Annotated in this window: 111 protein-coding genes and 1 pseudogene (2 of these 112 running past the window's edge); 52 read left to right on the plus strand and 60 right to left on the minus strand. The window is 71.1% G+C overall.

Annotated features, from left to right (window positions below; translation table 11 throughout):
• The 4 genes from ACFZ8E_RS17880 to ACFZ8E_RS17895 form a co-directional block, all read right to left on the minus strand.
• A protein-coding gene (locus tag ACFZ8E_RS17880; protein ID WP_405043385.1) for a hypothetical protein crosses the window boundary here: on the minus strand, positions 1 to 438 show its beginning. The gene continues 2,976 nt to the left of window position 1, outside the view; 438 of the gene's 3,414 nt are visible here — the first part of the coding sequence; it begins with the start codon at positions 436 to 438; the stop codon falls past the left edge of the window.
• A gap of 156 nt (positions 439 to 594) precedes the next feature.
• Positions 595 to 984, minus strand: coding sequence for a hypothetical protein (locus ACFZ8E_RS17885; protein WP_244030818.1), 390 nt, complete (start codon positions 982 to 984; stop codon positions 595 to 597).
• A gap of 83 nt (positions 985 to 1,067) precedes the next feature.
• The gene (locus ACFZ8E_RS17890) at positions 1,068 to 1,748 is read right to left on the minus strand and encodes an invasion associated locus B family protein (RefSeq protein WP_243945700.1); all 681 of its coding nucleotides are present in this window, start codon (positions 1,746 to 1,748) and stop codon (positions 1,068 to 1,070) included.
• 107 nt (positions 1,749 to 1,855) lie between these two features.
• The gene (locus ACFZ8E_RS17895) at positions 1,856 to 2,026 is read right to left on the minus strand and encodes a hypothetical protein (RefSeq protein ID WP_187274656.1); all 171 of its coding nucleotides are present in this window, start codon (positions 2,024 to 2,026) and stop codon (positions 1,856 to 1,858) included.
• A gap of 376 nt (positions 2,027 to 2,402) precedes the next feature.
• Here ACFZ8E_RS17895 and ACFZ8E_RS17900 point away from each other — a divergent pair, with 376 nt between their 5' ends.
• From ACFZ8E_RS17900 to ACFZ8E_RS17935, 8 genes are all read left to right on the plus strand, one after another.
• Positions 2,403 to 3,860, plus strand: a complete 1,458-nt coding sequence (locus ACFZ8E_RS17900; protein ID WP_405043386.1) for a homospermidine synthase — start codon at positions 2,403 to 2,405, stop codon at positions 3,858 to 3,860.
• A gap of 71 nt (positions 3,861 to 3,931) precedes the next feature.
• Complete coding sequence (locus ACFZ8E_RS17905; RefSeq protein WP_243945705.1) at positions 3,932 to 4,492, plus strand: Uma2 family endonuclease; 561 nt, start codon at positions 3,932 to 3,934, stop codon at positions 4,490 to 4,492.
• A gap of 74 nt (positions 4,493 to 4,566) precedes the next feature.
• Positions 4,567 to 5,133 (plus strand): Uma2 family endonuclease, encoded by a 567-nt coding sequence (locus ACFZ8E_RS17910; protein ID WP_405043387.1) that lies wholly within the window; start codon positions 4,567 to 4,569, stop codon positions 5,131 to 5,133.
• A 24-nt stretch (positions 5,134 to 5,157) separates the two neighbouring features.
• Complete coding sequence (locus tag ACFZ8E_RS17915) at positions 5,158 to 5,499, plus strand: hypothetical protein (RefSeq protein ID WP_147728461.1); 342 nt, start codon at positions 5,158 to 5,160, stop codon at positions 5,497 to 5,499.
• Positions 5,496 to 6,368, plus strand: coding sequence for a DUF1206 domain-containing protein (locus tag ACFZ8E_RS17920; RefSeq protein ID WP_405043388.1), 873 nt, complete (start codon positions 5,496 to 5,498; stop codon positions 6,366 to 6,368). The genes ACFZ8E_RS17915 and ACFZ8E_RS17920 overlap by 4 nt, the downstream gene beginning before the upstream one ends.
• A gap of 51 nt (positions 6,369 to 6,419) precedes the next feature.
• Positions 6,420 to 8,411, plus strand: coding sequence for an SDR family NAD(P)-dependent oxidoreductase (locus ACFZ8E_RS17925; RefSeq protein ID WP_405043389.1), 1,992 nt, complete (start codon positions 6,420 to 6,422; stop codon positions 8,409 to 8,411).
• Positions 8,412 to 8,519: 108 nt separating this feature from the next.
• Positions 8,520 to 8,855 carry a PepSY domain-containing protein gene (locus ACFZ8E_RS17930; RefSeq protein ID WP_243935642.1) on the plus strand — a complete coding sequence of 112 codons (336 nt, stop codon included), beginning with the start codon at positions 8,520 to 8,522 and terminating at the stop codon, positions 8,853 to 8,855.
• A gap of 79 nt (positions 8,856 to 8,934) precedes the next feature.
• Complete coding sequence (locus ACFZ8E_RS17935; RefSeq protein WP_405043390.1) at positions 8,935 to 9,219, plus strand: hypothetical protein; 285 nt, start codon at positions 8,935 to 8,937, stop codon at positions 9,217 to 9,219.
• Between the two features lie 8 nt (positions 9,220 to 9,227).
• Here ACFZ8E_RS17935 and ACFZ8E_RS17940 read toward each other — a convergent pair whose 3' ends face one another.
• From ACFZ8E_RS17940 to ACFZ8E_RS17950, 3 genes are all read right to left on the minus strand, one after another.
• Positions 9,228 to 10,151, minus strand: coding sequence for an NAD-dependent epimerase/dehydratase family protein (locus tag ACFZ8E_RS17940; protein ID WP_405043391.1), 924 nt, complete (start codon positions 10,149 to 10,151; stop codon positions 9,228 to 9,230).
• A complete protein-coding gene (locus tag ACFZ8E_RS17945) occupies positions 10,148 to 11,155 on the minus strand; it encodes a glycosyl transferase (RefSeq protein WP_405043392.1) in 1,008 nt (335 codons plus the stop codon). The genes ACFZ8E_RS17940 and ACFZ8E_RS17945 overlap by 4 nt, the downstream gene beginning before the upstream one ends.
• Positions 11,156 to 11,232: 77 nt before the next feature.
• Positions 11,233 to 13,275 (minus strand): protein meaA, encoded by a 2,043-nt coding sequence (locus ACFZ8E_RS17950; RefSeq protein ID WP_147726860.1) that lies wholly within the window; start codon positions 13,273 to 13,275, stop codon positions 11,233 to 11,235.
• A gap of 302 nt (positions 13,276 to 13,577) precedes the next feature.
• On the opposite strand from ACFZ8E_RS17950, the gene ACFZ8E_RS17955 reads away from it, so the two are divergent.
• Positions 13,578 to 15,050 (plus strand): catalase, encoded by a 1,473-nt coding sequence (locus ACFZ8E_RS17955; RefSeq protein ID WP_405043393.1) that lies wholly within the window; start codon positions 13,578 to 13,580, stop codon positions 15,048 to 15,050.
• Positions 15,051 to 15,256: 206 nt separating this feature from the next.
• Positions 15,257 to 16,558: a crotonyl-CoA carboxylase/reductase gene (gene ccrA, locus ACFZ8E_RS17960; RefSeq protein ID WP_243937217.1), complete on the plus strand. Its 1,302-nt coding sequence runs from the start codon at positions 15,257 to 15,259 to the stop codon at positions 16,556 to 16,558.
• 262 nt (positions 16,559 to 16,820) lie between these two features.
• Here ccrA and ACFZ8E_RS17965 read toward each other — a convergent pair whose 3' ends face one another.
• The 8 genes from ACFZ8E_RS17965 to ACFZ8E_RS18000 all read right to left on the minus strand — a co-directional run bounded on the left by ACFZ8E_RS17965 (position 16,821) and on the right by ACFZ8E_RS18000 (position 24,034).
• Positions 16,821 to 16,994, minus strand: a complete 174-nt coding sequence (locus ACFZ8E_RS17965) for a hypothetical protein (RefSeq protein ID WP_187274654.1) — start codon at positions 16,992 to 16,994, stop codon at positions 16,821 to 16,823.
• 216 nt (positions 16,995 to 17,210) lie between these two features.
• Entirely contained in the window at positions 17,211 to 17,723 is a 513-nt protein-coding gene (fae, locus tag ACFZ8E_RS17970) for a 5,6,7,8-tetrahydromethanopterin hydro-lyase (RefSeq protein ID WP_147726855.1), read from the minus strand.
• Between the two features lie 222 nt (positions 17,724 to 17,945).
• Positions 17,946 to 18,794: a triphosphoribosyl-dephospho-CoA synthase gene (locus ACFZ8E_RS17975; protein ID WP_243937216.1), complete on the minus strand. Its 849-nt coding sequence runs from the start codon at positions 18,792 to 18,794 to the stop codon at positions 17,946 to 17,948.
• A complete protein-coding gene (locus ACFZ8E_RS17980) occupies positions 18,794 to 19,702 on the minus strand; it encodes a RimK family alpha-L-glutamate ligase (RefSeq protein ID WP_147842520.1) in 909 nt (302 codons plus the stop codon). Before ACFZ8E_RS17980 ends, ACFZ8E_RS17975 begins: the two co-directional genes overlap by 1 nt.
• Before the next feature lie 253 nt (positions 19,703 to 19,955).
• Positions 19,956 to 20,924, minus strand: a complete 969-nt coding sequence (mch, locus tag ACFZ8E_RS17985) for a methenyltetrahydromethanopterin cyclohydrolase (RefSeq protein ID WP_243987889.1) — start codon at positions 20,922 to 20,924, stop codon at positions 19,956 to 19,958.
• Positions 20,860 to 22,059, minus strand: a complete 1,200-nt coding sequence (locus ACFZ8E_RS17990) for an ATP-grasp domain-containing protein (protein WP_405043394.1) — start codon at positions 22,057 to 22,059, stop codon at positions 20,860 to 20,862. Before ACFZ8E_RS17990 ends, mch begins: the two co-directional genes overlap by 65 nt.
• 25 nt (positions 22,060 to 22,084) lie before the next feature.
• Complete coding sequence (locus ACFZ8E_RS17995) at positions 22,085 to 22,978, minus strand: NAD(P)-dependent methylenetetrahydromethanopterin dehydrogenase (RefSeq protein WP_147842522.1); 894 nt, start codon at positions 22,976 to 22,978, stop codon at positions 22,085 to 22,087.
• A gap of 81 nt (positions 22,979 to 23,059) precedes the next feature.
• A complete protein-coding gene (locus ACFZ8E_RS18000) occupies positions 23,060 to 24,034 on the minus strand; it encodes a beta-ribofuranosylaminobenzene 5'-phosphate synthase family protein (RefSeq protein WP_243945723.1) in 975 nt (324 codons plus the stop codon).
• Between the two features lie 335 nt (positions 24,035 to 24,369).
• Here ACFZ8E_RS18000 and ACFZ8E_RS18005 point away from each other — a divergent pair, with 335 nt between their 5' ends.
• The 6 genes from ACFZ8E_RS18005 to ACFZ8E_RS18030 all read left to right on the plus strand — a co-directional run bounded on the left by ACFZ8E_RS18005 (position 24,370) and on the right by ACFZ8E_RS18030 (position 29,684).
• A complete protein-coding gene (locus ACFZ8E_RS18005) occupies positions 24,370 to 25,398 on the plus strand; it encodes a formyltransferase (RefSeq protein ID WP_147842524.1) in 1,029 nt (342 codons plus the stop codon).
• Complete coding sequence (locus ACFZ8E_RS18010) at positions 25,398 to 27,041, plus strand: formylmethanofuran dehydrogenase subunit A (RefSeq protein WP_405043395.1); 1,644 nt, start codon at positions 25,398 to 25,400, stop codon at positions 27,039 to 27,041. The genes ACFZ8E_RS18005 and ACFZ8E_RS18010 overlap by 1 nt, the downstream gene beginning before the upstream one ends.
• 33 nt (positions 27,042 to 27,074) lie before the next feature.
• Positions 27,075 to 28,028, plus strand: a complete 954-nt coding sequence (gene fhcD, locus ACFZ8E_RS18015) for a formylmethanofuran--tetrahydromethanopterin N-formyltransferase (protein ID WP_405043396.1) — start codon at positions 27,075 to 27,077, stop codon at positions 28,026 to 28,028.
• On the plus strand, positions 28,025 to 28,819 hold the full coding sequence (locus ACFZ8E_RS18020) for a formylmethanofuran dehydrogenase subunit C (RefSeq protein ID WP_405043398.1): 795 nt from the start codon (positions 28,025 to 28,027) through the stop codon (positions 28,817 to 28,819). Before fhcD ends, ACFZ8E_RS18020 begins: the two co-directional genes overlap by 4 nt.
• Positions 28,820 to 28,964: 145 nt before the next feature.
• Positions 28,965 to 29,171 (plus strand): hypothetical protein, encoded by a 207-nt coding sequence (locus ACFZ8E_RS18025; protein ID WP_147729737.1) that lies wholly within the window; start codon positions 28,965 to 28,967, stop codon positions 29,169 to 29,171.
• Positions 29,172 to 29,288: 117 nt separating this feature from the next.
• On the plus strand, positions 29,289 to 29,684 hold the full coding sequence (locus tag ACFZ8E_RS18030; RefSeq protein WP_405043399.1) for a hypothetical protein: 396 nt from the start codon (positions 29,289 to 29,291) through the stop codon (positions 29,682 to 29,684).
• Between the two features lie 111 nt (positions 29,685 to 29,795).
• Here the strand turns inward: ACFZ8E_RS18030 and ACFZ8E_RS18035 are convergent, their stop codons facing one another.
• The 12 genes from ACFZ8E_RS18035 to ACFZ8E_RS18090 form a co-directional block, all read right to left on the minus strand.
• Complete coding sequence (locus ACFZ8E_RS18035; protein ID WP_405043400.1) at positions 29,796 to 29,972, minus strand: hypothetical protein; 177 nt, start codon at positions 29,970 to 29,972, stop codon at positions 29,796 to 29,798.
• Positions 29,973 to 30,067: 95 nt separating this feature from the next.
• A complete protein-coding gene (locus tag ACFZ8E_RS18040) occupies positions 30,068 to 30,787 on the minus strand; it encodes a cache domain-containing protein (RefSeq protein ID WP_405043401.1) in 720 nt (239 codons plus the stop codon).
• Between the two features lie 287 nt (positions 30,788 to 31,074).
• Positions 31,075 to 31,509, minus strand: coding sequence for a heme-binding protein (locus ACFZ8E_RS18045; protein WP_147726365.1), 435 nt, complete (start codon positions 31,507 to 31,509; stop codon positions 31,075 to 31,077).
• A gap of 175 nt (positions 31,510 to 31,684) precedes the next feature.
• Entirely contained in the window at positions 31,685 to 32,659 is a 975-nt protein-coding gene (locus ACFZ8E_RS18050) for a CoA ester lyase (protein WP_147726364.1), read from the minus strand.
• A 140-nt stretch (positions 32,660 to 32,799) separates the two neighbouring features.
• On the minus strand, positions 32,800 to 35,559 hold the full coding sequence (locus tag ACFZ8E_RS18055; protein WP_405043402.1) for a phosphoenolpyruvate carboxylase: 2,760 nt from the start codon (positions 35,557 to 35,559) through the stop codon (positions 32,800 to 32,802).
• A gap of 179 nt (positions 35,560 to 35,738) precedes the next feature.
• Positions 35,739 to 36,629, minus strand: a complete 891-nt coding sequence (gene sucD, locus ACFZ8E_RS18060; RefSeq protein ID WP_147726362.1) for a succinate--CoA ligase subunit alpha — start codon at positions 36,627 to 36,629, stop codon at positions 35,739 to 35,741.
• 29 nt (positions 36,630 to 36,658) lie between these two features.
• Positions 36,659 to 37,831: a malate--CoA ligase subunit beta gene (locus ACFZ8E_RS18065; RefSeq protein ID WP_147726361.1), complete on the minus strand. Its 1,173-nt coding sequence runs from the start codon at positions 37,829 to 37,831 to the stop codon at positions 36,659 to 36,661.
• 243 nt (positions 37,832 to 38,074) lie between these two features.
• Positions 38,075 to 38,701 (minus strand): methenyltetrahydrofolate cyclohydrolase, encoded by a 627-nt coding sequence (fchA, locus tag ACFZ8E_RS18070; protein WP_405043403.1) that lies wholly within the window; start codon positions 38,699 to 38,701, stop codon positions 38,075 to 38,077.
• 17 nt (positions 38,702 to 38,718) lie between these two features.
• Positions 38,719 to 39,579, minus strand: a complete 861-nt coding sequence (locus ACFZ8E_RS18075) for an NADP-dependent methylenetetrahydromethanopterin/methylenetetrahydrofolate dehydrogenase (protein ID WP_147726359.1) — start codon at positions 39,577 to 39,579, stop codon at positions 38,719 to 38,721.
• A gap of 223 nt (positions 39,580 to 39,802) precedes the next feature.
• Positions 39,803 to 40,741 (minus strand): D-2-hydroxyacid dehydrogenase, encoded by a 939-nt coding sequence (locus ACFZ8E_RS18080; RefSeq protein ID WP_147726357.1) that lies wholly within the window; start codon positions 40,739 to 40,741, stop codon positions 39,803 to 39,805.
• A gap of 144 nt (positions 40,742 to 40,885) precedes the next feature.
• A complete protein-coding gene (locus tag ACFZ8E_RS18085) occupies positions 40,886 to 42,094 on the minus strand; it encodes an aminotransferase class V-fold PLP-dependent enzyme (RefSeq protein WP_405043404.1) in 1,209 nt (402 codons plus the stop codon).
• A gap of 399 nt (positions 42,095 to 42,493) precedes the next feature.
• Positions 42,494 to 42,718: a hypothetical protein gene (locus tag ACFZ8E_RS18090; protein WP_147726355.1), complete on the minus strand. Its 225-nt coding sequence runs from the start codon at positions 42,716 to 42,718 to the stop codon at positions 42,494 to 42,496.
• A gap of 48 nt (positions 42,719 to 42,766) precedes the next feature.
• On the opposite strand from ACFZ8E_RS18090, the gene ACFZ8E_RS18095 reads away from it, so the two are divergent.
• From ACFZ8E_RS18095 to ACFZ8E_RS18105, 3 genes and pseudogenes are all read left to right on the plus strand, one after another.
• Complete coding sequence (locus tag ACFZ8E_RS18095) at positions 42,767 to 43,606, plus strand: UDP-2,3-diacylglucosamine diphosphatase (protein ID WP_279593195.1); 840 nt, start codon at positions 42,767 to 42,769, stop codon at positions 43,604 to 43,606.
• Positions 43,603 to 44,673 carry a glycosyltransferase family 4 protein gene (locus ACFZ8E_RS18100; protein WP_405043405.1) on the plus strand — a complete coding sequence of 357 codons (1,071 nt, stop codon included), beginning with the start codon at positions 43,603 to 43,605 and terminating at the stop codon, positions 44,671 to 44,673. Before ACFZ8E_RS18095 ends, ACFZ8E_RS18100 begins: the two co-directional genes overlap by 4 nt.
• A gap of 39 nt (positions 44,674 to 44,712) precedes the next feature.
• Positions 44,713 to 45,333: pseudogene (locus ACFZ8E_RS18105) on the plus strand (ribonuclease HII); the annotation flags it as partial.
• A gap of 193 nt (positions 45,334 to 45,526) precedes the next feature.
• Here ACFZ8E_RS18105 and ACFZ8E_RS18110 read toward each other — a convergent pair.
• Positions 45,527 to 46,639: a PA0069 family radical SAM protein gene (locus ACFZ8E_RS18110; protein WP_405043406.1), complete on the minus strand. Its 1,113-nt coding sequence runs from the start codon at positions 46,637 to 46,639 to the stop codon at positions 45,527 to 45,529.
• Positions 46,640 to 46,814: 175 nt separating this feature from the next.
• On the opposite strand from ACFZ8E_RS18110, the gene ACFZ8E_RS18115 reads away from it, so the two are divergent.
• Entirely contained in the window at positions 46,815 to 47,333 is a 519-nt protein-coding gene (locus ACFZ8E_RS18115; protein WP_147844223.1) for a hypothetical protein, read from the plus strand.
• 3 nt (positions 47,334 to 47,336) lie between these two features.
• On the opposite strand, the gene moaB is transcribed toward ACFZ8E_RS18115, so the two are convergent.
• Entirely contained in the window at positions 47,337 to 47,891 is a 555-nt protein-coding gene (gene moaB / locus ACFZ8E_RS18120; RefSeq protein WP_243934322.1) for a molybdenum cofactor biosynthesis protein B, read from the minus strand.
• A gap of 180 nt (positions 47,892 to 48,071) precedes the next feature.
• Between moaB and selD the strand changes: the two genes are divergently transcribed.
• From selD to ACFZ8E_RS18145, 5 genes are all read left to right on the plus strand, one after another.
• Positions 48,072 to 49,121 (plus strand): selenide, water dikinase SelD, encoded by a 1,050-nt coding sequence (gene selD, locus ACFZ8E_RS18125; protein WP_405043407.1) that lies wholly within the window; start codon positions 48,072 to 48,074, stop codon positions 49,119 to 49,121.
• Between the two features lie 85 nt (positions 49,122 to 49,206).
• A complete protein-coding gene (locus ACFZ8E_RS18130) occupies positions 49,207 to 51,384 on the plus strand; it encodes a glycosyltransferase (protein WP_405043408.1) in 2,178 nt (725 codons plus the stop codon).
• Positions 51,384 to 52,484, plus strand: coding sequence for a glycosyltransferase (locus ACFZ8E_RS18135; RefSeq protein WP_243989105.1), 1,101 nt, complete (start codon positions 51,384 to 51,386; stop codon positions 52,482 to 52,484). Before ACFZ8E_RS18130 ends, ACFZ8E_RS18135 begins: the two co-directional genes overlap by 1 nt.
• 262 nt (positions 52,485 to 52,746) lie before the next feature.
• Positions 52,747 to 54,231 (plus strand): GumC family protein, encoded by a 1,485-nt coding sequence (locus ACFZ8E_RS18140; protein WP_147728333.1) that lies wholly within the window; start codon positions 52,747 to 52,749, stop codon positions 54,229 to 54,231.
• A complete protein-coding gene (locus ACFZ8E_RS18145) occupies positions 54,224 to 55,156 on the plus strand; it encodes a WecB/TagA/CpsF family glycosyltransferase (protein ID WP_405043409.1) in 933 nt (310 codons plus the stop codon). Before ACFZ8E_RS18140 ends, ACFZ8E_RS18145 begins: the two co-directional genes overlap by 8 nt.
• A gap of 25 nt (positions 55,157 to 55,181) precedes the next feature.
• Here the strand turns inward: ACFZ8E_RS18145 and ACFZ8E_RS18150 are convergent, their stop codons facing one another.
• From ACFZ8E_RS18150 to ACFZ8E_RS18165, 4 genes are all read right to left on the minus strand, one after another.
• A complete protein-coding gene (locus ACFZ8E_RS18150) occupies positions 55,182 to 55,754 on the minus strand; it encodes an NUDIX hydrolase (RefSeq protein WP_147844208.1) in 573 nt (190 codons plus the stop codon).
• A 55-nt stretch (positions 55,755 to 55,809) separates the two neighbouring features.
• Positions 55,810 to 56,085, minus strand: a complete 276-nt coding sequence (locus tag ACFZ8E_RS18155) for a sulfurtransferase TusA family protein (protein ID WP_147728331.1) — start codon at positions 56,083 to 56,085, stop codon at positions 55,810 to 55,812.
• A gap of 131 nt (positions 56,086 to 56,216) precedes the next feature.
• Entirely contained in the window at positions 56,217 to 57,587 is a 1,371-nt protein-coding gene (locus ACFZ8E_RS18160; RefSeq protein WP_405043410.1) for a glutamate--cysteine ligase, read from the minus strand.
• A 225-nt stretch (positions 57,588 to 57,812) separates the two neighbouring features.
• Positions 57,813 to 58,565, minus strand: coding sequence for a 16S rRNA (uracil(1498)-N(3))-methyltransferase (locus tag ACFZ8E_RS18165; protein WP_243950280.1), 753 nt, complete (start codon positions 58,563 to 58,565; stop codon positions 57,813 to 57,815).
• Positions 58,566 to 58,859: 294 nt separating this feature from the next.
• Between ACFZ8E_RS18165 and ACFZ8E_RS18170 the strand changes: the two genes are divergently transcribed.
• A complete protein-coding gene (locus ACFZ8E_RS18170; protein ID WP_147843066.1) occupies positions 58,860 to 59,324 on the plus strand; it encodes a hypothetical protein in 465 nt (154 codons plus the stop codon).
• A 52-nt stretch (positions 59,325 to 59,376) separates the two neighbouring features.
• Complete coding sequence (gene ubiA, locus ACFZ8E_RS18175; RefSeq protein ID WP_405043412.1) at positions 59,377 to 60,327, plus strand: 4-hydroxybenzoate octaprenyltransferase; 951 nt, start codon at positions 59,377 to 59,379, stop codon at positions 60,325 to 60,327.
• Positions 60,328 to 60,331: 4 nt separating this feature from the next.
• Here ubiA and ACFZ8E_RS18180 read toward each other — a convergent pair whose 3' ends face one another.
• On the minus strand, positions 60,332 to 60,856 hold the full coding sequence (locus ACFZ8E_RS18180; protein WP_405043413.1) for a DUF6101 family protein: 525 nt from the start codon (positions 60,854 to 60,856) through the stop codon (positions 60,332 to 60,334).
• Positions 60,857 to 61,210: 354 nt separating this feature from the next.
• Here ACFZ8E_RS18180 and ACFZ8E_RS18185 point away from each other — a divergent pair, with 354 nt between their 5' ends.
• Positions 61,211 to 62,044 carry a 3'(2'),5'-bisphosphate nucleotidase CysQ gene (locus tag ACFZ8E_RS18185; RefSeq protein WP_243950284.1) on the plus strand — a complete coding sequence of 278 codons (834 nt, stop codon included), beginning with the start codon at positions 61,211 to 61,213 and terminating at the stop codon, positions 62,042 to 62,044.
• Positions 62,045 to 62,117: 73 nt separating this feature from the next.
• On the opposite strand, the gene ACFZ8E_RS18190 is transcribed toward ACFZ8E_RS18185, so the two are convergent.
• Together ACFZ8E_RS18190 and ACFZ8E_RS18195 are read right to left on the minus strand one after the other, a co-directional pair.
• Positions 62,118 to 62,354, minus strand: a complete 237-nt coding sequence (locus ACFZ8E_RS18190) for an AsnC family transcriptional regulator (protein ID WP_147725966.1) — start codon at positions 62,352 to 62,354, stop codon at positions 62,118 to 62,120.
• A gap of 187 nt (positions 62,355 to 62,541) precedes the next feature.
• Positions 62,542 to 62,751 (minus strand): cold-shock protein, encoded by a 210-nt coding sequence (locus tag ACFZ8E_RS18195; protein WP_147725959.1) that lies wholly within the window; start codon positions 62,749 to 62,751, stop codon positions 62,542 to 62,544.
• Positions 62,752 to 63,043: 292 nt separating this feature from the next.
• Here ACFZ8E_RS18195 and ACFZ8E_RS18200 point away from each other — a divergent pair, with 292 nt between their 5' ends.
• On the plus strand, positions 63,044 to 63,433 hold the full coding sequence (locus ACFZ8E_RS18200) for a hypothetical protein (RefSeq protein ID WP_147843063.1): 390 nt from the start codon (positions 63,044 to 63,046) through the stop codon (positions 63,431 to 63,433).
• Between the two features lie 7 nt (positions 63,434 to 63,440).
• Here the strand turns inward: ACFZ8E_RS18200 and ACFZ8E_RS18205 are convergent, their stop codons facing one another.
• A complete protein-coding gene (locus ACFZ8E_RS18205; RefSeq protein ID WP_243934347.1) occupies positions 63,441 to 63,647 on the minus strand; it encodes a hypothetical protein in 207 nt (68 codons plus the stop codon).
• 145 nt (positions 63,648 to 63,792) lie between these two features.
• Between ACFZ8E_RS18205 and ACFZ8E_RS18210 the strand changes: the two genes are divergently transcribed.
• Complete coding sequence (locus tag ACFZ8E_RS18210; RefSeq protein WP_243950287.1) at positions 63,793 to 64,371, plus strand: type 1 glutamine amidotransferase domain-containing protein; 579 nt, start codon at positions 63,793 to 63,795, stop codon at positions 64,369 to 64,371.
• Between the two features lie 78 nt (positions 64,372 to 64,449).
• Here the strand turns inward: ACFZ8E_RS18210 and ACFZ8E_RS18215 are convergent, their stop codons facing one another.
• From ACFZ8E_RS18215 to ACFZ8E_RS18225, 3 genes are all read right to left on the minus strand, one after another.
• The gene (locus ACFZ8E_RS18215) at positions 64,450 to 64,746 is read right to left on the minus strand and encodes a hypothetical protein (RefSeq protein WP_243950289.1); all 297 of its coding nucleotides are present in this window, start codon (positions 64,744 to 64,746) and stop codon (positions 64,450 to 64,452) included.
• A 356-nt stretch (positions 64,747 to 65,102) separates the two neighbouring features.
• Positions 65,103 to 65,966 carry a DUF1932 domain-containing protein gene (locus ACFZ8E_RS18220; RefSeq protein WP_405043414.1) on the minus strand — a complete coding sequence of 288 codons (864 nt, stop codon included), beginning with the start codon at positions 65,964 to 65,966 and terminating at the stop codon, positions 65,103 to 65,105.
• A 95-nt stretch (positions 65,967 to 66,061) separates the two neighbouring features.
• Entirely contained in the window at positions 66,062 to 67,264 is a 1,203-nt protein-coding gene (locus ACFZ8E_RS18225) for a pyridoxal phosphate-dependent aminotransferase (RefSeq protein ID WP_243950293.1), read from the minus strand.
• 184 nt (positions 67,265 to 67,448) lie between these two features.
• Here ACFZ8E_RS18225 and ACFZ8E_RS18230 point away from each other — a divergent pair, with 184 nt between their 5' ends.
• Both ACFZ8E_RS18230 and ACFZ8E_RS18235 read left to right on the plus strand, forming a co-directional pair.
• Positions 67,449 to 68,471, plus strand: a complete 1,023-nt coding sequence (locus ACFZ8E_RS18230; protein ID WP_147725965.1) for an LLM class flavin-dependent oxidoreductase — start codon at positions 67,449 to 67,451, stop codon at positions 68,469 to 68,471.
• Between the two features lie 173 nt (positions 68,472 to 68,644).
• Positions 68,645 to 69,661, plus strand: coding sequence for a fumarylacetoacetate hydrolase family protein (locus tag ACFZ8E_RS18235; RefSeq protein ID WP_405043415.1), 1,017 nt, complete (start codon positions 68,645 to 68,647; stop codon positions 69,659 to 69,661).
• A gap of 142 nt (positions 69,662 to 69,803) precedes the next feature.
• On the opposite strand, the gene cysN is transcribed toward ACFZ8E_RS18235, so the two are convergent.
• Genes cysN through ACFZ8E_RS18250 form a run of 3 tightly spaced genes read right to left on the minus strand, consistent with a single transcriptional unit; the run spans position 69,804 to position 72,942 of the window.
• Entirely contained in the window at positions 69,804 to 71,216 is a 1,413-nt protein-coding gene (gene cysN, locus ACFZ8E_RS18240; protein WP_243989113.1) for a sulfate adenylyltransferase subunit CysN, read from the minus strand.
• Positions 71,216 to 72,151: a sulfate adenylyltransferase subunit CysD gene (gene cysD, locus ACFZ8E_RS18245; protein ID WP_405043416.1), complete on the minus strand. Its 936-nt coding sequence runs from the start codon at positions 72,149 to 72,151 to the stop codon at positions 71,216 to 71,218. Before cysD ends, cysN begins: the two co-directional genes overlap by 1 nt.
• On the minus strand, positions 72,148 to 72,942 hold the full coding sequence (locus ACFZ8E_RS18250; RefSeq protein WP_405043417.1) for a phosphoadenylyl-sulfate reductase: 795 nt from the start codon (positions 72,940 to 72,942) through the stop codon (positions 72,148 to 72,150). Before ACFZ8E_RS18250 ends, cysD begins: the two co-directional genes overlap by 4 nt.
• 234 nt (positions 72,943 to 73,176) lie before the next feature.
• Between ACFZ8E_RS18250 and ACFZ8E_RS18255 the strand changes: the two genes are divergently transcribed.
• The 5 genes from ACFZ8E_RS18255 (at position 73,177) to ACFZ8E_RS18275 (ending at position 79,293) form a co-directional block, all read left to right on the plus strand.
• Positions 73,177 to 73,692 (plus strand): Lrp/AsnC family transcriptional regulator, encoded by a 516-nt coding sequence (locus ACFZ8E_RS18255; protein ID WP_147725948.1) that lies wholly within the window; start codon positions 73,177 to 73,179, stop codon positions 73,690 to 73,692.
• 111 nt (positions 73,693 to 73,803) lie between these two features.
• Positions 73,804 to 75,576, plus strand: coding sequence for a sulfite reductase flavoprotein subunit alpha (locus tag ACFZ8E_RS18260; protein WP_405043418.1), 1,773 nt, complete (start codon positions 73,804 to 73,806; stop codon positions 75,574 to 75,576).
• 185 nt (positions 75,577 to 75,761) lie between these two features.
• Positions 75,762 to 77,558, plus strand: a complete 1,797-nt coding sequence (locus tag ACFZ8E_RS18265) for an NADPH-dependent assimilatory sulfite reductase hemoprotein subunit (protein ID WP_405043419.1) — start codon at positions 75,762 to 75,764, stop codon at positions 77,556 to 77,558.
• A gap of 87 nt (positions 77,559 to 77,645) precedes the next feature.
• A complete protein-coding gene (locus tag ACFZ8E_RS18270) occupies positions 77,646 to 78,743 on the plus strand; it encodes a Gfo/Idh/MocA family protein (RefSeq protein WP_405043420.1) in 1,098 nt (365 codons plus the stop codon).
• A gap of 352 nt (positions 78,744 to 79,095) precedes the next feature.
• Positions 79,096 to 79,293, plus strand: a complete 198-nt coding sequence (locus tag ACFZ8E_RS18275) for a hypothetical protein (protein ID WP_147842373.1) — start codon at positions 79,096 to 79,098, stop codon at positions 79,291 to 79,293.
• A 61-nt stretch (positions 79,294 to 79,354) separates the two neighbouring features.
• On the opposite strand, the gene ACFZ8E_RS18280 is transcribed toward ACFZ8E_RS18275, so the two are convergent.
• Both ACFZ8E_RS18280 and ACFZ8E_RS18285 read right to left on the minus strand, forming a co-directional pair.
• Positions 79,355 to 81,094, minus strand: a complete 1,740-nt coding sequence (locus ACFZ8E_RS18280) for a methyl-accepting chemotaxis protein (RefSeq protein WP_405043421.1) — start codon at positions 81,092 to 81,094, stop codon at positions 79,355 to 79,357.
• A gap of 87 nt (positions 81,095 to 81,181) precedes the next feature.
• Positions 81,182 to 81,952: an SDR family NAD(P)-dependent oxidoreductase gene (locus ACFZ8E_RS18285; protein WP_405043422.1), complete on the minus strand. Its 771-nt coding sequence runs from the start codon at positions 81,950 to 81,952 to the stop codon at positions 81,182 to 81,184.
• Between the two features lie 144 nt (positions 81,953 to 82,096).
• Here ACFZ8E_RS18285 and ACFZ8E_RS18290 point away from each other — a divergent pair, with 144 nt between their 5' ends.
• Positions 82,097 to 82,723 (plus strand): TetR/AcrR family transcriptional regulator, encoded by a 627-nt coding sequence (locus ACFZ8E_RS18290; RefSeq protein ID WP_147726032.1) that lies wholly within the window; start codon positions 82,097 to 82,099, stop codon positions 82,721 to 82,723.
• 10 nt (positions 82,724 to 82,733) lie between these two features.
• On the opposite strand, the gene ACFZ8E_RS18295 is transcribed toward ACFZ8E_RS18290, so the two are convergent.
• The 5 genes from ACFZ8E_RS18295 to ACFZ8E_RS18315 form a co-directional block, all read right to left on the minus strand.
• Positions 82,734 to 83,078 carry a DUF1330 domain-containing protein gene (locus ACFZ8E_RS18295; protein WP_405043423.1) on the minus strand — a complete coding sequence of 115 codons (345 nt, stop codon included), beginning with the start codon at positions 83,076 to 83,078 and terminating at the stop codon, positions 82,734 to 82,736.
• A gap of 5 nt (positions 83,079 to 83,083) precedes the next feature.
• Entirely contained in the window at positions 83,084 to 83,803 is a 720-nt protein-coding gene (gene pyrF / locus ACFZ8E_RS18300) for an orotidine-5'-phosphate decarboxylase (RefSeq protein ID WP_243934658.1), read from the minus strand.
• 12 nt (positions 83,804 to 83,815) lie between these two features.
• Complete coding sequence (locus ACFZ8E_RS18305; protein ID WP_405043424.1) at positions 83,816 to 84,517, minus strand: uracil-DNA glycosylase family protein; 702 nt, start codon at positions 84,515 to 84,517, stop codon at positions 83,816 to 83,818.
• 164 nt (positions 84,518 to 84,681) lie between these two features.
• Positions 84,682 to 86,898 carry a molybdopterin cofactor-binding domain-containing protein gene (locus ACFZ8E_RS18310; RefSeq protein WP_405043425.1) on the minus strand — a complete coding sequence of 739 codons (2,217 nt, stop codon included), beginning with the start codon at positions 86,896 to 86,898 and terminating at the stop codon, positions 84,682 to 84,684.
• A gap of 99 nt (positions 86,899 to 86,997) precedes the next feature.
• On the minus strand, positions 86,998 to 87,453 hold the full coding sequence (locus ACFZ8E_RS18315; protein WP_147726027.1) for a (2Fe-2S)-binding protein: 456 nt from the start codon (positions 87,451 to 87,453) through the stop codon (positions 86,998 to 87,000).
• Positions 87,454 to 87,697: 244 nt separating this feature from the next.
• Between ACFZ8E_RS18315 and ACFZ8E_RS18320 the strand changes: the two genes are divergently transcribed.
• Positions 87,698 to 89,248, plus strand: coding sequence for a sensor histidine kinase KdpD (locus tag ACFZ8E_RS18320; protein ID WP_243934663.1), 1,551 nt, complete (start codon positions 87,698 to 87,700; stop codon positions 89,246 to 89,248).
• 72 nt (positions 89,249 to 89,320) lie between these two features.
• On the opposite strand, the gene ACFZ8E_RS18325 is transcribed toward ACFZ8E_RS18320, so the two are convergent.
• The 6 genes from ACFZ8E_RS18325 to ACFZ8E_RS18350 all read right to left on the minus strand — a co-directional run bounded on the left by ACFZ8E_RS18325 (position 89,321) and on the right by ACFZ8E_RS18350 (position 93,663).
• Positions 89,321 to 89,737, minus strand: a complete 417-nt coding sequence (locus ACFZ8E_RS18325; RefSeq protein ID WP_243934664.1) for an EVE domain-containing protein — start codon at positions 89,735 to 89,737, stop codon at positions 89,321 to 89,323.
• A 23-nt stretch (positions 89,738 to 89,760) separates the two neighbouring features.
• Positions 89,761 to 90,219: an opioid growth factor receptor-related protein gene (locus ACFZ8E_RS18330; protein WP_405043426.1), complete on the minus strand. Its 459-nt coding sequence runs from the start codon at positions 90,217 to 90,219 to the stop codon at positions 89,761 to 89,763.
• Positions 90,216 to 91,220: an NAD(P)H-dependent glycerol-3-phosphate dehydrogenase gene (locus tag ACFZ8E_RS18335; RefSeq protein WP_405043427.1), complete on the minus strand. Its 1,005-nt coding sequence runs from the start codon at positions 91,218 to 91,220 to the stop codon at positions 90,216 to 90,218. The genes ACFZ8E_RS18330 and ACFZ8E_RS18335 overlap by 4 nt, the downstream gene beginning before the upstream one ends.
• Positions 91,217 to 92,173, minus strand: a complete 957-nt coding sequence (locus tag ACFZ8E_RS18340) for a GNAT family N-acetyltransferase (RefSeq protein WP_405043429.1) — start codon at positions 92,171 to 92,173, stop codon at positions 91,217 to 91,219. The genes ACFZ8E_RS18335 and ACFZ8E_RS18340 overlap by 4 nt, the downstream gene beginning before the upstream one ends.
• Positions 92,170 to 93,225: a tRNA (adenosine(37)-N6)-threonylcarbamoyltransferase complex transferase subunit TsaD gene (gene tsaD, locus ACFZ8E_RS18345; protein WP_405043430.1), complete on the minus strand. Its 1,056-nt coding sequence runs from the start codon at positions 93,223 to 93,225 to the stop codon at positions 92,170 to 92,172. The genes ACFZ8E_RS18340 and tsaD overlap by 4 nt, the downstream gene beginning before the upstream one ends.
• Before the next feature lie 87 nt (positions 93,226 to 93,312).
• Positions 93,313 to 93,663 (minus strand): DUF2293 domain-containing protein, encoded by a 351-nt coding sequence (locus ACFZ8E_RS18350; protein WP_405043431.1) that lies wholly within the window; start codon positions 93,661 to 93,663, stop codon positions 93,313 to 93,315.
• A 165-nt stretch (positions 93,664 to 93,828) separates the two neighbouring features.
• Here ACFZ8E_RS18350 and ACFZ8E_RS18355 point away from each other — a divergent pair, with 165 nt between their 5' ends.
• On the plus strand, positions 93,829 to 94,086 hold the full coding sequence (locus ACFZ8E_RS18355; RefSeq protein ID WP_243934406.1) for a hypothetical protein: 258 nt from the start codon (positions 93,829 to 93,831) through the stop codon (positions 94,084 to 94,086).
• A gap of 30 nt (positions 94,087 to 94,116) precedes the next feature.
• Positions 94,117 to 95,064, plus strand: coding sequence for an ABC transporter ATP-binding protein (locus tag ACFZ8E_RS18360; protein ID WP_405043432.1), 948 nt, complete (start codon positions 94,117 to 94,119; stop codon positions 95,062 to 95,064).
• Between the two features lie 322 nt (positions 95,065 to 95,386).
• Here ACFZ8E_RS18360 and rpsD read toward each other — a convergent pair whose 3' ends face one another.
• Positions 95,387 to 96,004, minus strand: coding sequence for a 30S ribosomal protein S4 (gene rpsD / locus ACFZ8E_RS18365; RefSeq protein WP_147725774.1), 618 nt, complete (start codon positions 96,002 to 96,004; stop codon positions 95,387 to 95,389).
• 360 nt (positions 96,005 to 96,364) lie between these two features.
• On the opposite strand from rpsD, the gene ACFZ8E_RS18370 reads away from it, so the two are divergent.
• Entirely contained in the window at positions 96,365 to 96,691 is a 327-nt protein-coding gene (locus tag ACFZ8E_RS18370) for a hypothetical protein (protein WP_147725775.1), read from the plus strand.
• A 16-nt stretch (positions 96,692 to 96,707) separates the two neighbouring features.
• On the opposite strand, the gene ACFZ8E_RS18375 is transcribed toward ACFZ8E_RS18370, so the two are convergent.
• A complete protein-coding gene (locus ACFZ8E_RS18375; RefSeq protein ID WP_405043433.1) occupies positions 96,708 to 97,472 on the minus strand; it encodes an alpha/beta fold hydrolase in 765 nt (254 codons plus the stop codon).
• A gap of 122 nt (positions 97,473 to 97,594) precedes the next feature.
• Here ACFZ8E_RS18375 and ACFZ8E_RS18380 point away from each other — a divergent pair, with 122 nt between their 5' ends.
• On the plus strand, positions 97,595 to 98,425 hold the full coding sequence (locus ACFZ8E_RS18380) for an FkbM family methyltransferase (protein WP_147842613.1): 831 nt from the start codon (positions 97,595 to 97,597) through the stop codon (positions 98,423 to 98,425).
• A gap of 50 nt (positions 98,426 to 98,475) precedes the next feature.
• Here the strand turns inward: ACFZ8E_RS18380 and ACFZ8E_RS18385 are convergent, their stop codons facing one another.
• Together ACFZ8E_RS18385 and sfsA are read right to left on the minus strand one after the other, a co-directional pair.
• Positions 98,476 to 99,081 (minus strand): Uma2 family endonuclease, encoded by a 606-nt coding sequence (locus tag ACFZ8E_RS18385; protein WP_405043434.1) that lies wholly within the window; start codon positions 99,079 to 99,081, stop codon positions 98,476 to 98,478.
• 81 nt (positions 99,082 to 99,162) lie between these two features.
• A complete protein-coding gene (gene sfsA, locus ACFZ8E_RS18390) occupies positions 99,163 to 99,879 on the minus strand; it encodes a DNA/RNA nuclease SfsA (protein ID WP_405043435.1) in 717 nt (238 codons plus the stop codon).
• Between the two features lie 122 nt (positions 99,880 to 100,001).
• Here sfsA and ACFZ8E_RS18395 point away from each other — a divergent pair, with 122 nt between their 5' ends.
• The 9 genes from ACFZ8E_RS18395 to ACFZ8E_RS18435 form a co-directional block, all read left to right on the plus strand.
• Positions 100,002 to 100,742: a competence/damage-inducible protein A gene (locus tag ACFZ8E_RS18395; protein ID WP_405043436.1), complete on the plus strand. Its 741-nt coding sequence runs from the start codon at positions 100,002 to 100,004 to the stop codon at positions 100,740 to 100,742.
• A gap of 43 nt (positions 100,743 to 100,785) precedes the next feature.
• Positions 100,786 to 101,661: a formate/nitrite transporter family protein gene (locus ACFZ8E_RS18400; protein WP_405043437.1), complete on the plus strand. Its 876-nt coding sequence runs from the start codon at positions 100,786 to 100,788 to the stop codon at positions 101,659 to 101,661.
• A gap of 189 nt (positions 101,662 to 101,850) precedes the next feature.
• A complete protein-coding gene (locus ACFZ8E_RS18405; protein WP_405043438.1) occupies positions 101,851 to 103,473 on the plus strand; it encodes an ATP-binding protein in 1,623 nt (540 codons plus the stop codon).
• Positions 103,470 to 104,174: a response regulator transcription factor gene (locus tag ACFZ8E_RS18410; protein WP_243934452.1), complete on the plus strand. Its 705-nt coding sequence runs from the start codon at positions 103,470 to 103,472 to the stop codon at positions 104,172 to 104,174. The genes ACFZ8E_RS18405 and ACFZ8E_RS18410 overlap by 4 nt, the downstream gene beginning before the upstream one ends.
• 212 nt (positions 104,175 to 104,386) lie before the next feature.
• A complete protein-coding gene (gene pqqA / locus ACFZ8E_RS18415; protein WP_055889187.1) occupies positions 104,387 to 104,476 on the plus strand; it encodes a pyrroloquinoline quinone precursor peptide PqqA in 90 nt (29 codons plus the stop codon).
• Positions 104,477 to 104,521: 45 nt separating this feature from the next.
• The gene (gene pqqB, locus ACFZ8E_RS18420) at positions 104,522 to 105,421 is read left to right on the plus strand and encodes a pyrroloquinoline quinone biosynthesis protein PqqB (RefSeq protein ID WP_243934453.1); all 900 of its coding nucleotides are present in this window, start codon (positions 104,522 to 104,524) and stop codon (positions 105,419 to 105,421) included.
• A 151-nt stretch (positions 105,422 to 105,572) separates the two neighbouring features.
• A complete protein-coding gene (gene pqqC, locus ACFZ8E_RS18425) occupies positions 105,573 to 106,652 on the plus strand; it encodes a pyrroloquinoline-quinone synthase PqqC (RefSeq protein WP_405043439.1) in 1,080 nt (359 codons plus the stop codon).
• Complete coding sequence (gene pqqE / locus ACFZ8E_RS18430) at positions 106,649 to 107,794, plus strand: pyrroloquinoline quinone biosynthesis protein PqqE (protein WP_147842604.1); 1,146 nt, start codon at positions 106,649 to 106,651, stop codon at positions 107,792 to 107,794. The genes pqqC and pqqE overlap by 4 nt, the downstream gene beginning before the upstream one ends.
• Positions 107,791 to 108,498, plus strand: the 5' portion of a protein-coding gene (locus ACFZ8E_RS18435; RefSeq protein WP_147725786.1) for a hypothetical protein. 21 nt of this gene lie beyond the right edge of the window; the window shows 708 of its 729 coding nt (coding positions 1-708); its start codon is at positions 107,791 to 107,793; the stop codon falls past the right edge of the window. Before pqqE ends, ACFZ8E_RS18435 begins: the two co-directional genes overlap by 4 nt.

The following is a 108,498-nucleotide window of genomic DNA, read 5'->3' on the forward strand; positions in this document are numbered from 1 at the left end:
GGCGACGATCTCCGGGGGCAGCGGCGGCGGCAGGCTCGTCCAGCTCTCGGGCAGGAGGTCGACGAAGACCTTCTCGCCGGCGTCCTGCACGTTGACGCGCACGGTCCGCTGCAGGGCGAGCCGCAGGCCGCTGCCGTCGGGATCGCGCCGGACGGCAGTGAGGTAATCGGGCAGCTGCGAGACCAGCCGCTCCGGCCCGGCCTCGGTCCGCTCGGCGTAGCCGAGCACCAGCACGCCGTTCGAGAGCCGCGCCTTGATCGAGACCGCGCTGTCGAAGGTGAAGGCGATTCGCGCATAGCCCTGCGCATCGGTGCCGGCGACGGCGAGGAGCTTCGCCGCCTGGGCCGGCAGCCCGAGGCCGATCAGGACGGCGAGCGCGAGGCCCGCGCTGCGGGGCGTGCGGCGGACCCCTGGTCCCGTCTCAAGCCTCGCGCCCATCGATACGCCGCACCCGGGGCGGCGGGCGCCCCGGACGAGGGACGCAACGCTCCGACGCCGCTGAGGGCCGACACTGCCGGATTGCGGCTAACGTGCGCTTAATCGTGGTCGCCGCCGCCGTCCCAACGGCATTCCCGATGGGAGGCCGCGCGACGCTCAGCGCTTGACGATCAGGTTCGGGACGATTCGGCTCGACGGGCCGAACGTCTCGATCGCGCGTTGGCAATTGGCCGGAACGTCCTTGCGATAGGTCTCGACATACGAGCGCGAGATCGCCGCCAGCTCGCCCTGCTCCAGGTCCTGCGGATCGATCCCGAGGCGCTCGACGGCCGATTTCAGAAGCGCGGGATCGCCCTGGATGTCCGGGCAGGAGGTGTTGGCGAAGCCGACCAGCCCGGCGAGCCGCGCGGCCATGACCCGCTTCTTGTCCATCGGCGGTGCGTCGGGCATCGAGTCCGGCGGCGCACCGGGCGGGCTCGACTCTTGCGCCGCGAGCGGGCCGGCGAGGCAGGCGAGCAGGGCCGCCAGGATCATCGGGTCGCGCATGCTCGGGCTCTCCTCGTCGTCTCGCTTGCCGGTGTCGTGGCGCGGCGGGTCGATGTCCCGCGCGTCGCCTTGCTCGCCGCGCGTCAGTTGCTCAGGGCGATCGCCCGGTCCCAGACCGGTGCGAACCCGCCGAGCGGCACGGCGATCGGTTGCGGATCGTTGGTCCCGGACTTCACCCCGATCACCTGAAGGGTCTTGGCCGTCCGCATCGCGTCGGTGGCGAGCGTCGGGAAGCTGATCGGCACCAGGCAGCCCTCGGATCCGCACGAGATGTAGGGCGCGCCCTTGCCGAGCACCACGTCGTCGAGCTTGAAGGTGATGCCCGGGTCGATCGCCAGGCCGAACGGCATCAGGATCAGCCCCTCGGACCGCCCGTCCTTGGGCGCCTGCAATTCGAAGGCGAACAGGCGCTTGCCGGTCTTGTTGTCCCCCTGCGACTGCATCAGCATGCACGACGTCGCCGGCTCGGCACGGCTGCAGCTCAGCGTCCAGTCGCCGTAATTCTCGGTGATGGAGAGTGCGCCGGCTGGCCAGACCGCCGCGGTCTTGGCAGGCGCAGCCTGCGCGGCAGGGGCGGCGGCCGGCGTCGCCTTCGGGGCCGGCTTCGGCGCGGGCGGGCGCGGCTTCGGCTTGACCTTCGGCGCGGCCTCGGGCGGAGCCTCCGACGCCTCTTCCTGTGCGGCGCACGGGACTGTGCCGATCGACAGCGCGATCAGGACGGAGGCGAGGATCGCGGGACGGCGGGATGCGCGGATCGGCGACATGCGAAGAACGGCCCCCTCGGCCGATGTGGCGTTGAGGAAGCCGCCTAGCGGTCAAGCCGAGGCTGCGCAATCCGGTGCCGGTGGATACGACCGGCGCCGCAACAGGATCAAGCGTGCGGCAGCGTCTCGGCGGCGCGGGCGCAACGCCGCTCGAAGGCGCTGCGGCCCTCGCGCCGGAGGACGCGCACGACCGTGAAGGCGAGGGTCAGGAAACCGGGATCGCGGTCCTGCGGCTCGTCGGCAGGTACCGGAACGCGGGCGGTGAGGACGGACAGCATGGCGGACTCCGTTCGATCGATGATCCGGCACGGATCGTGATCGATTTCGCAGTGCAGCATGCGAGCGTTGTGCGGTGCACGCAACATGAGGTTCGGTGGGGCTCGCATGCAGTCATCGCATGCCGCAGCAACACTTCGTCAATGACTCTGCTCGCCGCGCGGGCGTTGCGCGGTTGACCCTCACGGCACGAGGCGGCACTAGGGCCGGACATACCCCGCGCCGCGATCAATCGCCGACCGGGATCGGCGCCCGGGCCGGGGGGCCGTCGCGGACGCCCGTTCGCGGACGAGCCCGGCCTGTCGCCCCATCGTCACATCGGCCGCCTAACCCGAGCCGCCCCTGCGCGCCGCGCACATCCGAAGGACCGCCCGAGCCATGACCGACACGCCGAACCAAGGGCCGAACAGAGGGCCGATCCACGGCCGCATCAGCGGACCCATTGTGATGATCGGGTTCGGATCGATCGGTCGCGGCACGCTTCCGCTCATCGAGCGCCATTTCGAATACGACCGTGCCCGCTTCACCGTGATCGATCCGGATGATTCGCACCGGTCTCTCGCCGACAAGCACGGCCTGCGCTTCGAGACGGTCGCGCTAACCCGCGAGAATTATCGCGACGTGCTCACGCCCCTTCTCGCCGAGGGCGGCGGCCAGGGCTTCTGCGTCAACCTCTCGGTCGACACCTCGTCGCGCGCGATCCTGGAGCTGTGCCGCGAGCTCGGCGCCCTCTACATCGACACCGTCGCCGAGCCGTGGCCGGGCTTCTACTTCGACAAGGAGAAGAGCCAGGGCGACCGCACCAACTACGCGCTGCGGCAGGACATCCTGGACGCGCGCACCGCCAGCCCCGGCGGCACCACCGCGGTCTCGTGCTGCGGCGCCAATCCCGGCATGGTCTCGTGGTTCGTCAAGCAGGCGGTGCTGAACATCGCGAAGGACACCGGCGTGACCACGCCCGAGCCGAAGTCCCGCGCCGAATGGGCCGCGCTGATGCGCGAGGTCGGCGTCAAGGGCGTCCACATCGCCGAGCGCGACACCCAGCGCGCCAAGCATCCGAAGCCGCAGGGCGTGTTCGTCAACACCTGGTCGGTCGAGGGCTTCGTCTCGGAGGGCAACCAGCCGGCCGAGCTCGGCTGGGGCACGCACGAGACCTGGATGCCCGAGAACGCCCGCGAGCAGGAGAAGGGCTCGCGCTGCGCGATCTACCTGCTGCAGCCCGGCGCCGACACCCGCGTGCGCTCGTGGACCCCGACTGCGCAGTCGCAGTTCGGCTTCCTCGTGACTCACAACGAGGCGATCTCGATCTCGGACTACTACACGGTTCTCCAGGGCGAGCGCGCGGCCTACCGCCCGACCTGCCACTACGCCTACCACCCGGCCAACGACGCCGTGCTGTCGCTCCACGAGATGTTCGGCAATGCCGGCAAGGTGCAGGAGAAGCACCACATCCTCGACGAGAACGAGATCGAGGACGGCATCGACGAGCTCGGCGTGCTGCTCTACGGCCACAAAAAGAACGCCTACTGGTACGGCTCGCAGCTCTCGATCGAGGAGACGCGCCGGATCGCGCCCTACCAGAACGCCACCGGCCTTCAGGTGACCTCGGCGGTGCTCGCCGGCATGGTCTGGGCGCTGGAGAACCCCGAGGCCGGCATCGTCGAGGCCGACGAGATGGACTTCCGCCGCTGCCTCGAAGTCCAGACCCCGTATCTCGGCCCCGTCGTCGGCGTCTACACCGACTGGACGCCGCTGGCCGGCCGCCCGGGCCTGTTCCCGGAGGACATCGACGCCAGCGACCCCTGGCAGTTCCGCAACGTGCTCGTGCACGGCTGAACCCGAGCGTCCGCGCCGTTGCGGACCGGCCCCGGACTGCTACCATCGCGGCCTCACCGGAGGAGGCCGCGATGGCCGTTGCCCGACGACGCGACGCGCGCATGGGCGTCGCCGAATACCAGGATTGGGTCGCGTCCAAGCCGGACGACCAGCGCTGGGAGCTGCTCGACGGCGTACCGACGCTGATGTCGCCGACGAGCGGGCGTCACCAGCGCATCGTCGCGAACCTGGTCCGGCGCCTCGACGAACTCGCCGAGCGCAGGGGCTGCAGCGCCCTCCCCGGCCTCGCCGTGCTCAGCGCGGAGATGGACGACTTCGCGCCGATCCCCGACATCGTGGTCCAGTGCGGCCCGCTGCCCCGCGACGGCTACACCCGCGACCCGCTGCTCGTCGCCGAGGTACTGTCCCCCTCGACGATGAGCATGGATCGCGGCCGCAAGACCGATTTCTTCCGCACGGTCGCGGCGCTGCAGGTCTTCCTGATCGTCTATCAGGACGATGCCCGGGCCGAGGTCTGGCGGCGCGACGCCGGATGGGCGATGCGGATGCTGGGACGGGGCGACGTGATCGACCTGCCCGAGCTCGGCGGCACGCTCGCTGTAGCCGACATCTACGCCCGGGTGGAATTCTGAACGCCCGCGGCTGACGCCGGTCGCGGGCGGACCCATCTATGGTACGCTCGCCCAGGCAGTTCGGAGAGGCCCGCATGGCAGTCGCGGCGAAGCGGGACGACCGCATGAGCGTCCCGGACTACCGGGTTTGGGTCGCCGGCCGCCTGGACGACGAGCGCTGGGAACTGCTCGACGGCGAACCGGTGCTGATGTCGCCACCGACCGAGCGGCACCAGACCATCATCTCCAACCTCATCCGTCGCCTCGGCGACCTCGCCGATGTGCGGGGCTGCCGCGTCGTCCCCGGCATCGCGGTCGTCAGCCGGGACATGGACGACTTCGCGCCGATCCCCGACGTGGTGGTGCGTTGCGGCCCGATGCTGCCGGACGGCTACGCGTCCGATCCCGTCCTCGTCGCGGAGGTGCTGTCCCCCTCGGCGATGAGCGCCGACCGCGGCCGCAAGACCGACTTCTACCGTGCCGTCGAGAGCCTGCAGGTCTTCCTGATCGTGTATCAGGACGAGCCGCGGGTGGAGGTCTGGCGCCGGCAGGAGGGCGACGCCTGGCGCAAGCAGGCGCTCGGCCTCGACGACGCGATCGAGCTTCCCGAATTCGGCGGCGCCTTGCCCGTCGCAACCGTCTTCGCCGGTCTGTCGTTCTAGCCAACACCCACCAGGTCGCAGCCCTTGCCCCATTTCGAAGACTTCTACGCCGACAAGCTGCGCGGCGGCCTCGGCGTCACCGATGCGGAATCGGTGATGGACCTGCGCGGCGCCAACCGGGCGACCGCGGAGGCGTCGCTGAACGAGATGCTGGAGCGGAGCCGCTTCGCCAAGGGCAAGACCGTGGCGATCCGCCTCGATCCGCCGCCTGAGGGCGGCGGCGAGACCCTGTTCCAACCGGCGGGCCGCCTGCTGCTCGACGCGAAGCGCCGCGGCCTCGTCGACCGGTTGCAGACGCTCCCGGCCGGGGACGGGCTCGGGTTCTACGTGGCGCTGGCCGGGAAGCCGCAGCGCGAGCCGGCGTGACCGGCTCGGCCCAAGGTCCGTCCACCGTGTTCGCCGGGCGCAACACCATCGAGCGGCTGGCGCGCTTCGGGTTCTGCGCCCGCGGCGCGGTCTACTGCGTCGTCGGCGTGCTGGCGGTGCTCGCGGCGGTCGGGGCCGGCGGCAAGGCCGGCGACAGCGAGAACGCGCTCCGCTTCGTGCTGCTCGGACCCCTCGGCCCCTGGATCGTCGGCCTGATCGCCCTCGGGCTCTGGGGCTTCGCCGCCTGGCGCCTCGTCGAGGCAGTGACCGACGCCGACCGGCGCGGCACCTCGCCCAAGGGGCTCATGGTGCGGGGCGCCCACCTCGTCAGCGCCGGCATCTATGCCGGCCTCGGGCTCACGGCGGCGAGCCTCGCCCTCGGGCTCGGCCTGCAGTCGGACGGCGACGGCCTGCAGGACTGGACGGCGTGGCTGCTGGCCAAACCCTTCGGCCGCTTCGCCGTGGCGCTGATCGGCCTCGGCGTCGCCGGCGGCGGCGTCGGCTTCCTGGTCAAGGCCGTCCGCGGCGACGTGACCGAGCGCCTCGCCCTCGACGCGGCACGGCAGGCCTGGGCGGAGCCGGTCGGCCGATTCGGCTACGCGGCCCGCGGCATCGCATTCCTGATCATCGGCGGCTTCGTCGTCGTCGCGGCCTGGTATCAAGCCTCGTCGGAGGTGAAGGGCCTGTCCGGGGCGTTCCAGGCCCTGCGCGCCCAGCCCTACGGCCGGATCCTGCTCGCGATCGTCGCGGCCGGCCACGTGGCGTTCGGGGCCTTCGGCCTGATCCAGGCCCGCTATCGCCGGATCGACGCGCCCGACATCGACCAGGCCGACGACGCGGTGGCGCGGGCCGTCCGCCCGACCGGCTGACCGATCGCGTTGACACCGCCCGAGGCGGAGCCGATACCGCCGCGGAACATCATGCAGCAGCGCACCTACAAGACCGCGGTGATGGTGGTCCACGATCTCGTGGCGACCGCGCTGGCCGTGGTCCTCACCTTCGTGTTCCGCTTCACCGGCGACGCCCTCGCCGAACGCGTGCACGCGCTTCCCGTCCTGCTGCCGCCGTTCCTCGTCGTCGCCGGCCTCGTCTACGGACGGTTCAGGCTCTACCGCACCAAGTGGCGCTTCGCCTCCCTGCCCGATCTCGCCGGCATCGTCCGCGCCGCGAGCGTGCTCGCCTTCGGGCTGCTGGTGCTCGACTACGTCCTGGTCTCGTCGGACCTGTACGGGTTCTACTTCTTCGGCAAGATCGCCATCGTCCTGTACTGGGTGCTGCAGATCTTCCTGCTCGGCGGAACGCGCCTCGCCTTCCGCTACCTGAAATACGCCCGCTCCAAGCAGTCGAGCGCACGCTCGGCCACGGTGCCGACGCTGCTGCTCGGCCGCGGCGCCGACATCGAGACGCTGCTGCGCGCGATCGAATCCGGCTCGGTGCGCAAGCTCGCGCCGAAGGGCATCCTCTCGCCGCGCGCCGACGAGGCCGGGCAGACGATGCGCGAGGTCGCCGTGCTCGGCGGCTTCGCCGACCTGGAGCGGGTCGTCGGCGACCTCGCCGCCCGCGGGCAGCCGGTGCGCCGCCTCGTCGCGACCCCGAGCGCGCTGGCGCCCGAGGCCGAGCCCGACGACCTCATCGCCCGCGCCCGGCGGCTCGGCCTGCCGCTCGCCCGGGTGGTCAGCCTCGGCGACGGCATGCGCGACGCCGAGCTCGCGCCGCTCGAGATCGAGGACCTGCTGCTGCGCCCCACCGTCGCGATCGACAGGCCGCGGCTGGAGCGGTTCCTCGCCGGCAAGCGCGTGCTCGTGACCGGCGGCGGCGGCTCGATCGGCTCCGAGATCTGCGCCCGGGCGCTCGCCTTCGGCGCCTCGGCGCTGATGGTGGTGGAAAGCTCCGAGCCGGCCTTGCACGGCATCCTGAGCCAGCCGGCGCTGCTCAACGCGCAGGCCGAGGTCGGCGGGACGCTCGCCGACATCCGCGACCGCGAGCGCCTGCACGCGGTCTTCGCCGAATTCCAGCCCGACTACGTGTTCCATGCCGCCGCGCTGAAGCAGGTGCCCTATCTCGAGCGCGACTGGAGCGAGGGCATCAAGACCAACGTGTTCGGCTCGATCAACGTCGCCGACGCGTCGGTGGCGGCCGGCGCCCGCGCCTTGGTGATGATCTCGACCGACAAGGCGATCGAGCCGGTGTCGCAGCTCGGCGTCACCAAGCGCTTCGCCGAGATGGTGGCGCAGGCGCGCGACGCCGAGCAGGCCGCGATCCCCGGCCACCCGACACGGCTGATCGCGGTGCGCTTCGGCAACGTGCTCGGCTCGGTCGGCTCGGTGGTGCCGGTGTTCAAGGCGCAGATCGCCCGCGGCGGCCCCGTCACCGTGACCCACCCCGACATGGTTCGCTACTTCATGACCGTGCGCGAGGCGGCCGACCTCGTCCTCACCGCGGCCTCGCATGCCGACCGCGAGGCGCGCAGCCTCGCGCCGGGCGCGGCCGACCAGCGCGCCGCGGTCTACGTCCTCAAGATGGGCCAGCCGGTGAAGATCGCCGAATTGGCCGAGCGCATGATCCGGCTCGCCGGCTTCGAGCCCGGCGCGGAGATCGAGCTGGTGTTCTCCGGCGCACGGCCGGGCGAGCGCCTGAACGAGATCCTGTTCGCGCGCGAGGAGCCCCGCGTCAGCCTCGACGGGATCGACGGCGTGATGGCGGCCAAGCCGGTCTTCGCCGACCGCGCCCGGCTCGATGCCTGGACGGCGGCCTTGCGCGAGGCGGTGGAGGCCGGCGACCGGGCCGCCGCGGAGGCGGTGTTCGAGGCGGCGATCCCGCATTTCCGCGAGCGCTTCAACAAGCCGGTCGCGGCGGCGCCGGCGAGCCCGGATGCGCCGGCCCTCGGAACCGCCGACGCCGGCCTCTGTTGATTCGCGAGCTTTCCCGGTCGGGAACCATTCGACGCCCCGCCGATTGAGGCGACGACCGAACCGAGCGCAGTTTCCGTACAGGGAGTGTGCCGAAGGAAGGACGAATTCATGCGGACGAAGACGTTTCTCGCAGGCCTCACGATGGTCGCCGGTCTCGGCGTGGCCGGGCTCGGCGTCGCTGCGCCGGCCTCGGCGCAGGGCATCCAGATCGGACCGGGCGGCGTTCGCGTCGATCCCGGCTATCGCGACCGCGGGCCCCGCGACGACATCGACTTGAGCCGCGGCGAGGCGATCCGGATCGCCCGTCGCGAGGGCCTCGCCGACGTCGACAACGTCGACCGCCGCGGGCCGCGCATCATCGTTCGCGGATCGGATCGTCGTGGCGACGACATCACGGTGGTGGTGGACAGCCGCTCGGGCGACGTGATCGACGTTCGCCGCTGACGCCATCGCCTCGGTGTCGTAGGATCGAGCCCCGGCCTCGCGGCCGGGGTTTTCTTTCGACCGAGGCCTGCCTTCGATAATGCCGTCCCGCGCCGCCGCATCGCTTCGCCGAAGCTCCATCGTCGCCGCTGCGGCGTTCGCGATCGTCCTGCCCGGGGCCTTATCCGCAAGCGCCGAAAGTTGCCGCGCCGCCGTCGGGGCGCGTCAGGCCGAGCGGCTGGTCGAGCGCTGCATCTCGGTCTCCCCGGCGACCCATCCGCCCTGCAACGCTGACAATGCCTGCGCCCTGATCGAATCCGAGATCGCCCGGGGCTGCGGGATGATCGACGACGGCACCGCGCCGTCGTTCTGCCGGGACGACTGATCCGCCGATCAGGCCGACAGGCGCGCGAGCCGAGCGAGGCCGTCCCGCGTCGTGCCGGCCGGCGCCCAGCCGAGGGCCGCCAAACCGTCGCTGCGCGCGACCAGATTCTCGGCCAACCGCGAGAAGGTCGCCTCTCGCCCAGTCAGGCGGCAGGCCAGCCCGATCGCCGCCGAGGGTATCGGAACCAGGCCGGGCCGTCGGCCGAGCCCGGCGCGCAGGGCCGTCAGCATCTCCGGGAGCGTCGGCGCGTCGGGGTCGGCGACGACCAGCGGCCGGTTCAGCGCGGCGTCGGTCCGCAGCACCGTATCGATCGCCGCCGACACGCTCTCGACCGAGACCAGCGACCGGCGGCCGGCCAGCGATCCGAGCGGAAGCGGATACGGCGAGCGGGCGAGCCGCACCAGCGCGGCCATGTTGCCCTTCACGCCGGCGCCGTAGACCAGGACGGGCCGCAGGGCGACCCAATCGATGCCGATGGCGTCGAGCGCCCGCTCGGCCTCGAGCTTGGAGCGGCCGTAGGCGTCGGTGGGAGCCGGATCGTCGGCCTCCGTCACGGTCCCGGCGGCGGTCGGGCCGGTCTGCGCACGGATCGATGACAGGAACACGAAGCGGCGCACCCGCGCCCGCGCGGCGGCTTCGGCCAGGCGCCGCGTCGCCTCGGTGTTGAGCGTGCGGTAATCGTCCTCCGGGGCGCCCGACATCGCGTGCGCGAGGCCGGCCGAATGCACCACCGCATCGACGCCGGCGAGCGCCGCCGCCATGTTCATCGGCCGGGTCAGGTCGCCGACGATGGCGCTCGAGGCACCCTCCGGCATCGCGTCCACCGGCCGCCGCAGCAGCAGGCGGATGCGGTAGCCGCGCGCCGTCAGATCTCTCAGGACGTGCCGGCCGATGAAGCCGGTCGCCCCGGTGAGCGCGATCAATTGGCTCAAGACGTCGTCACTCCGTGCTTGGCCGGCGCCCGCGCGAATCGGGCCAGCACCGATCCGACCAGACCGCATCCGACCGCCAGGGCACCGAGGGTGATGGCCGGCGAGGGCCAAAACAAGGTCGCTCCGGCGAGCGCGGCCAGGCATGCGTTGAGCGCGAGCACGCGTCCGACGACGCCGGTCACCGCGATGCCGTTCGTGGTGGCCCGCTGGTAGAAGTGGCTGCGATGCGCCTGCCACACCGGCTCGCGCCGGGCGGCGCGCCGGATCAGCGTGAGGGTGGCGTCGGCGAGGTAGTAGAGCGGCAGCAGGATCGCCGCGGCGAGGCCGCCCGCGAGGGCGAGCCGGTACAGCAGCCAGGCCAGGATCAGCCCGAGCGGCAGCGAGCCGACATCGCCGAGGAAGAGCTTCGCCACCGGCCGGTTGAACGGCGCGAAGCCGAGCATCGCCCCGAGCAGGGCCGCGGCGACGAGGATCGCGGCCGGCGGCAAGGCGCCGGACCCGCCGAGCAGGATCAGCGCGCCGGTAACGGGCACCATCTCGGCGACCGTCATCCAGTCGAGCCCGTCCATGAAGTTGACGAGGTTCACGAACCAGATCCCGGCGAGCACCGCGAGCACCCGTTCCACCGCGAGCGGCAGGGCCGGCACCAGCCGTCCGTCGACGCTCGCCACCAGGGCGGCGACGACGAGGGCCTGCAGCACGAGGCGAAGCGACGCCGGCAGCGGGCGGATGTCGTCGACGGCGCCGACCAGGGCGAGCACCACGGCGCCGAGCCCGAGCAACAGCACGTCGCGGCCCGCATCCGGCGCGGCGAGCAGCAGCCCCGTCACCGCGAGGGTCGCCGCGACGACGGCGATCCCCCCGCCCTGCGGCGTCGGCTCGGTGTGGCTCGAGCGCGCGTTGGGGCGGGCCAGCGCGTAGCGGACCAGCAGCGGCCGGAGCCGGACGATCAGGCCGGCGCTGAGGGCCGCGGCGAGGGGAACCGCGATGAGGGGGGCGAGCATGGTGCCGCTCTACGCTCCCGGGCCGCCCGGGTGAAGCCGCCGGGTGCGCGTGTCGCTGCAGCCGGCGGCCTCGCGCCTCAATAGACCTGCGCCGCCGCGTCCTTGCCCTTCGCGGCGCCGTCGGTGCGGTTGGTCTTGTCGATCGCGCGCTCGACCACCTTGGCGATGCCGATCATGATCGTGTCGATCACGTAGTCCTTCGGCGTATAGACCGCCGAGACGCCCATGTTCTTCAGGACCAGCTCGTCGTCGGGCGAGATGATGCCGCCGACCACGAGCGGGATGTGGTCGAGGCCGGCCTCGCGCATCTTCGCCTTCACGTCGCGCACCAGCGGGACGTGGCTGCCGGAGAGGATCGAGAGGCCGACCACGTGGGCGCCGGTCTCCTTCGCCTTCGCGACGATCTCGGCCGGGGTCTGGCGGATGCCGTCGTAGGTCACGTCGAATCCGACGTCGCGGGCGCGCAGGGCGATCTGCTCGGCGCCGTTCGAGTGGCCGTCGAGGCCGGGCTTGCCGACGACGAGGCGCGGCTGCTCGCCGAGGCGCTCGCCGAGATCGGCGATCAGCAGCTTGGCCTCCTCGGCGGCGCCGGACGAGACGGTCTGCAGGGTGACGCCGGTCGGCGCGCGGTACTCGCCGAACACCTCGCGCAGGCGCGTCCCCCACTCGCCGGTCGTGACGCCGGCCTTCGCGGCGGCGATCGAGACCGGCATGATGTTGGCACCCGAGCGCGCCGCCGCCTCGAGCTCCTCGAGCGCCTTGCCGACGGCGTTGTCGTCGCGCTTCGCGCGCCAGTCCCGGATGCGGGCCTCGGCCTCCATCTCGACCGTCTCGGACACGGTGAAGATCGCGCCCTCGCCTGCGGTGAGCGGCGAGGGCTCGCCCTGCTGCCACTTGTTGACGCCGACGACGATCTGGTCGCCGGCCTCGATCGCCGAGATGCGGCGGGCATTGGATTCGACGAGCGACCGCTTGAGCGCGCCGGTCTCGACCGCGGCGACCGCGCCGCCGATCCCGCCGATGCGCTCCAGCTCGGCCCGGGTCTCGACCTTGAGCGCCTCGACCTTGGCGTCGATCACCTTCGAGCCGTCGAAGATGTCGTCGTACTCGAGCAGGTCGGTCTCGAAGGCGAGGATCTGCTGCATCCGCATGGACCACTGCTGGTCCCACGGGCGCGGCAGGCCGAGCGCCTCGTTCCAGGCCGGCAGCTGCACCGCACGGGCGCGCGCCCGCTTCGACAGCGTCACCGCCAGCATCTCGATCAGGATGCGGTGGACGTTGTTCTCAGGCTGTTGCTCGGTGAGGCCGAGCGAGTTCACCTGCACGCCGTAGCGGAAGATCCGCTTCTTCGGGTCGTCGATGCCGTAGCGCTCCTGGGCGATCTCGTCCCACAGCTCGGAGAACGCGCGCATCTTGCAGATCTCGGTGACGAACCGCAGGCCTGCGTTCACGAAGAACGAGATCCGCCCGAACACCTCCGGGAAGCTCTCGGCATCGAAGTTCGGGTCGTCCCGCACGGTGTCGAGCACCGCGATCGCGATGGCGAGCGCGTAGGACAGCTCCTGCACCGGCGTCGCCCCGGCCTCCTGCAGGTGGTAGGAGCAGACGTTCATCGGGTTCCACTTCGGCACCTCCTTGGTCGTGAACAGGATCACGTCCTTGGTCAGCCGAAGGCTCGGCGCCGGCGGGAACACGTAGGTGCCGCGCGACAGGTACTCCTTGATGATGTCGTTCTGGGTGGTGCCCTGCAGCCCCGAGAACGGCGCGCCCTGCTCCTCCGCCACCGCGAGGTAGAGCGACAGCAGCCACGGCGCCGTGGCGTTGATCGTCATGGAGGTGTTCATCTGGACGAGCGGGATGTCGTCGAACAACGTCCGCATGTCGCCGAGATGGGCGATCGAGACGCCGACCTTGCCGACCTCGCCGCGCGCCAGCTCGTGGTCGGGGTCGTAGCCGGTCTGGGTCGGCAGGTCGAAGGCGACCGACAGGCCGGTCTGCCCCTTGGCGAGGTTGCCCCGGTACAGCGCGTTCGATTCCTTGGCGTTCGAATGGCCCGCATAGGTGCGGATGATCCAAGGCTTGTCGCGCTTCACCCCGTCGACGCTCGCGCTCGCGCTCATGTCACCCGTCTCCGCTGATCCGTTCGTCGCGCGGCTCGCTCGCCCCGCCCCTTGCGGCGCACCGTAGCGAAGCCGTCGCGGGCCGTCATCTCATGCGAAGGGCCGGCGCCCGTCACCGGGCGGCGAGGCGCCCGCAAAAACTTGAGGGTCGACATCAAGGAAATTTGACGGGGATGGGTGGCACCGCCGCGGTTTCGAACGGTTCCAAACCGCTCGACGCGCGTTGGCTGGCCGCATTCGGACCTGGACGCGCGGCGTGCGCGCCCGACCACGCGGACCACCAAGCCAAGGAGCCCTGCACGATGGCAGACACCTCGCCCCGTCTGACGACGGCGTTCGGAAACCCGATTTCCGACAACCAGAACTCGCTCACCGCCGGCACCCGCGGCCCGGTGCTGATGCAGGATTACCATCTCATCGAGAAGATGGCGCATTTCAACCGGGAGCGGATCCCGGAGCGGGTCGTCCACGCCAAGGGCTACGGCGCCTACGGCACCTTCCGGCTGACCCGGAGCCTGTCGCAGTACACCCGTGCCAAGGTGCTGACCGAGGTCGGGCAGGACGTGCCGATGGTGGCGCGCTTCTCGACGGTCGGCGGTGAATCCGGCTCGGCCGACACCGCCCGCGATCCGCGCGGCTTCGCGCTGAAGTTCTACACCTCGGAAGGCAACTGGGACCTCGTCGGCAACAACACGCCGATCTTCTTCGTCCGCGACGCGATCAAGTTCTCCGACTTCATCCGCACCCAGAAGCGCGATCCGCGCACCCACCTGAAACCCCATTGGCGCCGCTGGGACTTCTGGGGCCTCTCCCCCGAGGCGATCCACCAGGTCATGATCCTGTACTCGGACCGCGGCACGCCGAAGTCGGCCCGCTTCATGAACGGCTACGGCTCGCACACCTTCTCGCTCTGGAACGAGGCCGGCGAGCGGCACTGGGTGAAGTTCCACTTCCACACCCAGCAGGGCATCCAGAACTTCTCTGCGGCGGAAGCCGACAAGATCGCCGGCGAGGATCCGGACTACTCGGCCGCCGATCTCTCGACCGCGATCGAGAAGGGCGACTTCCCGAAGTGGAAGGTCTCGGTGCAGCTGATGCCCGAGCTCGACGCCGACACCTACCACATCAACCCGTTCGACCTCACCAAGGTCTGGCCGCACGGCGACTATCCGTTGATCGAGATCGGCGAGATGGAGCTCAACCGGAACCCGGAGAACTACTTCGCCGAGATCGAGCAGTCGGCGTTCGAGCCCTCGAACGTCGTGCCCGGCATCGGCTTCTCGCCGGACAAGATGCTGCAGAACCGCCTGCTCTCCTACGGCGACGCGCACCGCTACCGCCTCGGGATCAACTACCAGCAGATCCCGGTGAACCAGGCGAAGAAGGCCGCCGTCCAGACCTACCATCGCGACGGCGCGATGCGCACGGACGGCAACCACGGCGCGCAGGTCGACTACCAGCCGAACTCCTTCGGCGGGCCGGTCGAGGATCCGTCGGTGGCCGAGCCGCAGCTGCGGATCACCGGGGATGCCGGCCGCTACGGCTGGCCGGGCGACGACGCCGACCTCTACGGCCAGCCGCGGGACCTGTGGACGAGGGTATTCGACGACGGCGAGCGCAAGCGGCTCGTGGAGAACATCGTCACCTCGATGGGCGACTCGCCGCGCCACATCCAGGATCGAATGATCGGGCACTGGTACAGGGTGCATCCCGACTTCGGCCGCGGGGTCGCGGAAGGTCTCGGCATCGAGACGAGCAAGGCCGCCGCCGAATAGTTTTTGGGTGGCCGCCAAGTTAATTTTGTATCCAGAAGGCGTCGGCATGAGCCGGCGCCTTTTTTCTTGTCGGACACCGTACTCCTGGCCTTTCGGACGACTTGCAGACCCTTGGACGCCTCATCCTTCGCCGTTATAGCGCTAGGCCGGAACCGCGGCGTCGTCAGAACCGCGAGCGGGCACGAAACGGATTCAGGAGAGAGACGATGGCTGCCAGCGCGGCACTGCAACCGGCCAGCGCCGGGACGGGCGAGGTCAAGGACCTCTACGAGATGGGCGAGATCCCGCCGCTCGGTCACGTGCCCGCCAAGATGTATGCCTGGGCGATCCGCCGCGAGCGCCACGGGCCGCCGGAGGATTCGCATCAGCTCGAGGTGCTGCCGGTCTGGGACATCGGCGACGACGAGGTCCTGGTCTACGTCATGGCCGCCGGCGTGAACTACAACGGCGTCTGGGCCGGCCTCGGCGAGCCGATCTCGCCCTTCGACGTGCACAAGGCCGCGTACCACATCGCCGGCTCCGACGCGTCCGGCATCGTCTGGGCGGTCGGCGCCAAGGTGAAGCGCTGGAAGGTCGGCGACGAGGTCATCGTCCACTGCAACCAGGACGACGGCGACGACGAGGAGTGCAACGGCGGCGACCCGATGTTCTCGTCCTCGCAGCGGATCTGGGGCTACGAGACTCCCGACGGCTCGTTCGCCCAGTATTGCCGGGTGCAGTCGCGCCAGCTGATGAAGCGGCCGCAGCACCTCACCTGGGAGGAGGCCGCCTGCTACACGCTGACGCTCGCCACCGCCTACCGCATGCTGTTCGGCCACGCGCCGCACACCGTCCGCCCCGGCCAGAACGTGCTGATCTGGGGCGCCTCAGGCGGCCTCGGCGTGTTCGGCGTCCAGCTCTGCGCCGCGTCCGGCGCCAACGCCATCGCCGTGATCTCGGACGAGTCGAAGCGCGACTACGTGATGAGCCTCGGCGCCAAGGGCGTCATCAACCGCAAGGACTTCGACTGCTGGGGCCAGCTGCCCAAGGTGAACTCGCCTGAGTTCAACACCTGGACCAAGGAAGCCCGCAAGTTCGGCAAGGCAATCTGGGACATCACCGGCAAGGGCAACGACGTCGACATCGTGTTCGAGCACCCGGGCGAGGCGACCTTCCCGGTCTCGGCGCTGGTGGTGAAGCGCGGCGGCATGGTGGTGTTCTGCGCCGGCACCACCGGCTTCAACATCACCTTCGACGCCCGCTACGTCTGGATGCGCCAGAAGCGCATCCAGGGCTCGCACTTCGCCCACCTCAAGCAGGCCTCGGCCGCCAACCAGTTCGTGATCGACCGCCGGGTCGACCCGTGCATGAGCGAGGTGTTCCCCTGGGAGAAGATCCCGCAGGCGCATACCAAGATGTGGAAGAACCAGCACCCGCCCGGCAACATGGCCTGCCTCGTCAACTCTCCGCGCGCCGGCCTGCGGACGGTCGAGGACGTGATCGAGGCGGCGGGTTTTCCGCGCGGCTGACGCGAACTCTTCGAAGCCTTAAGACCCGCGTCCCTCAGGGGGCGCGGGTTTTTCTTTGGCCGAGGGATTCGCGCGCGGCGCGTCGTGGCACGCTCCCGTCCGGGCCATCGTCACGCATCGCATCGAGGCGCCCGTGCCCACCCTCCCCCCTCTGCGGGGGAGGGTGGCCCCCGTGAGGGGGGTCAGGAGAGGGGACGCACCGCACGTCCGCGACGGGCGACCCGACGAGGGTTCGAGCCGGTCGTGCAGCGTGCCGTCCGCGCTACCGCTTCGTCTCGGTCCCCGGCAGGTGGCGCCCGTAGCTTTCCTGCTTGGTCGCCTTCTCGGTGATCAGGTCGGCGTAGGCCTGCCGCATCTCCGGGGAGACGGAAACCGTGCGGGCCTTCTCCTTCTTGCGCTTGGGCGCTTTCTTGAAGGTGTTGCTCGTCTCGCTCATGCCGGGCCTCACGTCGGGGTGGTCGGGGTCGGCGTGCCCGGATCTGGCTCGCCCGGGGCAGGCGGATCGCAAGGGAACGCGACGAACGAAAGAAGGCGGGGCGGCTTTCGCCGTCCCGCCTTCGTGTTTCTATCGTCCGAGGAAGATAGAGGCCAGTCGCTGGAGCAGGCCCCGCGGTGCGGGCGGAGGCGCGCTCTGCCCAGGACTGTCCCCGATCTAAGCGTTCGCGGCGAAGGGGTGGGTCGCGGACTTGCGCTGCTCGGTGACCGCGGCGGCCTTCGGCTCGCCGGAGACGGCGCGCTGGATCGACAGCTTGGTGGCCTCGTAGTTGTACTTCTGGATCTTGGCGTCGTCGGCCGCTTCCCAGTGGATGAACACGCCGACCAGGATGAACAGGTCGTCGGCCTCATCGGCGGGGATGATGCCCTCGGCGACGGCGTCCTGCACGGCCATGGCGACGCCATGCTGGGCGGGGCCGAACATCTGGACGGCCTGACGGGCGTCGTTGATGGTCACCTTGTTGAACATCAGGGTGTTGGGCTTGCACGGCAGGTTCGGCGCGATGACCGCAAGCAGGCTGGTGAAGCCGTGCTTGTTGTTCACGAGGCCGTTGCAGAAGGCGGTCTCGGCCGGCGAACCGCGCGGTCCGATGATCAGGTCGATGTGGGCGACCTCGTTGCCGTCGCCGACGAGGGCTTCGCCGACCTGGACCTTGGTGATCTTTGCCATTCGGGTTTTCTCCCTGGATTCCAAACTCAAGGACCGCGGCCCGTCGAGTCGGGCGCGGCCGGAAGCCATCCTTGTTCGCGACGCCCGGCCTTGGAAAAGCCGGGCCGGTTAGCCCGGATAGCGGCGCGGACCCTACAGCGCGGTCCGGCCCGTCACAACCCATGGCAACGCGCTGAAATCGATATTAAAAGTGCGGCCCGGCGCTTGACGGCGGGAACTTTTTCAGAGGGCGCCCGCAGGGTCCGCGACGCGGGCGCCCGCGGATGCGAGGGCATCGCAGAACAGCGTGGCGACGGTGAAATCGGCGCTGGTGCCGGGATTGATCCCGGCGGCCTTCCACGCCGCGTCGAGCGCCAGCAGGCGCTCCACAGGCCGGGCGCGCAGGTCGAGGCCTGTAAGCGCCTCCACGGCCTCGGACCGCACGGCCTCCGCCCGGTCGGCGCCGTGCTTGCGCGCCACGTGACTGTCGGGAAACGCCTGCAGGTAGGCGAGATGCACGGCGGTGGTGCACCAGGCCGGTTCGAGATCCTTTTCGCGCGCGGCTGCCAGAGCCGGGAGGCCGACCCGGACGAGGTCGGCGAAGCCGTCGGTGTAAGCGCGGGCGATGCGGTCGCGCGGGGCAGCCTCCTGCATTGCCGCCACCAGGGAATCCGGGGCCGGCGCGGCCACGTCGTGCCGTCCGGCCCGGCCGAGCCCGCCCGGGTTGGCGAGGCGGATCGCGTCGAAGACGCCTTGCGCATCCGCCGGTTCGAGGCCGACCAGCACCTCGGCCACGGTGGTTCCCCGCTCGGCGGCCAGCGCCAGGGGCGCGCAGAGCAGGAGGATGCCGAGGTTGGTGTTCTGTCCCACCGCCGCCATCGTCGCCGCGACCGCGTCGCGGACCCGTGCGCCGAGCCCGGCTCCGCCGCGTGCCAGGGCGGGCGCCGACACCGCGGCGCTCGTCGTGAAATCGGCCACCGCCATGCGATGGCCGGCGGCGTAGGCGTGGACGTTGCCGGGTTTCAGGGCCTCGAGCTCGGCCAGGCACGCCGCCTGGTACGAGGCCGCGATCGCCTCCGGCGCGAGGCGCATCAGGCGACCACGAGCCGCGGCCGGCGCGCGGACCGGACGGCGGCGAGGAAGCCGCGCACCACCGCCCCGGCGATGTCGACCTCCGAGACCTTCTGCAGCCCCGACCATGCCGGCATCGAGTTGACCTCGAGCACGAGGAAGCCGCCCTCCCCGTCCTCGACGAGGTCGATGCCGGTGTAGTCGACGCCGACCGCGGCGGCGGCGGCCTCGGCGAGCTCGGCCGCCCGCGCCGGCATCGCCCAGGGCAGCGGGCGGCCGCCGAGGTGGACGTTGGTGATCCAGCCGTCGCCCTCGCGGATCATCCCGGCGATGGCCCTGCCTTCGCAGACGAAGACGCGGTAGTCGCGCCACAGACCGTCGCTGCGGGGCACGTAGCGCTGGAGGTAGTAGACCCGCGAGACCGCATCCTCCGGCGGCAGGTCGTCCGGCCGCTCGATCAGCTGCAGCCCCTCGCCCTGCGAGCCGAACAGCGGCTTCAGCACCAGGGGCCGCCCGGGGCCGGCCTCGCGCGCGACGATCTCGGCGGCGGCCGTGCGCTTCGAGCACACGAAGGTGTCGGGCGTCGGCAGGCCGGCGCGGGCGATCATCAGGCTGGTCGCCGCCTTGTCGACCGAGCGCTCGATCGCGACCGGCCCGTTCCAGACGGTGACGTCCGAGGCCACCAGCGCATGCAGCACGCCCAGACGCATCGTCGTGGCCTCGAAGGTGCCGCCGGCGATGGTCCGCAGCAGCACGCCGTCGGGCAGCGTCCCGGCGAAGCCCGGCACCTGCAGGGGCTCGCCGCCGCCGGTGACGATCGCCACGTCGGCGAGCGAGAACAGCACCGGCTCGACGCCCTGCGCGCGAAGCGCCGCCAGGAGCCGGGCCTTGTGCCAATTGCCGTTGTCGGCCGCGAGCGCGATGCGCATTCTGTCGGTCACCCCAAGGATGGTTCAAGCCGCCGGTTCCGCCGACACGCATTGCCCTCCCGCTCCACGCCGTCATCCCGGGGCCGCGAAGCGGAGCCCGGGATCCAGAGCCGCCGACGGTGCCCGAGCTTGCCGCCACGGCGGATCTGGATTCCGGGCTCACCTGTGGCGCCCCGGAATGACGATGGTGGGGAAACCCCGGGAGAGCCGCGGGCGATGGCCTTCGTGTCGTGAAAGCCGGCCTCGACTGCCGCTATGAGAACGACGCCTCGACCAGCTCCGGCATCAGCTTGCCGCCGCGGAAGGTCGCGCCGGTGCGGATGGAGGTGACGATCGCCTCGGCCGGCGAGAACAGCGCGCCGTCGATCTTGTAGAAGTCGCCGTTCACCCGCGAGAAGATCTCGGCGAAGGGCGCGCCGTGGTCGCTCGACGTGGTCGAGGGCAGCTGCTCGGCGAGCTGCTTGGCCTCCGCGTCGTCGGCGTCGACGAAGAGCTGGACCCGGCCGCCGTAGATGATCGCGTCGTTGGTGCGGCCCATCGCCTTGATGAAGTCCGGGTGCTGCGGCGACAGCGGCGCCGAGCCGATGCCGTCGACGATCCGGTGCAGGTCGAAGCCGACCGTGTGCGCCTTGTGGAGGGCGACCTCGAGCACGCGGGCAACGACCTGTGTCGCGCCGGCGAGGCTCTGGGTCGGCGCGAAGATGAAGGTCAGGTCCTCCGGGCGCAGGGAGCAGGCCTCGGCGACCTTGGCGACGACGCTGGCCGGCGGCCCGCCGGCGGCCTCGAGCACCAGGGCGGTCTTCGTGGCCGAATCGCGGTAGCCGAGCTCCTTGTAGAGGTCCTCGACCACGGCGACGGCGCGGCCCGGGCCGGAGCCGAGGGCGAAGAAGCCGGAATCGCCGTCCTCGTCGGCGAGCGACCAGCCGGCATACTGGCTGCCGAGGCAGGCCAGCACCGGGTCGGCGGCGTGGACGACCACCGAGTACGGCCAGGACGGGATCGGGCCCGACGGGCTGATCGAGACGGTACCGAGGCCGCCGAGGCAGATCTCGGCGATCCGGCGGCCGGCCTCGATCGAGCCGCGCGCCGAGGCGCCGGCGTCGACCATGCGCGCGCCGCCCGGCACCTGTGTCACGGACAGGCGCAGAACGTCGGCGTCAGCGACGAAGCGCTCCACCAGGGGGGTCGCGATGGCGTTCAGGCTCGGCTGGTTGGTGCTCATGCGTTTCCTCCTCGGACAGCCGGTCGCGCAAGCTGGCGATCCGGGTCCCCAATTCTTGTCGTGCCGCCGGCCCGTCCGGCCCCCCCGCCAGGACCGTGCAGAGCGGGGCGTCCCGCATCACCCGTGTCCCGGCGCGGGGCCGGTCCCGCACGTGGTCCGGCCAAGCGACCGCCGGGACGACGGCGTGATCCCGCGCCGCGTAACAGATCTGCGAGGCCGCCGCATCCTCCGGCGCCGGCCCGATCTCGGGCGCGTGGCCGAGGCAGGCCTCGACATGCGCGCGAAGCAGCGGCACGCCGCGCCGGTCGAGCACGTCGAGGGTGGCGCCCGGGCGCGGGTTGATCTCGGTCAGCCACCATGCCTCGCCGTCGGACAGAAAGTCGACGCTCGCGAGCCCGCGCAGCCCGGTCGCGCGGACCAGCTCGTCGGCCGCCTCCGTGACGGCGGCGACGATGGCGTCCGGCAGCGCGGAGGCCTCCCGCCGCCCCGGCGCCAGCGCGCCGGCATAGCGGAACGGGCGCAGGAGAGACGGCGCGCTCCACTGCTCGGTCAGCGCCAGGATGCGCGCGCCCGACGCGTCGGCCAGGATGTTGAGCGCGAAGGCGCGGCCCGGGACCCGGGCCTGGAAATAGGCGCCCGCCGGCGCCGGCCCGCTTGTCGCCGTGCGGATATGGCTCCCGCCCGAGCCCCCGGCCCGCTTGAGCAGCCAGGCCTTCGGGTCGTCGAGCCGCGCCCGCGTCACCGCCGGATGCGGGATGGCGAGCGTCGCGCACAGGGCCGCGAAGCGCAGCGGGTCCTTCAGCGCGGACACGGTCTCGGCCCCCGCGCCGACCAGGCGATGGCGCCGCCCGATCGCAGCGATCAGCGCGGGTGCGGCTTCGAAGCCGCTGCCGAGCACCACGCCGAGCGGAGCACCGCCGGCCATCGCCGACAGCGCGTCGAGATGGGCGAGCACCGTCTCCGCGAGCCGTCCCGTGCCGAACCGGCCCTCGAGCGGGCGATGCGCCGCGGCGAGTTCCAGGGTGTCCGAATCGGCGAACAGGTCGGCGACGAACGGGCGCAACCCGGCGCGGCGGGCGGCCTCGGCCAGGGCCCGCCCCGACTGGGCCGCGATCAGGATCGCCGCGCCGGCCATGATCGCCCCGCCGGCCTTGCCGGTCTCAGCCGGCGATCTCGACGGCGAGGGCGTAGGCGTCGCGGAAATCGAGGCAGAGCGGCGCCTCGGCCGCGAGCATCCGCCCGAACAGCTGCTTCTGCGTCTGGTACTTCACGTTGCCGACGGCGAGCGCGCCGATGCCGACGCCCTTGCCGACCGGAAGCGCCACGTCCACCGCGTTGACGTCGATCCCGGCGATGCCCGCCGGCGGCACCGCGTTGACGTCCGAGGCGACGAGCAGGTTCGGGGCCGCGCGCAGGTCCTCGGCCGAGAGGATCGGAATGCCGGCGGGGCCGGCCGAAAGGATCACGTCGGCATCCGCGATCGCCTTGCGGCGGTCGTCCGGCGTGGTGCCGTCGATGGCGCCGACCTCGATCCCGAAGCGCCACTTCATCGTGAAGGCGATCTTCGAAACCCGCTCCTCGCCGTCATGGCCGACCAGCACCGTCCTGGCGCCTTCGAGCGCGCCGATCACCGCGGCGACGTAGGCGACGACGCCGGCGCCCCCGAAGATGACGATGCGCTTGTCCTTCAGGCCGGTGCCGAATTTCTGGCGCAAGGCCCGCGAGACCTGCGCCACCATCGCCGCGCCGGTGGTGAACGAGCCGGCCGGGTCGGCGAACAGGTGGTTGGCGAAGGGCGGCACGAAGGCCTTCCTGGCCCGGTCGACCATGTCGAGGGCGTCCTCGGCGTTCTTGCCGCCGATGAAGATGCCGGTGCGGACGCCGTCTCCGGGCGCGCGCGAGAAGATCGAATCCTGCGTGAGCGAGACCACGTCCGGCAGCGTCACGTCGGTGTAGGTGACGATGGTCTCGAACCCGGCATCGACGGCCATGTTCACGTCGAACGGGCTCATGTGCTTGAGCGGCGTCAGCATGTGCAGGATCGAGCGGGCCATGGGGATTCCCTGTCTGGTGCGAGGATCGTCGGTCGGTGTCGTTGAGAGTCGCAATCGACGCCCGCGGTCAAGCGTGCCGGTTCAGGCGGTCGTGATCTCGGCGCCCGTGTTCCGGCCCCGCGCGATGAGGAAGCGCAGCGGGCCCGGCCGGTCCAGCCCGGCGACGAGCGCGCGGGCGTCGGCCTCCGACGGCATCAGCGCGAAGCCGGTCGGTCCCCAGGAGCTCTGGCCGTAGCCGGCGACGCCCTGGTCGGCGATCGTCCGCAGCGCCTCCGCGACGGCGGGGCTGGCGTAGCGCCCACCCTGGTGCGGCGCGAAGTGGTCGCCGATCAGGCGCTGGATCTGGGTGATGCCGGCGCCGAAGCCCTGCGGCTCGGCGAGCACCGCCGCCGGCATCACCTGCATGAGCACGATCCGGCAGATCTCGGCGGCCTGGCGCTCGGGAAAGCGCGGCAGCTCGGCGAAGGCGCGCTGCTCGCGCGAGCCGTGGATGCCGGTGGCGTCGCGGTCGAGGATCAGCACGACGCGCCACGGGTCGGGGTAGGCCAGGCGGGCGATCACCGGCGGCGGCGCTCCGGTGGCGTCGCGTCCGCCGTCGACGATCAACCCGCCCTCGGTGAAGGCCGACAGCCCGACGCCGGACCGGTTGCCGCGATCGAGCGCGTTCGAGAAATCCTCGGCCGAGAACGGCTTGCCCGAGAGGCGGGCCAGGGCCGCGGCCACGCTAAGCGCGAGCTGCGTGCCCGAGCCGAACCCGGCATGAGCCGGAATCGCCTCCTCGACCCGGATCGCGACCGATTCGGCGACGCCGAGATGGCTCGCCGCCGCGTGGACGTAGCCGCGGACGCGGCCCTCCTCCGGTCCCGAGACGGACAGCCCGTCGGCGGCGCTCGCGGTGAGTCGGACGCCGGGGGCGTCGATCGCCAGGCCGATGCTGCCGAAGCGGCGGCCGAGTCCGCCATGCAGGTCGAGGAACCCGAAATGCAGGCGCGCCGGCGCGTGGACGTGGACGGAGCGCGAGGCGGCCTCGGAGCGGCCGCGTGCGGGTTCAGACACGTCGATCCCCTCCGCCTTCGCCACGCCGCTTCATCCTGCCGTCGCGGCGGACCTCTCGGGAAATCGGTCCCCGCGGGAGCCGGCTTCTCCCATGGAGGCGCCCCGCCGGGCAACCGCCTGTCGGGGCGAAGCGGCCGCAAATCGCGGCGACAGGGTTGCCTGCGGCGTCCGAGCGATGCAAACGTGCCCTCCAGCGCAGGCATTCCGAGTGCCGCCGGGGCGGGATCGCATCCCGTTCGGGCAGGCCATTCCGGCTGCGACGGTCCTTCGGCCGTCCTCCCCGGTCTTACGGCGACGATCTGCGACGCCTCAAGAAACGGTTCGGGTGAGGACGCATGACAGCCTGGGTGAAGGGTGACGCGACCGATGCGGAGGGCGCCATCGCGGCCGCCGCCGCTCTGCTCGCCGCCGCGCATGCACCGGTCTTCGCCGGACTGAACGCCGACGTCGCCGCGATTCGCGCCGCCTACCGCCTCGCCGGCACGATCGGCGCCTCCCTCGATACGCAGGGCGCCGCCGGCACCTACGCCGACCTCGGAGCGCTCAGCCGCGTCGGCGCGATGACGTCGACGCCGGCCGAGGTCCAGGGGCGGGCCGACGTGGTGCTCGTCGTCGGCGCCAAGGCCGGCACCAGCACCCTTGCCTCGGCCCTGCGCGGCAGCAAGCCGGTGCGCGGCCTCGCGGCCGGGGCCGACCGCCAGGTGCTCGCCGTCGCCGGCGCATCCGCTCAGGCGCTGGCTTCCGACCTCGCCCTGCTCCGCGCCCATGCCAAGGGGCACCTCAAGGACGCCACCCCGCTCAACGAGATCGCCCGCGCGCTCTACGCCGCCCGGTACGGCGCGGTGCTCTACGACCCGGCCGAGCTCGGCGAGCTCGGCGTCGAGACGGTGCAGGGGCTGGTGCGCGACGTGAACGAGATCACGCGCTGCTTCGCGCTCTCGCTCGGCGGCCCCGACCAGGACCGCTCGGTGGTGCAGGTCGCGGCCTGGACCACGGGCCAGGCCCCGCGCACCGGCTTCGGCCGCAAGGTCCCCGAGCACGATCCCTGGCGCTTCGACGCCGCGCGGCAGGTCTCGACCGGCGAGGCCGACGCCGCGCTGTGGCTCTCGACGCTTCCGGCCGCGCGCCCCGACTGGCTCGGCGCCCTGCCCTCGATCGCGATCGTCGGCGCGGGCAGCCTCGAGGCCGCCCCCGGCACCGCCGAGGTCGTGATCGCGGTCGGCGTGCCCGGCGCGAGCGCCGGCGGCGTCCTCTGGAACGAGGGCCGCGCCGCCCTCACCTACCGACCCGGCACGGGGGGCGGCGCTTCGGCCGCCGACGTGCTGGCCCGCATCGAACACCATTTCGCTGGGAAGGATTCCTGATGCTGATCCGGATCCAGGGCGGCCGGGTGGTCGACCCGACGGCCGGCCGCGACGGCGACGGCGACGTCTGGGTGGAGGACGGCCGCGTCGTCGCCCCCTCCGAGCGGACCCCCGACCGCACCGTCGACGCGACGGGCTGCGTGGTGATGGCCGGCGGCGTCGAGGTGCACTCGCACATCGCCGGCGGCAACGTCATCACCTCGCGGCTGCTGCTGCCCGACCTCTACGTCAGCGAGACGGCGCCGAACGGCCACCCCTTCGCCCATGCCGGCGGCGCGGCGGCCTGGATCGGCGCGGCCTACGCCAAGATGGGCTACACCACGGCGGTCGAGCCGGCGATGCCGCCGACCCACGCGCTCGCGACGCAGCTCGAATTGGCCGACATCCCGCTGCTCGACCGCGGCGCGCTCGCGGTGATGGGCAACGACGACCAGCTGCTGCAGCTGCTGCGCGCGGGCGAGAGCCGGGACGCGGTCCGCGACCTCGTGGCGCTCAACGTGGCGCAAAGCCGGGCGCTCGGGGTCAAGTGCATCAACGCCGGTGGCGCCTCGGCCTTCAAGGACGGCGTGCTCAAGCTCAGCCTCGACGACGAGATCCCGGTCTACGGGCTCTCGACCCGCAAGATCATGGGCTCGCTCCTCGACGCGGTCGAGGCGATCGGCGTGCCGCACCCGCTGCACGTCCACTGCAACAACCTCGGGCTGCCCGGCGCCGACGACAGCTTCATCGAGACGCTGGATGCGGCCGAGGGCCGGCGCATCCACTTCGCCCACGCCCAGTTCTACGCCTACGGCGCGGCCGACCCCGCGAACCCGGGCACAGGCGGCTTCCGCTCGGCGGCGCGCCGCATCGTCGACGCGATGCACGCGAACCCGAACGCGACCCTCGACATCGGGCAGGTGGTGTTCGGTCAGACCGTCACGGTCTCGATGGACATCCTGCGCCAGTTCGGCGGCCGCAAGGGCGCCAACCCGAAGAAGTGGGTGCTGAACGCGGGCGATGCCGAGGGCGGCGGCGTGGTGCCGTTCCTGTACAAGCCGCGCGGGCCGACGAGCTCGCTGCAATGGGCGATCGGCCTCGAGATCATGCTGCTCTCGAACGAGCCCGAGCGCACGATCCTGACCACCGACCACCCGAACGGCGGCCCGTTCACCGCCTATCCGCGCATCATCCACCTGCTGATGGACAAGGAGGAGCGCGACCGCGAGATCGCGACGCTGCCCAAGGTCGTCGGCGAGCGCTCGTCGCTGCCCGAGATCGAGCGCGAATACTCCTTCTCCGAGATCGCCGAGCTGACCCGCTCGGGGCCGGCCAAGCTCCTCGGCCTTTCCGATCGCGGGCACCTGCGCGCCGGCGCGCGCGCCGACATCGCGGTCTACCGCGAGGACAGGAACCGCACCGCGATGTTTGCGAGCGCCAAGCTCGTGCTCAAGGACGGCGTGGCGATCGTCGAGGACGGCGAGGTCGTGCACTGGCACGTCGGCCGCTCGCTGTCGCTCACCGTCGAGTCCGACAAGGCGATGGAGCGCCGCACCGACGCCTACCTGCAGGACCGGTTCGGCCAGGGGCTCGACAGCTTCGCCGTGCCGGACGCGGCCTTCCCCGAGGCCGAGGTGTTCGAGGACGTGGCATGCCGGGCATGAGCGAGCGGCTTTGCGCGAGGGACGGGAACCGGAATGTCTGACCTCACCCTCAACGGCATCCGCGTCGAGGACACCTTCGCGGAGGCGTTCGACGTCGCCGGCACCGCGATCGTCGTCACCAACGACACCGCGAAGTGGGCGATGATCGCCGCCACGACCATGACCGGCTTCGCCACCTCGGTGATCGGCTGCGGCGCCGAGGCCGGGATCGACGCCGAGCTGTCGCCCGAGGAGACGCCGGATGGGCGCCCGGGCGTGCGCATCCTGCTGTTCGGGTTCGAGCCGAATGGGCTCAAGGAGCAGCTGCTGAAGCGCGTCGGGCAGTGCATCCTCACCTGCCCCGGGACGGCGTGCTTCGCCGGCGTCGAGGGGCCGACCAAGATCAAGCTCGGCGGCGCGATCCGCTACTTCGGCGATGGTTTCGCCATCGCCAAGCGCCTGCCGGACCACACCGGCAGGATGCGGCGCTACTGGCGCATCCCGGTGATGGACGGCGAGTTCCTGTGCGAGGATTCCGTGCGCGCGGTCGACGGCGCGGTCGGCGGCGGCAATCTGCTGTTCCTCGGCCGCACCCACGCCGAGACGCTGACGGTGGCCGAGATCGCCGTGGAAGCCGCCAAGGCCATCCCCGGGGCGATCCTGCCCTTCCCCGGCGGCATCGTCCGCTCCGGCTCGAAGGTCGGCGGCCGCACCAAGGGCATGATGGCCTCAACCAACGACGCCTACTGCCCGACGCTGAAAGGCCGGGCCGGCTCGGCGCTGCCGCCCGAATGCGGCGTGGTCCTGGAGATCGTCATCGACGCGCTGACCTCGCAGGGCGTCTCCGATTCGATGCGGGCGGCGCTCCACGCCGCGACCGAGATCGGCGCGCAGCACGGCCTCGTCGCGGTCACCGCCGGCAATTACGGCGGCAACCTCGGGCGGCACCACTACCGCCTGCGCGACTTGCTCGACAAGAATCCCGCCGCGAAGGAGACCGTAGCGTGAGCGTCCTCTCCCTGCGGCAGGCGCCCCCCGAGCGCCTCGACTTCCTCAACATCGCGCCGGCGACCCTGGCCGCGCTCTCGCCGGCCGAGGCCGAGCGCCTGCCGATCGGCACCACCCGGCGCGGCCTCGTGCTCGGCGACTGCTTCCAGGTGTCGCTCGACGGCGGCGACAGCCTCACCATCGAGGGCGGCCACGAGCGGCTCGATCGCGTCGGCGGCGCGCTCGCGGCCGGCACGATCCGCGTCGTCGGCGACGTCGGCCAGCGGCTCGGCGAGGGCATGGCCGGCGGCATGCTGACCGTCACCGGCACGGCCGGCCCGTTCGCCGGCACCGGCGCCACCGGCGGCACCATCACCATCGCGGGCGATGCCGGCGATTACGCCGGCGGCGCGGTCTACGCGGCCAAGGCCGGGCTCGACGGCGCGACGCTGGTCATCAAGGGCACCGCCGGCCGCCATCTCGGCGACCGCATGCGGCGCGGGCTGATCCTGGTCGAGCGCGCGGGCGATTACGCCGGCTCGCGGATGATCGCCGGCACGATCGCCGCCGGGTCCGTCGGCGACGACGCCGGCTACGGCATGCGCCGCGGCACGCTCCTCCTCGGCAGCCACGGGCGCCTGACGCCGACCTTCGTCGAGACCGGCGAGCACGACCTCGTCTTCCTGCGGCTGCTGGCGCGCTCGCTCAAGACCCTGAGCCCGCGCCACGCCGAGATCGCCGCCGGCCCGCTGCGGCGCTATTCCGGCGACCTCGCGACGATCGCCAAGGGCGAGATCTGGGCGGCGGCCTGAGAGCCGCTCCTGCCTCCCCCCGCAGTGGGGGGGGAGGCAGGCTCACGTGCCGTCCTCGCCGCATCGCTTCCCACGGACCTCGGCGTCGTCTTAAGATCCTCTCAACCCGGCCGCGGAGCCGGGACCCTGCGAGGACGTCCTGCCGATGCTGATCCTGCTGTCCGCCTGCCTGCTGTCGCAACCGACGCAGTGCCACGACGACCAGATCCCGATGTCCTACGAGGGCAGCAACCCGTTCATCTGCCTGCGCCACGCCCAGAGCGTCCTCGCCGAATGGCAGGCGGCGCATCCCGACCTCCACGTCGCGAAGTGGCGCTGTGCCGTTCGCGGCACGGTGCCCAAGGACCTGTGACCGCCGCGGACCGAAGCTGAACGGATCCCGACGCGTCCGCTCGCGAACGGTTCAGCCTCCCTCGATCATCCTCCGGGCTTCGATGGCCGCCGGCCACGCATTGCGCGAGGACATGTCGTGTCGCTCCACCGTTTCCGTCTTGCCGGGTTCTGCGCGCTCGTCCTCGCGGGCCAAGCCTCCGTCGGCGCCGCACGGGCCGCGGATTTCGACGGGCCCTATCCGCCGCCGCACCCGGAATACGGCGGCTACGCCCACCGGGAGCCGCCCCCGCCCGAGCCGGCCTTCCGCCGCCCGCGCTTCACCGCCGGCCCGGATTTCGAGACGCCCGAGCGCTGCCGCAGCTTCGTGAAGCGCCGCATCGACGCCTATGGCGAGGAGGTGGTGCGCCGTGTCCGGGTCTGCGACGAGCCGGGCGGATACGACGACGGCCCGCATCGCCCGGTCGTCTTCGATCACCCGCCGCGGCCGCCGGTCGACATCCCGGATCGCGGTTGGGGCGGCCCGCGCTGGTAGCCCGGGGGGCGAGGACGCCCCCGCCTGAGGTGGCCGAGGTCTCCGTGGCGGAAACGCGACGTCCCGCCGTATCGGCGATCATCCTGCGATCCAGGGATCACGGGATCGATGTCACGCCCGGATCGGCGCCTTCTTGAGGGCGGCGGCGAAGGCCTTGAGCTGGCGGTTCAGGTCCGCCAGCTCGTTCAGCGCGATCGTCTTGTGCCCGTCCTTGACGGCACGCTCGATGTCCTCGACCTGCGAGGCGGCGAGGCGCCGGATTGCGGTGGCGACTTGGTCACGGGTCAACGGCGCCTCTCCCGGCACGACGCATGAGGGATGCTCGGTGATAGGTCGACAGGCTTAACCGTTGGTGTGCGGGCCTCCTCGCGCGCGGGCCCGCATCAGTCGTCCGGCGCGGTCGGCGGGGGCGGCGCCAGCGCGGCCTCGGCCGCCTGCAGGCCGGCCCGCGCCTTCGCCATCGCCGCGGCCTTGGCGCCGGTCTCGGCGTTCAACGCTTCGAGGAAGGCGGTCCAGTTCCCGCGCAGCGCCGGCGGCATCTCGGCGTCGAGACGGTCGCGCAGCTGCGCCATCCGGGCGACGGGGCTGTCCGCCGGACCGGCCCCGTCCGAATCGTAGACGCCGACGCCGCACACCTGGTCGCCGGCGCGGGTGTAGTAGGTGGTCTTCTGGAGCGCGACGGTGCTGCCCGGCTTGGGGAACAGGTAGCGGATCTCGGCGACCGTGCCGGCCTTGGCCGTCTCCATCATCCGGCGGATGAAGTAGGTGCCGTTGCTGTCGTGCAGGTCGCGCACGTTCTGGCCCTGCAGGATCGGGTTGGGATGCGCGCTCATCACGCCGTCCGGCCCGACGCAGAAGACGTAGGTGTCGGCGGTGCGGAACCCCGCCTCCCCCTTGGTGAAATGCGTGAGCGCTGCCGGCGCGTCGGCCGCGATCGCCGCGACGACGTGCTCCAGCATCCACTTGGCGGAGGCTTCCGAGCCGGCATCGCCGCAGGAGACCGGCGCCTCCCCGTCGCCGCAGGCGCGCCCGGGCTGGGGCGTCGCCGCCAACCCGATCGCGGCGAGGAGGGACGCAACGAATACGGAGCGAAGCAATGCCATCGGTCGCGCCTCGACGATCAAGCGAAGGCCGCGCGCGGCGGCATGGCGTGCGCACGTCCGTTGCAGATGGATCCGTGGCTCGACAAGTCATGGTCGAAGCAGCCGGGATGGACGGCAGCTTCCATCGATTTCGTCGAATCTTCAAGCGCGAAATCGAGCATTCGAAACGCGCGAAAACAGTAGACCGGCGCGCGTCGGCGCCGGCGCATCTCCTGCGGGCCGAAGCGGCGCGACCCGTCCGCGGGTCGCGCCCTCGGCGCCGGGCATCGGCGTGGCCGTGGCGCGGCTCAGGTCCGCCAGGGGTGGGCCGGCAGCTCGGTCTTGCCGATCGTGCTGGCGCCGGCCTCGGCCACCACGTGGTCGTTCTCCACGGTCGAGCCGCTGACGCCGATGGCGCCCGACATCTCGCCGTCCGCGTCGACGATCGGGATGCCGCCGGGGAAGGTGATCAGCCCGTCGTTCGAGTGCTCGATGCCGTAGAGCGGGCCGCCCGGCTGCGACAGCGCGCCGATCTGCCCGGTCATCATGCCGAAGAACACCGAGGTCTTGGCCTTCTTCTGGGCGATGTCGATCGAGCCGACCCAGGCGCCGTCCATGCGGTAGAACGCCTTCAGGTTTCCGCCGGAATCGACGACGGCGATGCACATCTGCGTGCCGAGTTCGGCGGCCTTGGCTTTGGCGGCGGCGATCGCGGTCTCCGCCTGCTCGATGGTGACGTGCATGGTGTCATCTCCCTGATGGCGCCGCCGGACCGGGGCGCGTCGTCCCCGCAGCCTCGGCGGGGATACCGATCGACAACGGCCGAGGTTGCGCCCGGTGCCGAGAACAAGGACGGCCGCCCCGGATGTCCCGGGGCGGCCGCGGATCGATCGCGTCGGTCGGCCTGCCTCTGCCGGCCTACTTGGCCGACATCGCGTTGGCCTTCTCGATCAGCGCCTCGGCCATGCGGATCGAGGCGATGTCGATCAGGCGGCCGTCGAGGGAGACGGCGCCGCGCCCGGCCTTGGCGGCCTCTTCCATCGCCACGAGGATGCGGCGCGCCTTGGTGACCTCGGCCTCGGACGGGGTGAACACCTCGTTGGCGAGGTCGATCTGCGAGGGGTGGATCGCCCACTTGCCCTCGTAGCCGGCCGACGCGCAGCGCCGGGCCGCGGAGGTGTAGCCGTCGGGATCGGAGAAGTCGCCGAACGGGCCGTCGATCGGGCGCAGGCCGTAGGCGCGGCAGGCCACCAGCATGCGCTGCTGGGCGAACAGCCACGGATCCTGCCAATGGGTCTCGCGCTTGCCGCTCTCGTCCTTGTCGGTGAGCACGCTGTAATCGGGGTTCACCCCGCCGATGACTTGGGCGCGGGCGCGGCAGGACGCGGCGTAGTCGGCGACGCCGAAGGACATCGCCTCGAGGCGCTTCGAGGAGGTCGCGATCGCCTCGACGTTGGCCATGCCAAGCGCGGTCTCGATCAGCACCTCGAAGCCGAGCTTCTTCTCGCGCTTCTTGGCCTGCTCGATCTGCGTCACCAGCACATCGATGGCGTAGACGTCGGCCGGCACGCCGACTTTCGGGATCAGGATCATGTCCAGGCGCGGACAGGCTTCGACGATGTCGACCACGTCGCGGTACATGTAGTGGGTGTCGAGACCGTTGATGCGGATCATCATGGTCTTCGAGCCCCAATCGATGTCGTTGAGGGCAGCGATGATGTTGGTGCGGGCCTTCTCCTTGTCGTCCGGCGCGACCGCGTCCTCAAGGTCGAGGAAGATCACGTCGGCGTTCGAGGTGGCTGACTTCTCCATGAAGGTCGGGTTCGAGCCTGGCACCGCGAGTTCGGAGCGGTGGAGCCGCGGGGTGGCCTGCTGGACGAGGGTGAAGCTCATGGGGGGTCTCCTGTTCTTCTGGGAAGTCGGGCGGCTTGCGGTGCCGCCGTCAGAGCGCGGGCTCAGCTAGGCCGCCCGAACCGTCGGTTTCAACATGGGCCTGTGCGTTCTCGGCGACAGGCCTAGGCGATACGTTTGCATCAGCCGGTCGCACCGAAGCCGACGGCGATGCAGTTGATCGAGAGCAGGAGCGCGGATTTCACCGCCTCGCGCTTGTCCTCGTCGGTCTCGGCGCGGAACCGGCGCAGCAGCTCGACCTGCTCGCGGCCGACCTGGTTGATCGTCGGCAGGCGGCCGGTGAGACGGTCGCGGAACAGCGGCGCGCGCTCGGCCAGCTCCCGCCCGCCGGTGATCCGCAGCACCATCTCGCGCGTCAGTGCGTACTCGGCTTCGATCATCCCGAAGATGCGGTCGCGGATCTCCGGGTCGGCGACGAGGCCGGCGTAATCCCGGGCGATGCCGAGATCGACCATGAGCAGCGTCTTCTCGACCTCGTCGAGGATCAGGCGGAACAGCCGGCATTCCTGGAACAGGCGCTTGAGCAGCGCTTCGCCCTGGTCGCCGCGCACGTCGAGGAAGCTGCGGATGCCGGAGCCGACGCCGTACCAGCCGGTGACGACGTGCCGGTTCTGCGACCATGCGAACACCCAGGGGATCGCGCGCAGGTCGCTCAACGACTTCGCCCCGAAGCGCCGCGCCGGGCGCGAGCCGATGTTGAGCAGCGCGATCTCGTCGAGTGGGCTCGCGGCCTGGAAGTAGTCCACGAGGCCGTCGGCCTGGAGCAGGTTGACGTAGGCCGCGCGCGAGGCGCCGGACAGCGCCTCCAGCGCATCGTCGAACTCGTGCCGGGGCTGGTTCGCGCGCTGCCGCTCGGATTGCAGCGCGTGCTCGAACACGGAGGCCGCCAGCAGCTCCATCTGGTAGGCGGCGGTGCCGCGGTTGGCGTACTTGAACGAGACCACCTCGCCCTGCTCGGTGGTGCGGAAGCGGCCGTTGATCGAGCCGGGCGGCTGCGCGTCGATCCCGCGCTGGGTCGGCACGCCGCCGCGGCTCACCGAGCCGCCGCGCCCGTGGAAGAACGCGATCGGCACGCCGGCTTCCTTGCCGAGCGCCGTCAGCTTCGCCTGCGCCTTGTACAGCTCCCAGTTCGAGGCGACGAAGCCGCCGTCCTTGTTCGAATCTGAGTAGCCGATCATCACCTCCTGCACGCCGCCCTGCCAGCGGGTGGAGCGGCGGACCACCGGGATGCCGACGAGCTCCTTCATGATCGCCGGCGCGGCGCGCAGGTCCTCGATGGTCTCGAACAGCGGCACGATCGGCAGCGGGCAGATCTCGGTACCGGCGGCGTCGAGGTAGAGGCCGGCCTCCTTGGCCAGCAGGTAGGCGCCGAGGATGTCGGGCACCGAGCGGGTCATCGACAGGACGAAGGCGCCGAACGCCTCGCGGTCGAGGGTGTCGCGCATCTCGCCGACGAGCGCGAAGGTGGCCAGGGTCTCGCGGGCGTCGTCCGGCAGGCCCTCGAACGAGGTTTCGCCGGTCCGCGGCCGCGCCAGCTCGGCGACGAGCCAGGCCTTCCACTCGGCCGACTCGAGGTCCGGCGGCGCCTTGCCGCCGCTCTGGCGGGCGTAGAGCGCGTGCAGCGTCTTCGTGGTGCGGGTGGTGTTCTCGCGCAGGTCGAGGCGGACGGTGGAGAACCGGAAGATCTCGACCATGCGCCGCACCGGCCGCACGAGGTCGGTGGCGAGCGAGGTGCACTTGGCGTCCGCGAGGCCCTGCTCCAGGGTGCGCAGGTCGTTGATCAGCCCGTCGGCGCTCGGGTAGTCCGGCCCGCTCGTGCGGCCGCCCTCGTTGCGCCGGATCGTCGCCTCGATCTTGCGCAGGATGCAGGACAGGTACTGGCGATAGGCCTCGCCGGGGTTGCGGCCGGCGATCGCCTTGGCGTCGCCGCTCTCGGACAGGGCCCGGGCCAGCTCGGCCCGGAAGGTCTCGGGCACCGGCATCGAGCGCTCGGTGAGCGACAGCACCCGGCCGAGATGAAGCACGCCGTCGCGGTAGCGCCTGAGCGAGGCGAGCGCGTTCCACTTCAGCGTCTCGCGGGTGACGCTGGCGGTGACGTAGGGATTGCCGTCGCGGTCTCCGCCGATCCAGGAGCCGAATTGAAAGAAGGCCGGCACCTCGAACTTCTCGTCCGGATAGTACTGCGCCAGGGATTCCTCGAGCGAGTAGACCACCTCCGGCAGCATCTCGAACAAGGTCTCGTCGAAGAAGTGCAGGCCCCAGGAGACCTCGCGCTCGACGGTGGCCTTCTCCAGGTGCAGCTCGCCGGTCATCCAGACCAGCTCGATCTGGTCGCGCAGCTCGTTCATCAGGCCGTTGCGCTCGCGCGTGGTCCAGCGCGGCAATTCGAGCTCGCGCAGCACGAGGTAGATGCGCCGGAACTTCTCCAGCACGGTCACGCGCTTGCCCTCGGTCGGGTGGGCGGTGATCGTCGGGCGGATGCGCAGGTCCTTCAGCAGGGCATGGATCTGCGGCGCCGGGATGCCGCCGGCCGAGGCTTCCGCCAACACCTTGGCGAAGGACCCGCCGAGGGCCGAGCGGCCCTCCGTGCGCTCGACGTGCCGGCGCCGGCGCATGGCGACGTTCTGCTCGGCGATCGACAGCAGCTGGAACCAGATGCCCTGCACCTGGAGCGCCCGGGCCAGCATCTCGGGCGTGAAGGTCGAGATGTCGGCGGTGCCGTGCAGCACGGCCTCCAGCTCCGGCTCGTGCCGGCGCGCCACGTCGAGCAGCGCGTGGAACAGGATGTCGAGGGCTTCCTTCGACGAGGTGCCGGTGATCACCGGCGGGGCGAAGGCGTTCTCGTCGGCATGGCCGAGGGAGGCGTGAAGGGTCTTTGGCATCGGATCAAGCCACCTGGGGCGGATATCGTTTTGGCGGGGGTGGCACCGCGCGGCCCCCTCTCCCGAGCGGGAGAGGATTGGGGTTAGGGGCTAGGTCATTCCGGAGAGGTCACGCCCCTCACCCTGTCCCTCTCCCGAACGGGAGAGGGGACCCGCGCTTCAGGTTCGCGCTTCGGGCGCTACGCCGCCCGCCGCATCACCTCGGCGACGGTGTCGCCGAACGAGCCGGGATCGGGCGCCACGGTCAGCCCGTAGGACCGCATGATCTCGGCCTTCTCGGCCGCGCTGTCGCCGGTGGCCGAGATGATCGCGCCGGCGTGCCCCATGCGGCGGCCCTTCGGTGCCGTGAGCCCGGCGACGAAGCCGATCACGGGCTTCGAGAAGTTCGCCTTGATCCAGGCCGCGGCCTCGGCCTCCTGCGGGCCGCCGATCTCGCCGATCATCAGCACGGCCGCGGTCTCCGGGTCCTGCTCGAACAGCGCGAGGTGGTCGAGGAAGGACGAGCCGTTGATCGGGTCGCCGCCGATGCCGACCGAGGTCGAGATGCCGATGCCGTGCGCCTTCATCTGCGAGGCGGCCTCGTAGCCGAGCGTCCCCGAGCGCGAGATCACGCCGACGTTGCCCTTCAGGTAGATGTGCGGCGGCATGATGCCGAGCATCGACTTGCCGGGCGAGATGATCCCGGCGCAGTTGGGGCCGACCACCATGGTGCGGCGGTCCTTGGGGTAGCGCATCAGGTAGCGCTTCACCCGCATCATGTCCTGGGCCGGGATGCCGTCGGTGATCGAGCAGACCAGCTTCAGCCCGGCATCGGCCGCCTCCATGATCGCGTCCGCAGCGAAGGGCGGGGCGACGAAGGTGATCGAGGTGGTGGCGCCCGTCGCCTCCACGGCGTCCTTGACGGTGTTGAACACCGGCAGGCCGAGATGGGTCTTGCCGCCCTTGCCGGGGGTGACGCCGCCGACGACGTTGGCGCCGTAATCCTTCATCTCCTTGGCGTGGAAGGTGCCCTTGTCGCCGGTGATGCCCTGGACGATGATCGGGGTGGTCTCGTCGATGAGAATGCTCATGGCGGTATCCTTCGCTTATCTCACGGACGTCAGTGCTTGGTGCCGTTGCAGGCCTCGACGGCCTTGCGCGCGGCCTCCGACAGGGTCTCGGCCGTGATCAGGTCGAGCCCGCTCTCGGCCAGGATGCGTTGCCCGGCCTCGACGTTCGTGCCGGCGAGCCGGACGATCAGCGGCACCTCGATCTTCACCTCGCGCGCCGCCTGGACCACGCCCTCCGCGACCCAGTCGCAGCGGTTGATGCCGGCGAAGATGTTGACGAGGATCGCCTTCACGTTCTTGTCCGACAGGACGAGGCGGAAGGCGGTGGCGACGCGCTCGGGGCTCGCGCCGCCGCCGACGTCGAGGAAGTTCGCCGGCTCGCCGCCCGCGTGCTTGATCATGTCCATGGTCGCCATGGCGAGGCCGGCACCGTTGACGATGCAGCCGATCTCGCCCTCGAGCCCGATGTAGCTGAGGTTGTGCTCGGCGGCCTGGGCCTCGCGCGGGTCGCCCTGCGACGGGTCGTGCATGTCGGCGATGTTGCGGCGGCGGAACATCGCGTTGTCGTCGAACGACATCTTGGCGTCGAGCGCCAGCACGCGGTCGTCCTTGGTGACGACGAGCGGGTTGATCTCCAGCATGGTGCCGTCGCAGTCGCGGAACGCCCGGTAGGCGTTCATGATCGTCTTCACCGCGGCCGAGACCTGCTTGATGTTGAGGCCGAGCTGGAACGCGATCTCGCGGGCCTGGAACTGCTGCAGGCCGACGGCCGGCTCGACCACCACCTGGATCAGCGCCTCGGGCTCGCTGGCCGCGATCTCCTCGATGTCCATGCCGCCGCGCTGGGAGGCGATCACGCGGACGCGCTCGGCCTTCCGGTCGAGGACGTAGCCGAGATACAGCTCGCGCTCGAACGGGTCGGCGGTCTCGACGTAGACCCGCTGCACCGGCTTGCCCTCGGGCCCGGTCTGCAGGGTGACGAGGCGCTTGCCGAGCAGCTCGCGGGCGGCATCGCGGACCTCGTTGTAGGTCCGGCACAGCTTGATCCCGCCGGCCTTGCCGCGGGCGCCGGCATGGATCTGGGCCTTCACCGCCCAGAACGAGCCGCCGAGCTCGGTCGCGGCATAGACGGCCTGATCGGCGCTGAAGGCGACGGCGCCCTTGGGAACCGCGACGCCGAAGCTCGCGAGCAGCTCCTTGGCCTGATACTCGTGCACGTCCATCGGGCGCCTCCTTCGGTACTGTTCTTGGCTGCGTTTCTACGCCCTCATTTTACTTTGGGGGAGAGCAGTGTCGCATTAAATTTTTTTGCATTCTCGTTGAGTTCGCCTTGATCGGCGAAGGAATGCTTGCGGTCTTCTTGTTGCGTCGCACAATCTTCTGGCGACGATCGTTTCCCGACTTCGCAATTCGCCCGATGGCGGTCCCCGATCGCCGCCGATCGGGGACCGCCGACGGGCTTCGCGTCAGCTCACCTTGGCCTTGACCACGTCGTAGACCTTCTCGTTGAGCGGGCCGGCATCGCCGAGCAGCGCCTCGAGCTCGGTCAGGCGCGCCTGCGCGAAATCGCGGTCGTCGAGGCCCTTGGCATTGACGTAGACGTTCAGCGCCGCGCTGCGCAGGCCGGCATGGGCCGAGAGCACGGCGACGCCGGCATCCGAGATGACGTTGAGGTTGCCCTTGTCGGCGACCACCTCGGCGAGGTCGATCACCGCGCGGCAGGCGCGGCAGCAGGCGAGCGGCACGTCGGTCGCCACCTTCAGCGCCGCCTGGATCCGCTCGGCGCGGACCGCCTTCTCGTCGTCGGTGGCCTTGGGCAGCCCGTAGGCCCCCATCACCGCGTCGAAGGCGGCGACGTCCTCGGCGATCATGCCGGTGAGCTGCGCCCGCAGCGCCTCGGACTGGACGAGCATGTCCTTCAGCTCGGCCTCGACCTCGACGTACTTCTTCTTGCCGATGGTGAGGTTGCACACCATCGAGACCAGGGCCGCGCCCATGGCGCCGGAGATGGCGGCGGCACCGCCGCCGCCGGGGGTCGGGGCGGCGCTGGCCAGCCCGTCGAGGAAGGTCGCGATCGTATCGTGCTTGGCCATGCGCCCCACTCCCCCGTTCAGGCCATCTTCTTGGCGAGCGCGTAGATCTCCTCGGCATCCAGCACCTGCTCGGTGCTGTCGAAGAGCTGGCCGACGCAGGCGCGATGGAGCTTCAGCTTCAGGCCGCCGATGCCCAGTGCGCCGAACGACTTCTTGCCGTGCCGGTCCTTGCCCTTGTCCATGGCGTCGATGCCGCCGAAGCCGAGCGGCGGCTGGGCGTTGTAGTCGGCTACGAACTCGATCGAGGCCTCGTCCTTCCAGGCCGACTCGGGCAGCAGCTCGATGCCGATGGCGCCGGCCGAGAACACCAGGTTCTTGCCCTTGACGATCTCGGCGCGCGAGGCCTCGTCCGGGGTCGCGGCCGCCGTCACGGCGACGCCGAAGCGCTTGTTGACGGCGTCCGCCGCCGCCTGCGCGCGGTCGAGCTGACGGGCGGCGAGGACGACCTCGGCGCCCTCCTGGGCGAGCAGGGCCGCCGAGCGCATGCCGACCGGGCCGGTGCCGGCGAGCACCACGGCCTTCTTGCCCTCCAGAGAGCCGGCGGCCTTCGCCACCAGAGCGACGCCGGCGGCGGCGGTGGTGTTCGAGCCGTTGGAATCGAGCATGGTCGAGACGCGGAACGGGCCGAAGAAGCGCTTCTTCACCGCCTCGAGCACCGCCTCGCCGGCCGCCATGTTGCCGCCGCCGACGAAGATCGCCGTCGACTTCTTCTCCGAGCCGCCGCGGGTGTAGATCGTGCCGTCGACGAGCGCGCCGACGTTCTCGGGCGTCACGCCGCCGTAGCCGGTGATGTGGTCGGCGCCGCCGTCGTAGCCGACGACGGTGTCGAACACGGACGGCATCGCATCGGTGTCGAACAGGAACAGAAGCTTCTTCATGGTGCGTCCTCTCGCCCGCGTCTCGGCGCGGATGGCGTTCGTGTTGGAAATTGGGTCCGGGCTCGTCTGTCGCTCAGCCTTCCCTCCCCCCTGCGGGGGAGGGTAGCCCGCGAAGCGGGTCGGGAGAGGGGCCGCGCGACGTCCGGAAACGTGGCTCCCCTCTCCCGACCCTCGCTGACGCGAGGCCCACCCTCCCCCGCAGCGGGGGGAGGGAGAGTTCGACCTAGACCACGTTCTGCGGCTTGCCGGCGACGAAGGCCTCGACGTTGTCGACGAGCTGGTCGGCCAGGATCTGCATCGCCTCCTTGCTGGCCCAGGCCACGTGCGGCGTGACGATCAGGTTCGGCAGGTCGAGGTCGCACAGGATGTTGCCGTTCTTGGGCGGCTCCTGCACCACCACGTCGAAGCCGGCGCCGCCGATCGTGCCGGCCTTCAGCGCCTCGGCCAGGGCCTCCTCGTCCACCAGCCCGCCGCGGGCGGTGTTGATGAGGATCGCGTGCTTCTTCATCTTCGCCAGCTGCTCGGCGCCGATCATGTTCCGGGTCTCGGGCGTCAGCGGCGCGTGCAGCGTGATGACGTCGGACTGGGTCAGGATCGTCTCGAGGTCGACGAGGCCCTCCTGCGGGAAGACGTCGTAGGCGATGACCTTCATGCCGAGCGCTTCCGCCCGCTTGCCGATCGACTTGCCGAGCGCGCCGTAGCCGACGATGCCGAGCGTCGAGCCGGCGATGTCGTGGATCGGGTAGTCGAAGTAGCAGAACTGGGTCGACTTGTTCCAATCGCCCCGGCGCACCGAGTTGGCGTAGGGCACGATCGCGCGCCGCAGGGCGAAGATCAGCGCGATGACGTGCTCGGGCACGGTGTTGAAGGCGTAGTTGCGGATGTTGACGACGGTGATGCCTTGCGCCTTCGCCTGCTCCTTGTCGACCACGTCGGTGCCGGTGGCGGCGACGGCGATGAGCTTGAGGTCGGGCAGCTGCTTCAACGTGTCGGCGCGCATCGGCACCTTGTTGATCAGCGCGATCTCGGCGCCCTGGAGCCGGGAGACGATCTCCTCCGGTGTCCAGGTCGAATCGTATTCCTTGTAGTCGTGCGGGAAGTTGAACGGCCGGACCGTGGCGTCGAGGGACTCGCGGTCGAGGAATACGATCTTCTTCGTCATGGAACGCCTTTCATGCGACGGCCGGATCGGGCCCTGCCCGCGACGCGCCGGTCGCGGCGATCCCGATCCGGTTCGAGATGATCCCCTCTCGTCCGGGATGGCGCGGGGGCGTCGCCGCCCCCGCGCGATGGTGTCGGCCTAGCGTCAGCCCTGGGTGAGCGGATGCTCGCGCAGGTAGCTCGACGCGGCGGCGACGCCCGAGCCCGGGGTGACGTGCACGCCGCAATCGATCATCGCCATCTCGGCGCCGGCGATCGCGCCGAGCAGCGACAGCTCGTTGAGATCACCGAGGTGGCCGATGCGGAACACCTTGCCGGCGACTTGGCTCAGGCCAGCGCCGAGCGAGAGGTTGTAGCGGTCGTAGGCGTGCTTGATGATCTTGGCCGCATCGACGCCCTCGGGCGCCAGGATCGCCGTCACCGTGTCGGAGTTCCACTTGGGCTCCTTGGCGCAGATCTTCAGGCCCCACGCCGCCACGGCCTGACGGGTCGCCTCGGCGAGCACGTGATGGCGGTGGTAGACGTTCTGCAGCCCCTCTTCCTTGATGCACTCGAGGGCCTCGCGCAGGCCGTAGAGCAGCGGCAGCGGCGGTGTGTAGGGGAAGTAGCCGGTCGGGTTCTGCTTCAGCTGGTCGGACCAGGCGAAGTAGACGTGTCCAAGGCGGTCGTTGCCGCCGGCGGTGCCTTCGGAGGCCTTGATCGCCTTGGCGCTGGCGCAGAGCACGCCGAGGCCGGCGGGGAGCATGAAGCCCTTCTGCGAGCCGGCGATGGCGCAATCCACCTTCCACGCGTCCATCTCGAACGGCAGCGAGCCGATCGACGAGATGCCGTCGACGAACAGCAGCGCCGGGTGGCCGGCGGCGTCGATCGCCTTGCGGACCGCGCCGATGTCGCTGGTGACGCCGGTCGCCGTCTCGTTGTGGACGACCATCACGGCCTTGATCTTGTGCTCGGTGTCGGCGCGCAGCGCCTGGCCGATCTTCTCCGGGTCGGCGCCGGTGCCCCAAGCCTCGTCCTGCACGATGACGTCGAGGCCGAGGCGCTGGGCCATGTCGACCCAGAGGTGGCTGAACTGGCCGTAGCGGGCGGTCAGGACCTTGTCGCCGCGGCAGAGCGTGTTCGCCAGGGCCGATTCCCAGATGCCGGTGCCGGAGGACGGATAGAAGATGATCGTGCCCGCCTCGGAGCCGAACACCATCTTGGCGTCCTGGAACAGCGGCTTCACAAGCGCCGGGAAGTCGGGGGAGCGATGGTCCTCCGAGGGGACGTGCATCGCGCGCAGCACGCGGTCCGGGATGTTGGTCGGGCCGGGAATGAAGAGGTGATTGCGTCCGGGGCGCCGCGTTGCAGCCATGGGGTGTGTCCTCCGATTACCAAGAAACGTTGGCCGGCAAGCCGGCGTCAGGAACGATGCGCCGGCTTGCGACGCATGGGCGTGTGGTGATCCGTGGGCGGTCTGGTGAGGGGGACGCCGAACCGGCGCGGCCGGAAGCGCGCGGGAGGGCTGTCCCGCGCGGAACTTCCGCGTCGTCGGTCGGTCGCTTCACCGGGCGATGCGGAGCGGCGGAACGGTCTGGCACCGCTCGCGGTCGCGGCATGGATCCATGCCGGTCGCCTCCGAAAAGCCTCGTCTTCCATGCGTCGGCCGTGGCCGTCGCGCAAGCCGCGGAATGCGGATCCTGCACGCCGGCGCTGCGCCGACCCTCGATACCTTCCTCCCCGTCGTCCCGCCCCGGCTCACGATCCAAGTGGTTCACGATCCAAGTCGACCATCCAGGTCGGCGATCCATTGGCCGTCGCCGGCGCCGGCCTTACGGCAGGCGATCGCTTTGAATCCATTATGAACGCCGAAGCTCCACAAGCAAAACTGGAAAAACTTCCCGGACGACGAAAAAAAATTGTCGTGCACTGCAGCAAACCGGCGAAGGATCTTCGCATTGCTTGCTGCATCGCAGCATCGGATGCGCGCCACCGTCATCAAACTGAGACGCGTTTCCGGTTTGGCTCGGCCGAAGACCGCCGGGAGATGCTCGTGGCCGACGACACGGAAGGGACGACCCGCGTCCGCACCCTGTTCCTCTCAGACCTGCACCTCGGCACCCGCGGCTGCCAGGCCGGGCTGCTCCTGGACTTCCTGAAGGACTACGACGCCGACACGCTCTACCTCGTCGGCGACATCGTCGACGGCTGGCAGCTCCGATCGGGCTGGTACTGGCCGCAGGGGCACAACGACGTGGTGCAGAAGCTCCTGCGCAAGGTGCGCAAGGGCTCGAGCCTGGTCTACGTGCCGGGCAACCACGACGAGTTCCTGCGCGACTACATCGGCACCACCTTCGGCGGGATCGAGATCGCCGAGAGCCGCATCCACGAGGCGGCGGACGGGCGGCGCTACCTGGTGATCCACGGCGACCAGTTCGACATGGTGGTGCGCCACGCCCGCTGGCTCGCCCATCTCGGCGACGGCGCCTACACCTTCGCGCTGTTCGTCAACACCGGCCTGAACAAGCTGCGCCGCCGGCTCGGCCTGTCCTACTGGTCGCTCTCGGCCTGGGCGAAGCTGAAGGTGAAGAACGCGGTCAACTTCATCGGCGCGTTCGAGACCTTTCTCGCCGACGAGGCCCGGCGCCAGGGTGCCGACGGGGTGATCTGCGGCCACATCCATCACGCCGCCGACCGGCGGATCGACGGCCTGCGCTACCTCAACACCGGCGACTGGGTCGAATCCTGCACCGCGCTGGTCGAGCATTACGACGGCCGCATGGAGGTGCTGCACTATCCGAGCGTGCTTCGCGCCCGCGCGGCGGAGGCGTCGGAGGCCGAGCGCGCCGGTGCGCTTCCGGCGCAGGACCGCCGGGCGGTCGCGTGAGGCTGCTGGTCGCGACCGATGCCTGGGCGCCGCAGGTCAACGGCGTGGTGCGCTCGCTCGAGCGCATGGCCGAGGCCGCCCCCGCCCACGGCTTCGAGCCGTTCTTCGTGACCCCGCGCGACTTCCGCTCGCTGCCGATGCCGGGCTATCCCGAGATCCGGCTGGCGCTGGCGGGCGCGCGCGGCATCGCCGCCGCCTGGGCGCGGATCGAGCCGACCCACGTCCACATCGCCACCGAGGGCACGATCGGCCACGCGGTGCGGCGGCTCTGCCGCGCGAAGGGCCGCCCCTTCACCACGAGCTACCACACGCGGTTTCCCGAATATCTCGCCGCCCGGGCGCCGATCCCCGAGGCGTGGAGCTACGCTTGGCTGCGGCGCTTTCACCGGGCGGCCAGCGGCACCATGGTCAGCACCGCCTCGCTCGAGCGCGAGCTCGCCGGCCGCGGCTTCCGCAACCTGATGCGCTGGACGCGGGGCGTCGACACCGACCTGTTCCGCCCGGCCGATCCTTCCGCGGAGGTTCCCCCTGCGCTCGCGGGGCTGCCGCGCCCGATCTTTCTCTTCGTCGGCCGCGTCGCGGTCGAGAAGAACGTCGCCGCCTTCCTCAGTCTCGACCTGCCGGGCAGCAAGGTGGTGATCGGCGACGGGCCCGACCGCGCCCGGCTCGCGGCCGCCCACCCGCAGGCCCGCTTCCTCGGCACCCGCACCGGCGCGGAGCTGTCCGCGCTCTACGCGGCGAGCGACGTGTTCGTGTTCCCGAGCCTCACCGACACCTTCGGCATCGTGCTGCTCGAGGCGATGGCCTGCGGCCTGCCCGTGGCGGCCTACCCGGTCACCGGTCCCCTCGACGTGGTCGCCGGGACCGGGGCCGGGGTGCTCGACGCCGACCTGCGCGCGGCATGCCTCGCCGCCCTCGCCGTTCCGCGCGGGCGATGCCGCGCGGAGGCCCTCCGCCGGACCTGGGCCGAGAGCGCCCGCCAGTTCTTCGGCAACATCGAGAGCGCCCACGCCCAGGCGGCCGATCTGCGCGTGCCGGCCGGCGTCGAGGCGGCCCTGCTTGGCTGATGAGGTGACGGGTTGAGAGGGTGACGGGCCGGCCAAGGAATGCGATGGGTCGCCGCCCCTTCGGACCCGACCCGCCCCGTGCCCCCCTTCGATCCCGCCTGCGCCGCCGACTACCCCGCCGTCATCGGCTGCGATGAGGTCGGGCGCGGCGCCCTGTGCGGCCCGGTGGTCGTCGCGGCGGTGTGGTTCGATCCGACCGCGATCCCGCCGGACCTGCTCGCCCGCCTCGACGACAGCAAGCGGGTCAAGGAACCGCTGCGCGAGATCCTGACGCCGCTGATCCGCGCGCAGGGCCGCGTCGCGGTCGCGGCGGGATCCCGGGCATTGATCGACCGGGTCAACGTCCGCGTCGCCACCCTCGACGCGATGCGCCGGGCGGTGCTGCGGCTCGCCCTCGATGCGCCGGTGCTGGTCGACGGGCGGGACGCGGTTCCCGGCCTGCCGCAGCCCTGCCGTGCGGTCGTCGGCGGCGACCGCGCGGTGCCGCAGATCGCCGCCGCCTCGATCGTCGCCAAGACGTTTCGCGATGCGCTGATGCGGGTGCTGGCCCGGCGCCACCCGCATTACGGCTGGGATCGCAATGTCGGCTACGGCGCCCCGGTGCACCTCGCCGGCCTCAGGACCCACGGCCGCACCCCGCATCACCGGCTGAGTTTCAAGCGGGCGTACGGCGATGGCGGCAGCAGGACGGGTGTCGCAGATGGGGATCGCCGCGCGCCTTTCCCTCCCCCGCAGAGGGGGGAGGGAGAACGCGCCGCGTTCGTTCGCAAGGTGTCTGAGATCGTCCGTCGACGCAAAAAATCACGCCGTCCTGCCGCCGCGGAGCATTGCTCGATCGCCGCCTTCGCCCCCGTCACAGCAGCGAGAACTGCTCGCCGGGCTTGGCGAAGGCCGAGGCGTCGAGGGTGATGCGGGTCTGCGCATAGCCGAGACGCGCCTTGGCCAGCCGCATCCGCGTCGCGATCAGGTCGGCGTAGGCGCCCTCCCCGGTCATCCGCTTGCCGAACGTGGCGTCGTATTCGCGGCCGCCGCGGGCCTGCTCGACCAGGGAGAACACGTGGCGCTGCCGCCCGGGATAGTGCTCGGCGAACCAGTCGGCGACGAGGTCCTTCAGCTCGTGCGGCAGGCGCAGCAGCACGTGGTTCGCCTCCCGCGCGCCGCAGGCGCGGGCCTCCGTCAGGATCGCCTCGATCTCGTGGTCGTTGAGCGAGGGGATGATCGGCGCGACGATCACCATCACCGGCACGCCGGCTCGGCTGAGCGCCCGGATCGCCTCCAGGCGCTTGCGCGGATGCGGCGCGCGCGGCTCCATCTTCCGGGCGAGCACCGGATCGAGGGTCGTCACCGACATCGCCACCTTCACGAGGTTCCGCTCCGCCATCCCGGCCAGGATGTCGATGTCGCGGGTGACGAGGTTCGACTTCGTCACGATGCCGACGGGATGGCGCAGGCGGGCCAGCACCTCGAGGATCTCCCGGGTGATGCGGTGCTCGCGCTCGATCGGCTGATACGGGTCGGTCGCCGTTCCGAGAGCGATGGTCCGCGGCGCGTAGCCCGGCGCCGACAGCTCCCGCTCGAGCAGGCGCGAGGCGTCCGGCTTGGCGAAGAGCTTCGTCTCGAAGTCGAGCCCGGGCGACAGGCCGGCATAGGCGTGGTTCGGCCGGGCGAAGCAGTAGACGCAGCCGTGCTCGCAGCCGCGATAGGGGTTGATCGAGCGGTCGAACGAGATGTCGGGCGAGGTGTTGCGGGAGATGATCCCGCTCGCCCCCTCCAGCGTCACCTCGGTTCGTCTGGCCGGTGCGGGCTCGTCCGCCGGCCAGCCGTCGTCGGCGGCCTCGCGGCGGATCGCCTCGAAGCGCCCGCCCGGGTTGGCGGTGGCGCCCCGGCCGCGCAGCGTTTCCGACGTCGCGGCGAGCCGACGTCTTGGCGTGGATTCAGCGCCGAGCGGAGGACGGGGTGTGGACATCGAACTGGCAGCACCCCGGCGGAAGCGTGTTTCACATGGAACATAACAGGAACAAGGTCGACCGTATACGCCTCGATTTTAGGCAGTTTCTCGGGCTTTGTGGCTGTGGTGCAACGCTGGGTCGCCGCGTCGAGCCGGCCTGCCCGCGCCCGGCGAAAATACGGTATGCGCGGCCATGATCTCCGCCCTGGTTCATGTCGCCGACCCCGGCGACGCCGATGCGATCGACCGTCTGGCCGACACCCTGGGCGCCCTCGTCGGAGGCGTGGCCGCCGGGCTCGTAGGCGACGCCGTGATCGTCGCCGCCGCGATGGGCGAGGCGGTCGACACGATCGCCGACGCGACCGGCGCGACCCTGGTGGTGCCGCCGCGCGGATCGGACCGGTGGTTCGCCGGCGCGGCGGTCGCGCGCCGCGACTGGGTGCTGTGCCTGGAGGCGGGCGACGTGCCCGGCGACGGCTGGATCCGCACCCTCGACCGCTTCGTCGGCACAGCGCCGGCCGACGCCCTGGGGCGATTGTCCCGCCCGCATGCCGGGCTGGCGACGCGGCTGGCCATTCGGGCCGAGGCGCTGCTCGGCGCGGGTGCGGCGCGGCCCGGCGACCTCGTCCGCCGCGATCGCCTCACCGAGATCGGAACCTTCGCCCCGCGGCTGGTGCCGCGGCGCCTGATCGCGCGGATCGACCGGATGTGATCCTCAGGCCGTGAGCGAGGCGCCCCGCCGCAGGTGCTCGTCCAGGCGCGGCATGATCTCGACGAAGTTGCAGGGGCGGTGCCGGTAGTCGAGCTGGCTGACCAGGATCCCGTCCCAGGCGTCGCGGCAGGCACCCGGCGAGCCCGGCAGCACGAAGACGTAGGTGGCGTTGGCGACTCCGGCCGTCGCCCGCGACTGCAGCGTCGAGGTGCCGATCTTGTCGTAGGAGATGCGGTGGAACACCGCCGAGAAGCCGTCCATCCGCTTCTCGAACAGCGGCTCCAACGCCTCGGGCGTGACGTCGCGGCCGGTGAAGCCGGTGCCGCCGGTGGTGATCACCACGTCGATTCCGGGATCACGCGTCCAGCTCTCGACCGTCCCGCGGATCGCCGTCGCCTCGTCCGGCACGATCGCGCGCGCCGCGAGCCTGTGGCCGGCCTCGGTCAGCCGCTGCACCAGGGTGTCGCCGGAGCGGTCGTCCTCCGGCCGGCGCGTGTCCGAGACGGTCAGCACCGCGATCGACAGGGGGACGAAGCTGCGGGCGGGCGTATCGGGCATCGGGCCGTCTCCGGGTTGAACGACCGGAATATGGGCGCCCGCCCGCGATTGTCCCATCCTTCCCGGCGTGCGGCGTGCGGCGTGCGGCGTGCGGCGCGCGGGCCGAGGCGCGCCGAACCCGCGATCCATGGTATCGGCACCGACCAGCGACCCCTGTCCGTTCGAACGCGCGGTGCCCTCATGGATGCGACCCCCGTCCGCCTCACCAGCCTCGCCCACGGCGGCGGCTGCGGCTGCAAGCTCGACCCGGCGATCCTACGGTCGCTGCTCGCCGACCAGCCGATCGCCGGCCCGTTCGAGCGCCTGCTCGTCGGCAACGAGACCGCTGACGACGCCGCGGTCTGGGCGCTCGACGACGGCACCTGCGTCATCGCCACCACCGACTTCTTCACGCCGATGGTCGACGACCCGCGCGATTTCGGCCGGATCGCCGCCACCAACGCGATCTCCGACGTCTACGCGATGGGCGGCCGCCCGATCATGGCGCTGGCCATCCTCGGGATGCCGGTCGGCAAGATCGCGCCCGAGATCGTCGCCGAGATCCTGAAGGGCGGCGCGGCGACCTGCGCCGAGGCCGGCATCCCGATCGCTGGCGGGCACTCGATCGACACGCCGGAGCCGATCTACGGCCTGGCGGTGATCGGCACCTGCCGCCGCGAGGACGTGCGCCGCAACGCCGACGCGCGGGTCGGCGACGCGCTGATCCTGACCAAACCCCTCGGCGTCGGCGTCTATTCCGCCGCGATCAAGCGCGACGCCCTGCCGGAGGGCGGCTACGCCGCGTTCGTCGCGACGACGACGCTACTGAACAAGGTCGGCACCGAGCTGGCCGCCGACCCGGACGTGCACGCCATCACCGACGTCACCGGCTTCGGCCTGCTCGGGCACGGCCTCGAGTTTGCGCGCGGCGCCGGCTGCCGCCTCGTGATCGACTGGCCGTCCGTGCCGCTGCTGCCCTCGGCCGAAACGCTCGCCCGGGGCAACTTCGTCACCGGCGCGTCCCACCGCAACTGGACCGCGTTCGGCGGCGAGGTCGCGCTGGAGGACGGCTTCCCCGAATGGGCGCGGCACCTGCTTACCGATCCGCAGACCTCGGGCGGCCTGCTCGTCGCCTGCGCCCCCGAGCGCGCAGACGCGATCCTCGCCCGCATCCGCGCCGCCGGGCATCCGGCGGCGGCGATCGTCGGGCGGGCGGAGGCGGGCGCGGCGGGAATTCGCGTCGCCGGCTGATCCCAGGGCCGGAAGGCGATCGAAACCAATCCTCCGGCATCATCGCGGCCCCGCGATGCGTCGCGCAGAGCCGCCCGCCCCCGTCGTGACCGACGTTCCCTACGACCCGGATCTCGAAACCGTCCACGGCGTCGCGGATTGGCCCTATGGCCGATCCGCCTTCGCGCTCGCGCGCCCGGACACCTTGCCGGACGGACGCCCGTGGCCGCGGCTGCACGTGCTCACCGTCGCCTCCGGCGACGCGCCGCGTCTGGCGGACAGCATCGCCTCGGTCGCCCGGCAGGACTACCCGGAATGCCGGCACGACGTCGTGCCGCCGGGATTGACGTCGCCCGCCGCGATCCTCGCCGACGACGGGGTCGACTTCGTCCTGGTCCTGCGGGCGGGCGATCTCCTGGCGCCCGGCGCGCTCGCCGCCCTCGTTCTCGACGCGGTCCTCTCGGGGGCGGATGCGGTGGCGGGGCTTCGGGTGCTGTTCGACGACGCGGTGACCGGCCTCGACCTGCCCTCGTCGGCGGGGGATGACGCCGCGCCGGACGCCGTCTTCACCGGCGGCGAAGTTCTCTGGCGGCGTGCCGCGCTCGGCATGCTGGGCAGCTTCGATCCGGTCGACGCCGAGTGGACCGCACGCGCCTGGTCGGCAGCCGTGCGGACGGAGGCCGGCGTCACCCGCATCGGCCGGCCCGTCCTGCTGCAGCGCGAGCGGACGATTCACACAACGGATTCAAGTCCATCCGCGTCTTCCCCTCCCCCCTCTGCGGGGGAGGGTGGGCCTCGCGTCAGCGAGGGTCGAGAGAGGGGAGCGCCGTATCCGGCACCGTCGCGCCCCTCTCCCCCCCTGCTCCGCAGGGTACCTTCCCCCGCCAAATGGGGAGGGAAGAGTGGTGCCGCTTCCCTCTCGATCGCCTCGCTCACCGGCACGGGGCATGCCGGCGGTGCCGGGATCGCGCATCGGCGCATCGGCGAGGCGCTGCGGCTCGCCGGGCACCGCGTCGCGGAGTTCGTGCTTGCCGACGAATCGCCGCCGGCCGCGGCGGAATGGACCGATGCGTTTCCCGTCGCCGAAGCCGCGATCCGCGCCGGCGACCACGACCTCGTGCTCGCCGGAAACCTGCACGGCGCCACCCGGAGCCTCGCCATCGCCGGGCGCCTCGCTGCCGAGCGGCCCGTCGCGCTCGTCCTGCACGACCTGTTCCCGCTGACCGGCCGCTGCGCCCACCCCCGCGGCTGTGCCCGGATCGAGACCGTCGGCTGCGACGCCGCCTGCCCGACGCCGGACGAGTATCCGCAGCTCGGCCGGCATCGCATCGCCGGCGCGCAGGCCGGCAAGCGTGCGGTGCTCGCCCGGCGGGACGGTCCGATCCTGCTCGCCAACTCGGCCTGGACGGCCTCGCGCGCCCGGGCGCTCGCGCCGCCGGCCGCCGTGGTCGCGCCCCTGGCGCTGGCCTTTCCGACGAGCGTCTTCCGGCCCCGCGATCGTTCGGCCCTGCGCCGCAGCCTCGGGCTTCCCGCCGACGACCTGCTGATCCTGGTCTCGGCGGTGGTGCTCGACGGACCGGACAAGAACGTCGGCGATCTCGCCGACGCCCTGCGCCGCGTCGCCGGTCCCGGCGTCGGCTTCGTCGCGATCGGCCGGCTCGACCATCCCGCGCGCCTCGCCCTGCCGAACCTGTTCGCGCCCGGGCTGATCGCCGACGAGGCGCACCTGGCCGCCTGGTACGGCGCCTGCGACCTGCACGTCACGGCGAGCCGGCTCGAGACGCTGGGGCAGACGCCGATCGAGGCCGGCCTGTGCGGAACGCCGACGCTGGCCTATCGCACCGCCGGCCTGACCAGCTCGGTGATCGACGGCGTCTCCGGGCGGCTCGTCCCGGTCGAGCCCGGCGCGCTGGGCGATGCCCTCGTCGAGCTCGTCGCCGATCGGCCGGCGCTCGCCCGGCTCGGCGCCTTCGCACGGATCGCCCTGGAAAGCCGGTTCAGCCCGGCTTCCTGCGCGAGCTCGCTCGACCGGGTGTTTCGCGAGCGCGGCCTGCTGCCGCCGGACGGGGGCCGCCTGCGCTTCGCGCCGGCGCTGCTCGGCCATTTCCCGTTCGCCGCGATCCCGGCTGCGGCCGCGACCGGCCTCGTCGCCGCGCCGTCCAACCCGCTCGTCCGCGGGCTGCGCCGCGCCAAGCAGCGCCTGCTCGGGCGCCGCCTGCCGCCCTGGGCGCGGCGCGGCCTGTATTGGGCCGTCCGGCTTCGATCGCTCGGCGGAGCCCGGTGATGCGCGGCCCGATCTACCTCGACCAGACCCATGTCCGCGGCCACGTCACCGGCATCGAGCGGGTGGCGCTCGACCAGTTCACGCCGGCGATGCTCGGCGGCGCGGTCCGGCCCCTGCGCAGCCGCAGCATCCCGGGGATGATCCTCGCGCAGCAGCTCGGCCTGCCGCTTCGCGCGGCGCGGGAGCCCGAGGCGCAGTTCGTGATGGCCGGCTTTCCCCCCGGCCCGCTGATGGCGCCGTTCGCGGAGCGCTGCATCCTCTGCGTCTACGACACCTTCCTCCTCGACCGGCCGGAGGATCTCGCCTGGAAGAGCCGGCTCTACATGGCGCCGGCGTTCCGCTACGCGATGCGCTGGGGTCGGCGCTTCCTGGTGATCTCGCGCAAGACCGGCGCGGATTTGCGCCGTCACTGCGCCGACGACGCCCTCGTCGCCCTGCTGCGGCCGGCGGTGCGCGACGTGTTCGGCCTCGACGGGCTCCCAGGCCCCGCCGCCTATCGGCCCGAGGCGCCGCTGCGCATGCTGGCGATCGGCACGATCGAGCCGCGCAAGGATTACCCGGCGGCGATCGCGCTCGCGGCGGCTCTGAACCGCGCCGGCGTGCCGGCCGAGCTGCACATCGTCGGCCGCCTCGGCTGGGGCCGGCACGCCTTCCTCGACGATCCGCCGCCCTTCCTCACCTGGCACGGCTACGTCGGCGACGATGCGCTGCGCACGCTCGCCGCCAGCGCCCACCTTCTGCTTTCGACTTCGAAGGCCGAAGGCCTCGGCCTGCCCCTGCTCGAGATTCAGCATGGCGGCCTGCCGGTGGTCGCCCCCGACGACGCGGTGTTCCGCGAGGTGCTCGGCGAATCCGGCCTGTTCCTCCGCCCGGGCGATCCCGAGGGCGCCGCTTCGGCGCTGATCCAGGCCGTCCGGTCCGGCCGCTTGGCGGAAGCCGCGGCCGACGCGCGGGCAAACGTCGCACGATGGAATCGCTTGGCCGCGCGCGACGCGGAGGCGTTCCGCGGCTACCTCGCCGAGGGCGTGTCGGCCTACGGGCCAGACAACCTCGTCGCGCCCGATGGGGTCGCGCCCGATCCGGTTATCCCCAAGCGGTGAGGCGGACTACGTATTGAACGTCGCGCCGGCGGATCGTTAAGCATGCCACGCTGTCTCGTCTTGAAGAGACGCTGTTCGCCCCCGTTTCCAAGGCATTGGGAAAGATTTTGCGGCAACCAGAGAGCGCAACCTGCGGTCCGCAAATTGCGGAGACGTCATCGAACACCGCCATCGCCGGGCGCTTCCGGTTCAAGGTGGCACGGGAACGCTCCGAAACGGGATCGTTCCTGGAAACCGTCGGGCAGGTGAGGGACAGAGACCGATGTTCGATTTCTCGACCCCCGTCCGCGGCGAGCCCGTGGAGGTGACGCTGCCGCCGCGCTTCTCCGATCGGGCCGACCCGGGCACGATCCTCCGCCGCCTGTGGCGCGGAGCGAGCTTCATCGTGCTGGGCGGCCTGTTCATGGTTGCCGCCGCCGTCGCGCTGCTCGGGCTGCTGACCCCGGTCTACACCTCTAGCATCCAGATCCTGGTCGATCCCTCCGATCTCCGCGTCGTCGACAACGACGTCAGCGCCCGCACGCCTCAGGCCGACAGCGGCGTGTCGCTCGCCGAGAGCCAGACCAAGGTGATCCAGTCGGACAACGTCCTGCGGCGCACGGTCGAGAAGCTCGACCTCGATCGCGACGACGAGTTCGCCAAGCCCGAGTCCGACAACCCGACGATCGTCTGGCTGCGCACGGCGCTCGGCATGCTGCCGCCGCCCGGCAGCCGCGACCCGGTCAACGTCGCCGTCGACACCCTGCAGACCAAGCTGACCGTGCGCCGGGCCGAGCGCACCTTCGTGATCGACGTGCTGGTGCAGTCGCGCGATCCGGAGAAGGCGGCAAAGATCGCCAACGCCATCGGCGACGCCTACTTCGCCGAGGAGGCCAGCGCCCGCACCGAGGCCGCTCGCCGCGCCTCGGACGCCCTCAACGGCCGCCTGTCGAGTCTGCGCCGCGACGTCGAGCTCGCCGAGGGCAAGCTCCTGAAGTACCGCGAGGACAACAACCTCGTCGCGTCGAGCGGTCGCCTGCTGACCGACCAGCAGCTCGGCGACCTCAACCAGCAGCTCGTCACGGCCCAGATCAAGACCGCGGAATCGCGCTCGCGCCTCGAGCAGGCGCGCAAGATGAAGGCCGGCGACGCCAGCACGGCGCTGCCGGAGATGCTGCAATCGCTCGAGATGCAGGCGCTCCGCCAGCAATACGCGACGCTCTCGCGCAACACCGCCGAGCTTGCGACCCGCCTCGGCGAGCGCCACCCGGCGATGGCCGAGCAGTACGCCCAGCAGCGCGACCTCCAGCGCCTGATCCAGCGCGAGAAGGAGCGGATCATCGAGACGACGCAGAAGGACTACGATCGCGCGGCGGCGAGCGAAACGGCGATCCGCAAGAGCCTCGACCGGGCCAAGGCCGAGACCGTCACCAGCGATCGCGCCAATGTCGGCCTGCGCGAGCTGGAGCGGACGCTCGAATCCCGCCGCGGCGTGTACGAGACCTATCTCCGCCGTTCGCGCGAGGCGAGCGAGCAGGAGCGCCTGAACAGCATCAACGTCCGCATCATCTCGCCGGCGGTCCCCGCCCGCACCCGGACCTGGCCGCCCTCGCCCAAGGTGGTGCTGCCGCTGGCCCTGCTCGTCGGGATGATGCTGGGCGTGGCCATCGCGCTGTCGCTCGGCGCCGCCCGCGACCGTCGCAACGACCGCAACGAGCGCCGCGCCGCGACCGTGCCGCCCCGGAGCTTCCGAGCTGCCGATGCTTGAGGCGGGACAGGCGCAGGCCGAGGACGACGGCGCGGTGAAGGTCGCCGGCTTCGCCATTCACCCCGCGATGCCGCGGCTTCGGGCCGTCCGCGGGACGAGCCCTCGCCTCGAACCCGGCCATGCGGCCGGCGCCACGCCGGAAACCCCCTTAGATCGCCGCAGCGAGGCCGGCAGCGCCTGGCGCGTGCGGATGTTCGGCCACGACTTCGCCGCCGGTCCCGCAGCCGGGATCCTCGCTGCCTCGGCGATGCAGCCGTCGGCCGGGCCGCGCCTCGTCGTCACCGCCAACATCGACCACATCGTCCTGCTCTCGGAGAACGCCGCCTTCCGGCAGGCCTATGCCAGCGCCGTCGCGCGGACGCTGGACGGCACGCCGCTGGTCTGGCTCGCGCGGCTGCGCGGCCAGCCGGCCGCCCGCGTCACCGGGCACGACCTCCTCGCGCACGCGCTGTTCGCCCGGCCGGTCGAAGGCCGGCGCGTCTTCCTCGTCTGCTCGCGGGAGGCGGTCGCCGAGGCGATCCGCGACCGGCTCGAGCGGTCCGGCTATGACGCGGATGCCATCGCGACCTGCGTGCCGCCCTTCAGCTTCGACGACGACGCGGAGTACGGCCGCGCGCTGTCGGCCCGCATCCGCGAGCACGGCACCACCCTGCTGGTCATGGGCGTCGGCGCGCCGCGCTCGGAGGTCTGGGTGACGCGCCAGGGTGCAGCCCTCGGCACGCCGCTCGTGCTGGCGGTGGGCGAGGCGGTCAACGTCGCCGCCGGGCTGGTGCCGCGGGCGCCAGTGATGCTGCAGCGTGCCGGGCTCGAATGGGCGTTCCGGTTCGCCTTCGCGCCGCGACGGCTGTTCCGGCGCTACTTCGTACGGTCGTGGCGCTTCCTCGCGCTCCTGCGCGGCGAGATCGGGAACCGGGACGCGGCCTGACGCGCGGCTTCGCGGCTCCGCGGGTTCAGGCGGACGCGAACAGGTGCGGGTGCCGCAGGCGCAGCGCGAAGACCAGGGTCAGCGTCTTCATGTCCGCGATCTCGCCGGCGTCGCTGCGGCGGGCGAGGTCGTCGAGCGCCACCTCGTGGACGGTGATCGCCTCGTTCTCCTCGGCAAGCCCGCCGCCCGGTCCCGACCGGTCGGCCGCGCCGAAGGGGGCGAGGAACAGGTCCATCCGCTCGGTCGAGATGCCCGGCGCAGTCCAGGCGCTGACCACCCGCTCGAGCACGTTCAGGTCGACGCCGGTCTCCTCGTAGGCTTCGCGGCGGGCGCCGTCCTCCGGGTCGCCCTCGTCGAGGATGCCCGCCGGGGTCTCGAGCATGTCCAGCGGGCCCTCGGCGAAGAACACCGGGGCGCGGAACTGCGAGACCAGGAGCGCGACGCGGCGCGTCGGATCGTAGGGCAGCACCGCCACCGCGCGACCGTGATCCTCGATCTCGCGGGTGATGCGGGTGCCGTCCGGCATCGTCACCTCGGCGACGAGGAACCGGGCCCAGCCGTCATGAACGAGGCGTGTCCCGCGGATGATGGGTACCATGCCTGTGGATCTTCCTGCCCGAGTCGCGTCGAGGCCGTTCTAGGCAGGCGATCGTTCAGGAATGAGGCGGCTTCGCGGAGTCTCCGGGGCAGGTGCCGGGGCCACGGCGGATCGAGAACCGCGTCGCCGTGCCGATCCGGTCCCAGGCTTCGACGGTGTCGCCCTCCTCGCGCACGAGGTTCGGGATGTCGAGGCAGGCCAGCGGATCGGTGCAGGTCACCCGCAGCAGCGTGCCCGGCGGCAGGCGGCGCAGCGCCTTGCGCGTCCGCAGCACCGGAAGTGGGCACTTGAGGCCGGCGAGATCGAGGTCGATCGGTGGTGCGTCCGGCATGCGAGAACCCCGACGACGGGGCCGCCGTCGCCGGGGTCGATAGACCGGATCGATGCGGCTTGTCAGCCGGGCGAAGCGGCCGGCCGTGACCCTAGCGCGTGACGAGGAAGCGGTGCGGGTCGCCCGCCCGATTACGGGAACCGGCAATGGGTGAAGGCGGGGTCGACCGAGCGCTTCCACGATCCCTCGTAGTCGGCGAGGCGGTCCTCGGCATGCGAGCGCCCGGCCGCCACGATCGCCTCCAGCGGCTGCAGGTAGATCGTCTCGTCCCGTCCGGAGCCGTCACGGCGGGCACGTGCCTTGAGGCCGGCCCGCGCGATGGCGAGCGCCTCGGCCGCGACCGCGCCCAGGCTGCGCCGCGCGACCGGCGTCGCGAGGCCCAGGCGCGGGACGGTGGCGCGCAGGGCCTCCCGGTCGGTGGCGCTCCAGCCCGAGACGAGGTCGAGGGCGGCATCGAGCGACGCCTCGTCGTAGAGCAGGCCGACCCAGAACGCGGCCTGCGCCGCGATCATGCCGGCATCGCCGACGTCGGCGCCGCGCATCTCGAGGAAGCGCTTGAGCCGAACCTCGGGAAAGGCGGTGGAGGCGTGGTTGGCCCAGTCGGAGACCGTGGCGTACTCGCCCGGCAACTGGGCGAGCTTGCCGGCCATCAGGTCGCGGAACGAGGCGCCCGAGACGTCGTGGTAGGTGTCGCCGCGCTTGACGAAGTACATCGGCATGTCGAGCAGCCAGTCGACGTAGCCCTCGTAGCCGAAGCCTGCGTCGAAGGCGAAGCCGAGCATCCCGGTGCGGTCGGCGTCGGTGTCGCGCCAGATCTCGGAGCGTCGCGACAGGAAGCCGTTCGGCCGCCCGTCGGTGAAGGGCGAGTTGGCGAACAGGGCGGTCGCGACCGGCTGCAGCGCGAGCGAGGCGCGGAGCTTCCGCTTCATGTCGCTTTCCGACGCGAAGTCGACGTTGACCTGCACGGTGGCGGTGCGCAGCATCATGTCGAGGCCGAGCGATCCGACCTTCGGCATGTAGCCGGCCATGATCTTGTAGCGGCTCTTGGGCATCACCGGCGTCTCGGCCCGCGACCATTTCGGGCTCATCGCGAGGTCGAGGAAGCCGATGCCGAGGCCGTCCGCCACGCGCTTCGTCGCGGCCAGGTGCTCGTCGAGCTCGCGGGCGGTGGCGTGCACGTCGGCGACCGGCGCGCCCGAGAGTTCGAACTGCCCGCCGGGCTCGATCGAGATCGCGCCGCCTTCCGCAGCCGACAGGCCGATGACGTGGCCGGCATCGAGGATCGGCTCCCAGCCGGTCTCGCGGCCGACGCCTTCCAGCAGGGCTCGGATGCCGCGCTCGCCTTCATACGGCACCGGTTCGCGCGTCTCAACGTAGAAGGGAATCTTCTCGTGCTCGGTGCCGATCGCGAAGCTCTCGCGCGGCTTCTCGCCGGCCGCGAACCAGTCGATCAGTTCGACACGCGTGGTGAGCGGTGTCGTGTCGGACGTATCGCGCGCCATGCGCTGCCTCGCCGTGAAATCATGGGCTGAACTCGGGAAGCGCGCCGGCCGTCTGGAAAAGAGCGATGCGGTCGTGCCCCGTCGCCGGGATGGGTCGTCCATAATCCAGGGCGCCGGACCCGACAACGCGACCTTGAGCGCCTCTGCCCCGCTTCGACCGGCAATCGTCGGGCGTCGGAGGCGCTGCGCGCGGTCGATGTGCGCGGGCGCACGCCGACAGGGCTATCATCGCGCGTCGCCGAGTACGGCCTGGACCAGGGCGAGCGCCGCGACCGCGGCGGTGTCGGCCCGGAGGATGCGGGGCCCAAGGGAGAGCGCCACGGAGTTGGGCCGCGCCAGGATCGCCGCGCGCTCCTCCGGCGCGAACCCGCCCTCCGGGCCGATCAGCACTGCGAGTGGAACGGGGCCCGCCGGATCCGCGGCCCGGCGCAGGGCGGCGACGGGGTCGGCGATCGCGGCGTCCTCGTCGCAGAACACCAGCAGCCGCTCCGGCGCGAGGTCGGCGAGCGCCGTGGGCAGGCGCGCGGCTTCCATCAAGGCCGGCACGGCGAGGATGCCGCACTGCTCGGCCGCCTCGATCATGTTGGCGTGCAGGCGCTCGGTGTTGAGGCGGTCGCCTTGCGTGTAGCGCGTCAGGACCGGCCGGATCGTGCCCGCCCCCATCTCGACCGCCTTCTGGGCGAGGTAGTCGAGCCGCGCGCTCTTCAAGGGCGCGAACAGGTAGTGCAGGTCGGGCGGTGCGGTCTGGGGCCGTACTCGGTCGACGACGGTCAGATGCGCGCTCTTGCGCCCCGACGGCACCAGGCTCGCCCGCCACTCGCCGTCCCGCCCGTTGAACAGCAGCACCGGGTCGTCCGGCTGCCGGCGCAGGACGTTGAGCAGGTAGTTCGCCTGCGCCCGGTCCAGGGGAAGGTTCGCGCCCGCGAAGAGGTCGTGCGCCACGTGGAGACGGGGCGCGGTGAAGTCGTAGGCCGCCATCCGGGCTCCGTCGCGTGCGGGATCGCCGCTGTCAACGCCGGAGCGAGGCGGCGCCGATGTTGCCGAAACATCACGGGCGCTGGTTTTCGAAACGTTACCCCGCCATGTCGGAGCCGGCCCGTTTGCGGCTCGATTGACGCCACATTCCTATGGCGAAGCGGAACCCGGACATTCCGGACCGGCCGTACCGCAGCGCGGCCGACCCCCGGCTCGAAGACGACATCCGTCGACGCTGCGCGCCATGCCGACGGCGCATCGCCTGCGACCGGGGCGGATCTCCAGGGAGACGAGACCATGCGCTACAAGACCTACGGACTGGCCGCCGCCCTCGTCGCGGGCAGCTTCCTGGCCAGCACGGCCGCCTTCGCTCAGTCCGCCGAGTGCGGCGCGATCCAGACGACGCTGCAGACGCGCAAGGATCTCGTCGCCAAGGCGAACGTGGCGTCGAACGGAAAGAAGAAGATGACCCCGCAGGAGGCCTGCGCGCTGTTCGGCAAGCTTCAGTCCAACGGCGTCGAGGGCATGAAGTGGATCGCCGCCAACAAGGAGTGGTGCTCGATCCCCGACTCGTTCGCGGAAGGCTTCAAGGCCGACCACTCGAAGGTGGTGGGCATCCGCACCAAGATCTGCGGCATCGCGGCCCAGGCGACCAAAATGGAGGCTCAGGCCCGCGCTCAGGCCCAGAACGGCGGCGGCGGCGGCCTCCTCGGCGGCCCCGGCCTGACCGGCCAGTTCAAGATGCCGCAGGGCGCGCTCTGAGGCGGATGCGACCCGCCTCCCACCCGTTCCTCATCCCGTCCGGGCCCCGGTCGTGAATGCCGCGAAGGCGGTGGAATCCCGCGTCGCCGACGCGGTGACCGGCCATTGGGTCGACCGGCTCGCCCCGCGGGCCGCCCGGCCTTACCTGCGCCTCGCCCGCATCGACCGGCCGATCGGCTGGTGGCTGCTGCTGCTGCCGTGCTGGTGGTCGACGGCGCTGGCCGCCACCCGCGCCGGCCTGCCCTGGCCCGATCCGCGCCACCTGCTGCTGTTCCTCGTCGGCGCGGTGGCGATGCGCGGGGCCGGCTCGACCTACAACGACATCGCCGATCGCGACCTCGACGCGCAGGTCGAGCGCACGCGCTCGCGGCCCCTGCCCTCGGGGCAGGTCGGCACGCGCGCCGCCGCCATCTTCCTCGCCGCCCAGGCGCTGGTCGGCTTCCTCGTCCTGATGCAGTTCGATGCGTTCGCCATCGGCGTCGGGCTGTGCTCGCTGATCCCCGTGGCGATCTACCCGTTCATGAAGCGGGTGATGTCGATGCCGCAGCTGGTGCTCGGCCTCGCCTTCTCCTGGGGGGCGCTGATGGGCTGGGCCGCCCTGCTCGACCAGCTCGCAGCATCGGCCTGGCTGCTCTACGCCGGCACGATCGCCTGGGTGGTCGGCTACGACACGATCTACGCGGTGCAGGACATCGAGGACGACGAGATCGCCGGCATCCGCTCGTCGGCGCGGTTCTTCGGCGGCCGGCTTCGGGTCGCCGTCGGGGCCTGCTACGGGGCGGCCGTGCTGCTGATCGGCGCGGCGGCCTACGGGGCCGGGGCGGGACTGCTCGGTTTCCTGGGCGTCGCCGCGTTCGCCGTCCATCTCGGCCGGCAGGTCTGGCGGCTCAAGGCGCGGGACGGGCGGGAGGCGCTGGCCCTGTTCCGCTCGAATCGCGGGGCCGGGCTCATCCTGTTCGCGGGGCTCGCCGCCGATACGATCAACCAGGGCTGGCCGGGCTGAGCGCTCACGAGCGGGCGATGATCTCGTTCTCGCCGCGGTGGATCTGCGGGCGGACCGGGAGGCGGCCGGTCTTGCGGCGCACGAGAAAGCGCGGGCGGCGGTCGCCGAGCGAGCCGTGCCGGCGCCGAATGCGGGTCTTGCCGAGCATCAGCCGGCCGACCTGCGCCGACACGGTGGCGAGCACGCCGTCCTCGCGCACGATCATCCGCGGCAAGCCGGTGCGGGCGGCGAGCTCCCGCCAGATCGCGACGACCTCCTCCTCGCAGAACGGCCCGAGACGGGCGACGACGGCGCCGGCAGCGTCGACGAGGCAGAGGTTGAACCGGTCCTCGCCGCAGCTCTCCGCCTCGTCGGTCGCGAAGGTGAGCGCGATGCCGGCGGCCTTGGACGTCGCGGTGCCGGCGCCGAACACCGGCAGCGGCGAGGCGTCGAAGGCGAAGCGCGCCGGCGCGGCGCCGTCGCGATCGAGGCGATCGGTCTCGGCAAGATGATCGGTCGGGTTCCGGTCCATGGTGTCGAACGTGTTCATCTGCCCGCCGTCCATTTGCAAGTGGCGACCTGCTCGGGTCGTCCGTTATGCCAAGCAGATTGGCGTCTAACCTCCCCATGGTGCCTTAAGAGTGAGCGTTAAGCGATCGTGGACATCGCGTTCGCGCTCGGAATGCTCAACGGTTCCTTGCCGCGATCGATGAAAACCGCCGGTTTCCCGCTGCGGCCTCGCGATCCTTGTGGCGCTTCGGGGCAGACCCTACAACGGTGCGGTCGCGCGCTCCGGCGCGCCGCCCCCCTGTCGCGATCGGGACCATCCGCACGCCGCATCGGCGCGCGGGTCGGCGCGAGCCGCGATGCCGATCCCCTCCCCCGTCGCCGGACACGGACCGCCATGACCGATACGATCTCAGCGGACTTCGTGCACGCCCTGATGCCGGACCTGCGCGAGGCGCTTCGCGAGGCGGCCTCCCTCGCCCTGCCCTTCTTCCGGGCCGGCAGCCAGACCTCGGCGAAGATCTGGTCGAAGGCCGGCGGCTCGCCGGTGACGGAAGCCGACGTCGCCGTCGACACCTTCCTGAAGATCCGCCTGAGCCAGATCGTGCCGGCGGCGGCGTGGCTGTCCGAAGAGACGGCCGACGACGCCGTGCGGATCGGTCACGACCTCGTCTGGATCGTCGACCCGATCGACGGGACCCGCGCCTTCCTGTCCGGGCATCGGGACTGGTCGATCGCGGTGGCGCTGCTGAAGGCCGGCGAGCCCGTGATCGGCTTCGTGAACGCGCCGGCGCTCGGGCACGATTACGAGGCGATCTACGGGCGGGGCGCGACGCGCAACGGCAAGCCGATCGGCGCGCGGCAGGGCGTCGCGCTGCCGACGGCCCGCGTCACCGGCCCGAAGCCGATGATCGACCGGCTGGGGCGTGGCGTCTCGCGCGATCTGGGGGACGCCGCCTTCGAGCGCATCGACCGGATTCCGTCGCTCGCCCTGCGCGTGGCCCGCGTCGCCGAAGGCTCGGTCGATGTCGGGCTGGTCTCCTCGGATGCCCGCGACTGGGATCTCGCGGCGGCCGACCTGATCCTGCGCGAGGCGGGCGGCTCCGTCTGCGACATGTCCGGCGTCGCGACCGTCTACAACCGGACCGATCCGGTGCATGGCGAGCTGGTCGCGCTGCCGAACGACCTGCGCGACGTCGTCGTATCGGCCTGGGACCGGGGCCGGTCGTGACGATCTCGCGGGCTTGAGCCGGTCTGAAACGAAGAAGAGCCGATCCTGCATCTGCAGGATCGGCTCGGCGCGGTCAGGCGTGGGCGGCTTCGCGAAGGGCCAGAGCGGCCGGCGCGAGCCCGAGGCGGTCGGCGAGATGCCAGCGCAACTCTCGGGGCGAATGATAATTGTAGGATCGATCGATGAGGTGGGAGAGGTCGAGGGTCGGGGCGTCCGACGTCGCGCTCTGCTTGATGCACCCCACCTTGAAGGTCGCCGAATCCGTGACGGGCGACCGGACGCTACGGCGTCGGGTGTATTCGAACAACATGGTGTGTTTGATTGTCTTCCGATGTGACCGGGTTTGCTCCGCCACGCGGCGGGCCCGGCTCTGTTTCTGTGGTGTTGCGATTAAGATTGCGTTTACCTTGACCGTCCGGCGCGGCCGCTCCCGGAGGATGGCAGCGTCGGATGGTTTCGACCGTGTTCACGGCCGCGTGGATGGGAGACCGATGGCCTCAGGCAGCCTGGAGGTTGCCGGCGGCGTCCTTGCCGCTGCGCTTGTCGGTCAGGATCTCGTAAGACACCTTCTGACCCTCGATCAGGTTGCGCATGCCGGCGCGCTCGACGGCGGAGATGTGGACGAACACGTCCTTGCCGCCGTCATCCGGCTGGATGAAGCCGTAGCCCTTGGTCTCGTTGAACCACTTCACGGTACCGGTATTCACGTAGAGAACCTCGTATCGACGATGGGTCGAGCCCTCGCGCTCGTGAAAGCGCGAACGGATCGACTGACTTCTAAGTCTGGTATGGGTGGCAGGGCGTCGGGCAAGGAACCCGTAACCGGCGTCCGTCCCAGGGTTTGGGCCCCCCACAACCCTATCTAAGGGCTCCCTGCGGCCGCAACAAGGCAGGGATGCAGGTTCTCGGCGTGCCCGGGCAAAAGCGGAGGCCCGGCGGCTGGGATTCTCGCGGGCCCCAGTGCATATAAGGGTTCGCGCTCAGGCTTTTAGGCGATCCATGGCAGGTATCTCGGTTTCGTTGGAAGGGGCCAACATCCAGCTCTCCTTCCAGAAGGACGATCAGGCGACCGCCGTGGTGATGGATGCCCGCGCCGCCCGCGCCCTCGTGCGCGCCGTCGGGCAACTGCTCACCGCCATCGACGAACCCGAGGAGCCCGACATGGCCGAGGAGATGGGCGACGAGGAGATCGCGATGCTCGACGTGACCTCCTCCGCGATCGAGATCGGCACCGACGACCAGGGCCAGGCCGTCGTCGCGCTCCAGGCCGGCGCCCTGCCGCCGTTCCAGCTGCGCCTGACCGACGAGGAGGCCCGTCACGTGGCGACGAGCCTCTCCGAGATCCTCGCGGCCCCGCGCGACGTGCGGGCGTCGCACGGCGGCCATTGATCCGTTCCTACATCCTGACGCCGGGATCGGTCGGGGCGCCGGGAAACACGTCCGGCTCCGAGCCGGGGCCGCCGGGCTCGTCGATGCCGGGATCGTTCACCGGATAGGGCGTGCGCGGCCCTGTCGGCCCGATATCGGGCATCTCGTCCGGCGGGACGGGCGGCGGAAGGTCCCCGGGGGTCGGATCGGGGGTCGGAAGGCCGGGATTGGCCATGCGCTGCCTCGTGCAGTTGGGAATGAGCTAGCCAACGGATCGCCTGCGCGAGGGTTCCGCGCATTCCTGGGTTGCCGGATCGTCGGGGAACCGTGGGGAGAAGTCCCGGTTTGCCGGCCGACGTCATCCATCGGAGCGAACCGCCATGCCCGACATCAAGCAAGCCAAGGTCCTGATCCTCGCCACCGACGGGTTCGAGGAGACCGAGCTCACCGTCCCGCAGGCCAAGCTGCGGCAGGCCGGCGCGACGGTCCACGTCGCGTCGCCGAAATCGCGCGAGAAGCCGGAATCGATCCGCGGCTGGGACAAGACCGATTGGGGCAAGAACGTCGCGGTCGACCTCGACCTCGAGACCGTCGATCCGTCTGCCTACGATGCCCTCGTCCTGCCCGGCGGCCAGATCAACCCGGACAAGCTCCGCCTCGAGCCGAAGGCGTTGGAGGTGATCAAGGCCTTCGTGACCTCGGGAAAGGTCGTCGCCGCGATCTGCCACGCGCCGTGGCTGCTGATCGAGGTCGGCGCGGCGAAGGGCCGTGACCTGACCTCGTTCTCCTCGATCCGCACCGACGTGATCAATGCCGGCGCCCGTTGGCACGACCGCGAGGTCGTGACCGACCACGGCATCGTCACCAGCCGCAATCCTGGCGATCTCGATGCGTTCTCGGGGAAGATCATCGAGGAGATCGCCGAAGGGCGGCACGAGCCCCGCTCCCTCGCCGCCTGATCGCGCGACGACACCAGAGAAGGCCGCCTGCCCTCTCGGCGGGCGGCCTTTTCGTCAAATGGAAGCCTCGTGCTCCGCTCAGCGCTTGGCGACGACGGCCTTCTGCGCCTTCGGCTTCATGCCGGTGGTGCTGGCGATCAGCGCCGAGAGGTGATCCTGGTCGAGGTCCGCGGCCGCCTTCTGCGCCGGCTGGGCGGCGACGCGGTCGGGCTTGCGCGGCTCGATCGACCCGGTGGTCACCGGATCGGGCAGGCTCGCCAGAACCTGAGTGCTCGGCGCCGGATCGCGCTGGACCCGCAACGCCCAATGGGCGGCGGTGGACAGCGCCGCGATCGCCAGGATCGCCTTGACGCCGCTGGTGAGGAACCCCCGCATGATGGTCAAGCCCGACAAAACGCAGTGACACGCGACCGGTTCCCCGGCCCATTGCCACTGTTGCCGATGAGCGTGAACGAAATCCGAAGGTCGGCACCGGCTGCCGTCCCGGAACGGGGCGAAACTTGTGTGGGCCATGCGCCGGGTCCGCGGTTCCTGTTCCCCGCGCCTCCGACACGCCTGCAGCACCCCGGCCCACCAGGATTCACAGGAGCGGTCCAGAGAACTGGTCCGGGCCGCCCCGTCACTGCCGACCCCGCGTCCATGCAGGCCCGAGCGGGCTCGCGAAACCTTCAGGCGCATCGGCCGCGGGGACCGCCGATGTAGGTGAAGTGCAAAGAGCCGGCAACCGATGCTCAGGACGATCCGCGCGTCCGCGACGATCCGCCTGCCGCTTCGGCGAAGGCCAGGAGCGTGGCGACGTCGTCCTCGCCCTCGGGCGTCGCGAGATGCGCGAAGGTCTCGGCCGCTCCGGCGAAGATCGCGCCGCCGGCCGGGTCCGGCGCCAGGAAGTCGACGATCTCGTGCATTTCCGCGACCCATCGGTAGGCCTTCGGCATCATGTCGGGAAACCCGCCGGCGAAGCGGGCGAGCAGCTCCGGCTCGCTCTCCGCCAGCTCCGCCCGCAGCGCGTCGGCGGCGCCCGCGCGCTCTGCGCCGAGGACGATCGCCGCGGCCACCGCCTTCAGGCCCTTGTTGATGCCGGCATAGGCCATCTTCAGGGCGGACGCCGCCCCGACGCCACCCGCGCAGGCCCGCATGTCGAGGCCGCATGCGCGCAGGGCCATCAGCGGCGCGAGGTCGTCGCCGGCGACGTAGACCCGCGGCCCCTTCGCGCCGGGTTCGGGCGGGAGCCCGAGGATCGCACCATCGAGGAACGGTGCGCCCGTGCCCGCGATGATCGCGGCGATGCCGTGTACCGTCGCCGGCGACACCGCATTGCAATCGACGTAGACCGGCTTTTTCGGCTGAGCCGCCAGGCTCGGGGCGAGGCGGACCGCGAGGCCGGCGGCATCGGCCGGCGGCACGATTGACAGGATCAGGTCGGCCGCCGCGATCTCCGCATCGTCGGCGTGGCTCATGCCGGCGGCCCGGGCGCGGGCGCGGGTCCCGGCGCTCCTCCCCGTCAGCGAGGTCAGGACGCGGACGCCGTTCTCGGTGAGGCGGCGGGCGACCGCGCTTCCCATGGCGCCCGGGGCGATGACGGCGATGGTCGGCATCGAATCACCTCAAGCCATGGCCCGAACCACAGGGACGATCCGCGGCGGATCCGTATCGAAGTGGCAGGCACCCGATGGTGCCCGCCGTCGTCGTGCTAGCGCAGCGAGCCGCAGAAGCGCTGGATGCGGTTGCACGCTTCCTCCAGCGTCTTGGTCGAGGTGGCGTAGGAGATGCGCAGATTCGGGCCGAGGCCGAAGGCCGAACCGTGCACGGCGGCGACGCCCTCCGCCTGCAGCAGCTCGGTCACGAAGTCCTCGTCGGTGGCGATGGTCTTGCCCGACGGGGTCGTGCGCCCGATCGTCTCGGCGCAGGACGGGTAGACGTAGAACGCGCCCTCCGGCGTCGGGCATTGCAGGCCCTTGGTCTGGTTCAGCATCGAGACCACGAGGTCGCGCCGCTCCTGGAACGCCGCCTTGAACTGCGCGAGGTGCGCCTGCGTGCCGTCGAGCGCGGCCACCGCCGCCCATTGCGAGATTGAGGACGCGCCCGAGGTCTGCTGGCCTTGGACGAAGTCCATCGCCTTGATCAGCTTTTCCGGGCCGGCGGCGTAGCCGATGCGCCAGCCCGTCATCGCGTAGGCCTTCGAGACGCCGTTCATGGTCAGCGTGCGCTCGTAGAGGCCGGGCTCGATCTGCGCCGGGGTGACGAATTCGAAGTCGCCGTAGGTCAGGTGCTCGTACATGTCGTCGGTGAGCACCCAGACGTGCGGGTACCTCATCAGCACGTCGGTGATCTTCTTCAGCTCGGCATGGCTGTAGGCGGCGCCCGAGGGATTCGACGGCGAGTTGAGGATGATCCACTTGGTCTTCGGCGTCAGCACCCGCTCCAGCTCCTCGGGCTGGAGCTTGAAGTCGTGCGCCATGTCGGTCTCGGCGAAGACTGGCGTGCCGCCGCAGAGCACCACCATCTCCGGGTAGGACACCCAGTAGGGGCGCGGGATCACGACCTCGTCGCCGGGGTTCAGCGTCGCCAGCAGCGCGTTGTAGATCACGTGCTTGCCGCCGGTGCCGACGATGGTCTGGGAGACCTTGTAGTCGAGCCCGTTCTCGCGCTTGAACTTCTTCACGATCGCTTCGCGCAGCGGCACGATGCCCGACACCGGCGGATACTTGGTCTCGCCCCGGGCGATCGCCTCGATCGCGGCCTGCTTGATGTGCTCGGGCGTGTCGAAGTCGGGCTCGCCGACCGACAGGCTGATCACGTCCATGCCGCCGGCTTTCAGGTCGCGCGCCTTCTGCGTCATCGCGATCGTCGCGGATGGTTTTACGCGCGAGAGGGCGTCGGCGAGAAAGCCCATGGTCGGGTGCTCCGGTTTTCATGCAGGTTTCGCCGTCCCGTGACGGCGGCGGGACCGTAGTCGCGGCTCCTGGGACGAGCAAGGCGCCGGCTCGGGGTTCGCCGGCAAACGTCACGCACAGGGTGCAGGGCTCGTGCTCGACCGCCGCCTCGACGGCGGCTTCCGGCGACACCATCTCCTGGCGATGGCAACGCTCTCCGTCCTCGACCTGTCGTTCGTCGGTTCCGGCTCCAGCCCGGCTCAGGCGCTGCGCGACTCCCTCGACCTCGCCCGCCACGTCGACCGCCTCGGCTACGGGCGATACTGGCTCGCCGAGCACCATGCCCTGCCCTCGGTCGCGAGCCCGGCCCCCGACATCATGGTCGGCCAGATCGCGGCCGCGACCCGGACGATCCGGGTCGGCTCGGGCGGGATCATGCTGCCGAACCACGCGCCGCTGATGGTCGCCGAGCGCTTCAAGGTGCTGGAGGCGCTGTTTCCCGGGCGGATCGACCTCGGCCTAGGGCGCGCGCCCGGCACCGACGGCATCACCGCCCAGGCGTTGCGCCGGCGCGAGGCGCCGCGCGGCGGCGACGACTTCCTCGAGCGGCTGCAGGAGCTGATGCTGTGGGAGACCGGCGGCTTCCCCGAGGGCCATCCGTTCAACACCGTGACCGTGATGCCGGCCGGCGTGCCGCTGCCACCGATCTTCCTGCTCGGGTCGTCCGACTACAGCGCGCATCTGTCCGCACGCCTCGGGCTCGGCTTCGCCTTCGCGCAGCACTTCGCCTCATTCGACGCGCGTGGCCCGATGCTCGACTATCGCCGCGGCTTCCAGCCCTCGCGGTGGGGCACCCGGCCCCATGCGATCCTCGCGGTCGCGGCCGTCTGCGCCGAGACCGAGGCGCAGGCCGAGCGCCTGGCGCTCAGCACCCAGCTGGCGACGCTCCGGCGCGAGCGCGGCGAGTACGCTCCGATCCCGACGCTTACCGAGGCCGAAGCCTATCCCTACAGCGATGCCGAGCGCGCCCGCATCGCCCGCGGCCGAGACCGGTTGCATGTCGGCACGCCGGAGACTGTGCGCGCCCTGCTCTCGGGCCTCGCCGAGGCGACGCAGGCCGACGAGATCATGGTGGTCTGCGCCGTTCCCGATCAGGAGGCCCGGCGGCGCTCCTACAGCCTGCTGGCGCAGGCCTGGGGACTCGCCGAGACGGCCGCGGCAGCGTGAATCGCCGGACGACATCCTGACCAGCCTGTCGCCTCGACCGGTCCCGGGCTCCTGACATCGATCCGGGATCGGCGCATCCTGGCGGTCTCGACGCGGCTTCGCGGCGTCGGGCACGCGGATGGCCCGTCGAAGGGCCACCACCCAGGCATCGACGATCTCGGGAGGAGAGAACGATGGGCGATCGACGCGATTTCCTGAAGGCGACGGCCGGTCTCGCGGCCACCGCCATGGCCGCCCCGGTCGCGGCACGGGCCGCGGAGAAGGGGCCGCCCGCGCCGACTGCCTTCGGCATGCCGCGCGACATGATCCTGATCAACCTGCGCCGCGACGGCGGCTACGGCCTCGGCCTGAAGACACCGGACGGCGTGCTCGACGTCGCCGCCGCCGGGAAGGCGGTCGGCCTGCCGGTGCCGGCCGACATGGACGACCTTCTGCAGAACGGGAAGGGCCTGATGCTGCGCGCGGTGATCGATGCGGTCGAGGCGGCCCCCGACCCGCGGCTGACGATCCCCGAGGACCGGATCGCCTACGCGCCGCTGGTCACCCGGCCGGAAAAGATCATCATGATGGGATTCAACTATCGCAAGCACGCCGAGGAGACGGGAACGCCGCCGCCGAAGGACCCGCCGCTGTTCAACAAGTACAACAACACGCTCAACCATCACGGCGGCACGATCCGGCTTCCGACGCAGGCGGCGCGCGAGTTCGACTACGAGACCGAGCTGGTGATCGTCTTCGGCCGGGAATGCCGCGACGTCTCGGAGGCCGACGCGCTCGACTACGTCGCCGGCTACGCCACCGGCAACGACTTCAGCGCCCGCGACCTGCAGACGCTGACCTCGCAGTTCATGATCGGCAAGACCTCGGACGGGTTCGCTCCGCTCGGGCCCTACCTCGTCACCGCCGACCGCGTGCCCGACCCGAACAATCTGCGCCTGGTGACCAAGGTCAACGGCGCGGTGCGGCAGGACTGGACGACCGCGGACATGATCTTCAACTGCCGCCAGCTGATCAGCTTCGCCTCGAAGGTGATGACCATCAAGCCGGGCGACGTCTTCTACACCGGCACGCCGCAGGGGGTGATCTTCGGCGAGAAGATCCCGCGGGCGGAGCGGCAATGGCTGAAGCCGGGCGACGTCATCGTGTCGAGCCTCGAAGGGCTGGGCGAGCTGCAGTTCAGCCTGGTCTGACCGGCGTTCGGAAATACCTATCCGCCCGCTCTCAACGGTCCACACCGCTTGCGGGAACGACGTGGCTCCGTACCGGCAACCGAGGGATCGCGCGGATCACCGCGCGGTCCTTTCTGTCGTCTAGGGCCGAGGCCGCCGCGTCTCAGCCGCCGAACAACCCGCGCAGGCGGCTGAGGAAGCCGCCGGTCGGGGTCGTCGCGGCGGCGGCAGCGCTCGTCGGCGCGGCCGCGGCCGCCCGCGTCGGCGCCTGAACCAGCCCCAAAGCCGCCGTGTCCGTGCTCTCGCGATCGATCAGGATCAGGCCGCCGGTGTCGCGGGTCTCCGCGTAGGGGTCGAACGGCACCGCGCGGTCGAGCTTGAGCGTGACGTCGGCGATGTCGTTGGCGACGAGCTTCTCCGCCGAGCCGGGCTGCCCGGTCTCGGGGTCGATGCGGTTGCGGATGCGGTCCACCACGGCGTTGGCCGTGACGGTGCCGACCTTGGCGAGCAGCGCCGTGCCGGGGGCGAGCTCGGTCTCGGCGGCCCAGAACAGGCGCACGTCGAGGGTGTCGGAGACCTGCATCGGATGCGAGGCGGCGGCGATGACGCTTCCGCGCGAGGCGTCGACCTCGTCGGCGAGCACCAGGGTGACCGACTGGCCCTCCTGGGCGCTGGCGAGATCGCCGTCCGGGCCGACGATCCGCGCCACCGTGGAGGTGCGCGCAGACGGGGCGATCGCCACCGCGTCGCCCGGCTTCACCGTGCCGGCGGCGATGAGGCCCGAGAACCCGCGGAACTCAGAGTTCGGCCGGTTGACCCACTGCACCGCCATGCGGAACGGCGCGGCCAGCGCCTCCTCGTGCACCGGCACGCTCTCGAGATAGGCCAGCAGCGGGCCGCCCTGGTACCACGGCGCGGAGACCGCCGGCAGCACGACGTTGTCGCCGTTCTTGGCCGAGAGCGGGATCGCCCGGACCTCGACGAAGCCGAAATCGCGCGTGAAGGCGGAGAAGCCCGCCACCAGCCCGTCGAAGGTGGCCTGCGACCAGCCGACGAGGTCCATCTTGTTGATGGCGAGCACGACGCGGCGGATGCCGAGCATCGAGACCAGCAGGGCATGGCGCCTGGTCTGGCGGGTCAGGCCCTGGCGGGCGTCGACCAGGATCACAGCCACGTCGGCGGTCGAGGCGCCGGTGGCCATGTTGCGGGTGTACTGCTCGTGGCCGGGCGTGTCGGCGACGATGAACGAGCGCTTGTCGGTGGAGAAGAACCGATAGGCGACGTCGATGGTGATGCCCTGCTCGCGCTCGGCCTGGAGGCCGTCGACGAGAAGCGCCAGATCGACCTCCTGCCCTTGCGTGCCGTGCTTCTTCGAATCGCGCTGGAGCGCGGTGATCTGGTCGTCGAAGATCTGCTTGGTGTCGTGCAGCAGGCGGCCGATCAGCGTCGACTTGCCGTCGTCCACCGAGCCGCAGGCGATGAAGCGCAGGACTTCCTTGCTCTGATGCGCGGCCAGGAAAGACGCGTAGCCGAACTCGGGGGCGTCGAACGCGTCCTTGGAGGGGTGGACCGTCATCAGAAGTAGCCTTCCTGCTTCTTGCGCTCCATGGCGCCGGCGCCGTCCTTGTCGATCACCCGGCCCTGCCGCTCCGAGGTGCGGGCGGCCAGCGTCTCGCCGATGATCGCCGGCAGCGTGTCGGCGCCGCTCTCGACCGCGCCGGTGAGCGGATAGTCGCCGAGCGTGCGGAAGCGGACCTTGCGCAAGGTCGGCGTCTCGCCGGGCTCCAGCGGCAGGCGTTCGTCGTCGACCATGATCAGCTGCCCGTCGCGCTCGACCACCGGCCGCGGCTCGGCGAAGTAGAGCGGCACGATCGGGATCCGCTCCTGCTCGATGTAGAGCCAGATATCGAGTTCGGTCCAATTGGAGAGCGGGAAGATGCGCAGGCTCTCGCCGCGCTTCTTGCGCAGGTTGTAGAGGTGCCAGGGCTCGGCCCGCTGGCGCTTCGGGTCCCAGCGGTGCTGGGCCGTGCGCAGGGAGACGATCCGCTCCTTGGCGCGCGAGGCCTCCTCGTCGCGGCGGGCGCCGCCGAAGGCCGCGTCGAACTTGTGCTTGTCGAGCGCCTGCCGCAGCGCCTGCGTCTTCATCACGTCGGTGTGGACTTCCGAGCCGTGGCTGATCGGGCCGACGCCGCGGGCGAGCCCGTCCTGGTTGGTGTGGACGATCAGGTCGAGGCCGAGCTCCTTCGCGCGGGCGTCGCGGAAGGCGATCATCTCGCGGAACTTCCAGGTCGTGTCGATGTGCATCAGCGGGAACGGCAGGCGGCCGGGGGCGAACGCCTTCAGCGCCAGGTGCAGCAGCACCGACGAATCCTTGCCGATCGAGTAGAGCATCACCGGGTTCTCGGTCTCGGCGACCGTCTCCCGGAAGATGTGGATGCTCTCGGCTTCCAGCCGCTGCAGGTGCGTGAGGCGGCTGCCGGCTTGCGCCTGGATCGCGGGTGCGGCGCTCATCGGGCCATCTCCGGTCTGTGGGATTGCGTGGTCTCGAATGCCGCGGCTTCCTCGCCGGGCGCGACGTCGGCCTCGGGCACGTGGACGTGCAGGCCGCATTCCTTCTTGGATTCCCGCTCCCACCACCAGCGGCCGGCACGCTCGGGCTCGCCGACGCGGACGGCACGGGTGCACGGGGCGCAGCCGATGGAGGGGAAGCCGCGATCGTGCAGCACGTTGTAGGGCACGTAGTTGTCGCGCACGAAGCGGTCGACGTCCTCGCGCGTCCAGTCGGCCAGCGGATTGAGCTTGATCAGGTCGCGGCTCTCGTCGAACTCGGCGAGCGGCGTGTCGGCGCGGTTGGCGGACTGGCCGGCGCGCAGGCCGGTGAGCCAGCCGGCCGCCCCGTCGAGGGCGCGGCCCAGTGGCTCGACCTTGCGGAAGCCGCAGCAGGTTTGCCGCGCCTCGACCGAATGGCGGAAGCCGTTGATGCCGGATTCGCGCACGAACGCTTCCTCGGATCGCCGCTCGGGGGCGTAGGCGCGGATGCGGATGCCGTAAGCCGCCTCCGTCTCCGCCCAGACGTCGTAGGTCTCGGGATAGAGCCGCCCCGTATCCAGGGTGACGATCTCGGTCCGGCCCTTGGCCATCGCGAGCGCGTGCGTCAGCGCCTGATCCTCGATGCCGAGGCTCGTGGTGAAGACGAGGCGTCCGGAGATCGTCGCCTCGATCAGGGCGATCCGCCCCTTGAGGTCGAGGGGCTTGAGCTGGGCGGCGAGATCGGCCGCCGCCTGGGGGGTGGGAAGGGTCATCGCCTGTTCGTTCGCGGGCCGGGTCGTGCCAGGGGCACTGGTTGTTCCCTGAGATGTTCGCTATAACGAACGGTGTCAAGGCGCCGCCGCGAGGCCCGGATGCCCTGCGCTGCGATGCAGTAAGCCCTGGCAACACGCCGTAATCGGGATCGGTTGCGCGGAAATGGAAGTTCCTTCTCATGGGCGCCCTGCATGGGCCGCATGGCGAAGCGACGTCGAGATGCGAGGTTGGCCGTGGATTCGATCGATCTGAAGATCCTGGCGCTGCTGCAGACGGACGCAACCCTGTCGATCGCCGCGATCGGCGAGCGGGTCGGCCTGTCGCAGACCCCGTGCTGGAAGCGCATCCAGCGCCTTGAGGCCGACGGGGTGATCGACCGCCGCGTCGCCGTGCTCGACCCGGTCAAGCTCGGCCTCGGGCTCACCGTGTTCGTCTCGATCGAGACCGCCGACCATTCGCGCGAATGGCTGGAGCGATTCGCCGGCACCGTCTCGGCGATGCCCGAGGTGCTGGAATTCTACCGCATGGCCGGCGACGTCGATTACATGCTCCGCGTCGTCGTGGCCGACATGAGCGCCTACGACACGTTCTATAAGCGCCTGATCGCGACGCTGCCGTTGAAGAACGTCACCTCGCGCTTCGCGATGGAGAAGGTGAAGTCGACGACGGCCCTGCCGCTGCCCGCGCCACCGACGAACGGCCGCCAGATCCAGGGATTGCCGCCGACCCTCGTGGCGGTCGGAGAATAAAGTTCTTTTTTGCGCCGCAACGACGATCGACTCCTTCTCCAAATCAAGCGTTCTGTAAAACGGACGTTTTCCCGTTGACAGGGGCCTTCCGCCCCACGACATGGTCTTCCGATGTCACGCCAAAGCCTTCTTCCCCGCACCGCGCCGTTCGGCGACAGCGAGCGGGCCAGCCTCGACGCCGTGCTCGGCAGCGCCACCGCGATCCAGCGCGCCTGGCTCGCCGGCTTCCTCGCCGGGATCGACGCGGCCGGCGGGCAGCCTGCGGCGGCACCGGCCGCTCCGCCGAAGGCCGCCGAGCCGCTGACGATCATCTACGCCAGCGAATCCGGCAACTGCGAGGCCCTGGCCGGCACCGTCGCCAAGCTCGCGCGCAAGCAGGGCTTCAAGCCGAAGGTCATCGACTTCGCCGACCTCGACCTCGCCGTGTTGCCGAAGGCCGGCAAGCTCGTCGCCATCGCCGCGACCTGGGGTGAAGGCGAGCCGCCCGCCCGCGCGACCCACACCTACAACGCCCTGATGGGCGACGGCGCCCCGCGCCTCGACGGCGTCGAGTTCGCGGTGCTCGCGCTCGGCGACACCTCCTACGCCGAGTTCTGCGCCATCGGTAAGGCGCTCGATGCCCGTTTCGAGACGCTGGGCGGCAAGCGGGCGGCCGAGCGCGCCGACCTCGACCTCGACTACGAGACGCCGGCCGCCGCCTGGATCAAGGACACGCTGAAGGCGCTGGCGCCAGCCCCGGTCGCCGCCGACAACGTCGTGGCGGTCGACTTCGCCCGCGCCACGGCTGCCGAGGACGAGGATGCCGAGCCGAGCCGCGAGCCGGTCGTGGTCGAGGTGGTCGAGCACGTGAACCTCAACTCGTCGCGCTCGGACAAGGAGACGATTCACCTCGCGCTGGCCTTCGAGGACGGCGCGCCCGCCTACGAGCCCGGCGACTCGCTCGAGATCTACCCGGAGAACGACCCGGCCCTGGTCGAGGAGATCCTGAAGGCGACCGGCCTGACCGGCGACGAGGCCCTGCGCCGCTCGCTGCTCGCCGAGCGCGACATCACCACCCTCTCGGCCGCCACGGTCGAGCGCTTCGTGAAGGCGACCGGGCACGACGAGGCCAAGCGGCTGATCGAGAGCGGCGAGGTCCGCGCCTGGATCGAGGGCCGCCACCTCATCGACCTGATCGAGACCTACCCGGCGGCCCTGACCGCCGAGCATCTCGGCGGCATCACCCGTCCGCTGCCGCCGCGCGCCTACTCGATCGCCTCCTCGCGCAAGGAAGTCGGCGACGAGGTCCACCTCGTGATCGCCGCCGTGCGCTACGAGACCCACGGCCGGGCGCGGACCGGAGTCGCCTCGACCCACGTCGCCGACCGGATGTCGGACGGCGCCAAGCTCCGGGTCCGCCTGAAGCCGAACCGCCACTTCCGCCTGCCCGCCGACCCGGCGACCGATATCATCATGGTCGGGCCCGGCACCGGCGTCGCCCCGTTCCGCGCCTTCGTGCAGGAGCGCCGCGCGGTCGAGGCCACCGGCCGCTCCTGGCTGTTCTTCGGCGACCGGCACTTCACCCACGACTTCCTGTACCAGCTCGAATGGCAGGAGGCGCTGGAGGACCGCTCGCTTACCAAGATCGACGTGGCGTTCTCGCGCGACCAGCCGGAGAAGCTCTACGTGCAGCACCGCATCGACCAGCATCGCGAGGAGCTGGTGGAGTGGCTGGAGGGCGGCGCGCACCTCTACGTCTGCGGCGACGCCAAGGCGATGGCCAAGGACGTCCGCGTCGCGGTCGAGAACGCCTACGCGGCGGTGAAGGGCCTGAGTGCCGACGATGCCGCAGCGGCGGTGTCGGCCCTTGAGCGCGCCGGCCGTTACCAGCAGGACGTGTACTGACGCCACCTCTTCCCTCTCCCCCCTGCGGGAGAGGGTGGCCCGCGAAGCGGGTCGTGAGAGGGGAACGACGATGCCGGATACGGCGCTCCCCTCTCACGACCCCTGCTGACGCAGGTGCCACCCTCCCCCGCAAAGGGGGAGGGAGATGCGTCGGCAGTCGAAACGAATCGAGACGGATCACCGCCATGGACGACCACAAGCCTGCTTCCGAGCGCGTCTACGAGACCCCACCGACCGGCCGCCCGATCGACGAGGCGGAGGCCGCGCGGGCTGCGGGGCTCGCACACAACGAGCACCTGAAGATCGCCAGCGGCTATCTCCGCGGCGGGCTCGCCGACGGGCTGCTCAAGCACGCCACCGGCGCGATCTCCGACGATGACGGCCAGCTCGTGAAGTTCCACGGGATGTACCTGCAGGATGATCGCGACCTGCGCCCGGAGCGGACCAAGAAGAAGCTCGACAAGGCCTACGCCTTCATGATCCGCCTGCGCATCGCCGGCGGCGTCATCAGCCCGAAGCAGTGGCTCGCGCTGGACGACATCGCCACGACCTATGCCGGCGACGCGATCCGCGCGACGACGCGCCAGACCTTCCAGTATCACGGCGTGATCAAGTCGAACCTCAAGCGCACCATGGCGGCGATCGACGCCGCGCTGCTCGACACCATCGCTGCCTGCGGCGACGTCAACCGCAACGTCATGGCCGCGACCAACCCGGCCCAGACCCACGCGCACGCCGCGGCCTACGAGCTGGCCAAGGACATCTCCGATTCGCTGCTGCCGCGGACCAACGCCTGGCGCGAGATCTGGCTCGACGGCGAGAAGGTCGTCGGCGGCGAGGAGGAGTTCGAGCCGGTCTACGGCAAGACCTACCTGCCGCGGAAGTTCAAGATCGTCGTCGCGGTGCCGCCCTCGAACGAGGTCGACGTGTTCGCGCACGACCTCGGCTTCATCGCGATCCTCGACAAGGCCAACAAGCTCACCGGCTGGAACGTCACCGTCGGCGGCGGCATGGGCATGACCCACGGCGAGCCGGACACCTTCCCGCGCACCGCCGACCTGATGCTGTTCTGCAAGCCGGACGAGGCGGTGAAGGTCGCCGAAGCGGTGATGACGGTGCAGCGCGACTGGGGCAACCGCACCAACCGCAAGAACGCCCGGCTCAAGTACACGATCGAGCGCTACGGCCTGAAGGCGTTCCGCGCCGAGGTCGAGGCGCGCGTCGGCAAGACCTTCGCCGACCCGAAGCCGTTCGCCTTCACCGGCAACGGCGACCGCTACGGTTGGACCGAAGGCGACGACGGCCGCCACCACCTGACGCTGTACGTGCCGTCGGGCCGGATCAAGGATTACGACGACGGCCCCAAGTTCCTGAGCGGCCTGCGCCGGATCGCCACCGAGCACGAGGGCGACTTCCGGCTCACCGGCAACCAGAACGTGATCATCGCCAACGTGCCCTCCGAGAAGCGGGCGGCGATCGAGGCGCTGGTCGACGAATACGGCCTGACCAAGGGCGCCGGCGCCCTGCGGCGCAACTCGATCGCCTGCGTCGCGCTGCCGACCTGCGGCCTCGCCCTGGCCGAGAGCGAGCGCTACCTGCCCGACCTGATGACCGAGCTGGAGGCGAGCCTCGCCCGCCACGGCCTGCAGGACGACGAGATCACGATCCGCTCGACCGGCTGCCCGAACGGCTGCGCCCGCCCGTTCATCGCCGAGATCGGCCTCGTCGGCCGCGGCCCCGAGCGCTACCACCTCTACCTCGGCGCCGCCTTCGACGGCTCGCGCCTGGGCAAGCTCTACCGCGAGGACGTGAAGGCCGACGAGATCCGCGACACCCTCGACCCGCTCTTCGCCGACTACGCGCGCGGCCGCAATCCGGGCGAGCGCTTCGGCGACTACCTCGTCCGCGCCGGCCACGTGGCGAAGACCACCAACGGGCCCGACTTCCACGACAACATCGGCGCGCTGAAGCCCGCCGCCTGACGCGAAACCGCCTCCGCGCCGCGAGCGTTCGGAAACCTCGGCTCGCACCTCGCGTTGCGCCTGCATCGGCGTAACCCGGGGGCGACCATGAGTGATGCAAAGGCGATCCGCTACGCGGTGGTCGGCGGCGGCTGGATCTCGCAGGCCGCCTTCATGCCGGCGGTGGCGCAGACCGGCAATTCCACGATCACGGCGCTGGTCACCGGCGATCCGGAGAAGGCCGCTTCGCTCGGCGAACGCTATCGCCTGACCACCTTCTCCTACGACCGCTACGCCGAGGCGCTGGCCTCCGGGCTGTTCGATGCGGTCTACCTCGCGCTGCCGAACGGGATGCACCGCGAATACGCCGTGCCCGCGCTGGAGGCCGGCATCCATGTGCTGCTCGAGAAGCCGATGGCGACGAGCGTCGCCGAGTGCGAGGCGATCATCGCCGCGGCCGAGCGCGGCAACGCCCGGCTGATGCTGGCCTACCGCCTGCACTTCGAGCCCGGCACCCTCGACGCGATCGAGCGGGTGCGGACCGGCGCGATCGGCGAGCCGCTGGTCTTCACCGCGACCTTCGGCCAGCACGTCGCGACCGAGAACCACCGCGCGCACCAGGGTTACTGGGCCGGGCCGGTGCCGGACATGGGCACCTATCCGATCAACGCCGTGCGCAACCTGTTCGCCGACGAGCCGGTCGAGGTCCACGCCCACGGTACCCGCCGGCCGGGAAGCCCCTACGCCTTCCACGGCACCGTCGCGGTCACGCTCCGCTTCCCCGGCGACCGCCTCGCGCAGTTCACCGTCTCCTACGAGACCGACTCGGTCGACGCCTACCGCATCGCCGGGACCGAGGGCGACCTCCTGATGGCGCCGGGCTTCACCTTCGGCCAGTCGCTCGCGGGCGAGCTGACCCGTGGCGGCGAGGCCGAAGCCCTGTCCTATCCGAGCGTCGACCAGTTCGGGGCCGAGACGCGGTACTTCTCGGATTGCATCCTGAACGGCCGCGTGCCGGAGCCGGACGGCGAGGAGGGGCTGGCCGACGTCCGCATCCTCGCCGCGATCGAGCGCGCGCTCGAGACCGGCCAGCCGCAGGCCCTCGCGCCGATGCGACGGCGGACGCGGCCGGATGCGTCGCAAGCGATCGCGCTGCCCGAGATCACGCCTCCGGACCTCGTCAACGCCGCCAAGCCGGGCGGCTGAACGCGGCGAGCGGCCGGCGTTGCGACCGCCTCGCTCTTACCCATCACCGCGTGCTGAAGTGATCGCGCCGAGTGGACCTCGTGAGCAGCAAGCTCTTGGGATCACGCGGCCGTCTGCGGTGTCGCCGCGCGGCATCTCGGCACCAGGGACGCGCAGGAGGCGGCGATCGACGAAGCGCCCAGCTCATGCGCGTCGGAACAAGGTTCGTCGTGCGTCGCTATGTTGCCTCGCAGCAAACACGTGCTGCCCTGCAAAGACCAAAGCTTGACGGTAAGATGCGGATAAATCTCCGCGCGCGTCGAACGAAGTCGGGCCGTGCTCGTTATCCCGAAAATCCGTACGGGACCGAGACATGGCCAAGCACGAAATCCTCGGATACTTCGAACACCGCCGCGACGGCGCCTGGGTCTGCGTCCGTCCGTTCACGCTGACGACCAAGAGCGCGGCGGTCGACATCCGCCAGGGCATGCGCTTCGACTACGGCAAGCGCGTCGGCGGCGTCGACCTCGCCGAATACCTCGAGCAGCTCGGCTCGCAGTTCGGTTCGTAAGCCGTCTGCTTTACCGGCGTTCGATCGATTGGGGTGATGCGGGTCCTCCGGCCCGCGTCGGTCACAAGCGGTAGGCGGTCCGGCAGCCGCCCCAGTGGCGCCCGTTGATCTTCAGCGGTGCGTCGACCTCGGTCACCATGATGATCTGGGTGCCGAGTTCGCGTCGGTAGACCTGAAGCGTCACCGGCCGCATTGAACGCGCCGCCGTGATGCCGGTTCGGTCGTCGAAGATGCGCAGGTTTCGCGCGTTGACGTGGTTCCACATCGGGTCGTCGCTGCGCTGCGGCTGCGAGTAGACCCGGTTGTGGAACGGCAGGAAGCCGTTGCGGTCGGTCAGGATGCAGAACATCATCCGCTCGTCCCGCCCGAGTTCCGCCTCGAGGATCGGTCCGAGCAACCGCCCGATCGGCTCGACCGAGCGCGTCATGAACTGCGCCGGGTTCGAGCCGCCGATCGGCTGGTAGTCGGTGTCGAACAGGGCCGCCTCCGACACGCGCCCCGCGGCCAGCTCTCCTTCGAGGATCGACGCGGCCTGCGCCGCGAGGGCCTGGACCTTGACGATCAGCGGCGCGTGCTCCGCGTGGATCGACGCGATCTTCGCTAGCAACTTGTCGCGGAACGCGCCGTCGTTCGCCTGGAACGCGCAGTGCACCCCCATCGCGCTCGTCGCCACCACCTGTGCCTGGATCACCCCGACGGTGTCGATCGCGATGGCGATGCCGGCGCCGACCGCGATGGATTCCCCCTCCGGCGCGCGCAGCAGGACGCCGCCCTCGCTCAGATCGACCGTGCGGGTGCTGCGCCCATCCGGCAGGCGGACCTGGAGGTCGGTCGGGTAACGATCGAACCGGCGCCGGTCGCCGAGCTCGCTCTGGCGGACCACGGTGACGAAGCGCTGGCCCAGGCGGCCGGCCTGCTCGGCCGCGGACGCGGTGGCCGACTGCATGCGCTCCGCCTGGCGGTCGAGGTCGAACGCGGCGGCGCTGGCCGAGCCCGCATCCGCGTCGAGATGCGCGACGAGGTCCGAGGTGCGGGTCGCCTCGTCGACGATGCTCGTGACCGTGCGGGCTTGGATGTCGGCGATCTCCCGGACGCTGGCGAAGGACGGGCGGACCGATTCGATGGCCCCGGCCGCGGCCTCGATCGCGGCGCCGGAGGCGGCGGCGCCTTCCCGGAGGCGCAGGACGCGGGTCCGCACCTCCTCGGCCGCCCGCGCCGTCTCGACCGAGAGCGCCTTGACCTCGGCCGCGACGACCGCGAAGCCGCGCCCGGCCTCGCCGGCGCGGGCGGCTTCGATCGTGGCGTTCAGCGCGAGCAGGTTCGTCTGCCGCGCCACCGCGGCGATCGTGTCGACGATGCCGGCGATCTCGTTGCCGGCCTGGGCCAGCGTCGCGATCAGGGCGCGCGCCTCGGAGCCGCGATCGCCGGCATGGTCGAGATGACCGCCGGCCTGCGACATGGCCGCGGCGGTCTGGCTCGCGAGGGTCGACAGGCTTCCGGTCTGGCCGGCGAGGCTCGCGGTCGCCGCGGCCGCGTTCCGCGAGACCTGGACGAGGTCGTCCATCTGCGCCCGGATCGCGGAGAGGCCGCCCTTCATCTCGGCGACGTCGCTCTGCGCGGTCTCGATCGAGCGGCTCACCCCTTCGATCGCGGAGCGGACGTCTTCCTCGATGGCGTTCACGACGTCGCCGTCGAGACGCGCCGCGACGGCCGCCACGGGCTTGGGCTGCTCGATCGCCTCCACTGGCGTGGAGGCGTCGATGGTGCGCGCTGGGGCTCTGGTTCTGAACTGGAACAGCATACCCTCAGATGTGACTGAAGTCCGCTACCATCCTGTTAACGCTGCCGGGATCATGCGAGGGACGCGGTCGAAACGACCGGTCGCGGTTCAGGCGCCGCCCCACTGCATCGTCAGGCCGCCGTCGACGACGAGGGTGTGCCCGGTGACGTAGTCGGCATCGTCGCTGCTGAGGTAGAGGATCGCCTTGGCGATGTCGTCGGGCTGCCCGGCGCGATGCCACGGGATCCGCTCGAGCGACTTGTCGAGCACCTTCGGGTCCTTGAAGCGGTCGGCGGTCATCGGCGTCTCGATCAGGCCGGGCGCGACGTTGTTGACGTTGATCTTGTCCTCGGCGAGCTCGCGCGACAGGCTTCGGCAGAGCGATCCGACGCCCGCCTTCGACATGCCGTAGGGCGCGCTTTCCGGCGTCGGCAGGTGCTGCGCGACCGACGAGACCATCACGATCTTGCCGCGGCCGCCCTGCACCCGGCGCAGCTTGATGAAGGCGCGGGCGCAGAACAGCGGCCCCATCAGGTTCACGCGCAGGATGTGCTCCAGCCGCGCATCCTCCATGTCCGCCACCGCCATCCCGCTCATCGCCTGCCCGGCATTGGCCACCAAAATGTCGATCGGCCCGAGGTCGCTGGCGATGCGGTCGAAGGTGGCGGTGACGGAGGCCGAGTCGCCGACGTCGTTCTGGATCACCAGCGCCCGGCGCCCGGTCTCCTCGACCAGGCGCGCGGTCTCGGCGATGCCGTTCGCATCGGTATTGTAGGTGATCGCGACGTCCGCGCCGTGCTGCGCGAACAGGAGTGCGGTGGCCCGGCCGATCCCAGAATCCGCACCGGTGATCAGGGCCTTCTTGCCTTCGAGCTTCATCGGTGCTGGCTTCGCTGCTGGAGGTGGTCCGGCCCCGCCATCGGGCCGTTTCAGCGGGCCAATTCGGGCGTCGCGGCCCGGTTCCTCAAAGGTGCGCGGTCCGACATTTTGACGCTTTGCCGGATTGCGGCATACGCTCGGTCCATGACCATCGCCGTCGACCTAGAACGCATCCAGAGCGACGAGAGCGCGCCGACGACGCGCTGCCGGATCCTGGCGACGGCCGAGCGCTCGTTCCGCGAGATCGGCTACCAGAAGACCACCGTCGCCGACATCGCCAAGACGCTGAAGATGAGCCCGGCCAACGTCTACCGGTTCTTCGACTCGAAGAAGGCGATCAACGAGGCGGTGGTCGAGCGCCTGGTCGGCGAGGTCGAGGCGCTGATCTCGACGATCGCCGACGCCCCGGGCTCGCGCGCCGCGGACCGCCTGACGGCGGTGATCGGGGCCTTGTACCGCGACACCTCCGAGCGCTGCCGCGCCTTCCCGCGCATGCACGAGATGATCGAGGCGGCGATGAGCGAGAGCTGGGAGGTCTGCCGCCATCACGTCGACCGGATCGGGGCGGTGTTCGAGCGGATCGTCGTCGACGGCGTCGCGCGCGGCGAGTTCGAGACGGACGATCCGGCCGGCACGGCGCGCTGCCTGCACACGGCGATCGCGCGCTACAGCCATCCGCTGCTGGTCAGCCAGTATCCCGACGCGCCCGTGCCGGACCTCGACGTGATGATCGCGTTCCTGCTGCGAAGCCTGCGACCGGCTGGCCGCTGAGACGGGTCGGTCACTCCGATGCGGGGTTGGCCGGCTCCGGCGCGATGCCGACGTTCGGCTGCTTGCCGTCGTAGCCCTCGATGATCAGGATGTCGGCGTCGGCGCCGTTCTTCTGCTTGGCGCGCGCGGCCTGGTAGCTGTCCGACTTCCAGCAGGCGAGCGCGTCGTCGTAGCTCGCGAACTCGATCACCACGTTGCGGGCACGCGCCGTCCCGGTCACCGCCTCGAAGCGTCCGCCGCGCACGAGGAAGCGGCCGCCGAACTCGGCGAAGGCGGCGCCGTTCGAGGCGGCGTAGTCCTTGTAGGCCTCCGCGTCCCGCACATCGACCCGGACGATCCAGTAGCCGCGCGTCATTCTCGTCACTCCTGTGCTGCCATCTCGGCGAGGATCGCTTGTGCCACGGCGCGCGGATCTGCGGCAGCGGTGATCGGGCGGCCGACGACGACGTGGTCGATGCCCGCCGCGCGCGCCTGGCCCGGGGTCATCACCCGCTTCTGGTCGCCGGCGGCGCTGCCGGCCGGGCGGATGCCCGGCGTCACGATCAGGCTGCCCGGGCCGACGACGGTGCGGACGGCCTCCGCCTCGAAGGCGCTGCAGACGATGCCGTCGATGCCGGCCTCGGCCGCCTGGAAGGCGCGGTGCGCGACGAGGTCGGAGATCGGCAGCGCGTAGCCGGATTCGCGCGCGTCGCCCTCGTCGTAGGAGGTGAGCACCGTCACCGCGAGGATCTTCAGGTCGGACGCGCCGCGCCCGCGCACCGCCGCGCGCATGGTCTGCGGGTAGGCATGCACCGTCAGGAAGGTCGCGCCGAGGCCGGAGAGCGCACGCACCCCCTCCTCCACCGTGTTGCCGATGTCGTGCAGCTTCAGGTCGAGGAAGACCTTGAGCCCGCGCGCGGCGAGTTCCGGCACCAGCGACAGGCCGCCGGCATAGGCCAAGCGGTAGCCGATCTTGTAGAACGTCGCCGCGTCCCCGATCCGGTCGATCAGCACGCGGGCCGCCGCCGGGTCGTCGAGGTCGAGGGCGACGATGAGGCGGTCGCGCGGGTCGGTCGGGCTCGGGTTCGGCTGATCTCGCATCGCAGTTCCCGATCACGCGGCCGGGTGCGGTGTCAATCGCGCCCCCGCGGGGGCAGCCATGACGCCGGAAGCCATGACTCCGTTCGCCGTGACCCCGCCCGCCATGACGCGGGCCACCTCGACCTTCAGCACCGGCAGAAGCTCGGCCTCGAACCAGGGCTCCCGCTTGAGCCAGCCGTTGTTGCGCCAGGACGGATGGGGCAGCGGCAGCACCCGCGGGGCACGCGGCTCGGCAAGGATCTGGCGCCAGCGCCGCACCGTGCCGGTGAGCCCGTCCGGCATCTTGCCGAGGTGCCACGCCTGCGCGTACTGGCCGATCACCAGGACGAGCTCGAGATGCGGCAGGCCGGCGAAGAGCTCGTCGCGCCAGCGCTCGGCGCATTCGCGCCGCGGCGGCTTGTCGCCGCCCTTGGCATCGAGCCCCGGGAAGCACGAACCCATCGGCACGATCGACACCCGGCTCGCGTCGTAGAAGGCGGGCTCGTCGAGACCGAGCCAGGACCGGAGGCGCACCCCCGACGGGTCCATGAACGGGATGCCGGTGCGGTCCGCCCGCGTTCCGGGCGCCTGGCTCGCGATGCACAGCCGCGCCGTGGCGGTCCCCTGGACGATCGGGCGCGGCTCCTGCGGCAGCGGCGGCCCGTAGATCGGCGCGTCGCGGCAGATCCGGCAGGCGCGCAGGCGCGCGGCGGTGCGGTCGAAGGCGGTGTCCATGCTGGATGCGACATGGGCACCGCGTCGCGCTTCGGCGAGCCCGGACCGACGCGACCAAAAGAAACGGCGCGGGACGAGGCCCGCGCCGTGGTTGCAGTTGGGTTCGAAGCTCTGGGAAGCGGGCCGACGCTACGCCCTGCCCCGCATCCGCGGCGTGTCGAACCTCACACGCCCTTCAAGCCGGCCAGGTCGAGCGGCAGCGAGCGCAGGCGCTGCCCGGTCGCGGCGAAGATCGCATTGGAGATCGACGGCGCGAGCACCGGCACGCCCGGCTCGCCGATGCCGGTCGGTGCCGCCGAGGACGGCATGATGTGGACCTCGACCACGGGCATCTCGCTCATGCGCGTCGGCTCGTAGGTGTCGAAGTTCTTCTCCTGCACCACGCCGTCCTTGAGCGTGATGCGGTTGCGCAGCACCGACGACAGCGCGAAGCCGACCGCGCCCTCGACCTGCGCGCGGATCACGTCCGGGTTCACCGCCACGCCGACGTCGACCGCCGCGACGATGCGGTTGACCTTCACCTTGGCGTCCTCCGCCGTGATGTCGGCGACCATCGCCACGTAGGAGCCGAACGATTCGTGGGCGGCGATGCCGAGGCCGCGGCCCTTGCCGTTGGCCTTGCTGCCGGCGTCCCAGTCCGCCTTCTCGGCGGCGAGCTTGAGGACGCCCGAGAGGCGCGGGGCTCCGGTCAGAAGCGAGAGCCGGTAGGCGAGCGGGTCGACGTCGGCGGCATGCGCCAGCTCGTCGATGAACACCTCCATCGCCTGCGCGGTGTGGCTGTGCCCGACCGAGCGCCACCACAGGACCGGCACGCCCTCGCGGGCGTTGTGGACCTCGAAGCGGTAGGCCGGGAGCGCGTAGGCGGTGTCGGAGGCGCCCTCGACGGTGGTCGAATCGATGCCGTTCTTGACGATCATCGCCTCGAACGGCGAGCCGATCATGATCGACTTGCCGATCATCACGTGCTGCCATCCGACGATCCCGCCCTTGGCGTCGAGCCCGGCGCGGACCTTGTGGTAGACCGTGGGGCGGTAGTAGCCGCCGGACATGTCGTCCTCGCGGGTCCAGACGAGGTGGACCGGCGCCTTGGCCCGGGTCGCCTTGAGGATGGTCGCGGCCTCGGCGATGTAGTCGGCGGTCGGCGTCGCGCGCCGGCCGAACGAGCCGCCGGCCCATTGCGTGTGCAGGCGGACCTTGTCGGTGGTGGTGCCCATCACGGCGGCGACCGCGGCCTGCTCGATCGTCTGGAACTGCAGGCCGGCATAGACGTCGTAGCCGCCGTCCGGCGCCTGCTCGATCGTCGCGTTCAGCGGCTCCATCGCGGCGTGCGCCAGGTAGGGGAAGGTGAACTCCGCCTCCAGGACCTTGGCCGCGCCCTTGATGCCGGCCTCCGCGTCGCCGCGCTCGGAGGCGACGAGGCCGGGGCGCTTGGCCTGCTCGCGGTAGCCGGCGAGGATCGCGTCGGAGGAGTGCGTCTCGGCCGCGCCGTCGTCCCACACCACCTTCAGCGCCTCGCGGCCCTTCATCGCCGACCAAGTGTCCTTGGCGACGACCGCGACGCCGGAGGGAATCGCGACGACGTCGACGACGCCCGCGACCTTGCGGGTCGCGGCGTCGTCGAAGCTCTTCACCGCGCCGCCGAAGCGCGGCGGGCGGGCGACGACGGCGGTGACCTGGCCGGGCCGACGGATGTCGAGGGCGTAGACGGCGCTGCCGTCGGTCTTGGCCGCGGAATCCAGGCGCGGCGTACGCTGGCCGATCAGCGTCCACTGGCTCGGGTCCTTCAGGCGCGGCTCCTGCGGCACCGGAAGCGTCGCGGCGGAGGCCGCCAGCTCGCCGAACCGGGCCTGCCGGCTCGAGGCCGCGTGCCGGACGACGCCGTTCGCGACGGTGATCTCGGCCGCCGGCACCTTCCACTGGTAGGCGGCGGCCGCGACCAGCATCTCGCGGGCGGCGGCGCCGGCCTTGCGCAGCTGGAACCAAGAATTGGCGATCGCCGTCGAGCCGCCGGTTCCCTGGATCGGGCCCATCAGCAGGTTGTTGTAGCGGGCGGCGTCGGCCGGCGCGAACTCGGTGCGCACCCGCGACCAGTCCGCATCGAGCTCGTCGGCGAGGATGGTGGCGAGGCCGGTGGTGTTGCCCTGCCCCATGTCGAGGTGCTTGATGATCACCGTCACGGTGTCGTCGGCGCCGATCCGCACGAAGGCGTTGGGATCGGCCTTCACACCCGACAGGTCGGGGCCGGCGGCGGCGCGGGCGGTGTTCTTCAGATCGAGGCGGAAGCCGATGACGATCGCGCCCGTCGCGGCGGCGCCGCCGGCGAGGAAGCTGCGGCGGGTCGCGCGCGGGGAGCGCGGGTCTGTCTGACGGATCTTCAGCATGGCGTGGCTCCGGTCAGTTCGGGAACGGGCGAAGGGCGTTCGAAGGGGGCGAGCGACTGGCCGTGCGATCCGCGCGAAGGGACGCGCGGACGAGCCGGATCAGGCGAGGGTGCGGGCGGCCTCGTGGATCGCCGCGCGGATGCGCTGATAGGTGCCGCACCGGCAGATGTTGCCGTCCATCGCGCCGTCGATGTCGGCCTCGGACGGCTTCGGGTTGTCGGTGAGAAGGCCGATCGCGGACATGATCTGGCCGGACTGGCAGTAGCCGCACTGGACGACGTCGAGCTTGCGCCACGCGCCCTGCACCGCCTCCGCGACGCGGCCCGAGATGCCCTCGATCGTCGTGATCTTGGCCTCGCCGACGTCGCCGATCCTGGTCTGGCAGGAGCGGACCGGCTGGCCGTCGAGATGGACCGTGCAGGCGCCGCACTGCGCGATGCCGCAGCCGTACTTGGTTCCGGTCTTGTCGAGGTGGTCGCGCAGCGCCCAGAGCAGCGGCATCTCGGGATCGGCGTCGACGGTGTGCCGGACGCCGTTCACGGTGAGGTTCAACATCCGAGATCTCCCGCCCGCAGAGCTTATGCCGTCGATGGCTAATCCTCGGACGCATCCACAAGATGTGCGTCCGCGCACGAACCGCGAACGGTCCGGAACGTCAGTGCACGCTTCGCGCGATGTCGACAATCCTCGCCCTCGCGGCAGGCCGTTCTTAACACATCCCGCGCATCGTCGATCCGCCGCATGTTGCGGTCGGGCACCCCGCACCGGCGCCCCCTACGTCCAGCCTTCGAAGAGGCCGATGTCCGAACTGACGGTCGAGATGGTGCAGCGCGGCCGCGGTCCTTCGTCGGAGGAGGCCGTGCGCCGCCGTGGCGTCGCGCGCGACATGCGCTCGGTCCGCGAGAAGCTGACCTCGAAGACGGGCCTCGAACGGGCGTTCGACTACGAGCTGCTGCGCCTCTACGCGCAGTATCGCGCCGGCGCGGGCATCCCGCTCGGGCTGTTCGCGATGGCGCTGGCCGGCGCCGCCTGCTTCTGGGTCGAGCCGCTGGTCGCGTCGCTCTGGGCGCTGTGCGCCTTCCTGATGATCACCCTCAACGCGTCGATGAGCCGGAGCTTCCTGCGCGCCGAGCCGGACACGGTGTCGCTCGCGCGCTGGCGCCGCCGCTTCGCCTTCGGCGAGGTGCTGCAGAGCCTGAGCTGGTCGGCTTTGATCGGGCTCGGCGCGGTCGGCGGCTGGCACTTCTCGATGTTCGGCCTGGTGATCGCGGCCGCGGTCGCGACGATGGTGGCCGCCACCGTTCCCGCCGCCGCCGTCGCCGCCCTGGTGCCGCTGGCCCTGGCGACCCTGTGCCTGCTCGCCTTCACCCGCCAAATGGACGCGGTGATGCTGGTCGCGATGGCGATCGGCTCGCAGATCTTCTTCCTCGGCCTTGCCCGCCGCATCTACACCTCGACCATCGGCGCGCTGCAGTCGCGGGCGGAGAAGGACGCGGTGTTCGGCGAGCTGGAGGAGGCCAAGGCCAATTCCGACGAGGCCCGGCGCCGGGCGGAGGAGGCGAACCTCGCCAAGTCGCGCTTCCTCGCCACCATGAGCCACGAGCTGCGCACGCCGCTCAACGCCATCCTCGGCTTCTCGGAGGTGATGAAGAACGAGGTCTTCGGCCCGCACACCGCGCCGAGCTACGGCGAGTATTCCAACGACATCCACGACAGCGGGATGCACCTCCTGAACCTCATCAACGAGATCCTGGACCTCTCGCGGATCGAGGCCGGCCGCTACGAGCTCAACGAGGAGGCGGTGAAGCTCGCCCACATCGTCGAGGAATGCCGCCACATGATGGGGCTCAAGGCGCGCGGCAAGAACCAGACCTTCCTGGACTTCGTCGACGAGACCCTGCCGCGGCTCTGGGCCGACGAGCGGGCGTTGCGGCAGGTGGTGCTGAACCTGCTCTCGAACGCGGTGAAGTTCACGCCGCCGGGCGGCGAGATCACGATCAAGGTCGGCTGGACCAGCTCCGGCGGCCAGTACGTCGCGGTCAAGGACAGCGGCCCCGGCATCCCGGAGGACGAGCTCGGCACCGTGATGTCCTCGTTCGGCCGCGGTTCGCTGGCGATCAAGACCGCGGAGCAGGGTTCCGGCCTCGGCCTGCCGATCGTGAAGGGCCTCGTCGACCTGCATGGCGGAAACTTCACGCTGAAGTCGAAGCCGCGCGAGGGCACCGAGGTGATCGTCACGCTGCCGGCGAGCCGTGTGATGGACACCCTCGCCGCCGTCGCCGTCGGCCCGGAGCCGGAGAAGCCCGCGGCGTCGGTCCGCGCCAAGGCGCCCGCCGCCAGGGCCGCCTGACGCATCCCCAGGCGCGGTGAGGTCCGGCTCGCGCGAAGCGGATGCGACCCCGCACGATGCCCTGGCCGGCGATCAGCCGAGCCCGCCCATCGCCCGGACCAGCGCCCACTCGGCCTCCGTCACCGGCTGCACCGAGAGGCGTGAGTTGTTCACAAGGACCATGTCCTTGAGCGCCGACTCGGCCCTGATCGCGTCGAGGGTGACGGGATTCGGCAGCGTCTCGACGGCGGCGAGGTCGACCATGCCGAAGCGTCCGCTCGCGTCGGTGTGATCCGGGTAGTACGGTTTGATCACCCGCACGATCCCGACGACGGCCTTGCCCTCGTTCGAGTGGTAGAAGAACCCGAGGTCGCCGACCTGCATCGCCATGAGCTGCTTCTTGGCGAGGTGGTTGCGCACCCCGTTCCAGTGCGTGCCGGTTTCCCCGGCGGCGACCTGCTGCGCCCACGACCAGGTCGCGGGCTCGGACTTGTAGAGCCAGTGGGGCATGCGTCTCGTCCCTTGCTCGAAGATCAGGACCGGCCGACCGCCGCGGCCCAGAAGGCGAGGCTCGCCGGGTTGATCGGCGATCCGGCCCCTGCGTTCCGCGCGGTCGCGAACGCGTAGAAGTCTTGCGCCTCCGCCTCGTCGAGCAGGTCGCGGATCGCCGTGAGGATGCGGGTGATGCGCAGGTGGTTGTGGTCGTGGGGCGCGAGCCAGCGATCGGTGTCGGCGTAGAACCGACGCATCCGCGCGAGCGCCGCGCGCAGGCCCTCGCGGGCGGCCGGATCGCGACGGATCGAGTCCGCCTCCGCCGGCGTCAGCACCGGCGCACCGGGCACCGCGCGGCTCGCCTGCTCGAGGGGGAAGCACCACTGGATGAAGTCGTGGACCGCCTCGATGCGGTCGTCGTCGAAGGCGAGCACGGTGGCCAGCGTGCGGCCGGCGCCGTCGGTGCCGCCGCCCGCGAGGAAGGCCTGGATCGGAGTCATTCGGATTCCGCCTTCAGCGGGCGGGCAAGCAGCGCGGCGACCACGTCCTCGACGCTCGCCCGCCCGGCCACGATCGCCGCGACGGCTTCCGCGATCGGCATCTCGATCCCCTGCCCGCGGGCGAGCCCGACCAGGGCGGTGGCGGTGAAGGCGCCCTCGGCGAGCTTGCCGCCGGCGGCGGCTTCCGGCGTGGCGCCCGCCCCCAGGGCGAGGCCGAAGGCGAAGTTGCGCGATTGCGCGGAGGATGCGGTGAGCACCAGGTCGCCGAGCCCCGACAGGCCCATCAGCGTCTCGGGCCGGCCGCCGAAGCTTCGCGCGAACCGCATCAGCTCGGCGAAGGCGCGGGCGATCAGGGCGGCGCGCGCGCTCTCGCCGAGGCCGCGCCCGGCGACGATGCCCGATGCGATCGCGAGCACGTTCTTGCCGGCGCCGCCGATCTCGACGCCGCGGACGTCGTCGGTGTGGTAGAGCCGCAAGGCCGGGCCGGACAGCAGGCGCGCGAGGCGCGCCGCGAGGTCCGCATCCGCGGCCGCCAAAGTGACCGCCGTCGGCAGGTTGCGCGCGACGTCCACCGCGAAGCTCGGGCCGGACAGCACCGCCACGGGCGTACCCGCCGGCAGCACCTCGGCCGCCACCGCGCTCATGAAGGCGCCGGTCGTCCGCTCGATGCCCTTCGAGCACAGGATCACCGGCGTGCCCGGCGCGAAGGCGGGCGCGAGCTGCCCGAGCACCGCGCGGGAAGTCTGCGCCGGCGTGACCAGCAGCACCGCCTCGGCGGCGGCGAGGTCGTCGGCCTCGGCCGTCGCCCGGATGCGCGGATGCAGCTTCACGCCCGGCAGGTAGCGCGGGTTCTCGCGCTCGGCTTCGAGGGTGGCGGCGGATCGGGCGTCGCGCAGCCACAGGGTGACCGGGCGACCGGCCGCGGCGGCGGCGTTCGCCAGGGCGGTGCCCCATGCGCCGCCGCCGACGACCGCGACGGGTCGCGCGTTCTCGCTGCTCATGCGGGGTCTCCGGAACAATCCGCCGCCGCGAGCCGATAGAGCACGTGCCGTTGCAGCGGGTGGCCGGCGGTCAGCGCCGGATGGTCGAAATCGGCCTCGCGCACCATGCCGAGCCGCTCCATCACCCGTCGCGACGGCGCGTTGGCCACCGCCGTGAACGCCACCACGCTCGGCAGCCCGCAGCGGCCGAACAGGTCGGCGAGCGCCAAGCGCGCGGCGCGCGTGGCGATGCCGCGCCCCCAGGCCTCGGGGCTCAGGCGCCAGCCGATCTCGATCAGGCTGCCCGGGCGCTCGCCCCCGGAAAACGGCATCGACCGCATCAGCCGCATCGCCCCGACGAAGCCGAGGAACGGGCCGCCCGGCTCCTCGACCGCCCACGGCCCGAAGCCGTCGGCCTCGAAGCGGCGGTCGAGCGCCCGCGCCTCGGTCAGGCTCTCGGCGGGCGATTTCAGCTTCGGGAAATGGCGCATCACGGCGGGGTCGGCGTTCAGGCGCGCGAACGGCTCGTCGTCCGATCGGCGCCAACGGCGCAGGCGCAGCGAACCGGTCTCCAGGGTGTCGGGGGCCTTGGGCAGCCGGCGCTTGCCGCGCCATATCAGGGAGCGGCGGTTGAGCAGGGCGAGGTCGGCGCGGCCGGCGAGCACGGCGTTGCCGAGGTCGATCGCGACCGCGAGCCGGTCGGGCGGCATGTTGGCCCAGGCCGGCGCCGCCACGCTCTCGCGCCACGGCCCGTTGCAGGCGTTGTCGAGCAGGATGCGGGCGAAGCAGTGGTCGTTCACGACGGGCCAGTCGGGATGGTCCGGCGCGGCCTGCGGCAGGAGGCGGTCGACCAGCTCGCGCCACCGCGCCTGCGGCTCGCCGACGGGGGCCGGAGCCGCCTCCGGCTCGGGCTCCGTCACGCGGAGATCGCGGAGATTGCCGCGCGAGAGGATGTGGCGGGCGGCGCCGCTCATCCGGCGCTGGCCTCGGGGCGGGGGGCGTCGGCGAAGGGCCAGCGGGCGCGGGCCGGCGCGGTGATGTCGTCGGTCAGCCCGAGGCGCAGCCGCTCGATGCCGGCCCAGGCGATCATCGCGCCGTTGTCGCCGCAGAGCGCCAGCGGCGGGGCGACGAAGGCGAGGCCCGCCTCGCCCGCGAGCGCGGCCAGCGCCCGCCGGATCGCGCCGTTGGCCGAGACTCCGCCGGCGGCGACGAGCGCGGTCGGGTGGCCGGCGACGGTGGAGAAGGTGCGCAGCGCCACGCGGACGCGGTCGACCACCACGTCGACCACCGCGGCCTGGAAGCCGGCGCAGAGGTCGGCGACGTCGCGCTCGGCGAGCGGCGCGGTGCGCTCCGCCTCGATCCGCAGCGCGGTCTTCAAGCCGGACAGCGAGAAGTTGGCGTCGCGGCGCCCGAGCATCGGCCGTGGCAGGGTGAACCGCTCCGGATCGCCGGCTTCCGCCATGCGCTCGACCTCGGGGCCGCCGGGATAGGCCAGACCCAGGAGCTTGGCGACCTTGTCGAAGGCTTCGCCGATGGCGTCGTCGATGGTGCTGCCGAGGCGCACGTAGTCGCCGACGCCCTTCACTGCCACGAGCTGGGTGTGGCCGCCGGACGCCAGCAGCAGGAGGTAGGGAAAGGCCAGGCCGTCGGTCAGCCGCGCGGTCAGCGCGTGCGCCTCCAGATGGTTGACCGCGAGCAGGGGCTTGCGCGCCACGAGCGCCAGGGTCTTGGCGGTGACGAGGCCGATCAGCACCCCGCCGATCAGGCCGGGGCCGGCCGCCACCGCGATGCCGTCCACGTCCTTGAGGACCAAGCCGGCGCGGTCGAGCGCCCGCGCGATCAGCCGGTCGAGCACCTCGACATGGGCGCGGGCGGCGATCTCCGGCACCACGCCGCCATAGGCCGCGTGCTCGGCGATCTGGCTCAGCACCTCGTTCGACAGGATGACGCCGCGGCCGTCCTCCCCCGGCGCGACGATCGCGGCGGCGGTCTCGTCGCAGGTGGTCTCGATGCCCAGCACGTTCATGGTGACGATCGACGCTTCCGTTTCCGCGCGAACCCGCTCGCCCCGTGTATCCGCACCGGACGCCCCCCGGCAACGACCGGGACCGCCTCAGGGCGCATCGGCGTCGTCGGCCGGATCGGCCTCCGGGATCGGCGCCGCGCCCCAGCCGGCCAGCACGGCGTTGAGCTCGTCGAGGACGAAGTGGCGGGCGCTGTCGCGGTCGTAGCCCTCGGCGAGGAGGTCGTCGTAATCGGTGAAGACGTGGCGGGCATAGGCGACGAGCGTAAGCCGGGCCGCCGTCTCGGGCGCCGCCCCGCGCAGGCCCGGGCTGGCGAGCGCCGAATCGACGATCGCCTCGGCCTCGAACCCGGGCAGGCGCCGGGCGAGCCGCGCGAGCGCATCGGCGACCTGCTCGCGACGGTTGCGCGGTGCCCCGCCGTCCTGTCGCGCTGCGGGCAATCGACGCTCCCCTCTCCGCTCCGGCGCGATCGGCCGGCCTCGATGTCGGCGTGCCATAGTTTTTGACCAGGTGCACGTTAGGATGGGTTGCATCGACGACGCGCCCGATCGGGATCCGCACGAGGACGTGCGGCCGGCCGCACGCGCGACGCCCCGGAGACGACCATGATCCGCCGCCTCGCCTTCCTCCTGCTGATCCCCGCCCTCGCGACCGCCCCCGCCCTCGCCGAGAAGGCCGCCACCGGCGCGACCGTGCCGCGGCCGTCCGGCGCGCCCCCCGCCAGCGAGGCGAGCAAGGCCTCCGCGATGAAGGCGGCGAACGAGGCCGAGATGATCAAGGCGCAGAAGGCCTCGGCCGCCCGCGACAAGGCCTGGGACGCCCGCACGCGCAACTCGATGTCCTCGATCTGCAAGGGCTGCTGAGGGCACGGGTCCGAGCGCGCCGCACCGACGGTGATCCGGTTCGAGGGCGTCTCCAAGCACTTCGCCGGGGCGCCCGGCCCCGCCGTCGACCGGCTTGACCTGACGATCCCCGAGGGCACCACCTGCGTGCTGATCGGGCCGTCCGGCTGCGGCAAGTCGACGACCCTGCGCCTGGTCAACCGCCTGATCGAGCCGGATGCCGGCCGCATCACGCTCGGCGGGCACGACGTCGCGGCCGTCGACCCGATCGCGCTTCGGCGCGGCATCGGCTACGTGCTCCAGGGCATCGGCCTGTTCCCCCACCGCAGCGTCGCGCGGAACGTCGCGACCGTGCCCGAGCTGCTCGGCTGGCCGAAGACGCGGATCACGGCGCGCGTCGACGCGATGCTCGACCTCGTCGGGCTCGATCCGGCGCTCTACCGCGACCGCCGCCCGGACGCGCTCTCCGGTGGACAGCGCCAGCGCGTCGGCGTCGCCCGCGCGCTCGCCGCCGACCCGCCGGTGATCCTGATGGACGAACCCTTCGGCGCGGTCGATCCGGTGGCGCGCGGCCGGCTCCAAGCCGAGATCGGCGCGATCCTCAAGCGCCTGTCCAAGACCGTGCTGATCGTCACCCACGATATCGACGAGGCGATGCTGATGGGCGACCGCGTCGTGCTGATGCGGGCTGGCCGCGTCGTCCAGGCCGATGCGCCGCAGGCGCTGCTGGCCGCGCCGGCCGACCCGTTCGTCGCCTCCTTCGTCGGCGAGGACCGGGCGCTGCGGCGGCTCGCGCTGCTCACCGTCTCCGAAGCCGCCGAGCCCGGAACGGCCGCCGACGCGCCGGAGATCGCGGACACGGCGACGTTGCGCGATGCGCTGTCCATGATGCTGGCAGGCGGCCGCACCCGGCTCGCGGTCGCCGGTCCCGCCGGGCCGCACGTGGTGACGCTCGATGCGATCCGGCGGGCGGGCGCGGTCGGCAAGCGCGACGACTGATACCGAACGGCTCGGCCGTCGCCGGTTCTGCACAGGCGATCCGGCCTGCCCCGACCCGGCACTTCCGACCCGCGCCGTCGTTCCTGGTCCGCGCAGCGGAGCCCGAAAGCCAGAGTCGCCGAAGCGGCAGGTGGGAGCACGACCTGCGGTTCCGAATTCCGGGCTCGCCACCGGCGCTCCGGAATGACGGGCGGCTATGACGGGCGACGGAGGGACGCGTGAACGCGCGCGAGCGCGCGACACGTCCGCCCCCTGGACATGGAAAAGGGCCGCCCTTTCGGACGACCCTTCCCAGCGGCACGACGGTGATCCGTCGATCGGCTCAGCGCGAGTAGAACTCGATCACCAGGTTCGGTTCCATCTGCACCGGGTACGGCACCTCAGTCAGGCCCGGCACGCGGGTGACGCGGGCGGTCATCTTCTGGTGGTCGACCTCGATGTAGTCCGGCACGTCGCGCTCGGGGAGCTGCGAGGCGACGACCACGATCTCGAGCTGGCGCGAGGCTTCCTTGACCTCGATCAAGTCACCCGGCTTCACGAGGTAGCTCGGGATGTTGACCCGGCGCCCGTTGACCTTGATGTGGCCGTGGTTGACGAACTGGCGGGCGGCGAACGGCGTCGCCACGAACTTCGAGCGGTACACCACGGCATCGAGGCGGCGCTCGAGCAGGCCGATCAGGTTCTCGCTCGAGTCGCCGCGCAGGCGGATCGCCTCGGCGTAGTAGCGGCGGAACTGCTTCTCGGTGATGTTGCCGTAATAGCCCTTGAGCTTCTGCTTGGCGCGCAGCTGCGTGCCGAAGTCGCTCATCTTGCCCTTGCGGCGCTGGCCGTGCTGGCCGGGGCCGTACTCGCGGCGGTTCACCGGGCTCTTCGGGCGGCCCCAGATGTTCTGGCCCATGCGGCGGTCGAGCTTGTGCTTGGCCTGAATCCGCTTCGACATATCGCGTGTCCTCTCGCAAACGAGATAGTGAGGAACGCGCCCTCCTCTTCCCGCCGGCCTTGCGGCCCGGGACGACAGAGCCGCCTCGAAGGCGACTCACGGGTGCGTATGAAAACGCCAAGCGGCCCCTGAAGGAGCCGCGGTGACGAGCGGTTCGTAGTCGAGGCGGCCGGGCCGGTCAATCCTAAGCCCCCGCCCGCGCCTCTCGACCGGCCGTTGCCGCGCCGGAAAACGCGCCGTCCCGTATCCTTGACCGTACGTCCCAAACGCGTCGGGACCGCCTGCGCGCGCCTGGACCGCGAACGGCCGGGCCGGCATGCCTCGTCGCTGGACTTCACGCCACTGCCTGGACGACGATCGATGAACCGTGCCCTCTCTACGCTCCTGCTCGCCTGTGCGCTCGCCGGCCCGGCCCCCGCCTCGGCCGAGACGCCCGAGGAGCTCGCCTTCGGCTTCGGCCAGTTCACGGGCGCCGCCACCTTCTGCAAGATGCCGAAGGATCAGGTCTCTCAGCTCGCCGACACCATGCTCACGGGCTCGGGCATCGACACCGGCGGCCCGAGCCCGGCGATGACCCGCTTCAAGGAGGGCGTCGCCGACGGCGTGCGCTCGATGTCGGCGCCCGACGCGGCCACCTGCGCCGAGGTGAAGTCCGCCTTCGACGAGGCTTATGCGAAGCTGAAGTGATGCGGCCGCGCCGGCCTCAGGGCCGCGCGGCGAGGAAGGCCAGCACGCCGTCGCGATGCGGCTTGGCGCCGACGGCGGAGCTGTGGTCGCGGCCTTCGAGCTCGAGGCTTCGCGCGTTCGGCATCAAGGCCGCGAGGCCGGGGCCGGAGCCCGCGACGGTGTCGAGGGTGCCGACGCTGACGAGAACCGGCACGTCGATCTGCCCGATCTCGGCGCGCGACAGCGTCTGGCGCGAGCCGCGGATGCAGGCGGCGAGCGCGCGCAGGTCGCTCTTCGTCTGCTCGGCGAAGGTGCGGAAGGCGGCGGCCGTCGGGTTCGCCGCCTTCGCGGCCGCCGGCGCCTCCAACGCCTCGGCGATGCCCGAGGGCAGGCCCTTGCCCTCGACGAGATGCAGGCCGAGGCCGCCGATCAGCGCCGAGCGCACCCGCGCGGCGTGGTCGAGGGCGAGGTGCGCGGTGATGCGCCCGCCCATCGAGTAGCCCATTACGTCGGCGCGCTCGATCCCGAGATGGTCGAGGAGGCGCACGGCGTCGCCGGCCATGTCCTCGGAGCCGTAGCGGGCAGGGTCGTAGAGCTTCTCGCTCTCGCCGTGGCCGCGGTTGTCCAACGCGATGGTGCGGTAGCCGGCCTGCGTGAGCGTGCGCACCCACGTCGTGTTGACCCAGTTGACGACGTGGTTCGAGGCGAAGCCGTGGATGAGCAGGATCGGGTCGCCGCTGCCGCCGGAGGCCGGCACGTCGATGTAGGCGATGCGCACGCCGTCCGAATCGAAGCTGTCCATGGTCGCCGCTCCTCGTCATGCGTACCGGCCCGCGCGGTCCGTGCCGGCTGTAAGAGCCGCGGCGCCGATCGGCAACGCGCGTGATGCTTGCCCGCGGGCGGCGCGGCTGGCATCAGCCCGGCATGAGCGACCTTCAGCCCTACGGCACCTACGCCCCGGCCGGCCTCGTCGCGGCGATCGCCCGGCGGACCGTGCGGATCTCGCCCGAGTCCTGGCGCGGACGGCGGATGGCGATGTTCCTGCGCCGCCTCGCGATCACGCTGATGCGCGGCAAGCCCCTCGACGTCGAGCGCCTCGGCGCCCGGATGCGGCTGCACCCCTACAACAACAATTGCGAGAAGAAGGTGCTGTTCACGCCGCAATTCTTCGACCCGCAGGAGCGCGCCCTGCTCAAGGCGCGGCTTCGGCCGGGCTGCGTCTTCCTCGACATCGGCGCCAACATCGGCGCCTACGCCCTGTTCGTGGCCGCGTTCGCCGGACCGCAGGCGCGGATCGTCGCGGTCGAGCCGCAGCCCGACGTGTTCGACCGGTTGACCTTCAACATCGCGCAGAATGCATTCCATTCGGTCAAGGCCGTAGCCTGCGCGGTCGCCGACAAGGCCGGCGAGCTGACGCTGTTCGTCGATCCGCGCAATCGCGGCGAATCGAGCCTCAAGATCGTCGGCACCAACGAGAGCGCGCAGATCAAGGTGCCTGCGGTGACCCTGATGGACCTCGTGCGCAGCGAGGGCCTGACCCGGATCGACGCGATCAAGCTCGACGTGGAGGGCGCCGAGGACCTGATCCTCGAGCCGTTCCTGCGCGAGGCGCCCCCTGCCCTGCTGCCGACGCTGCTGGTGATCGAGGACGGCACCGACCAGTGGCAGATCGATCTGCCCAAGCTCCTGGAAGGCCACGGCTACCGCGAGATCGGCCGCACCCGGCTGAACCGGATGTTCGAGCGTAGCGCCTGAGCAGGCTCCGATCGCGAAACCGGCCGCCGGTTTCACCGATCCTGCGAGGATCAGGTCGGCGCCGCGCGCCGCGGGTCGAGATGCGTGTTCTCGTAGAGGTCGCCGACCGTGCAGATCGAGCCGAGCTCGGCGAATTCGATCACGTCGCCGGCCGAGCGGAGCACCCGGACCGCCCAAAGGTCCGCCGCGTCGCGCTCGTGGATCGTCACTGCGACCGCATCCTGGTCGACGATCACGATGCAGCGGTTCGGCGGGTGCTCCCGATAGAACCGGAGCTTGCTCGCCAGGATGCGCCCGCGGTCGCTCGCCGACGGCACCTCCATCACGAGATGGAAGCGATCCGTGAAATTGCGCTCGGTGTCGATGTCGGTGTCGATCATCGTCACCTCGGGCTCGGGTCGATAGGGCGAATCCGGCGAGACCTCGATCCCGATCTCGCGGTCGGCGTGCCATTCCGGGCGGCGGCTCCTGAGCGCCGCGTTGAGATGGCGCTCGAAGTTGCTGGCGATGCGCTGATGCCCGATCCGCGGCGCCGCCGACTGCATGGGAAGCCCCGCGATCAGTTCCCATCGCTCCTCCGACGGACGCGTCTCGAGGAACTCGCGGAAGTCGGCGACATCGAACAGGACGGGTTCACGGATCGCGCGATCGGCCATCGGGATGCCTCAGGCGGCCGGAGCGCACGCCGCAGCCTCGCCACCACCGTACCATGCGCCGGGGAGCGCGGAAAACGCGCGTCAGGGCGGAGTGACGATCGGGATCGCGTCGGCGATCGTCACGCCCTCCCGGTCGATCCGGCAGCGATAGGCGTAGGTCTCGACCCCCGCCGCACGCGCCAAGCGAAAAGCCCGGTCGAAGGCGGTATCGATGTCGCGGGCGACGTCGAAGGCGTCCGCCCGCATCTGGACCACGACGATCACCATCGCGCGCCCGCCGGCCGCGACGACCTCGGCGAGGTCCCGCATGTGCCGCGCGCTGCGGGCGGCGATGCAGTCGGGAAACTCGGCGAGGCCCGCTCGCCGCATCAGGTGGCAGTTCTTCACCTCGACGTGGACCGGCGGCAGCCCCTCGCCGCTCGCCACGAAGTCGACGCGGCTCGCCGCGCCGTAGCGGACCTCCGCCCTCAATGCCGCGTAGCCATCGAGCGGCGCGAGACCGCCGGCGGCGAAGGCCTCGGCGACGAGCGCGTTCGGGCGCATCGTGTTGATCCCGACCCATTGCGGGCCGCCGGGCAGGTCGGCCTCCACTAGCTCCCAGGAATACTTGAGCTTGCGCGTCGGGCCGTCGGCCGGCGAGAGCAGAACCCGGTTGCCGGCGGCGTTCAGGCCCATCATCGCGCCGGGATTGGCGCAATGCGCCGTGACGCGCGTGCCGTCGGCGAGGTCCACGTCGGCGAGGAAGCGCTTGTAGCGCTGCACCAGGCGGCCTTCGATCAGGGGTTCGGGAAAGCGCATGGGGTCCGGGCTGCGTCGCGGTGGCGGTCCATAGCCGACAGGCGCCCGCGCATGAAAGCGCCGTCGGTGGTCGCGCAGCCGCCGCCGCGCTATCTGCGGCGGGACCGAGGACGGCGAGCCCCATGACAATCGATTCCACGAGCATCACCGCCGCGATCCTGGTGATCGGCGACGAGATCCTGTCCGGCCGGACGAAGGACAAGAACATCGGCACGATCGCCGACTATCTCACCGCCGTCGGCATCGACCTGCGCGAGGTTCGGATCGTCCCCGACGAGCCGGACGCCATCGTCGGCGCCGTGAACGCACTCCGGGCCGGCCACACCTACCTGTTCACCACCGGCGGCATCGGCCCGACCCACGACGACATCACCGCCGATTGCGTCGCCAAGGCCTTCGGCGTCGGCATCGACGTCGATCCCCGCGCCAGGGCGATGCTGCTGGAGCGCCACAAGCCGGAGGACCTGAACGCCGCGCGCCTGCGCATGGCGCGGATCCCGGACGGCGCGGACCTGATCGCCAACCCGATCTCGAAGGCGCCGGGCTTCCGCATCGGCAACGTCTTCGTCATGGCCGGCGTGCCGTCGATCATGCAGGCGATGCTCGACCAGATCGGCCCAACGCTGCCGACCGGCGCGCGGATGCTGTCCGAGACGGTGGAGGCGGGCAACCTGCCCGAGGGCAACTACGCCGCCGACCTCGCCGAGATCGCGAAGGCCTACGCCGACGTGTCGATCGGCTCCTATCCGTCGATGACGCAGGACGGGTTCGCCAACCGCATCGTCGCCCGCGGCAAGGACGCCGCCTCGGTGGCGCGCGCGCGGGCCGAGATCGAGGCGCTGGTGTCGCGCCTTCGCGGCTGACGGCCGATCCGTCCCTGAATCCGGTTCGTGGAGCGTTTGCGTGATGGCCGAGCCGAAGCAGGACGACAAGGAATCTCGGCGCGACGCGCACAAGGAGGCGGTGGCCGGGATCGGTCGCCCCGACGCCTTCGTCCTGCACGAGGTGATCCGGCGCGAGGGCAACGAGGAACTGCGGCGGAACGGGGGGGCGCTGTTCCTCTCGGCCTTCGCGGCGGGGCTCAGCATCGCGCTCTCGCTGATCGTGCCGGGGGTGCTCAAGACCCACCTGCCCGAGGGCGAGTGGACCAAGATCCTGACGACGATGGGCTACGCGGTCGGCTTCCTGGTGGTGGTGCTCGGGCGCCAGCAGCTGTTCACCGAGAACACCATCACGCCGATCCTGCCGCTGCTGCACGACCGCTCGGCCAAGACCGCGTGGCGGGTGCTGCGGCTGTGGATCGTCGTGCTGTCGGGCAACATCCTGGCGACGCTGGCGATCGCCGCCGTGCTGGCGCATTCCGGCGCGTTCGAGCCGTCGGTGAAGGCCGCCTTCGCCGAGATCAGCCACCAGGCCATCGCGTTTCCGTTCTGGGACACGGTGCTGAAGGCGATCTTCGCCGGGTGGATGATCGCCCTGATGGTGTGGTTCCTGCCGGCCACCGGGACCGCGGCGCCGTTCGTGATCTTCCTGATGACCTGGCTGGTCTCGCTCTGCGGGCTCGCCCACATCGTCGCCGGCTCGGTCGAGGCGTTCTACCTCGTGGTCACCGGCGCGGCGACGATGGGCGAGTACGCCGAGCGCTTCTTCGTGCCGACGCTGCTCGGCAACGTCTTCGGCGGCATCACCCTGGTCGCGGTGCTGAATTACGGCCAGGTCGCGCCCGAGGTCGAGGAGAGCCGTGAGGTCGAGGAGGCCGAGGGCGGCCCGAGCCAGGACTGAGAGGGGGACTGCATCCGCTTCGCGACGGAGAGGCGTGACAGGGCGCGGCCCGTGTTGGCTTTCGCGCTGAAACGACCCAAAACCCTCTCTCGAAACGCGGGGGGCGCGTCCTTGCCCGGTTCTCGACGCGGTCGCGCCCTGAGGAAACCGAGGACGAGGAGCGCCGCGCATGCGGCCGGGAATGGGACGATGCGCTCGCTGAAGGTCCGCTTCGCCTTGCTGCTCGGGTCGATCGCCCTCGTCGTCGTCCTGGCGGCGGCGGGCGTGCTCGCGGCGATCGGGGCGGCCGAGCGCACCATCGACCGGACGCTGGCGGCGCAGGGCCGCCTCGAGCTTCTGGCCGAGCTGTCGGGCCGGATGACGCAGTTCGGCATGGCGGCGGTCGAGACCATCGGCAATCCCGATCTCGCACCGGAGGCGATGGGGATCGCGCGCAGCAACGTCGACCGGGCGCTCACGACCGTCGACGAGGCGCTGTCGAGATCCGTCGCCGGCAGCGACGACCCGCAGGACCGGATGCAGTACGCCCTGCGAAGCCGCCCGATGGCGCAGCTGCGCGCCGCCCGCGTGATCCTCGACCGCCAGGTGGCGCAGATCGTCCGCCAGACCGATCCGGAGAAGCGTCAGAACTCGATCAAGGGCGCGCTCAACGGCTTCGGTGCGATGACCGGCCAGCCGCTCTCGTTCCTGATCGAGGCGGAGCGCCGCAGCATGGTGCTCGGCTCGGATGCGGCGCGCGACCTCTCGCAGCGCCTGCGGATCGCGGCCGCGCTGGCGGTGCTCGCGGCGCTCGGCCTCGTCGTGCTGCTGTGGCGCAGCATCACCCGCCCGACCCTGGCGCGGATCGAGGCGGTGCGTCGCGCCGCGGGCGCCATCGGCGGCGGCAAGCTCGACACGCGTCTCTCCGTCGCGATTCGGGACGAGCTCGGCCTGCTCGTCGCCAACGTCAATCGCATGGCCGCGCGCCTGTCCCGCCGCGAGGGCCGCGTCGCCGCCGACCGCGCCGCCCTGGAGGACACGGTGGAGGCGCGCACCGCCGATCTCCGCGCCGCCAATGCGCGCCTCGAGGCCGTCGACCGCTCGCGACGCCGGTTCTTCGCCGACGTCAGCCACGAGCTTCGCACTCCGCTCACCGTCATCCTTGGGGAATGCGACCTCGCGGCCCGCGCCGGCCCGCGCATCACCGACCACGCCCCCGCCTTCGCCACCATCCGCAAGCGCGCGATGCGCCTGAAGCTGCGCGTCGAGGATCTTCTGCGGGTGGCGCGCTCAGAATCGGGCGAGATCGAGCTCGACCGCCGCGCCCTCGAGCTCGCGCCGGTCCTGGCCGAGGCGGTCGACAACCTCGCCTCGGAGGGCGCCCGCCGCCGCGTCGCGCTCGCGTTCGAGCCGGGCCCGCGGAACATGGAGGTGCTCGCCGACCGGGAATGGCTGCGCCAGGTCGTCGAGAGCTTGATCGACAACGCCCTGCGCCACGCCACCGGCCTCACCCGGGTCGAGGTCGCCCTGTCCGGCGGCGGCACGGCGCCGGCCCGCATCACCGTCACAGACGACGGGCCGGGTTTCGGCGACAGCGAGCAGAGCCTGTTCGAGCGCTTCCGCCGCGGCGACCGCCCGGCGGAGATGGGGTTCGGGATCGGATTGGCCCTGGCGCGCTGGCTGATCGAGCAGCATGATGGCACCATCGTTCTCGGCGCCGGCGAGAACGGCGCCGGGGCGCGGGTGACCCTGGAGATCCCGCTCCTCGACCTGACGCTCGACGACGTGACGAGCCGAGACGAACGACAGATTCGGAAGGACGACGCGGCATGACGCGAATCCTCGTGGTCGAGGACGACATCGACATCCGCGGCCTTCTCACCCGCGGCCTTGAGGCGGAGGGGTTCTCCGTCGGCACCGCCGGCTGCGTCGGCGACGCGCTCGCGTCGGCGCGGAACGAGAGCCCCGAGGCGGTGGTTCTCGACATCACCCTGCCCGACGGCTCGGGGCACGACGTCTGCCGCAGCCTGCGCGAGGGCGGCTATCCCGGGCCGATCCTGTTCCTCTCGGCCCGCGACGAGATCCGCGACCGCGCCGAAGGCCTCGCGCTCGGCGCCGACGACTACATCGTGAAACCGTTCGTCTTCGACGAGCTGGTGGCGCGGCTGCGCACGCACCTGCTGCGCCGGCAGGCGGCGGAGGGGCCGCGCACGCTGATCAACGCCGGCAAGCTCGTCCTCGACCTCGACACCCGCCAGGTCACCTGCGGCGAGGCCTCAGCCCGCCTGACCCCGCGCGAGGCCGAGCTTCTGGCCATGCTGATGGAGAGCGTGAACCGCCCGGTCACCCGAGCCGACATCTTCGAGCGGCTGTGGGCGAGCCAGGGCGGCCTCTCCCTCAACGTGGTCGATGTCTATGTCGGCTACCTGCGCTCGAAGATGGCCGATTTCGTCCGGCACGGCGGCCCGCTTCTGGTCACGGTGCGGGGCCGCGGCTTCATGCTGGACTCGCGTGGGCCGGACTACCGACACTGACGCTCGCCACGGAGACGTCGCGTCCCGCGGGAGCCTGCAACGCCGAAGCCTCACAAAAAATTTGGGAGCATTAGGCAATTTAGTGCTTGATGCCGGGGCCGGAATTGCGGATACCCGTGCCGCGCCGGAAAACAAAAGCGCCATCAGTGTCTTAGGGTACTCTTAAGTTTGCCTTTCGGCACCGGATGTTCGTAATCAGACGGAGAAACACCATGACCTGGGCTGCCCCGATCGTTTCCGAAATCTGCGTCGGCATGGAAGTCACCAGCTACGAGTCCGCCGAGATCGACACCTTCAACTGAGGTGTTGCGCCGAGCTGAGGGTTGTTGGCTGCATCGGACCACTCCATGCGCGTCCTGATCCTCGGCTCGGCTGCCGGCGGCGGGCTTCCCCAGTGGAATTGCCGCTGCCCGAACTGCCGGCTCGCCCGCAGCGAGCCCGACCGCGTCAGGCCGCGGACCCAGTCGAGCATCGCCGTCTCCACCGATGGCGGGGATTGGCTCCTGGTGAACGCCTCGCCGGACATCCGGCAGCAACTTTTCGACAACCCGGCGATGCATCCGCGGGAAGGCCTGCGCCACTCGCCGATCCGCGCGGTGCTGCTCACCAACGGCGACGTCGATCACGTCGCCGGCCTTCTGACGCTGCGCGAGGGCCAGCCCTACACGCTCTACGGCACCGGCAGCATCCTCGGCTCGGTCGCCGAGAACCGCGTCTTCGACGTGATGGCCGAGGGCGTCGTCGCCCGGGAGGCGATCACGCTCGGCCAGCGCTTCGAGCCGCTGCCGGGACTTGCGGTCACGCTGTTCTCGGTGCCCGGCAAGGTCCCGCTCTGGCTCGAGGATGCTGATCTCGAGCTCGGCGCCGAATCCGAGAGCACGGTCGGCGCGATGATCGAGGCCGGCGGCCGCCGCCTCGCCTACATTCCCGGCTGCGCCCGCGTCACCGAGGATCTGAAGGCCCGGATCGCCGGCGTCGACGCGCTGCTCTTCGACGGCACGGTGCTGCACAACGACGACATGATCCGCGCCGGCGTCGGCACCAAGACCGGATGGCGCATGGGGCACGTGCCGATGCGGGGCGACGGCGGCTCGGTCGCCGGCCTGAAGGACGTCGCGATCGGTTCGCGCGTCTTCGTCCACATCAACAACACCAACCCCGTCCTCGTCGAAGGCTCGCCCGAGCGCGCGGCGGTCGAGGCGGACGGATGGGTCGTCGCCCATGACGGGCTCACCCTGAGCCTCTGACGGCGACGACCGGGCGCGGTTGGCATTTGTCGGCCCCGCGACCTATCTCATGACCGGACGTGCGCGATTCGATTGCGCCGCGAAGCCGCCGCCAGACGCGGTGATCGACAGACGACCAGGAAACGCCTCCGAACGGACGCTTGGTGACGCCATGAACGCAGTGTTCCCGACCCCTCAATCCGACACGTCCGAGCGCCTGCTCAGCCCCGACGAGCTCGAGGCGGCGCTGCGCGACATCGGCGCCCGGCGCTATCACAACCTGCATCCGTTCCACCGCCTGCTGCACGACGGCAAGCTGAGCAAGGATCAGGTCCGGGCCTGGGCGCTGAACCGCTACTACTACCAGGCGATGATCCCGGTGAAGGACGCCGCGGTGCTGGCGCGGATGACCGACGCCGCGCTCCGCCGCGTCTGGCGCCAGCGCATCGTCGACCACGACGGCGATGCGCCGGGCGACGGCGGCATCGAGCGCTGGCTGAAGCTCGCCGAGGGCGTCGGCTTCCGGCGCGACTACGTCGAGTCGACCGCCGGCATCCTGTCGGCCACCAAGTTCTCGGTCGAGGCCTACGTGCACTTCGTCGCGGAGCGCTCGCTGCTGGAGGCGATCGCCTCGTCGCTCACCGAGATGTTCTCGCCGAACATCATCTCCGAGCGCGTTTCGGGCATGCTGAAGAACTACGACTTCATCACCAAGGAGACGCTGGCGTACTTCGAGAAGCGCATGACCCAGGCGCCGCGCGACGCCGACTTCGCCCTCGACTACGTCAAGCGCCATGCCACCACGCCCGAGCTGCAACGTCAGGCGATGGCGGCGCTGACCTTCAAGTGCAACGTGCTGTGGACCCAGCTCGACGCGCTGTACTTCGCCTACGTCGCGCCCGGGATGATCCCGCCCGACGCCTGGACGCCCGGCACCGGGCTCGTCGCCGAGACGCAAGGGGGGGCGCCCGGCACCGGCCGCCTGTCGGCGACCGACGTGCCGCGCCTGCCCCGCGGCGTGCGGATGCGGTTCGACCAGACCCGCGACAAGCACGTGCTGCTCGCCCCCGAGCGCACCTTCGACCTCGACGCCAACGCCGTCGCGGTCCTCAACCTCGTCGACGGCAAGACCAGCGTCGCCGCCATCGCCGACCGGCTCGGCGAGTCCTACGCCGCCGACCCGCGCGCGATCGAGGTCGACGTGCTGGCCATGCTGAACGACCTCGCCGGAAAGAGGGTGCTGGAGCGATGAACGCGCTGACCCCGAACGCGGCGGCGATCCCGGCCCCGGTCGGGCTGCTCGCCGAGCTGACGCACCGCTGCCCGCTGCGCTGCCCGTACTGCTCGAACCCGCTCGACCTCGACCGGCGCTCGCGCGAGCTCGACACCGCGACCTGGCAGCGGGTGCTGACCGAGGCCGCGGGCCTCGGCGTGCTCCATGTCCACCTGTCCGGCGGCGAGCCGACGGCGCGCAACGACATCGTCGAGATCACCGAGACCTGCGCCAAGCTCGGGCTGTACTCGAACCTGATCACCTCCGGCGTCGGCGGCGCCCTGTCCAAGCTCCAGGCACTCTACGACGTCGGCCTCGACCACGTGCAGCTCTCGGTGCAGGGCGTGGACGCGGCCAACGCCGAGAAGATCGGCGGCCTGAAGAACGCGCAGCCGCAGAAGATGGAGTTCGCCGCCAAGGTGACCGAGCTCGGCCTGCCGCTGACGCTGAACTCGGTGATCCACCGCGGCAACATCCACGAGGTCGAGGGCTTCATCGACCTCGCGGTGAAGCTCGGCGCCAAGCGCCTCGAGGTGGCGCACACGCAGTATTACGGCTGGGCCTACGTCAACCGCGCCGCGCTGATGCCGGACAAGGCTCAGGTCGATCAGTCGATCCGCATCGTCGAGGCGGCCCGCGAGCGCCTCAAGGGCCAGCTCGTCATCGATCTCGTCGTGCCGGACTACTACGCGAAGTACCCGAAGGCCTGTGCCGGCGGCTGGGGCCGCAAGCTGATCAACGTGACGCCGCAGGGCAAGGTGCTGCCGTGCCATGCGGCCGAGACGATCAGCCATCTCGAGTTCTGGCACGTGACCGAGCATTCGCTCGGCGACATCTGGGCGAACGCCCCGGCCTTCACCGCCTATCGCGGCACCGACTGGATGCAGGAGCCCTGCCGCTCCTGCGACCGGCGCGAGAAGGATTGGGGCGGCTGCCGCTGCCAGGCGCTGGCACTCGCCGGCGATGCGGCGGCGACGGACCCCGCCTGCTCGCTGTCGCCCCTGCACGCCAAGGTGCGGGCGCTCGCCGTCGAGGAGGCGGCCGAGACGCCGCCCGACTACACCTACCGGACGATCGGGGCCAACATCCCGGCGCCACGCAAGGAGGACGCCCTCTCGTGAAGTGTTTCGTGATCGTCGCTGCGCTGCTTGCCGCGACCCCGGCGCTCGCCGTCGAGGGGGCACCCGCCGCCCCGGCTCCTGCCCCCGCCGCAGCCGCGCCGGAACAGGCGAACGCCGCGGCGCCCCCGAGCGCGGCCGACCTGCTGTTCGAGCAGCCGCAGCTGAAGAACGCCGCCGCCGGCTCGACGCTGACCTACGACTACCTGCGCCGGTCCGGCATCGCGAAGGGCCCGTTCGGGCCGCCGCTCGACGACACGATCAAGCTCACCCTCGAGCCGGGTACGGGCGGCGACGGCCGCAACATCGCCGTCGAGATGTTCTCGGGCACCAACCGGTTCCCCGCCGGCCCGTTCGAGGACATGTCCGGCAACCCGGTGATCCCGCTGTTCCTGGAGAACCACCTGACCAATCTCGCCCGGGTGCTGCAGGCCAACCCGCGCTACCTGAAGCTCGCGATCCGCAAGGGCCTTCGCGACGGCGCCACCGTCACGCCGATCAAGGTCGACTACAAGGGCCGCTCGGTCGACGCCTGGCAGGTGGTGTCCAGGCCCTTCCTCGGCGATGGGATGGCCCAGCGCATGCGCGGCATGGACAACATGACCTACACCTTCGTCACCTCTCCCGAGGTGCCCGGCGAGATCGTCTCGATCGAGGCGCAATCGAAGAATGCCGAGGGCGGCGAACTCTTGGAGGAGCGGCTGAGC

This window comes from Methylobacterium sp. HMF5984, from assembly GCF_045033435.1.
Taxonomy (GTDB): domain Bacteria; phylum Pseudomonadota; class Alphaproteobacteria; order Rhizobiales; family Beijerinckiaceae; genus Methylobacterium.

Bases quoted from the DNA above. Each gene is read 5' to 3' on its own strand.
- ACFZ8E_RS17885 (WP_244030818.1), bottom strand. From the start codon at position 984: ATGCGCGACCCGATGATCCTGGCGGCCCTGCTCGCCTGCCTCGCCGGC.
- ACFZ8E_RS17890 (WP_243945700.1), bottom strand. From the start codon at position 1,748: ATGTCGCCGATCCGCGCATCCCGCCGTCCCGCGATCCTCGCCTCCGTC.
- ACFZ8E_RS17895 (WP_187274656.1), bottom strand. From the start codon at position 2,026: ATGCTGTCCGTCCTCACCGCCCGCGTTCCGGTACCTGCCGACGAGCCG.
- ACFZ8E_RS17900 (WP_405043386.1), top strand. From the start codon at position 2,403: ATGACCGACACGCCGAACCAAGGGCCGAACAGAGGGCCGATCCACGGC.
- ACFZ8E_RS17905 (WP_243945705.1), top strand. From the start codon at position 3,932: ATGGCCGTTGCCCGACGACGCGACGCGCGCATGGGCGTCGCCGAATAC.
- ACFZ8E_RS17910 (WP_405043387.1), top strand. From the start codon at position 4,567: ATGGCAGTCGCGGCGAAGCGGGACGACCGCATGAGCGTCCCGGACTAC.
- ACFZ8E_RS17925 (WP_405043389.1), top strand. From the start codon at position 6,420: ATGCAGCAGCGCACCTACAAGACCGCGGTGATGGTGGTCCACGATCTC.
- ACFZ8E_RS17930 (WP_243935642.1), top strand. From the start codon at position 8,520: ATGCGGACGAAGACGTTTCTCGCAGGCCTCACGATGGTCGCCGGTCTC.
- ACFZ8E_RS17935 (WP_405043390.1), top strand. From the start codon at position 8,935: ATGCCGTCCCGCGCCGCCGCATCGCTTCGCCGAAGCTCCATCGTCGCC.
- ACFZ8E_RS17945 (WP_405043392.1), bottom strand. From the start codon at position 11,155: ATGCTCGCCCCCCTCATCGCGGTTCCCCTCGCCGCGGCCCTCAGCGCC.
- ACFZ8E_RS17950 (WP_147726860.1), bottom strand. From the start codon at position 13,275: ATGAGCGCGAGCGCGAGCGTCGACGGGGTGAAGCGCGACAAGCCTTGG.
- ACFZ8E_RS17955 (WP_405043393.1), top strand. From the start codon at position 13,578: ATGGCAGACACCTCGCCCCGTCTGACGACGGCGTTCGGAAACCCGATT.
- ccrA (WP_243937217.1), top strand. From the start codon at position 15,257: ATGGCTGCCAGCGCGGCACTGCAACCGGCCAGCGCCGGGACGGGCGAG.
- ACFZ8E_RS17965 (WP_187274654.1), bottom strand. From the start codon at position 16,994: ATGAGCGAGACGAGCAACACCTTCAAGAAAGCGCCCAAGCGCAAGAAG.
- fae (WP_147726855.1), bottom strand. From the start codon at position 17,723: ATGGCAAAGATCACCAAGGTCCAGGTCGGCGAAGCCCTCGTCGGCGAC.
- ACFZ8E_RS17975 (WP_243937216.1), bottom strand. From the start codon at position 18,794: ATGCGCCTCGCGCCGGAGGCGATCGCGGCCTCGTACCAGGCGGCGTGC.
- ACFZ8E_RS17980 (WP_147842520.1), bottom strand. From the start codon at position 19,702: ATGCGCATCGCGCTCGCGGCCGACAACGGCAATTGGCACAAGGCCCGG.
- mch (WP_243987889.1), bottom strand. From the start codon at position 20,924: ATGAGCACCAACCAGCCGAGCCTGAACGCCATCGCGACCCCCCTGGTG.
- ACFZ8E_RS17990 (WP_405043394.1), bottom strand. From the start codon at position 22,059: ATGGCCGGCGCGGCGATCCTGATCGCGGCCCAGTCGGGGCGGGCCCTG.
- ACFZ8E_RS17995 (WP_147842522.1), bottom strand. From the start codon at position 22,978: ATGGCCCGCTCGATCCTGCACATGCTGACGCCGCTCAAGCACATGAGC.
- ACFZ8E_RS18005 (WP_147842524.1), top strand. From the start codon at position 24,370: ATGACAGCCTGGGTGAAGGGTGACGCGACCGATGCGGAGGGCGCCATC.
- ACFZ8E_RS18010 (WP_405043395.1), top strand. From the start codon at position 25,398: ATGCTGATCCGGATCCAGGGCGGCCGGGTGGTCGACCCGACGGCCGGC.
- fhcD (WP_405043396.1), top strand. From the start codon at position 27,075: ATGTCTGACCTCACCCTCAACGGCATCCGCGTCGAGGACACCTTCGCG.
- ACFZ8E_RS18025 (WP_147729737.1), top strand. From the start codon at position 28,965: ATGCTGATCCTGCTGTCCGCCTGCCTGCTGTCGCAACCGACGCAGTGC.
- ACFZ8E_RS18040 (WP_405043401.1), bottom strand. From the start codon at position 30,787: ATGGCATTGCTTCGCTCCGTATTCGTTGCGTCCCTCCTCGCCGCGATC.
- ACFZ8E_RS18045 (WP_147726365.1), bottom strand. From the start codon at position 31,509: ATGCACGTCACCATCGAGCAGGCGGAGACCGCGATCGCCGCCGCCAAA.
- ACFZ8E_RS18050 (WP_147726364.1), bottom strand. From the start codon at position 32,659: ATGAGCTTCACCCTCGTCCAGCAGGCCACCCCGCGGCTCCACCGCTCC.
- ACFZ8E_RS18055 (WP_405043402.1), bottom strand. From the start codon at position 35,559: ATGCCAAAGACCCTTCACGCCTCCCTCGGCCATGCCGACGAGAACGCC.
- sucD (WP_147726362.1), bottom strand. From the start codon at position 36,629: ATGAGCATTCTCATCGACGAGACCACCCCGATCATCGTCCAGGGCATC.
- ACFZ8E_RS18065 (WP_147726361.1), bottom strand. From the start codon at position 37,831: ATGGACGTGCACGAGTATCAGGCCAAGGAGCTGCTCGCGAGCTTCGGC.
- fchA (WP_405043403.1), bottom strand. From the start codon at position 38,701: ATGGCCAAGCACGATACGATCGCGACCTTCCTCGACGGGCTGGCCAGC.
- ACFZ8E_RS18075 (WP_147726359.1), bottom strand. From the start codon at position 39,579: ATGAAGAAGCTTCTGTTCCTGTTCGACACCGATGCGATGCCGTCCGTG.
- ACFZ8E_RS18080 (WP_147726357.1), bottom strand. From the start codon at position 40,741: ATGACGAAGAAGATCGTATTCCTCGACCGCGAGTCCCTCGACGCCACG.
- ACFZ8E_RS18085 (WP_405043404.1), bottom strand. From the start codon at position 42,094: ATGGCTGCAACGCGGCGCCCCGGACGCAATCACCTCTTCATTCCCGGC.
- ACFZ8E_RS18090 (WP_147726355.1), bottom strand. From the start codon at position 42,718: ATGACGGTGGCGCGCATCCGATGCTGCGATGCAGCAAGCAATGCGAAG.
- ACFZ8E_RS18095 (WP_279593195.1), top strand. From the start codon at position 42,767: ATGCTCGTGGCCGACGACACGGAAGGGACGACCCGCGTCCGCACCCTG.
- ACFZ8E_RS18110 (WP_405043406.1), bottom strand. From the start codon at position 46,639: ATGTCCACACCCCGTCCTCCGCTCGGCGCTGAATCCACGCCAAGACGT.
- ACFZ8E_RS18115 (WP_147844223.1), top strand. From the start codon at position 46,815: ATGATCTCCGCCCTGGTTCATGTCGCCGACCCCGGCGACGCCGATGCG.
- moaB (WP_243934322.1), bottom strand. From the start codon at position 47,891: ATGCCCGATACGCCCGCCCGCAGCTTCGTCCCCCTGTCGATCGCGGTG.
- selD (WP_405043407.1), top strand. From the start codon at position 48,072: ATGGATGCGACCCCCGTCCGCCTCACCAGCCTCGCCCACGGCGGCGGC.
- ACFZ8E_RS18135 (WP_243989105.1), top strand. From the start codon at position 51,384: ATGCGCGGCCCGATCTACCTCGACCAGACCCATGTCCGCGGCCACGTC.
- ACFZ8E_RS18140 (WP_147728333.1), top strand. From the start codon at position 52,747: ATGTTCGATTTCTCGACCCCCGTCCGCGGCGAGCCCGTGGAGGTGACG.
- ACFZ8E_RS18145 (WP_405043409.1), top strand. From the start codon at position 54,224: ATGCTTGAGGCGGGACAGGCGCAGGCCGAGGACGACGGCGCGGTGAAG.
- ACFZ8E_RS18150 (WP_147844208.1), bottom strand. From the start codon at position 55,754: ATGGTACCCATCATCCGCGGGACACGCCTCGTTCATGACGGCTGGGCC.
- ACFZ8E_RS18155 (WP_147728331.1), bottom strand. From the start codon at position 56,085: ATGCCGGACGCACCACCGATCGACCTCGATCTCGCCGGCCTCAAGTGC.
- ACFZ8E_RS18160 (WP_405043410.1), bottom strand. From the start codon at position 57,587: ATGGCGCGCGATACGTCCGACACGACACCGCTCACCACGCGTGTCGAA.
- ACFZ8E_RS18165 (WP_243950280.1), bottom strand. From the start codon at position 58,565: ATGGCGGCCTACGACTTCACCGCGCCCCGTCTCCACGTGGCGCACGAC.
- ACFZ8E_RS18170 (WP_147843066.1), top strand. From the start codon at position 58,860: ATGCGCTACAAGACCTACGGACTGGCCGCCGCCCTCGTCGCGGGCAGC.
- ACFZ8E_RS18180 (WP_405043413.1), bottom strand. From the start codon at position 60,856: ATGAACACGTTCGACACCATGGACCGGAACCCGACCGATCATCTTGCC.
- ACFZ8E_RS18185 (WP_243950284.1), top strand. From the start codon at position 61,211: ATGACCGATACGATCTCAGCGGACTTCGTGCACGCCCTGATGCCGGAC.
- ACFZ8E_RS18190 (WP_147725966.1), bottom strand. From the start codon at position 62,354: ATGTTGTTCGAATACACCCGACGCCGTAGCGTCCGGTCGCCCGTCACG.
- ACFZ8E_RS18200 (WP_147843063.1), top strand. From the start codon at position 63,044: ATGGCAGGTATCTCGGTTTCGTTGGAAGGGGCCAACATCCAGCTCTCC.
- ACFZ8E_RS18205 (WP_243934347.1), bottom strand. From the start codon at position 63,647: ATGGCCAATCCCGGCCTTCCGACCCCCGATCCGACCCCCGGGGACCTT.
- ACFZ8E_RS18210 (WP_243950287.1), top strand. From the start codon at position 63,793: ATGCCCGACATCAAGCAAGCCAAGGTCCTGATCCTCGCCACCGACGGG.
- ACFZ8E_RS18215 (WP_243950289.1), bottom strand. From the start codon at position 64,746: ATGCGGGGGTTCCTCACCAGCGGCGTCAAGGCGATCCTGGCGATCGCG.
- ACFZ8E_RS18220 (WP_405043414.1), bottom strand. From the start codon at position 65,966: ATGCCGACCATCGCCGTCATCGCCCCGGGCGCCATGGGAAGCGCGGTC.
- ACFZ8E_RS18225 (WP_243950293.1), bottom strand. From the start codon at position 67,264: ATGGGCTTTCTCGCCGACGCCCTCTCGCGCGTAAAACCATCCGCGACG.
- ACFZ8E_RS18230 (WP_147725965.1), top strand. From the start codon at position 67,449: ATGGCAACGCTCTCCGTCCTCGACCTGTCGTTCGTCGGTTCCGGCTCC.
- ACFZ8E_RS18235 (WP_405043415.1), top strand. From the start codon at position 68,645: ATGGGCGATCGACGCGATTTCCTGAAGGCGACGGCCGGTCTCGCGGCC.
- cysN (WP_243989113.1), bottom strand. From the start codon at position 71,216: ATGACGGTCCACCCCTCCAAGGACGCGTTCGACGCCCCCGAGTTCGGC.
- cysD (WP_405043416.1), bottom strand. From the start codon at position 72,151: ATGAGCGCCGCACCCGCGATCCAGGCGCAAGCCGGCAGCCGCCTCACG.
- ACFZ8E_RS18250 (WP_405043417.1), bottom strand. From the start codon at position 72,942: ATGACCCTTCCCACCCCCCAGGCGGCGGCCGATCTCGCCGCCCAGCTC.
- ACFZ8E_RS18260 (WP_405043418.1), top strand. From the start codon at position 73,804: ATGTCACGCCAAAGCCTTCTTCCCCGCACCGCGCCGTTCGGCGACAGC.
- ACFZ8E_RS18265 (WP_405043419.1), top strand. From the start codon at position 75,762: ATGGACGACCACAAGCCTGCTTCCGAGCGCGTCTACGAGACCCCACCG.
- ACFZ8E_RS18270 (WP_405043420.1), top strand. From the start codon at position 77,646: ATGAGTGATGCAAAGGCGATCCGCTACGCGGTGGTCGGCGGCGGCTGG.
- ACFZ8E_RS18275 (WP_147842373.1), top strand. From the start codon at position 79,096: ATGGCCAAGCACGAAATCCTCGGATACTTCGAACACCGCCGCGACGGC.
- ACFZ8E_RS18280 (WP_405043421.1), bottom strand. From the start codon at position 81,094: ATGCTGTTCCAGTTCAGAACCAGAGCCCCAGCGCGCACCATCGACGCC.
- ACFZ8E_RS18285 (WP_405043422.1), bottom strand. From the start codon at position 81,952: ATGAAGCTCGAAGGCAAGAAGGCCCTGATCACCGGTGCGGATTCTGGG.
- ACFZ8E_RS18290 (WP_147726032.1), top strand. From the start codon at position 82,097: ATGACCATCGCCGTCGACCTAGAACGCATCCAGAGCGACGAGAGCGCG.
- ACFZ8E_RS18295 (WP_405043423.1), bottom strand. From the start codon at position 83,078: ATGACGCGCGGCTACTGGATCGTCCGGGTCGATGTGCGGGACGCGGAG.
- pyrF (WP_243934658.1), bottom strand. From the start codon at position 83,803: ATGCGAGATCAGCCGAACCCGAGCCCGACCGACCCGCGCGACCGCCTC.
- ACFZ8E_RS18305 (WP_405043424.1), bottom strand. From the start codon at position 84,517: ATGGACACCGCCTTCGACCGCACCGCCGCGCGCCTGCGCGCCTGCCGG.
- ACFZ8E_RS18310 (WP_405043425.1), bottom strand. From the start codon at position 86,898: ATGCTGAAGATCCGTCAGACAGACCCGCGCTCCCCGCGCGCGACCCGC.
- ACFZ8E_RS18315 (WP_147726027.1), bottom strand. From the start codon at position 87,453: ATGTTGAACCTCACCGTGAACGGCGTCCGGCACACCGTCGACGCCGAT.
- ACFZ8E_RS18320 (WP_243934663.1), top strand. From the start codon at position 87,698: ATGTCCGAACTGACGGTCGAGATGGTGCAGCGCGGCCGCGGTCCTTCG.
- ACFZ8E_RS18325 (WP_243934664.1), bottom strand. From the start codon at position 89,737: ATGCCCCACTGGCTCTACAAGTCCGAGCCCGCGACCTGGTCGTGGGCG.
- ACFZ8E_RS18330 (WP_405043426.1), bottom strand. From the start codon at position 90,219: ATGACTCCGATCCAGGCCTTCCTCGCGGGCGGCGGCACCGACGGCGCC.
- ACFZ8E_RS18335 (WP_405043427.1), bottom strand. From the start codon at position 91,220: ATGAGCAGCGAGAACGCGCGACCCGTCGCGGTCGTCGGCGGCGGCGCA.
- ACFZ8E_RS18340 (WP_405043429.1), bottom strand. From the start codon at position 92,173: ATGAGCGGCGCCGCCCGCCACATCCTCTCGCGCGGCAATCTCCGCGAT.
- tsaD (WP_405043430.1), bottom strand. From the start codon at position 93,225: ATGAACGTGCTGGGCATCGAGACCACCTGCGACGAGACCGCCGCCGCG.
- ACFZ8E_RS18355 (WP_243934406.1), top strand. From the start codon at position 93,829: ATGATCCGCCGCCTCGCCTTCCTCCTGCTGATCCCCGCCCTCGCGACC.
- rpsD (WP_147725774.1), bottom strand. From the start codon at position 96,004: ATGTCGAAGCGGATTCAGGCCAAGCACAAGCTCGACCGCCGCATGGGC.
- ACFZ8E_RS18370 (WP_147725775.1), top strand. From the start codon at position 96,365: ATGAACCGTGCCCTCTCTACGCTCCTGCTCGCCTGTGCGCTCGCCGGC.
- ACFZ8E_RS18375 (WP_405043433.1), bottom strand. From the start codon at position 97,472: ATGGACAGCTTCGATTCGGACGGCGTGCGCATCGCCTACATCGACGTG.
- ACFZ8E_RS18380 (WP_147842613.1), top strand. From the start codon at position 97,595: ATGAGCGACCTTCAGCCCTACGGCACCTACGCCCCGGCCGGCCTCGTC.
- ACFZ8E_RS18385 (WP_405043434.1), bottom strand. From the start codon at position 99,081: ATGGCCGATCGCGCGATCCGTGAACCCGTCCTGTTCGATGTCGCCGAC.
- sfsA (WP_405043435.1), bottom strand. From the start codon at position 99,879: ATGCGCTTTCCCGAACCCCTGATCGAAGGCCGCCTGGTGCAGCGCTAC.
- ACFZ8E_RS18395 (WP_405043436.1), top strand. From the start codon at position 100,002: ATGACAATCGATTCCACGAGCATCACCGCCGCGATCCTGGTGATCGGC.
- ACFZ8E_RS18400 (WP_405043437.1), top strand. From the start codon at position 100,786: ATGGCCGAGCCGAAGCAGGACGACAAGGAATCTCGGCGCGACGCGCAC.
- ACFZ8E_RS18405 (WP_405043438.1), top strand. From the start codon at position 101,851: ATGCGCTCGCTGAAGGTCCGCTTCGCCTTGCTGCTCGGGTCGATCGCC.
- ACFZ8E_RS18410 (WP_243934452.1), top strand. From the start codon at position 103,470: ATGACGCGAATCCTCGTGGTCGAGGACGACATCGACATCCGCGGCCTT.
- pqqA (WP_055889187.1), top strand. From the start codon at position 104,387: ATGACCTGGGCTGCCCCGATCGTTTCCGAAATCTGCGTCGGCATGGAA.
- pqqB (WP_243934453.1), top strand. From the start codon at position 104,522: ATGCGCGTCCTGATCCTCGGCTCGGCTGCCGGCGGCGGGCTTCCCCAG.
- pqqC (WP_405043439.1), top strand. From the start codon at position 105,573: ATGAACGCAGTGTTCCCGACCCCTCAATCCGACACGTCCGAGCGCCTG.
- pqqE (WP_147842604.1), top strand. From the start codon at position 106,649: ATGAACGCGCTGACCCCGAACGCGGCGGCGATCCCGGCCCCGGTCGGG.